The organism is Dactylosporangium sp. CA-139066 (assembly GCF_050936175.1).
GTDB lineage: Bacteria > Actinomycetota > Actinomycetes > Mycobacteriales > Micromonosporaceae > Dactylosporangium.
In genome coordinates this window covers 1,698,530-1,808,985 of sequence record NZ_JBNJNH010000001.1, presented here as the reverse complement: position 1 = coordinate 1,808,985, position 110,456 = coordinate 1,698,530, and the positions used below count along the sequence as shown (strand labels likewise).

At 72.2% G+C, this 110,456-nt stretch carries 105 protein-coding genes, 1 tRNA gene, 4 pseudogenes and 2 riboswitches (2 of these 112 running past the window's edge); of the genes and pseudogenes, 41 read left to right on the top strand and 69 right to left on the bottom strand.

The genetic code is table 11. The features are described 5' to 3' along the window. The 3 genes from ACQEVU_RS08345 to ACQEVU_RS08335 form a co-directional block, all read left to right on the top strand. Window positions 1-385 carry the final stretch of an ROK family protein gene (locus ACQEVU_RS08345; RefSeq protein ID WP_433321965.1) on the top strand. It extends 872 nt beyond the left edge of the window, so 385 of the gene's 1,257 nt are visible here — the last part of the coding sequence; its start codon lies off the left edge, out of view; it ends in the stop codon at window positions 383-385. A gap of 109 nt (window positions 386-494) precedes the next feature. Continuing rightward, window positions 495-1,811 (top strand): condensation domain-containing protein, encoded by a 1,317-nt coding sequence (locus ACQEVU_RS08340; RefSeq protein WP_433321964.1) that lies wholly within the window; start codon window positions 495-497, stop codon window positions 1,809-1,811. Between the two features lie 95 nt (window positions 1,812-1,906). Further along, window positions 1,907-2,659 (top strand): SDR family NAD(P)-dependent oxidoreductase, encoded by a 753-nt coding sequence (locus ACQEVU_RS08335; protein WP_433321963.1) that lies wholly within the window; start codon window positions 1,907-1,909, stop codon window positions 2,657-2,659. Window positions 2,660-2,663: 4 nt separating this feature from the next. On the opposite strand, the gene ACQEVU_RS08330 is transcribed toward ACQEVU_RS08335, so the two are convergent. From ACQEVU_RS08330 to ACQEVU_RS08315, 4 genes are all read right to left on the bottom strand, one after another. Further along, entirely contained in the window at window positions 2,664-3,551 is an 888-nt protein-coding gene (locus ACQEVU_RS08330) for a type 1 glutamine amidotransferase (protein ID WP_433321961.1), read from the bottom strand. A gap of 100 nt (window positions 3,552-3,651) precedes the next feature. Then, window positions 3,652-4,074: an FMN-binding protein gene (locus ACQEVU_RS08325; protein WP_433321960.1), complete on the bottom strand. Its 423-nt coding sequence runs from the start codon at window positions 4,072-4,074 to the stop codon at window positions 3,652-3,654. Between the two features lie 16 nt (window positions 4,075-4,090). Further along, a complete protein-coding gene (locus ACQEVU_RS08320; RefSeq protein ID WP_433321959.1) occupies window positions 4,091-5,458 on the bottom strand; it encodes a ferredoxin reductase family protein in 1,368 nt (455 codons plus the stop codon). 4 nt (window positions 5,459-5,462) lie between these two features. After that, window positions 5,463-6,110: a TetR/AcrR family transcriptional regulator gene (locus ACQEVU_RS08315; RefSeq protein WP_433321958.1), complete on the bottom strand. Its 648-nt coding sequence runs from the start codon at window positions 6,108-6,110 to the stop codon at window positions 5,463-5,465. A 122-nt stretch (window positions 6,111-6,232) separates the two neighbouring features. Between ACQEVU_RS08315 and ACQEVU_RS08310 the strand changes: the two genes are divergently transcribed. Together ACQEVU_RS08310 and ACQEVU_RS08305 are read left to right on the top strand one after the other, a co-directional pair. After that, on the top strand, window positions 6,233-6,799 hold the full coding sequence (locus tag ACQEVU_RS08310; protein WP_433321957.1) for a class I SAM-dependent methyltransferase: 567 nt from the start codon (window positions 6,233-6,235) through the stop codon (window positions 6,797-6,799). Between the two features lie 73 nt (window positions 6,800-6,872). Then, on the top strand, window positions 6,873-7,373 hold the full coding sequence (locus ACQEVU_RS08305; protein WP_433321956.1) for a DinB family protein: 501 nt from the start codon (window positions 6,873-6,875) through the stop codon (window positions 7,371-7,373). On the opposite strand, the gene ACQEVU_RS08300 is transcribed toward ACQEVU_RS08305, so the two are convergent. Both ACQEVU_RS08300 and ACQEVU_RS08295 read right to left on the bottom strand, forming a co-directional pair. Beyond that, the gene (locus ACQEVU_RS08300) at window positions 7,360-7,572 is read right to left on the bottom strand and encodes a hypothetical protein (protein WP_433321955.1); all 213 of its coding nucleotides are present in this window, start codon (window positions 7,570-7,572) and stop codon (window positions 7,360-7,362) included. The two genes, ACQEVU_RS08305 and ACQEVU_RS08300, sit on opposite strands and share 14 nt — an antisense overlap. Before the next feature lie 7 nt (window positions 7,573-7,579). After that, complete coding sequence (locus ACQEVU_RS08295) at window positions 7,580-8,290, bottom strand: MBL fold metallo-hydrolase (RefSeq protein WP_433321954.1); 711 nt, start codon at window positions 8,288-8,290, stop codon at window positions 7,580-7,582. Window positions 8,291-8,360: 70 nt separating this feature from the next. Here ACQEVU_RS08295 and ACQEVU_RS08290 point away from each other — a divergent pair, with 70 nt between their 5' ends. From ACQEVU_RS08290 to ACQEVU_RS08280, 3 genes are all read left to right on the top strand, one after another. Then, a complete protein-coding gene (locus tag ACQEVU_RS08290; protein WP_433321953.1) occupies window positions 8,361-9,308 on the top strand; it encodes a GlxA family transcriptional regulator in 948 nt (315 codons plus the stop codon). Window positions 9,309-9,338: 30 nt separating this feature from the next. Further along, the gene (locus ACQEVU_RS08285; protein ID WP_433321952.1) at window positions 9,339-10,637 is read left to right on the top strand and encodes a helix-turn-helix domain-containing protein; all 1,299 of its coding nucleotides are present in this window, start codon (window positions 9,339-9,341) and stop codon (window positions 10,635-10,637) included. Window positions 10,638-10,757: 120 nt separating this feature from the next. Beyond that, entirely contained in the window at window positions 10,758-12,044 is a 1,287-nt protein-coding gene (locus ACQEVU_RS08280) for a helix-turn-helix domain-containing protein (RefSeq protein WP_433321951.1), read from the top strand. A 101-nt stretch (window positions 12,045-12,145) separates the two neighbouring features. Here the strand turns inward: ACQEVU_RS08280 and ACQEVU_RS08275 are convergent, their stop codons facing one another. From ACQEVU_RS08275 to ACQEVU_RS08265, 3 genes are all read right to left on the bottom strand, one after another. Next, entirely contained in the window at window positions 12,146-14,488 is a 2,343-nt protein-coding gene (locus ACQEVU_RS08275) for a M4 family metallopeptidase (RefSeq protein WP_433321950.1), read from the bottom strand. A 189-nt stretch (window positions 14,489-14,677) separates the two neighbouring features. After that, window positions 14,678-14,977, bottom strand: a complete 300-nt coding sequence (locus tag ACQEVU_RS08270; protein WP_433321949.1) for a hypothetical protein — start codon at window positions 14,975-14,977, stop codon at window positions 14,678-14,680. 227 nt (window positions 14,978-15,204) lie between these two features. After that, on the bottom strand, window positions 15,205-15,759 hold the full coding sequence (locus ACQEVU_RS08265) for an SMI1/KNR4 family protein (RefSeq protein ID WP_433321948.1): 555 nt from the start codon (window positions 15,757-15,759) through the stop codon (window positions 15,205-15,207). 98 nt (window positions 15,760-15,857) lie between these two features. On the opposite strand from ACQEVU_RS08265, the gene ACQEVU_RS08260 reads away from it, so the two are divergent. Together ACQEVU_RS08260 and ACQEVU_RS08255 are read left to right on the top strand one after the other, a co-directional pair. Continuing rightward, the gene (locus tag ACQEVU_RS08260) at window positions 15,858-16,145 is read left to right on the top strand and encodes a hypothetical protein (protein WP_433321947.1); all 288 of its coding nucleotides are present in this window, start codon (window positions 15,858-15,860) and stop codon (window positions 16,143-16,145) included. Further along, window positions 16,126-16,557, top strand: coding sequence for a hypothetical protein (locus ACQEVU_RS08255; protein ID WP_433321946.1), 432 nt, complete (start codon window positions 16,126-16,128; stop codon window positions 16,555-16,557). The genes ACQEVU_RS08260 and ACQEVU_RS08255 overlap by 20 nt, the downstream gene beginning before the upstream one ends. A 390-nt stretch (window positions 16,558-16,947) precedes the next feature. Here the strand turns inward: ACQEVU_RS08255 and ACQEVU_RS08250 are convergent, their stop codons facing one another. Continuing rightward, window positions 16,948-17,700, bottom strand: a complete 753-nt coding sequence (locus ACQEVU_RS08250) for a hypothetical protein (RefSeq protein ID WP_433321945.1) — start codon at window positions 17,698-17,700, stop codon at window positions 16,948-16,950. 263 nt (window positions 17,701-17,963) lie between these two features. Here ACQEVU_RS08250 and ACQEVU_RS08245 point away from each other — a divergent pair, with 263 nt between their 5' ends. Further along, window positions 17,964-18,458: a GNAT family N-acetyltransferase gene (locus ACQEVU_RS08245; protein ID WP_433321944.1), complete on the top strand. Its 495-nt coding sequence runs from the start codon at window positions 17,964-17,966 to the stop codon at window positions 18,456-18,458. A gap of 91 nt (window positions 18,459-18,549) precedes the next feature. Here ACQEVU_RS08245 and ACQEVU_RS08240 read toward each other — a convergent pair whose 3' ends face one another. From ACQEVU_RS08240 to ACQEVU_RS08215, 6 genes are all read right to left on the bottom strand, one after another. Further along, on the bottom strand, window positions 18,550-18,738 hold the full coding sequence (locus ACQEVU_RS08240) for a low temperature requirement protein A (protein WP_433321943.1): 189 nt from the start codon (window positions 18,736-18,738) through the stop codon (window positions 18,550-18,552). A 10-nt stretch (window positions 18,739-18,748) separates the two neighbouring features. Further along, window positions 18,749-20,932 carry an MMPL family transporter gene (locus ACQEVU_RS08235; RefSeq protein WP_433321942.1) on the bottom strand — a complete coding sequence of 728 codons (2,184 nt, stop codon included), beginning with the start codon at window positions 20,930-20,932 and terminating at the stop codon, window positions 18,749-18,751. 179 nt (window positions 20,933-21,111) lie between these two features. Beyond that, window positions 21,112-22,470 carry an L-serine ammonia-lyase gene (locus tag ACQEVU_RS08230; RefSeq protein ID WP_433334848.1) on the bottom strand — a complete coding sequence of 453 codons (1,359 nt, stop codon included), beginning with the start codon at window positions 22,468-22,470 and terminating at the stop codon, window positions 21,112-21,114. After that, complete coding sequence (gcvH, locus tag ACQEVU_RS08225; RefSeq protein ID WP_433321941.1) at window positions 22,470-22,841, bottom strand: glycine cleavage system protein GcvH; 372 nt, start codon at window positions 22,839-22,841, stop codon at window positions 22,470-22,472. Before gcvH ends, ACQEVU_RS08230 begins: the two co-directional genes overlap by 1 nt. 32 nt (window positions 22,842-22,873) lie before the next feature. Beyond that, window positions 22,874-22,973, bottom strand: a riboswitch (glycine riboswitch). Further along, a riboswitch (glycine riboswitch) is annotated at window positions 22,974-23,063 on the bottom strand. Between the two features lie 87 nt (window positions 23,064-23,150). Then, window positions 23,151-24,413, bottom strand: coding sequence for an FtsK/SpoIIIE domain-containing protein (locus ACQEVU_RS08220; protein ID WP_433321940.1), 1,263 nt, complete (start codon window positions 24,411-24,413; stop codon window positions 23,151-23,153). A 74-nt stretch (window positions 24,414-24,487) separates the two neighbouring features. Then, window positions 24,488-25,672 (bottom strand): ROK family transcriptional regulator, encoded by a 1,185-nt coding sequence (locus tag ACQEVU_RS08215; protein WP_433321939.1) that lies wholly within the window; start codon window positions 25,670-25,672, stop codon window positions 24,488-24,490. Between the two features lie 345 nt (window positions 25,673-26,017). Here ACQEVU_RS08215 and mmsA point away from each other — a divergent pair, with 345 nt between their 5' ends. From mmsA to ACQEVU_RS08175, 8 genes are all read left to right on the top strand, one after another. Then, window positions 26,018-27,565: a multiple monosaccharide ABC transporter ATP-binding protein gene (gene mmsA / locus ACQEVU_RS08210; RefSeq protein ID WP_433321938.1), complete on the top strand. Its 1,548-nt coding sequence runs from the start codon at window positions 26,018-26,020 to the stop codon at window positions 27,563-27,565. Then, window positions 27,562-28,860 (top strand): multiple monosaccharide ABC transporter permease, encoded by a 1,299-nt coding sequence (mmsB, locus tag ACQEVU_RS08205; RefSeq protein ID WP_433321937.1) that lies wholly within the window; start codon window positions 27,562-27,564, stop codon window positions 28,858-28,860. Before mmsA ends, mmsB begins: the two co-directional genes overlap by 4 nt. Before the next feature lie 73 nt (window positions 28,861-28,933). Beyond that, complete coding sequence (locus ACQEVU_RS08200) at window positions 28,934-30,055, top strand: substrate-binding domain-containing protein (protein WP_433321936.1); 1,122 nt, start codon at window positions 28,934-28,936, stop codon at window positions 30,053-30,055. Between the two features lie 84 nt (window positions 30,056-30,139). Next, window positions 30,140-31,321 carry an ROK family protein gene (locus ACQEVU_RS08195; RefSeq protein ID WP_433321935.1) on the top strand — a complete coding sequence of 394 codons (1,182 nt, stop codon included), beginning with the start codon at window positions 30,140-30,142 and terminating at the stop codon, window positions 31,319-31,321. Between the two features lie 181 nt (window positions 31,322-31,502). After that, on the top strand, window positions 31,503-31,994 hold the full coding sequence (locus ACQEVU_RS08190) for a SigE family RNA polymerase sigma factor (RefSeq protein ID WP_433321934.1): 492 nt from the start codon (window positions 31,503-31,505) through the stop codon (window positions 31,992-31,994). Next, window positions 31,991-33,400, top strand: a complete 1,410-nt coding sequence (locus ACQEVU_RS08185) for a hypothetical protein (RefSeq protein WP_433321933.1) — start codon at window positions 31,991-31,993, stop codon at window positions 33,398-33,400. Before ACQEVU_RS08190 ends, ACQEVU_RS08185 begins: the two co-directional genes overlap by 4 nt. Window positions 33,401-33,435: 35 nt before the next feature. After that, complete coding sequence (locus ACQEVU_RS08180; RefSeq protein WP_433321932.1) at window positions 33,436-34,068, top strand: LuxR C-terminal-related transcriptional regulator; 633 nt, start codon at window positions 33,436-33,438, stop codon at window positions 34,066-34,068. Further along, on the top strand, window positions 34,065-35,042 hold the full coding sequence (locus ACQEVU_RS08175) for a sensor histidine kinase (protein WP_433321931.1): 978 nt from the start codon (window positions 34,065-34,067) through the stop codon (window positions 35,040-35,042). Before ACQEVU_RS08180 ends, ACQEVU_RS08175 begins: the two co-directional genes overlap by 4 nt. 11 nt (window positions 35,043-35,053) lie before the next feature. On the opposite strand, the gene ACQEVU_RS08170 is transcribed toward ACQEVU_RS08175, so the two are convergent. From ACQEVU_RS08170 to ACQEVU_RS08160, 3 genes are all read right to left on the bottom strand, one after another. After that, on the bottom strand, window positions 35,054-35,725 hold the full coding sequence (locus tag ACQEVU_RS08170) for a polysaccharide deacetylase family protein (protein WP_433321930.1): 672 nt from the start codon (window positions 35,723-35,725) through the stop codon (window positions 35,054-35,056). A 237-nt stretch (window positions 35,726-35,962) separates the two neighbouring features. Further along, window positions 35,963-36,520 (bottom strand): DUF7158 domain-containing protein, encoded by a 558-nt coding sequence (locus ACQEVU_RS08165; RefSeq protein ID WP_433321929.1) that lies wholly within the window; start codon window positions 36,518-36,520, stop codon window positions 35,963-35,965. Further along, window positions 36,517-40,371: an NEW3 domain-containing protein gene (locus ACQEVU_RS08160; RefSeq protein ID WP_433321928.1), complete on the bottom strand. Its 3,855-nt coding sequence runs from the start codon at window positions 40,369-40,371 to the stop codon at window positions 36,517-36,519. The genes ACQEVU_RS08165 and ACQEVU_RS08160 overlap by 4 nt, the downstream gene beginning before the upstream one ends. Between ACQEVU_RS08160 and ACQEVU_RS08155 the strand changes: the two genes are divergently transcribed. Next, window positions 40,351-41,136, top strand: coding sequence for a Rieske (2Fe-2S) protein (locus ACQEVU_RS08155; RefSeq protein ID WP_433321927.1), 786 nt, complete (start codon window positions 40,351-40,353; stop codon window positions 41,134-41,136). The genes ACQEVU_RS08160 and ACQEVU_RS08155 overlap by 21 nt on opposite strands. A 57-nt stretch (window positions 41,137-41,193) precedes the next feature. Here the strand turns inward: ACQEVU_RS08155 and ACQEVU_RS08150 are convergent, their stop codons facing one another. Continuing rightward, on the bottom strand, window positions 41,194-42,075 hold the full coding sequence (locus ACQEVU_RS08150; protein WP_433321926.1) for an AraC family transcriptional regulator: 882 nt from the start codon (window positions 42,073-42,075) through the stop codon (window positions 41,194-41,196). A gap of 138 nt (window positions 42,076-42,213) precedes the next feature. Between ACQEVU_RS08150 and ACQEVU_RS08145 the strand changes: the two genes are divergently transcribed. From ACQEVU_RS08145 to ACQEVU_RS08135, 3 genes are read left to right on the top strand one after another with little or no spacing between them, the layout of a single operon-like run. Then, entirely contained in the window at window positions 42,214-42,519 is a 306-nt protein-coding gene (locus ACQEVU_RS08145; RefSeq protein ID WP_433321925.1) for a putative quinol monooxygenase, read from the top strand. A gap of 25 nt (window positions 42,520-42,544) precedes the next feature. After that, window positions 42,545-43,573: an alpha/beta hydrolase gene (locus ACQEVU_RS08140; protein ID WP_433321924.1), complete on the top strand. Its 1,029-nt coding sequence runs from the start codon at window positions 42,545-42,547 to the stop codon at window positions 43,571-43,573. Between the two features lie 3 nt (window positions 43,574-43,576). After that, complete coding sequence (locus ACQEVU_RS08135; RefSeq protein ID WP_433321923.1) at window positions 43,577-44,659, top strand: aldo/keto reductase; 1,083 nt, start codon at window positions 43,577-43,579, stop codon at window positions 44,657-44,659. Window positions 44,660-44,862: 203 nt separating this feature from the next. On the opposite strand, the gene ACQEVU_RS08130 is transcribed toward ACQEVU_RS08135, so the two are convergent. Beyond that, complete coding sequence (locus tag ACQEVU_RS08130; RefSeq protein ID WP_433321922.1) at window positions 44,863-47,112, bottom strand: putative bifunctional diguanylate cyclase/phosphodiesterase; 2,250 nt, start codon at window positions 47,110-47,112, stop codon at window positions 44,863-44,865. A 96-nt stretch (window positions 47,113-47,208) separates the two neighbouring features. Here ACQEVU_RS08130 and ACQEVU_RS08125 point away from each other — a divergent pair, with 96 nt between their 5' ends. Genes ACQEVU_RS08125 through ACQEVU_RS08115 form a run of 3 tightly spaced genes read left to right on the top strand, consistent with a single transcriptional unit; the run spans window position 47,209 to window position 49,132 of the window. Beyond that, window positions 47,209-47,649, top strand: coding sequence for a hypothetical protein (locus ACQEVU_RS08125; RefSeq protein ID WP_433321921.1), 441 nt, complete (start codon window positions 47,209-47,211; stop codon window positions 47,647-47,649). A 37-nt stretch (window positions 47,650-47,686) separates the two neighbouring features. Further along, the gene (locus ACQEVU_RS08120) at window positions 47,687-48,463 is read left to right on the top strand and encodes a hypothetical protein (RefSeq protein ID WP_433321920.1); all 777 of its coding nucleotides are present in this window, start codon (window positions 47,687-47,689) and stop codon (window positions 48,461-48,463) included. A gap of 33 nt (window positions 48,464-48,496) precedes the next feature. After that, window positions 48,497-49,132 (top strand): acVLRF1 family peptidyl-tRNA hydrolase, encoded by a 636-nt coding sequence (locus tag ACQEVU_RS08115; protein ID WP_433321919.1) that lies wholly within the window; start codon window positions 48,497-48,499, stop codon window positions 49,130-49,132. A 54-nt stretch (window positions 49,133-49,186) separates the two neighbouring features. On the opposite strand, the gene ACQEVU_RS08110 is transcribed toward ACQEVU_RS08115, so the two are convergent. Together ACQEVU_RS08110 and ACQEVU_RS08105 are read right to left on the bottom strand one after the other, a co-directional pair. Continuing rightward, complete coding sequence (locus tag ACQEVU_RS08110) at window positions 49,187-51,841, bottom strand: discoidin domain-containing protein (RefSeq protein WP_433321918.1); 2,655 nt, start codon at window positions 51,839-51,841, stop codon at window positions 49,187-49,189. A 214-nt stretch (window positions 51,842-52,055) separates the two neighbouring features. Beyond that, window positions 52,056-53,999, bottom strand: coding sequence for a diguanylate cyclase domain-containing protein (locus tag ACQEVU_RS08105; RefSeq protein WP_433321917.1), 1,944 nt, complete (start codon window positions 53,997-53,999; stop codon window positions 52,056-52,058). 201 nt (window positions 54,000-54,200) lie between these two features. Here ACQEVU_RS08105 and ACQEVU_RS08100 point away from each other — a divergent pair, with 201 nt between their 5' ends. Further along, window positions 54,201-54,560: a hypothetical protein gene (locus ACQEVU_RS08100; RefSeq protein ID WP_433321916.1), complete on the top strand. Its 360-nt coding sequence runs from the start codon at window positions 54,201-54,203 to the stop codon at window positions 54,558-54,560. Between the two features lie 205 nt (window positions 54,561-54,765). Here ACQEVU_RS08100 and ACQEVU_RS08095 read toward each other — a convergent pair whose 3' ends face one another. The 5 genes from ACQEVU_RS08095 to ACQEVU_RS08075 all read right to left on the bottom strand — a co-directional run bounded on the left by ACQEVU_RS08095 (window position 54,766) and on the right by ACQEVU_RS08075 (window position 57,241). Further along, window positions 54,766-55,218, bottom strand: coding sequence for a response regulator transcription factor (locus ACQEVU_RS08095; protein ID WP_433321915.1), 453 nt, complete (start codon window positions 55,216-55,218; stop codon window positions 54,766-54,768). Then, on the bottom strand, window positions 55,215-55,670 hold the full coding sequence (locus ACQEVU_RS08090) for a hypothetical protein (RefSeq protein ID WP_433321914.1): 456 nt from the start codon (window positions 55,668-55,670) through the stop codon (window positions 55,215-55,217). Before ACQEVU_RS08090 ends, ACQEVU_RS08095 begins: the two co-directional genes overlap by 4 nt. Before the next feature lie 17 nt (window positions 55,671-55,687). Beyond that, window positions 55,688-56,494: a hypothetical protein gene (locus ACQEVU_RS08085; RefSeq protein ID WP_433321913.1), complete on the bottom strand. Its 807-nt coding sequence runs from the start codon at window positions 56,492-56,494 to the stop codon at window positions 55,688-55,690. Then, window positions 56,491-56,781: a hypothetical protein gene (locus tag ACQEVU_RS08080; RefSeq protein WP_433321912.1), complete on the bottom strand. Its 291-nt coding sequence runs from the start codon at window positions 56,779-56,781 to the stop codon at window positions 56,491-56,493. The genes ACQEVU_RS08085 and ACQEVU_RS08080 overlap by 4 nt, the downstream gene beginning before the upstream one ends. 64 nt (window positions 56,782-56,845) lie before the next feature. Further along, a complete protein-coding gene (locus ACQEVU_RS08075; protein ID WP_433321911.1) occupies window positions 56,846-57,241 on the bottom strand; it encodes a VOC family protein in 396 nt (131 codons plus the stop codon). 50 nt (window positions 57,242-57,291) lie between these two features. Between ACQEVU_RS08075 and tnpB the strand changes: the two genes are divergently transcribed. The 3 genes from tnpB to ACQEVU_RS08060 all read left to right on the top strand — a co-directional run bounded on the left by tnpB (window position 57,292) and on the right by ACQEVU_RS08060 (window position 58,931). Further along, window positions 57,292-58,416, top strand: a complete 1,125-nt coding sequence (gene tnpB / locus ACQEVU_RS08070; RefSeq protein ID WP_433321910.1) for an IS607 family element RNA-guided endonuclease TnpB — start codon at window positions 57,292-57,294, stop codon at window positions 58,414-58,416. 79 nt (window positions 58,417-58,495) lie between these two features. Next, window positions 58,496-58,569: transfer RNA gene (locus tag ACQEVU_RS08065), tRNA-Pro, on the top strand. Between the two features lie 113 nt (window positions 58,570-58,682). Further along, window positions 58,683-58,931: a hypothetical protein gene (locus ACQEVU_RS08060; protein WP_433321909.1), complete on the top strand. Its 249-nt coding sequence runs from the start codon at window positions 58,683-58,685 to the stop codon at window positions 58,929-58,931. Window positions 58,932-59,015: 84 nt separating this feature from the next. Here the strand turns inward: ACQEVU_RS08060 and ACQEVU_RS08055 are convergent, their stop codons facing one another. From ACQEVU_RS08055 to ACQEVU_RS08035, 5 genes are all read right to left on the bottom strand, one after another. Continuing rightward, the gene (locus ACQEVU_RS08055) at window positions 59,016-59,420 is read right to left on the bottom strand and encodes a hypothetical protein (RefSeq protein WP_433335362.1); all 405 of its coding nucleotides are present in this window, start codon (window positions 59,418-59,420) and stop codon (window positions 59,016-59,018) included. An 85-nt stretch (window positions 59,421-59,505) separates the two neighbouring features. Further along, window positions 59,506-59,961: an NUDIX hydrolase gene (locus tag ACQEVU_RS08050; protein WP_433321908.1), complete on the bottom strand. Its 456-nt coding sequence runs from the start codon at window positions 59,959-59,961 to the stop codon at window positions 59,506-59,508. Between the two features lie 120 nt (window positions 59,962-60,081). After that, entirely contained in the window at window positions 60,082-60,741 is a 660-nt protein-coding gene (locus ACQEVU_RS08045; protein ID WP_433321907.1) for a hemerythrin domain-containing protein, read from the bottom strand. 80 nt (window positions 60,742-60,821) lie between these two features. Continuing rightward, entirely contained in the window at window positions 60,822-61,766 is a 945-nt protein-coding gene (locus ACQEVU_RS08040; RefSeq protein WP_433321906.1) for a hypothetical protein, read from the bottom strand. Window positions 61,767-61,796: 30 nt separating this feature from the next. Further along, a complete protein-coding gene (locus tag ACQEVU_RS08035) occupies window positions 61,797-63,281 on the bottom strand; it encodes an MFS transporter (RefSeq protein ID WP_433321905.1) in 1,485 nt (494 codons plus the stop codon). A 355-nt stretch (window positions 63,282-63,636) separates the two neighbouring features. Between ACQEVU_RS08035 and ACQEVU_RS08030 the strand changes: the two genes are divergently transcribed. Then, window positions 63,637-64,443, top strand: coding sequence for an SAM-dependent methyltransferase (locus ACQEVU_RS08030; RefSeq protein ID WP_433321904.1), 807 nt, complete (start codon window positions 63,637-63,639; stop codon window positions 64,441-64,443). A 77-nt stretch (window positions 64,444-64,520) separates the two neighbouring features. On the opposite strand, the gene ACQEVU_RS08025 is transcribed toward ACQEVU_RS08030, so the two are convergent. From ACQEVU_RS08025 to ACQEVU_RS07960, 14 genes are read right to left on the bottom strand one after another with little or no spacing between them, the layout of a single operon-like run. After that, entirely contained in the window at window positions 64,521-65,858 is a 1,338-nt protein-coding gene (locus ACQEVU_RS08025) for a cation:proton antiporter (RefSeq protein ID WP_433321903.1), read from the bottom strand. After that, a complete protein-coding gene (locus tag ACQEVU_RS08020) occupies window positions 65,855-67,219 on the bottom strand; it encodes an acetyl-CoA carboxylase biotin carboxylase subunit (protein ID WP_433321902.1) in 1,365 nt (454 codons plus the stop codon). Before ACQEVU_RS08020 ends, ACQEVU_RS08025 begins: the two co-directional genes overlap by 4 nt. A gap of 11 nt (window positions 67,220-67,230) precedes the next feature. Then, entirely contained in the window at window positions 67,231-67,764 is a 534-nt protein-coding gene (locus ACQEVU_RS08015) for an acetyl-CoA carboxylase biotin carboxyl carrier protein (protein WP_433321901.1), read from the bottom strand. Then, complete coding sequence (accA, locus tag ACQEVU_RS08010; protein WP_433321900.1) at window positions 67,761-69,449, bottom strand: carboxyltransferase subunit alpha; 1,689 nt, start codon at window positions 69,447-69,449, stop codon at window positions 67,761-67,763. Before accA ends, ACQEVU_RS08015 begins: the two co-directional genes overlap by 4 nt. Then, window positions 69,442-69,843 (bottom strand): nitroreductase family deazaflavin-dependent oxidoreductase, encoded by a 402-nt coding sequence (locus ACQEVU_RS08005; RefSeq protein ID WP_433321899.1) that lies wholly within the window; start codon window positions 69,841-69,843, stop codon window positions 69,442-69,444. Before ACQEVU_RS08005 ends, accA begins: the two co-directional genes overlap by 8 nt. A 34-nt stretch (window positions 69,844-69,877) precedes the next feature. Next, the gene (locus ACQEVU_RS08000) at window positions 69,878-70,423 is read right to left on the bottom strand and encodes a flavin reductase family protein (RefSeq protein WP_433321898.1); all 546 of its coding nucleotides are present in this window, start codon (window positions 70,421-70,423) and stop codon (window positions 69,878-69,880) included. Further along, window positions 70,420-72,114 carry an NAD(P)/FAD-dependent oxidoreductase gene (locus ACQEVU_RS07995; protein WP_433321897.1) on the bottom strand — a complete coding sequence of 565 codons (1,695 nt, stop codon included), beginning with the start codon at window positions 72,112-72,114 and terminating at the stop codon, window positions 70,420-70,422. The genes ACQEVU_RS08000 and ACQEVU_RS07995 overlap by 4 nt, the downstream gene beginning before the upstream one ends. Window positions 72,115-72,147: 33 nt before the next feature. Continuing rightward, window positions 72,148-73,596 (bottom strand): FAD-dependent monooxygenase, encoded by a 1,449-nt coding sequence (locus ACQEVU_RS07990; RefSeq protein WP_433321896.1) that lies wholly within the window; start codon window positions 73,594-73,596, stop codon window positions 72,148-72,150. Then, window positions 73,593-74,543 (bottom strand): aromatase/cyclase, encoded by a 951-nt coding sequence (locus ACQEVU_RS07985; RefSeq protein ID WP_433321895.1) that lies wholly within the window; start codon window positions 74,541-74,543, stop codon window positions 73,593-73,595. The genes ACQEVU_RS07990 and ACQEVU_RS07985 overlap by 4 nt, the downstream gene beginning before the upstream one ends. A gap of 9 nt (window positions 74,544-74,552) precedes the next feature. Beyond that, on the bottom strand, window positions 74,553-75,338 hold the full coding sequence (fabG, locus tag ACQEVU_RS07980) for a 3-oxoacyl-ACP reductase FabG (protein WP_433321894.1): 786 nt from the start codon (window positions 75,336-75,338) through the stop codon (window positions 74,553-74,555). Between the two features lie 22 nt (window positions 75,339-75,360). Then, window positions 75,361-75,630, bottom strand: coding sequence for an acyl carrier protein (locus ACQEVU_RS07975; protein ID WP_433321893.1), 270 nt, complete (start codon window positions 75,628-75,630; stop codon window positions 75,361-75,363). A gap of 30 nt (window positions 75,631-75,660) precedes the next feature. Further along, the gene (locus tag ACQEVU_RS07970) at window positions 75,661-76,875 is read right to left on the bottom strand and encodes a ketosynthase chain-length factor (RefSeq protein WP_433321892.1); all 1,215 of its coding nucleotides are present in this window, start codon (window positions 76,873-76,875) and stop codon (window positions 75,661-75,663) included. Continuing rightward, window positions 76,872-78,128: a beta-ketoacyl-[acyl-carrier-protein] synthase family protein gene (locus ACQEVU_RS07965; protein ID WP_433321891.1), complete on the bottom strand. Its 1,257-nt coding sequence runs from the start codon at window positions 78,126-78,128 to the stop codon at window positions 76,872-76,874. The genes ACQEVU_RS07970 and ACQEVU_RS07965 overlap by 4 nt, the downstream gene beginning before the upstream one ends. Window positions 78,129-78,156: 28 nt before the next feature. Further along, window positions 78,157-78,480 (bottom strand): TcmI family type II polyketide cyclase, encoded by a 324-nt coding sequence (locus ACQEVU_RS07960; RefSeq protein WP_433321890.1) that lies wholly within the window; start codon window positions 78,478-78,480, stop codon window positions 78,157-78,159. 794 nt (window positions 78,481-79,274) lie between these two features. Here ACQEVU_RS07960 and ACQEVU_RS07955 point away from each other — a divergent pair. Beyond that, complete coding sequence (locus tag ACQEVU_RS07955; protein WP_433321889.1) at window positions 79,275-79,763, top strand: hypothetical protein; 489 nt, start codon at window positions 79,275-79,277, stop codon at window positions 79,761-79,763. Continuing rightward, complete coding sequence (locus tag ACQEVU_RS07950; protein ID WP_433321888.1) at window positions 79,760-79,951, top strand: hypothetical protein; 192 nt, start codon at window positions 79,760-79,762, stop codon at window positions 79,949-79,951. Before ACQEVU_RS07955 ends, ACQEVU_RS07950 begins: the two co-directional genes overlap by 4 nt. A 26-nt stretch (window positions 79,952-79,977) precedes the next feature. Here ACQEVU_RS07950 and ACQEVU_RS07945 read toward each other — a convergent pair whose 3' ends face one another. The 16 genes from ACQEVU_RS07945 to ACQEVU_RS07870 all read right to left on the bottom strand — a co-directional run bounded on the left by ACQEVU_RS07945 (window position 79,978) and on the right by ACQEVU_RS07870 (window position 96,332). Continuing rightward, entirely contained in the window at window positions 79,978-80,448 is a 471-nt protein-coding gene (locus ACQEVU_RS07945; RefSeq protein ID WP_433321887.1) for a MarR family winged helix-turn-helix transcriptional regulator, read from the bottom strand. Between the two features lie 521 nt (window positions 80,449-80,969). Continuing rightward, window positions 80,970-81,644, bottom strand: coding sequence for a response regulator transcription factor (locus ACQEVU_RS07940; RefSeq protein ID WP_433321886.1), 675 nt, complete (start codon window positions 81,642-81,644; stop codon window positions 80,970-80,972). 323 nt (window positions 81,645-81,967) lie between these two features. Then, window positions 81,968-82,537, bottom strand: a complete 570-nt coding sequence (locus tag ACQEVU_RS07935) for an NADPH-dependent FMN reductase (protein ID WP_433321885.1) — start codon at window positions 82,535-82,537, stop codon at window positions 81,968-81,970. Next, the gene (locus tag ACQEVU_RS07930; RefSeq protein ID WP_433321884.1) at window positions 82,519-83,724 is read right to left on the bottom strand and encodes an MFS transporter; all 1,206 of its coding nucleotides are present in this window, start codon (window positions 83,722-83,724) and stop codon (window positions 82,519-82,521) included. The genes ACQEVU_RS07935 and ACQEVU_RS07930 overlap by 19 nt, the downstream gene beginning before the upstream one ends. A gap of 73 nt (window positions 83,725-83,797) precedes the next feature. Continuing rightward, window positions 83,798-84,562 (bottom strand): SDR family oxidoreductase, encoded by a 765-nt coding sequence (locus tag ACQEVU_RS07925; RefSeq protein WP_433321883.1) that lies wholly within the window; start codon window positions 84,560-84,562, stop codon window positions 83,798-83,800. A 28-nt stretch (window positions 84,563-84,590) separates the two neighbouring features. Continuing rightward, window positions 84,591-85,085, bottom strand: a complete 495-nt coding sequence (locus ACQEVU_RS07920) for a nuclear transport factor 2 family protein (protein WP_433321882.1) — start codon at window positions 85,083-85,085, stop codon at window positions 84,591-84,593. Then, entirely contained in the window at window positions 85,082-86,566 is a 1,485-nt protein-coding gene (locus ACQEVU_RS07915) for an FAD-dependent monooxygenase (protein ID WP_433321881.1), read from the bottom strand. The genes ACQEVU_RS07920 and ACQEVU_RS07915 overlap by 4 nt, the downstream gene beginning before the upstream one ends. 32 nt (window positions 86,567-86,598) lie before the next feature. After that, complete coding sequence (locus ACQEVU_RS07910; RefSeq protein WP_433321880.1) at window positions 86,599-87,486, bottom strand: ester cyclase; 888 nt, start codon at window positions 87,484-87,486, stop codon at window positions 86,599-86,601. Window positions 87,487-87,668: 182 nt separating this feature from the next. After that, a complete protein-coding gene (locus ACQEVU_RS07905; protein ID WP_433321879.1) occupies window positions 87,669-88,613 on the bottom strand; it encodes an NAD-dependent epimerase/dehydratase family protein in 945 nt (314 codons plus the stop codon). Next, window positions 88,589-89,554: a dTDP-glucose 4,6-dehydratase gene (gene rfbB / locus ACQEVU_RS07900; RefSeq protein ID WP_433321878.1), complete on the bottom strand. Its 966-nt coding sequence runs from the start codon at window positions 89,552-89,554 to the stop codon at window positions 88,589-88,591. Before rfbB ends, ACQEVU_RS07905 begins: the two co-directional genes overlap by 25 nt. Beyond that, window positions 89,539-90,609, bottom strand: a complete 1,071-nt coding sequence (locus tag ACQEVU_RS07895) for a glucose-1-phosphate thymidylyltransferase (protein WP_433321877.1) — start codon at window positions 90,607-90,609, stop codon at window positions 89,539-89,541. The genes rfbB and ACQEVU_RS07895 overlap by 16 nt, the downstream gene beginning before the upstream one ends. 36 nt (window positions 90,610-90,645) lie before the next feature. Then, window positions 90,646-91,653, bottom strand: a complete 1,008-nt coding sequence (locus tag ACQEVU_RS07890; RefSeq protein ID WP_433321876.1) for a Gfo/Idh/MocA family protein — start codon at window positions 91,651-91,653, stop codon at window positions 90,646-90,648. Continuing rightward, entirely contained in the window at window positions 91,650-93,086 is a 1,437-nt protein-coding gene (locus tag ACQEVU_RS07885) for an NDP-hexose 2,3-dehydratase family protein (protein ID WP_433321875.1), read from the bottom strand. Before ACQEVU_RS07885 ends, ACQEVU_RS07890 begins: the two co-directional genes overlap by 4 nt. A 48-nt stretch (window positions 93,087-93,134) precedes the next feature. Next, window positions 93,135-94,439, bottom strand: coding sequence for a lipopolysaccharide biosynthesis protein RfbH (gene rfbH / locus ACQEVU_RS07880; RefSeq protein WP_433321874.1), 1,305 nt, complete (start codon window positions 94,437-94,439; stop codon window positions 93,135-93,137). A 28-nt stretch (window positions 94,440-94,467) separates the two neighbouring features. Beyond that, window positions 94,468-95,067, bottom strand: coding sequence for a dTDP-4-dehydrorhamnose 3,5-epimerase family protein (locus ACQEVU_RS07875; protein WP_433321873.1), 600 nt, complete (start codon window positions 95,065-95,067; stop codon window positions 94,468-94,470). Between the two features lie 5 nt (window positions 95,068-95,072). Beyond that, window positions 95,073-96,332: a nucleotide disphospho-sugar-binding domain-containing protein gene (locus ACQEVU_RS07870; protein ID WP_433321872.1), complete on the bottom strand. Its 1,260-nt coding sequence runs from the start codon at window positions 96,330-96,332 to the stop codon at window positions 95,073-95,075. 598 nt (window positions 96,333-96,930) lie between these two features. Between ACQEVU_RS07870 and ACQEVU_RS07865 the strand changes: the two genes are divergently transcribed. Then, entirely contained in the window at window positions 96,931-97,869 is a 939-nt protein-coding gene (locus tag ACQEVU_RS07865) for a MarR family transcriptional regulator (protein ID WP_433321871.1), read from the top strand. Between the two features lie 2 nt (window positions 97,870-97,871). Beyond that, window positions 97,872-98,199 (top strand): annotated as a pseudogene (locus tag ACQEVU_RS07860) (IS1634 family transposase); the annotation flags it as partial. A gap of 56 nt (window positions 98,200-98,255) precedes the next feature. On the opposite strand, the pseudogene ACQEVU_RS07855 reads toward ACQEVU_RS07860, so the two are convergent. Beyond that, window positions 98,256-98,459, bottom strand: a pseudogene (locus ACQEVU_RS07855) (hypothetical protein); the annotation flags it as partial. A 250-nt stretch (window positions 98,460-98,709) separates the two neighbouring features. On the opposite strand from ACQEVU_RS07855, the gene ACQEVU_RS07850 reads away from it, so the two are divergent. Continuing rightward, entirely contained in the window at window positions 98,710-99,090 is a 381-nt protein-coding gene (locus tag ACQEVU_RS07850) for a DUF2267 domain-containing protein (RefSeq protein ID WP_433321870.1), read from the top strand. A gap of 32 nt (window positions 99,091-99,122) precedes the next feature. On the opposite strand, the gene ACQEVU_RS07845 is transcribed toward ACQEVU_RS07850, so the two are convergent. From ACQEVU_RS07845 to ACQEVU_RS07835, 3 genes and pseudogenes are all read right to left on the bottom strand, one after another. Beyond that, entirely contained in the window at window positions 99,123-99,299 is a 177-nt protein-coding gene (locus ACQEVU_RS07845; protein ID WP_433335360.1) for a hypothetical protein, read from the bottom strand. Between the two features lie 12 nt (window positions 99,300-99,311). Beyond that, window positions 99,312-99,638 (bottom strand): annotated as a pseudogene (locus ACQEVU_RS07840) (hypothetical protein); the annotation flags it as partial. A gap of 651 nt (window positions 99,639-100,289) precedes the next feature. Beyond that, the gene (locus ACQEVU_RS07835; RefSeq protein ID WP_433321869.1) at window positions 100,290-101,747 is read right to left on the bottom strand and encodes an endo-1,4-beta-xylanase; all 1,458 of its coding nucleotides are present in this window, start codon (window positions 101,745-101,747) and stop codon (window positions 100,290-100,292) included. A gap of 145 nt (window positions 101,748-101,892) precedes the next feature. Here ACQEVU_RS07835 and ACQEVU_RS07830 point away from each other — a divergent pair. After that, window positions 101,893-102,003: pseudogene (locus ACQEVU_RS07830) on the top strand (EAL domain-containing protein); the annotation flags it as partial. Between the two features lie 35 nt (window positions 102,004-102,038). Here ACQEVU_RS07830 and ACQEVU_RS07825 read toward each other — a convergent pair. Continuing rightward, complete coding sequence (locus tag ACQEVU_RS07825; protein WP_433321868.1) at window positions 102,039-103,082, bottom strand: LacI family DNA-binding transcriptional regulator; 1,044 nt, start codon at window positions 103,080-103,082, stop codon at window positions 102,039-102,041. Between the two features lie 166 nt (window positions 103,083-103,248). Between ACQEVU_RS07825 and ACQEVU_RS07820 the strand changes: the two genes are divergently transcribed. The 4 genes from ACQEVU_RS07820 to ACQEVU_RS07805 are packed head-to-tail and all read left to right on the top strand — an operon-like array spanning window position 103,249 to window position 108,061. Continuing rightward, entirely contained in the window at window positions 103,249-104,556 is a 1,308-nt protein-coding gene (locus ACQEVU_RS07820) for an ABC transporter substrate-binding protein (RefSeq protein WP_433321867.1), read from the top strand. 39 nt (window positions 104,557-104,595) lie between these two features. Beyond that, window positions 104,596-105,474, top strand: a complete 879-nt coding sequence (locus ACQEVU_RS07815; protein ID WP_433321866.1) for a carbohydrate ABC transporter permease — start codon at window positions 104,596-104,598, stop codon at window positions 105,472-105,474. Next, a complete protein-coding gene (locus ACQEVU_RS07810; RefSeq protein WP_433321865.1) occupies window positions 105,458-106,390 on the top strand; it encodes a carbohydrate ABC transporter permease in 933 nt (310 codons plus the stop codon). The genes ACQEVU_RS07815 and ACQEVU_RS07810 overlap by 17 nt, the downstream gene beginning before the upstream one ends. A 33-nt stretch (window positions 106,391-106,423) precedes the next feature. Continuing rightward, complete coding sequence (locus ACQEVU_RS07805) at window positions 106,424-108,061, top strand: GH39 family glycosyl hydrolase (protein WP_433321864.1); 1,638 nt, start codon at window positions 106,424-106,426, stop codon at window positions 108,059-108,061. A 4-nt stretch (window positions 108,062-108,065) separates the two neighbouring features. On the opposite strand, the gene ACQEVU_RS07800 is transcribed toward ACQEVU_RS07805, so the two are convergent. After that, window positions 108,066-110,456, bottom strand: partial view of a hypothetical protein gene (locus ACQEVU_RS07800; RefSeq protein WP_433321863.1) — the 3' portion only. Its footprint extends 402 nt past the window's final position; only the last 2,391 of its 2,793 coding nucleotides appear in the window; its start codon lies beyond the right edge, outside the window; it ends in the stop codon at window positions 108,066-108,068.

Genomic DNA, 110,456 nt, shown 5'->3' with positions numbered 1-110,456 from the left:
CGCGCTCATCGAGGACCTCGCCGCCGTGGCCCGCGGCGACTCCGCCCACGCGGCCGCGGCCGACGCGCTGCTGGCCGAGCGGGCCCGCCGCATCGGCGCCGCGATCGGCGCCCTGCTGGACCTGTTCGACCCCGAGGTCGTGGTCGTCGGCGGCGGCGTGCGCCTCGCCCTCGAGCACTTCGACGGCCTCGTCGCCGCCGCCCGCGAACACTGCACCCTGCCCCACGAGGAGACCCCGGTGCGCCCGGCCGCGCTCGTCGGCCCGTCGTCGCTGATCCGCGGCGCGGCCGCACCGGCGCTCGACGCCTTCTATTCCGATCCGCTCGCGGCCGTTCGCGCCCGTGTCGATGCCGCCAACGACCGGATGGCGGACTCTGCCGGGTGACGGGCGAGGCGCCCCGCTACGACATTCCCTGGTCGATGGGTCGGCGCCCGCTATATAGGGCTCGATCGGGCGTCGACAACCATCGCTTCGATCCAGAAGACTCCACCGCATGCAGTCGCAGATCGCGTTCGCCGGGCTCCGCTCCGGCACCGGCCCGGCCACCTGGGGACAGAGCGCGATCTGGGACGTGGTGCGCCGGCTCGGCGACGACGCGGCGCGGTACAACGTCAGCGGCGGGCTGGCGCCGGACCCGGCCCTGCCGCTGGACCGCCTGGGCGACGTGATCCGGGCGCTGCTGGCGCGGCACGACTCGCTGCACACCACGCTGCGCGCCGACGGCGACCGGCTCGAGCAGGTCGCCCACCCGGCCGGCGCGGTCGAGCTGCACACGCGCGGGTGCGAGCCCGCGGACGTCACCGCGACCGCGTACGCGTTGCGGGACGAGCTGATGGCGGTCCCGTTCGACGCCGAGCGCGAGCTGCCGCTGCGGGTCGGCGCCGTCCTCGCCGGCGGCCGCGCCGCCTACGTGATCCTGTTCCTGTCGCACACCGCCTCCGACGGATGGGGCCTGCGCAACCTGCTCGCCGACGCCGCCGCCCTGTGCGCGGGTGAGGATCCGGGCGGCGAGGAGCGGCAGCAGCCGCTGGAGGAGGCGGCGTACCAGGTCTCGGAGAAGGGCCGCCGCCGCGACGCCGCCGCCCGCCGCTCCTGGCTGCAGAAGCTGGCCTCCGGGCCGGCCAGCCAGTTTCCGGGCCGGGCCGGGCGCGCGCCGGCCGCGGCGTTCCCCAACGCGGTGCTCAACTCCCCCGCGCTGGCCCTGGCGCTGGACCGGGTCGCCGCCGGCCTGGCCGTCAACCCGCACTCGGTGCTGCTGGCCGCGGCGGCGGCCGCCGCGGCCCGGCTGGGCGGCGCCCCCGACGCGGTGTTCCAGATCGTGGTGAACAACCGGTTCCTGCCCGGCATGGCCGGCGCGGTCAACACCATCGCCCAGGAGGGCCTGCTGCACCTGCCGGCCACCGCCGGCGACTTCGCCGACCTCGTGCGCCGCACGTTCGGCGCCGCGCTGTCGGCCCAGCGCCACGCGTACTACGACAAGCTCGCCCTGGACCGCGACATCGCCGCCCTGCGCGACGCCTGCGACCACTCGTGCTTCGTCAACGACACCCGCGGGCTGATGTCGATGCTCGGCTACGGCCGCCCGGAGGCCGAGCCGCTGGAGCGCGCCCGCTCGCGCACCACGCTGACGTGGCCGGTCGAGCACGCCCCGCGCCGCAACACCACGTTCGCCCTCGACGCGCAGGACGCGCCCGGCAGCCTGGAGCTCGCGATGACCGCCGACGCCGCCGTGCTGCCCCGCTCCGACATGGAGCGCTTCCTGCTCGGCATCGAGGACCTGGTCGTCGCCCAGGCGCAGTCGCTCGGATAATTTTTCCGCGCGGACCGATGAGTTCCGCCGGAGGGTGGCGTTACACCTCGCGTCCACGGCACACGGCCGGGGTCGACGACGAGGAGTTCCCAGCAATGAACGTCATCATCTACGGCGCGGCGGGCGGCATCGGCACGGCGGTGGCGGAGGAGTTCGCGCGCCGCGGGGCGACGGTGCACCTGGCCGGCCGCACGGCCGGCACGCTCGAGGCGCTCGCCGCCCGCATCCGCGAGGCCGGCGGCAAGGCCGAGCCCGCGGTCGTCGACGCCTACGACGAGGCCGCCGTCGAGGCCCACGCCGAGTCCGTCGGCCGCATCGACGTCTCGCTCAACCTGGTTCCGCGCGGCGACATGCAGGGCGTCCCGCTGGTCGACATGGCGGCGGCCGACTTCACCCGCGCCGTCACCAACGGCCTCACCACCAACTTCATCACGGCCCGCGCCGCCGCCCGGCGCATGACCGTACAGGGCGCGGGCCTGATCCTGGCCCTGGACAGCGGCTCGGCGCACGGCAGCCCGATGATGGGCAGCACCGGTCCGGCCGACGCGGCGCTGGACACGTTCGTGCGCAACCTGGCGATGGAGGTCGGCCCGAGCGGCGTGCGGGTCATGGGCATCTGGGTCGCCGGCCTGCTGGAGACCCTGACGCTGGAGAAGCTGCAGGCGGTGAACGCCGCGATCGACGCGAACGCCCTGTCGGGCATCCACGCGGGCCTCGACGCCGCCCGGATGCTGCGCCGCTCCCCCACCCTGGCCGAGATCGCCGGGACGATCGCGTTCCTGGCCTCGCCGGCCGCGGGCGGCATCACCGGCACCTGGCTCAACGCGACCGGGATGTTCGCCAGCTGAGCCGTCAGCGGTGGCCGGCGGCGGCCACCTCGGGGCTCATCGCCGGGGCCACGTAGTAGCGCAGCCAGTTGTCCAGCAGCATGCGCATGCGGGCGCGAATCTCGTGGTCGGCCCAGTCGAGCTCCTCGAGGAACGCGGCGTAGTCGGCCTCCGACGGGCCCAGCTGGCCCTCGGCGATGAGCTGGGGGCGGCGGACCCGGGCCAGGGCGGCGGCGATGCCCGAGGTCAGCTCCGGGTGGACCTGCAGCGTGCGGGCCGTCGGGCCGATCGCCAGGGACTCGTTGCGGTACACCTCGCCGTACGCGAGCTCGGTCGCCGCGCCCAGCGGGGAGGAGGGCGGCACGTCGTACACCGCGTCGACGTGCGAGGTGAAGACGTCGAAGCTGTCCGGCAGGCCGTGGAACAGCGGGTCCTGCCGGCCCGCGGGCGTCAGGGTGAGGCGCTCGATGCCGAAGCGGCGGCCGCGGTGCCCGACCTTGCACACCGCGCCGGCCGTCTCCGCCTTCGCCTGGTGCGACCAGCAGATGTGCAGCTCGGGCACGCCCTGGCGCTGCGCCTCGCTCAGAAACTGCTTCACCCGCCGGATCCACGGCAGCTCCTCGTAGGAGGAGTGGCCGGAGCCGCCGCCGATGATGCCGTGCGCCTCGATCGTGGCCGGCAGGGGCTCGCCGTCGGCGACGTGCACGACCTGGATCTGGTCCGGGTCGAGGCGGGTCACCTCGGCGATCCAGTCGCGGTACGGCGTCAGGCCCAGGTCCCGGATCGGGCCCTGCTCCTGCATGTTGAGGAAGAGCAGCCGGCAGCGCTGGCGCACGTGCAGCGGCCGGCGCAGCCCGCTCACGCGGGTGGCCCCGGGATCGAGGGTGACGGCCGACGGCGGGCGGGCGGTCATGCGGCGCTTCGCTCCCGGGAACGGGCGGACAAGGGACCGGCCGATTGTGCGCCTCACTACCGGTCCGGGTCGCCCGATCCCACAAATTCCCGATAACGGATCAATCAATGTTTGCCGCATCAAGGGCGGCCTGCAGGGACCGGCGGTACCCGTCGCTGGTCACGGTGGCGCCGGAGACGGTGTCGATGTCGGCGCTCTGGGCCTGCAGGACCTCGGTGCGCAGCCGCGGCAGCGCGTACTGGTTGATCTCCCGGTCGCGCCGGTTGTTCGTCGGGTAGGTGACCGCCGTCACGTCGGTGATCCTGCCGTTGTCGACGGTGATCCGCACCTGCACCGGGCCCCAGCGGGTCGGGGCGACGGAGCCGTCGTAGGTCTTGCCCGAGCCGGTGCCCGTCGCCGGGGGCGCCGCCGCGGCGGCCGGCGGCGGCGTCGCGCCGCCCGGTCCCATGGTGCTCGTGCGGTACCCGAACAGCAGCACCAGCGCGGCCACGGTCGAGGCCAGCCACAGCACGATCCGTCGCATCAGGGAGTCCTCCGGGTCACCAGGCGAATCGTTCGGTGTGCAGGCGGTCGGGCGCGACGCCGGCGGCGCGGGCCTCCCGCAGTACGACATCGGTCCAGGCCTCGGGGCCGCAGACGTAGACGTGATGGCCGGCCACGCCCGGCACGACCGCGGGCAGCGCCGCCCCGGCGAGGCCCCGCGGCAGCCACGAGCCCTCGGCGCGCGGGCCGAGCAGGGTCACGATCCGCACCCCGCGGTGCCGGGCCAGCCAGGCCAGCTCGTCGCGGAAGGCGAGGTCGGCCTCGGTGCGGGCGCGGTAGACGAGGGTCGCCTGGCCCGCGGTGTACGGCAGGTCCCACAGCAGGGCCAGCAGCGGCGTGACGCCCACGCCGCAGGCGAACATGGTCACCGGGCCGCCGCGGTACGTCTCGCCGGTGAGCCGCCCGTACGGGCCCTCGATGAGCACCCGGGTGCCCGGGCGCAGCGCCGCCACCCGCGCGCTGCCGTCGCCGAGATCCTTGACGGTGATGCGCAGCAGGTCGTCGCGGGGCGGGCCGGACAGCGAGTACGGGTGGGCGCGCGACCAGCCGGGGCCGTCGAGGAAGCGCCACAGGAAGAACTGCCCGGCCCGCACCGGCAGCCGGTCGAGGCGGCGCCCGCGCAGGTACACCGAGACCAGCCCGGGCCCCTCGGCGCGCACCTCGCCCACGCGCAGCGCGTGGCGGCGGCTGCGCCACAGCGGCAGCCCGACCCGGAAGACGAGCACGGCGCCGGCCGCGGCGGCGTAGAGCGTCCACCAGTAGGCGCGCGCGGCCACGGAGCCGATGAAGTCCGCGCCCGTCCACAGCTGGTGCGGCAGGGCCAGGCCGACGCCGAGGTACGCGTACAGATGCAGCAAATGCCACGACTCGTAGCGCAGCCGCCGCCGCGCGGCCCGCAGGGACGTGACGGTGACCATGATCAGCGCGGCGACGCCGGCCGCGGCGAGCAGCATGCCCGGATAGTCGGTGACGAGGTCCCACAGCTCGTCGAGCACGCCCGCGTGCGCCTGCCCGGCGTAGCCCAGGACGACGAGCAGCACGTGCGCGGCCATGAGATGGAACGAGGTGAACCCGGTCCAGCGGTGCCAGCGGGCGAGCCGGTCCTGCCCGAAGGCGCGCTCCACGGCCGGGATCCGGGCCAGCAGCAGGACCTGCAGGAGCATGAGGTCGGCGGCGAACAGCCCGGCCAGCCGCCCGGCCGCGGTGACCCCCGCCCACCCGCCGCCGGCGACCTCGCCCGCCCCGCCGCCGTGCACCCACAGCGCGGCGACGACGAGCAGCGACGCCCCGGCCGCGATCCCGGCGGCGTCGGCCCACCACCAGGGCGTGTCGTGGCGCCGCACCGGCACCGCCGCTGTAGTCATGCGCTCAACGATCGGCGAGCCGGTTCCCGGCGTGCTGTGCGGACCCTGGGAGTTCGCTGGGAAACGGCGGCCCCCCGACCGCCGCGGAGATCCCGGGCGCGGCCAGCCGCTGGTACATCAGCGCCATCCGCTGCGGCGGCTGCCGGAACCCGTCGTCGATCCACCACACCAGCAGCCCGATCGCGCCGCTGGTGGCGAACTCGACCACCCCGTCGACCGGCAGGTCCGACCCGGCCGCCGCCAGGTGCGGGGCGAGATGCGGCCGCAGGAGCCCGGCGAGCAGGTCGTGCAGGCGTCCCTCTACGAGGAATGGACGTCGGAACGCGGGCCCGCCGCGGCGGCCGAACAGCGCGGCGTAGAGGGTGCGGTTGCGGTACGCGTGCGCGAACAGCCCGACGACCGGCTGCCCCGGCTCGGGCGGCGCACCCGGCCCGAGCGCGTCGAGGTCGGCCCGCAGCCGCTCGACGAGGTCCTCGAACCCGGCCATGAGCAACGCGTCCTTGTCGCGGAAGTGCGCGTAGAAGGTGGAGCGCCCGACGTCGGCCCGGTCGAGCACGTCCTGGACGGTCGTGGCCTCGTACCCCTGCTCGATGATCAGCTCGACCAGCGCCTCGCCGAGAATCCGGCGCGTGCGGCGCACCCGGCGGTCCACCCCCGCCCTCCGTTTCCGGACGAAATGCGACTTCCGTTCGGTACCGCACGCCGCCCCCGCAGCGTAACCGAACATCGTGTTCGGAAACCTGTGCGCACGAACCGATGAGGGGTCTGTTCACGATGAAGCTGCATGAGCGCATGTTCGGTCTCGCCGGCCACGCCCGCATCTACCACGGCCTGGTCCGCCCCTTCTTCTCACCCATGTACCGCCGGATCGCCGCCGACGTCGCGGGCGCCGGCCTGCCCCCGGGCGCCCGGATCCTCGACGCCGGCACCGGCCCGGGCACCGTGCCGCTCGCGCTCGCCCGGGCGGTCCCGGGCGCCCGCATCGACGGCGTCGACCTGTCGGCGGAGATGATCGAGGAGGCCCGCCGCAGCGCCGATGCGGCCGGGGTGGCCGACCGGGTGACGTTCATGGTCGCCGACGTGGCCGCGCTGCCGTTCATGGACGGCGAGTTCGACCTGATCGTGTCGTCGATGAGCCTGCACCACTGGACCGAGCCGGCGGCGGGCGTGCGCGAGCTGCGCCGCGTCCTGCGGCCGGGCGGGCGCATGTGGATCTATGACGCGCGGGTGGCGCTGGGGCGCGGGGAGGTGCCGGGCATTGCGTCGCGCCGCGAGATGGTGCGCACGGGGCGCCTGCCGTTCCGGCTCGTCGGGCGCCTGGTCTTCCAGCCGGCGCCCTGACCGAGGGGGGCGCGGGCCAGGCTGCTCGTTTTGGCCGTGTCTCGACCGCGCCGCGCGGCGATACGGTGGCGCCGTGGATCACTGCGACGAATGTGGATACGGCTACGAGGACGTCGCGGCGGGCGAGGTTCCCGCGCGGCTCGAGGCGTTCGCCGGGCGCTACGCGGAGGCCCTCGCCGGCGTCGAGGACATCCGGCGGCGGCCGGCGGACGGTGTGTGGTCGGCGCTCGAGTACACCTGCCACGTCCGTGACGTGTTCGCCGTGCAACGCGAGCGGCTCGAGCTCGCGCTGCGCGTGGACGCGCCCGAGTTCGTGCCGATGGGGCGGGACGAGCTCGTGGTGAGCCGGGCCTACAACGAGCAGGAACCGGGCCGGGTCGTCGCCGATCTCGGGGCGAACGCGTCCATGCTGGCGGCGGCGTTCGGGGCGCTCGACGCCGCCCAGCTCGACCGGGTCGGGCTCTACCCGTGGCCGGAGCCGGTCCCGCGGACGCTGCTGTGGCTCGGGCGGCACACCGTCCACGAGGGCGAGCACCACCTCATGGACATCGGGCGCGGCGTCAGGCCTCGATGATCTCGTCGGAGGCGTGCTCGGCGAACTCGGCGACGCGGACCTCGGCCATGCGCTCGTACCGGGCCGTGCGGTCCGTCCACTCGTGCTCCACGCCGAACGCCGCGCCGATCGCGACCGTCATCGGCGGGACGAACAGCTCCGGCGCGACCCAGGCGCTCGGATCGATGCTCGGCTCGGCGCCCCGGTGACGAATCCGCATCTCCGTATTACACCAGCACGGACCCCAGGCCGGCCTCGTCGAACGCGACCCGGACGTCGTCGTGGCCCTCGGTGAAGTGGGCCCACGAGTCGACGTGCACGACGGCGACCTCGCGGGCGCCGAGGATGCGGGCGGCCTCGACCAGGCCGGCGGCGTCGAGGGTCAGGTTCGCCGCGCCGAGCAGCGCGGTGCGGGCCGCGCCGCCGAAGAGCACGGCGACCTCGATGTCGGGGAAGCGGTCCGCGACCTGCCGCACGACGGGGAGCGAGGCGTTGTCGCCGCTGACGTACACCGTCGGCGCCCCGGAGGCGGCCAGCACGAACCCGGTGACGGGCCCGGTGAGGTGCTCGGTGCCGTCCGGCCCGTGCTGCGCGGGCACGGCCGTGACGGTGACGCCGCCCTGGTGCGCCGACGCCCACGGCTCCAGCCCGCGCACGCCGCCACCGAGGCGTCCGGCGGCGGTGGGGGTGGACAGCACCAGGGGTACCGACGAAAGGAAATCGCGACCGGAGCGGTCCAGGTTGTCGGGGTGCTGGTCGTGGGACAGCAGCACGACGTCGGCCGCGTCCGGGGCCGGCGCGAGCGGCGGGGCCGTCTTGACCAGCGTGCGGTCGCCGATCGGGTACTCGCCCGGCTCGTCGAAGGTCGGGTCGGTCACGAAGCGCAGGCCGCCGTAGGTGAACGAGACGGTCGGCCCGCCGAAGCGCTGGAATCTCATGACCCCAGCCTGGCCGCGCGGTGGCGGGCGCGACAGTGGCGCAAAAGCCCATGTCCGATACATTCAAGCCATGAGCCGCAGCCGTACCGTGATCGGCGTCGTCATCGGCGACGGCGCCCCGATGCTGGAGGTCGCCGTCGCGCCCCGGGTGTTCGGCGTCGCCGGCTTCGAGGTGCGCACCGCCGGCGAGGTGCCCGGGCCGCTGACGACCACCGCCGGCATCGCGATCACCCCGCCCCACCCGCTGGCCGCGCTCGACGAGGCCGGCGTCGTGATCGTCCCCGGCTGGCGCATCCCCGGCGGCGCGCCGGTCGCGCCGGAGGTGCTGGCGACGGTGCGCCGCGCCCACGCCGAGGGCGCCACGGTCGTGGGCCTGTGCCTGGGCTCGTTCGTCCTGGCCGAGGCCGGCGTGCTCGACGGCCGCCGGGCCACCACCCACTGGCGCCACCTCGACACGTTCGCCGCGCGCTTCCCCGAGGTGAGCGTCGTCGGCGACGTCCTGTACGTCGACGAGGGCCCGATCGTCACCAGCGCCGGCAGCGCGGCCGGCCTCGACGCCTGCCTGCATCTGCTGCGCCGCGACCACGGGCCCGAGGTGGCCAACGCGGCCGCGCGCACGCTCGTCGTCGCACCGCAGCGCGCCGGCGGCCAGGCCCAGTTCGTCGAGCACCCGGTCCCCCGCCTGCCGGCCGGCGACGCCGTCGCCGACGCCATGCGCTTCGCCCTGGACCGCCTCGGCGAGCCCGGGCTGGACGTGAACGCGCTGGCCGCCGCCGTACACCTGAGCCGCCGCACGTTCGACCGCCGCTTCCGGCAGGCCACCGGCTGCTCCCCGTTGCAGTGGCTGCTCACCCAGCGCGTGCTGCGCGCCCAGCACCTGCTGAGCACCACGGACGCCGGCATCGACGCGGTGGCCCGGGCGAGCGGCTTCGCCGACGGCGTCGCGCTGCGGCCCCACTTCCGGCGCGCGGTGGGCGTGCCTCCGCAGACGTACCGCGCCGGCTTCCGCGCGGCCTGAGCGCACGCGGCCGCGGTTAGAGTGGTGTGCGTGAGTACCCAGGCCGCGCAGTCCGTCGGGGCGGGCATCCGCCGGCTGCGGACCGCCCGCGGGCTCACCCAGCGCGACCTCGCCCAGCCGGAGTACAGCCGCGCCCTGCTCGCCGCCGTCGAGGCCGGGATCCGTTCGCCCACCGACGATCTGCTGCGGCACGTGGCCCGCCGCCTCGACGTGGAGCTCGACGACCTGCGCCACGGCCGCCCGCCGGGCGCCGCCGACGAGCTGGCCGCGGCGCTGCGCGAGGCCCGCATCGCCCTGGCCCGCGGCGAGGCCGAGGCCGCCGAGGACGTGTTCGGGCGGGTGCGCCGCGACGCCACGCGATACGCGCTCACCGACCTCGCCACCTGGGCCGGGTACCTCGTCGGCGAGGCCCGCCTGCAGCGCGGCGACCTGAATGCGGCGATGGCCGCCTTCGACGACCTCGGCGACCTCATGGCCGCGGCCGGCCCGGCGCCGAGGGCGGCGGTGCTCGCCCGGCGCGCGTACTGCCAGTTCGCGGGCGGGGACGCGGCCGGCGCGGTCGCGAGCATCGAGGCGGCGCTCACCGCCGAGCGGCGCCGGCCCGACGGCGACGCGGACGCGCAGCTGCGGCTGTCGAGCGCCCTGATGTACGCCTACCTGGAGCTCGACTGGCGCGACCGCGCCCGGCAGGTCGAGGCGCAGGCCCAGCCGCTGCTGGCGGGGACCACCAACCGCGAGTGGCTGGGCCAGTTCCTCACCATCGCCGGCCAGCTGCGCCGCACCGAGGCGGAGCTGCCCGCGGCCGAGCGGATGTTCACCGAGGCCGGCCGGCTCTACGAGGAGCTCGGCCTGACCCGCGAGGTCGGGCTGTGCCACTGGGCCCACGGCTACGTGCTGCGCCGCGTCGGCCGGCTCGACGGCGCGGCCGAGGCGTTCGGCGCCGCCTGCCAGGTGCTCGAACGGGTCGGCGCCGCGCAGGATCTCGCCGGCGCCGCGCTCGAGCTGGCCGAGGTACGCCGCCGGCAGGGCGACCTCGCCGAGGCCGCGCGCCTGGCCCGCGAGGCGGCCGAGGTGTGCGCGCGCTCGCAGCACCTGGAGTGCATGGCCGAGGCCGACCGGCTGCTCGGGCTCGTCGCCGCGGCGCGTGGGGAGGCCGGCGCCGAGGACCTGCTCGGCCGGGCCGCCGACCGCTACGCCCGGATCGGGCTCATGGCCGAGGTCATGGCGACCTGCCGGGCGCTCGGCGAGCTGCAGCTGGCCCGGGGCGGCACGGCCGACGCCGCCGCCACGTTCCGCCGCGGCCTCGAGGCCGCCCGGGTCCTGCGATGAACGCCATCACCAGTCGCTGCGGGGGCCTGCGGTGAGCGACATCGGACTGCGCGCTTCCGCGCCGCGGACAGTCAGCGGCGGCACCGCCAGGTTTGGTCGCGGCCTTGCCGGGGGCCTGCGGTGAGCGACATCGGGGGGCGCGTGCACGCGCTGCGCACGGCGCGGGGGCTCACGCAGCGGCAGCTGGCCGAGCCGCGCTACACCGCCGCGTACGTCTCCTCCGTCGAGGCCGGCCGCCGCACCCCGAGCACCGACGCGCTCGCCCACTTCGCCCACCGCCTGGGCGTGAGCCGCCAGCAGCTGCTCACCGGCCGGGAGGACGCCGCGGGTGTACTCCTCGTGCGCGCCCTGACCGAAGCCGACCTCGCCGCTTTGTCCGATGTGGACGGTGCTCGGTCGGCGTACCAGAGCCTGACCGCGGATCCCGAGGTGGCCGCCGGCGCGCACGAGGGCCTCGGCCGGCTCGCCCTCGACGCCGGCGACACGGCGGCCGCCCTCGAGTGCTTCGCGGCGGCCGAGGAGGCCGGCGCCGGACGCCCGCCGCACCTGCGGGCCGGGGCGGTGGCCGGCCGGGCCGCGTGCGTGCGGGCCCAGGGCGACGTGCGCTACGCCGCCTACCTGCTGTCGCGGGCCGTCGAGGAGCTGCACGCGGCCGGCCTGCCCGACCCGGCGGCGCTGCTGATGCTCAATGCGGACCTTGCGGTGTACCACGCGCAGGCCGGCGAATGGGACGCGGCCGCGCGATCGGCGGAGGCCGCGTTGGCGCTCGCCGGCCCGGACGACCCGGTCGCGGCGGCCCGCGGGCACCTCGCCGTGGCCGGTACGCTCCTGGCCGCCGGCGACGAGCGGGGCGCGGAGCCGGCCCTCGCCCAGGCGCGGGCGGCGATCGGCGCGGCCCGGCTGCGCCCGGCGCTCGCGCGGTGCCGCTGGCTGCGCGGCCGCGCCCTGGCCGCGGCCGGCGCCGAACACGCGGTCGCCCAGGCGGACCTGGCCTCGGCCGAGGCCGACCTGGCGGAGGCTCACCGGCGGCTGCCCGGCGACGGCGCGGTCGCGGCCGATCTCGCACTGGTGCTCCGGGCCCTGGGCCGCGGCGCCGAGGCCGCTCGCCTCCTTGAGTCCACAGTGGACGGGCCGGCGGTCGCGCACGCGCGGGCGCGGCTGGCGCTCGACGGCGGCGACGCGGCGGGCGCCGAGGGGCACCTGCGCGCCGCCGCCGACGGCTACCGCGCCGCCGGCGACGGCCGCGAGCTCGCGACCGTCGTGCTGGCGCTGGGCGACCTCCTCGACGCGGGTGGGCGCGCCGAGGAGGCCGCCAACCTGCTCCACGCCGGGCTACGCGACGTGGAGCAGATCTCCGCGGCGCGGGCACCGGCCGCCACCGGTACTGCGCCCGCACCGCACCGCTGACTCCCCGGGGTCAGCGGTACCCGGCACCGTGCCCCCGGCGCCGGTGGAGCCTCGGGCGGCGCGGGCACCGGTCGGGGTGCCCGCGCCACGCTGCCTCAGGATCAGCAGCTACCGGCGTCGGTCCAGACCGCCCACGAGCCGGGCGCGCCGGGCTCGGCGCCGGTGGAGTACCAGGTCGAGTTCCACAGGTGGCCGTTGTACGACACCCTGTCCCCCGGCACGTAGGGCTTCGTCGCGCTCCACGCCGCCACGCCGCCGCAGCCGGGCGGGGTGCCGCCGGACACGGTGAGCGTGAACGTCGCCGCCTGCGTCGCCGTGGTGCCGGCGCCGGTGACGGTCAGCGTGTACGTCCCGGCGGTGGCGGTCGAGGCGACCGACACGCTCAGCGTGGCCGAGCCGCCGGAGGTGACCGACGCGGGGCTGACCGTCGCCGTCACGCCGGCCGGGGCGCCGCTCACCGACAGGTTCACCGGCTGCGGGCTGCCCTGCGTCGTCGCGGTCGACACCGTCGAGGTCGTCGAGGCGCCCGGGGCCACCGTGGCCGCGTTCGGCGACAGCGACAGCGAGAAGCCGTTGCCCGGGTTGGTGTTGGTGACCGTGAGCGTGTACGTCGCGGTGTGGCTGCCGGACGCGCCGGTGCCGGTCACCGTGACCGTGCGGGTGCCCGCGGTCGCGGACGAGGTCGCCGTGAACGTCAGCGTCGACGAGCCGCCCGCCGTGACCGAGGCCGGGCTGAACGTCGCGGTGACGCCGGTCCCGAGCCCGGACGCGCTCAGGCTCACCGTCTGGGCGGTGCCCGAGGTGACCTGCGTGGCGACCGTGGCGCTCACGGTGCCGCCCTGCTGCACGGAGCCGGACGACGGGCTGAGGCTCAGCGAGAAGTCGTTCTGCTGTGCGGTACCGCAGGCCGGCTCCCCCGACTGCGCGGGCACGCTGATGGCGGACCACGCCGCCTTGACCGTGTTGCACTCCTGGGAGTTGGCGCCGAAGAGGTTGACGGCGGCGCGCAGGGTCGCCCCGCGGTACTTGGCGTAGGACCAGCCGGACGTCTTCATGTTCATCGCGCCGAGGAAGATCTGCCCGGCCTTCTGGATGCCCACGCCCGAGACGGTCGTGCCGTTGCAGGTGGGGCTGGTCGGCTGCCCGTCGGTCGGGTTCGTGCCCTCGGCGACGAGGTAGAACCAGTGGTTGAGCGGGCCGGCGGCGCTGTGCACCTCGGTGCGCGGGATCGCCGAGGAGTAGCAGTCGGGGTCGCCGTTGGTCGAGGGCCGGTACATGTACCGGATCGGGCCGGAGCCGACGAGGTTGACCTCCTCGCCGACCGTGTAGTCCGGCGGGTCGTTCGGGTTGTTGGCGTACCACTCGGTGAGCGCCCCGAAGATGTCGCCGGTGCCCTCCCCGAGCCCGTTCTCCGCCGCCGTGCCCGCGCCCGTGTACTGGTCGATGGCGTGGCCCATCTCGTGCCCGACGACGTCGAGGTTCGTGGCCTGCTGGTTGCCGGCCTGGTTGTGCCCGAACGTGCCGGACGAGCCGTCCCAGTACGCGTTGACGTCGTTGAGCCCGACGTACAGCGGGAAGGCGCGCCCGTTGCCGTCGATCCCGCTGCGGCCGAGCCAGTTGCGCAGCATGTCCCACTCGCGCTCGACGGCGTAGTACGCGTCGACGCAAGCGGTCTGCAGGTCCGTCCCCGCCCCCGTGCCGCCGTTGGTGTACACCTGGTGGCTGCTGTTGTTGCCGCACGACAGCCCGGGCCGGCTCGGGTCGCGCAGCGTGCCGCTCGTCGTGTCAATCTGGATGTTGCCGTTGTAGTAGCCGCGCGCCGCCTCGTACACGACGTCGTCCTTTGTGGACAGCACGCCACCGGTCTGCGCGTCGACGTACACGTGCAGCCGGCTCGGCCGGTTCTCGCTCGTGCCGCTCAGCAGCACCTCCCACGCCAGCCGCGGCGTGGCGGTCAGCGCGTGAACCACGAGCTGGGCCTGCCCGACGGTCTGCACCTTGTCGAGCTCGGCGCGGGCGGTGGCGGTGGCCCGCTCGGCGCTCACCTTGGGCTTGAGGTCGCCGAGCCCGCTGATGCGCCCGTGGTCGGCGGCGAGGGTGTCGCGCACCCGCCCGGCCGAGTCGGTGACGACGACCGCGTCGCCGCCAACGACGGGCAGCCCGCGGTACGTGCGGTCGTACGTGACGTACTGGAATCCGCCGGACCCGCCGACGACAGCGCGCCGCACGAACGTCTCGTCGGCACCCTTCGCGAGCGCGTCGACACCGCTGGTGGCGACCTTGTCGGCGGCGACCGCGGCGAGCGCGGCGGGACTTGCGGTGACGGCCTGGGCGGGCGGCCGCCGGTCTTCCTGGGCACTGGCGTTCGGCACGACGGCCAGCGCCACGGTGGCGGCGCCGGCGGTCACCACCGTCAGCGCCGCGAGCAGGGTTCTGCCTCGCACTGCTTACTCCTTGGGGGTGTGTGTTTCAGGAGCAGTAACGGCAGTTAACTCTGATGTATCACGCCGAAACAGTCAAGACTCTTATCAATAAGCGCAGGCACTCGGCCCCGCCCACACCCACGTCCGCCCGCCCCGAGAAGCCGCCATCACCTGGGGCAACATCGCCGGCATCCTCTTCCTGCGCGGCGACTACGCTACGGCCGCCGAGCTCCAGCGACAGCGCCTCGAGACCAACGAACGGCTCGGCGACCTCGACGGCATCGCTGCCGCCAACTGGGACTTGCCGTCGTCGGGTTGGCCGGCAGCGCGCAGAAGTTGGCCGAGGCGGTTGCCGACGATGGCAATGCCGTCGGGTCGTTGGAGCTGCTTGACGAGGTTGAATGCGGTGACGAGTCGTGGTGCGGCGGCGGCGTAGTCCTTTCGGGCCAGGTCGATTTGCGCGAGGACCGTCCTACAGGCCAGCCTCGACGCCGCCACCAAAGTCGGCATGAACGACCTCGCCCAACACCTCACCTCGCTCCTCAACGCCCCACCCAATCCGCACGACGCCGGCTAACCCGCACTGCACCGAGCGTCGCCCCTCGGCAGCCGACCAGTCCGGAACCCAGCAACGCCGCATCAGCCGCTCAGCGTGCTGCACCGATCCGTTACGCCGAGACCAAGATCAGATGCCCTGTCATGGCCGCCGTTGGTGAGCAGCGGCCGGCCAGCGCTAGTCAGTTGGACGCTCGCTCCTTGAAGGAGGGCCAGGGCTGCAGATCGGGCTCATCGCCGTCGTCGAGCTTGTCCCACCAGCCGGTGCGGCTGACGTAGCCTTCGAACCACGCTTCGAGGCTCGGCGCGTCGACGTACCACGCCAGGTCGGGATCGCCAGGGTTCGGCTCGAAGAGCAGCACGGTGCCCTGATCGCTTCTGCAGTCGACGCACGCGTACATACCGCAACCCCAGGTCAAGATGGGGAGTACGCCTTCCGGCCATGCCCATTCGGTGCCGGCCGCGCGGCTTCGGTTCACGAGGTACAGGTCCACGGCCTGCTCTGATGTCGGCCCATCCATCAGGCTGAGCAGCTGATAGTCGGGGCCGAACCCACCGTTTGCGTAGTCCCGGTACACCGCGGCCAGAAGCGGATGCAGTGCGAATCCCAGCCGCCGCTCGGCACGGTCGATCTCGTCAGCAGGCAATGCAGCGGGCAGGTCGGCCAGCGGCAGCATCGGCTCGTCCTCGAGGGCCCTTGCCGCGATCCGAGCCAGCAGTGGTCCGTAGTCGGTCATGGCGAAATCATCTCCGACTCGCTTCACCACCGATCACGGGACACCGCATCCTCATCTCCGCGGGGCGCGCTTGATCTGCGGTCGACTACCGTGCGCTCGTGGGCTTCTGGGGAACGTTCGTACTGGCCCGGTCGGCGGCGCTGCTGGCGAATGTCGAGGCGGTACGCGGCTTCGGGTATCAGCACGAGCACCTGTACGAACTCGGCGATGGATGGCAGCTCCTCGAGACCCGTGCGCCACTGTCGTTGGGGCTGCCTCAGGCGAGCGAGCGGTTCGTCGCGGCGACCGCGACCTCCGTGCTCGCCATGCTCGAGGCCGAACTCTGGGCAGCACGGTTCCGGGTAGAGGCCGACACGGCCGCGCATCGTGGTCGCGTTGCTGCATGAGCGGGTCAACGCCAACGACGGCCTGCGGCCGTGCGCGGTGGCCGAGGTGAGCGATACGCGCGGCAGCATCGTCGGCCGTGTCGTGGGGATGCGAGGCACGATGACCGGCGATCGGCGCTTGGCGATCACCTGCATCGGTCGGGTGGACGACGGCGGGAATGCGGACTTCCGCCCGTGTACGGCACCGCACACCGGCGAGTTCGTCGGTGTCGCGACCGATGCAGAACAATCGGAGGCGAGTTGCGGCGAAGCTGCCGGGCGCTACATCGGCGACGGGTTCGCGTCCCGCACCGACCTCGGGCTGCGCTGGCTGAAACGCGGCCGGACGTTGTGCTTCGCCGTAGACACCACGGGCGTGGACCTGCTGCAGGCGAGTATCAAGGGTCTCGGCAACGCCCCGCTGCCGCGTTAGTCACGTCCGCCTGGCCCGTTCGGATTGTCGAGCAACGGTCCTCGGCATCCCACGATCGTCACGCTGTACACCCGCACGCTATTGCCGCCGTTGGTGCGTGTGGGAATCAGTCGTCGAATTCGAACCCGCGATCCGTTGCGAGGGCGGCGAGCTGTCGGAGCCGCTCGGCGTCGGTCGCGGCGGCGGTCACCCGGCAAGATGCGGCGCCTCGGCGTCGACCAGGAGCTGGGCGATGCCCTCCGATGAACGACCACTACGGTCGCCCGAACAGCGGCACGCGCGACTGCGCGAAGGGCGTCGCCTACACCGACATCGGCCGGGCGTTGGCGCCGTACCCCGGTCTGCAGGTCAAGCTGGGCTGACCGGCCCCGCGGCACGTGTGGCGCCGGCTCAGCGGGTCGGCGCCACACCACTCGGAGCGGTGGTCGCACCCTCCGAGAACACGCCGGGGCCGCCCGGCGCGACGACGATCGGGGCGTCCGGACCGTAGCGCGCCGCGATCTCCCGCCGGCCGGCCTCGATATCCTGCGTGTGCAGCTCGAGATGGCCGTCCTCGGTGATCGCGATCGAGGCGAACCGCACGCCGGCGGCCCGCAGTGCGTCAGCGTCGCCGAAGACGCGGTCGCGCAGCGCCTCAAGCTCGCGCCTCGAGTGCGCGGCGCCGACGATCTCGACGCACTGCGGGCCGGCCTGCCCGGTGACCCAGGCGTCGAAGGCCGGGGACGGTCGGCGGTACACCCGCACCAGGTCCGCGGGCAGGTCCAGCTCCACCCCGGTGTAGACGTCGGCGAACCGCTGCTGGCCGCCGTCGCCGATCCGGTTCAGCAGCTCGTTGAGGCTCTCCTGGTTGGCCGGGAACGGTGTCGGCCCGGGGGTGTCGGGCGTGACTCGGTTGTTCGCGCCGCAGCCAAGCGTGCGCACCACCGGCGAGGCCACGGATCCGCCGTCCGGCCCGCGGGCCACCGCCCAGGTCACGGTGACCGCGGCGCCGATGGCGACCGCGGCGCCCAGCCCGGCCGCGAGCACGCGGCGGGCCCGGATCCGGCGGGCGCGGCGCAACTCGGCCGGATACGCCTCCGCGGTGCCGGTCGCCGTCCCGGCCAGGTCGCGCAGGTCCGCGCGGATGTCTTCGACGTCGCTCACCGGTTCGCCTCCTATCCGCCCAGGGCCCGCCGCACGGCGCGCACCTCCCCGTAGTCCGCCCACTGCCGAACATACGCAGCGGCGGCGCGAAAGGTTGCCCTGCTTGCTTGCGGACGCTGCGTCGGGGCGGGCGGCCGAGTGGCGGCCTCGGACGGGGCGCAGCTCACGCTGCCGTCGTCTATTGCCACAAACAACGTAGGGACGCACCGGCCGCTGGCGGAAATCGGATGGGCCTCGGCGTTCTGGCTGAGTAGGGTCGGGCAATGCCCGAGCTCGAGCGGCTGCAAGCCGGTCACGCCCCGGCGGTCCTGGCCTTCGAGCTGGCGAACCGCGCCTACTTCGCCGCCTCGATCTCCGACCGCGGCGACGACTTCTTCGACCAGTTCACCGACCGGTACAACGCCTTGCTGGCCGAGCAGGAGGCCGGCGCTTGCGCCTACTACGTGCTCGTCGACGAGGACGGCTCGGTACTCGGCAGGTTCAACCTGTACGACATCGAAGACCACGCTGCGACGCTCGGCTACCGGGTCGCGCAGCATGTCTCCGGCCGCGGCGTGGCGACCGCGACCGTCCGGGAGCTGTGCCGGCTGGCAGCGGCCCAGTACGGGCTGCGTACGCTGCGGGCGGCCACCACCCGCCGGAATGCCGCGTCCCAGAAGGTGCTGACCAAGGCGGGGTTCGTCCCTGTCGGCCCGGCCGATCCGGCCCACCTCGGCGGCAAGCCAGGCACCCGGTATGAGCGCGACCTGGCGCTCTAGCGGCCGACCTACTGAACGGGGTGTGCACGCCGACGCCGGCGCATGGCGAGCCGAGGGCACCTCATGGTTTGTCAGTGCACGCTGACAAACCTCAAAACGGCGAGCGCCGGCGAGACGGCGCGGTCAGGCGGTGGCCGGCTCCTCCTCGGCCGACCTTGTCGACCGAGATCCCGTCGTGCAGCAGATGGGCCAGCTGCGCCACGGCGGCGACGATGACGAGGTCGAAGAACAGCTCAAGCCAGGTGGCGTGACGCTCCTCGGCGGCTTCGGGGGTGGCCATGATCGCCACCTTAATCGACGGCGATCGGCTCCGCGGCGCGTACCGGCTCCGGCTCCGGCAGGGCGTGCTCGCGCAGCCCAATGCGCTCGTGCAGGCGGCGCAGCGGCCCGGGCGCCCACCAGTTCCAGCGGCCGAGCAGCGTCATCGTCGCCGGGACGAGCAGGCAGCGCACCACGGTGGCGTCGATGACCACGGCGGTGAGCAGCCCGACCCCGACCTGCTCGATCGTGCCGAGGTCGGCGGCGGCGAAGCAGCCGAAGACGACGACCATGAGCAGCGCGGCCGACGTGATGATCCGGCCCGTGTGCTGCAGCCCGCGGCGAACGGCGGCGTCGGTGTCGTCGCCCCGCTCGACGTACTCCTTGATCCGGCCCAGCAGGAACACCTCGTAGTCCATCGACAGCCCGAACGCGAAGGCGAACACGATGACGACGACGAACGGGTCCAGCCCGCCGACGGTGAGCGTGTGCAGGACCCCGGCACCCCAGCCGTGCTCGAACACGGCGACCATCACGCCGAACGTGGCGCCGAGGGAGACGACGTTGGCCAGGACGGCCTTCACCGGTACGACCAGCGAGCCCGTCATCGCGAACAGCAGCAGCACCATCGCCACCAGCGTCACGGTGACGGCCGCGGGCAGGTCGTCGGTGATCAGCCCGACGAGGTCGATGAGCGTGGCGGCGTCGCCGACGACCCACGACTGCACCCCGGCGGGCCGGTCGGCGCGCAGCCGGTGCACCAGCTCCTGCGCGGCGTCGTCCTGCGACCCGCCGCGCAGCACGAGGTCGACGGTGGCCACGCCGTTGCCGGCCGCCTTGGCCGGCTGCAGCCCGGCGACCGCCGGATCCGAGGCCCATTTCGCCGCGTACGCGTCCAGGCTCGCCGCATCCGTCCGCGCCACGACGGTGACGACAGGCCGGTACGAGCGGCCGAACCGCGCGGCGAGTTCGTCGGCGACCCGGGCCGACTCGATCGTGCGCGGCACGCCCTCGAGGTGCGGCAGCTTGATCGTGGCCCCCAGCAGCGGCGACCCGGCGGCCAGCAGCACCGCGGCGGTCGCGGCGGCGATGAGCACCGGCCGCCGCTGCACGGCCCGCGACAGCCCGGCGAAGAACCCGCGCTCGTCGCCGCCGGTCGCCTTCCGCGACGGGCGGATCCGCTTGTGCAGCAGCCCGATCAGCGCGCTGGTGAACGTCAGCGCGGCGAGCATGGCGACGACCGCGATGGACACGCCGCCGGCCCCGAGCGCCCCGAGCTGGTGGATCGAGAACATCATGAGCCCCGACAGCGCGGCGGCGACGGTGAGCGCGCTGAAGAAGATCGTCCGCCCCGCCGTCGCCCAGGCCCGCCCGACCGCCTCCTCGGGCTCGAATCCGGCGGCGACCTCCTCGCGGTACCGCGCGACGAGCAGCAGCCCGTAGTCGATCGACAGGCCGAGGCCGAGCAGCGTGCAGACGGTGACGACGTTCTGGTCGAGGTCCGTGACCCGCGAGAACACCCACAGCAGCGGCATGGCCGCGGCGACGGACACGAACGCGGCCAGCACCGGCAGCCCCGCCGCGATCAGGCCGCCGAACACGAACACGAGCACGACGAGGGTGAGCGGCAACGAGATCAGCTCGGCCCGCCCGAGGTCTTCCTTCTGCGCCCCGCGGATCTGCGCGTTGAGCACCGGGTTGCCGCCGACCTCGACCGTGGCCTGCGGTACACCGGCGGAGGAAAGCGCGTCGTCGAGGTGGTGCAGCCGGTCGCGCACGTCGTTGACCACGGGGTCGCGTTCGTTGCGCTCCAGCTTGGCCAGCGTGACGACCACGAGCAGCCCGTGCCCGTCGGTGGCGAGGTAGGCCGGCGCCTGGGCCTGGGGCACCGAGTACGGCGTGGCGACGGCCCGCACGCCGCCGGCCCGGCTCGCGTCCTCGGCCGCCGCCGTCACCGCGGCCCGCACCGCGGCGGCGTTGGGGTCCACGTTGTTGATCAGTCCGATGACGGTACCGCTGGAGTCGTTCCCGGTCGCCACCGCATCGACGCCGTCGATGGCCTCGATGTGCTTGGGGTTGCTGGCGTCGGCGATCGCGGAGAAGACGGGCCCGAAGGTGAGCCCGCCGAGCACGACCACGACCAGCCAGAGGCCCAACACCGACCAGCGGTGCCGGAAGCAGAACCGCCCGATCTTCGCCACCACGCCCAGCGCCATGCCGCACAGCTTCTCAGGCCCGCACACGCCCGCGCCGCCCGGCCTTACCCACCAACAGATAGCCGCATAACCGAAAAATCCGACATGTCCGTCACAAAGTGGCGGACATGTCGGATCCCGACCAGCACTCGATGTCCGTCACGGAGTGGCGGACATGTCGGATTCCGGGAAGATCCCGGTCAGCACTCGATGACCGTCACCGCCAGGCCGCCGCGAGCCGTTTCCTTGTACTTGACCGACATGTCGCGGCCGGTCTCGCGCATCGTCCGGACCGCCTTGTCGAGCGTGACGTGGTGTGCGCCGTCGCCGTTCAGCGCGAGCCGCGCCGCGTTGATGGCCTTCACGCTCGCGATCGCGTTGCGCTCGATGCACGGGATCTGCACCAGGCCGCCGACCGGGTCGCAGGTCAGCCCCAGGTTGTGCTCCAGACCGATCTCGGCGGCGTTCTCGACCTGCCGCGGGTCGCCGCCCAGCACCTCGCACAGGCCGGCCGCGGCCATCGCGCAGGCCGAACCGACCTCGCCCTGGCAGCCGACCTCGGCGCCCGAGATGGAGGCGTTGCCCTTGATGATGATGCCGACCGCCGCGGCGGCGAGCAGGAAGCGCACCACCCCGTCGTCGTCCGCGCCGGGCACGAAGCGGGTGTAGTAGTGCAGGACCGCGGGGATGATGCCGGCCGCGCCGTTGGTGGGTGCGGTGACGACCCGGCCGCCGGAGGCGTTCTCCTCGTTGACCGCCAGCGCGTACAGGTTGACCCAGTCGAGGACGTGCAGCGGGTCCGCGTCGGCGCCGGCGGACAGGTCGCGCAGCAGCGCGGGGGCGCGGCGGCGGACCTTCAGGCCGCCGGGCAGCACGCCCTCGGGGCGGGTGCAGCCGCGGGTCACGCACTCCTGCATGACCGACCAGATGTGCAGCAGGCCGGCGCGGACCTCAGGCTCCGAGCGCCACGACAGCTCGTTGGCCAGCATGACGTCGGCGATCGAGCGGCCCTCGCAGTGGGCGAGCAGTTCGGCGCCCGTGCCGAACGGGAACTTCAGCACGGCCTCGTCCGCCGCGACCGTGCCGCCGGGGCCGACCACGAAGCCGCCGCCGACCGAGAAGTACGTGCGCTCGGACAGGATCGAGCCGGCGGCGTCCCAGGCGTGGAAGCGCATGCCGTTCGGGTGCTCGGGCAGGGAGCGGCGGCGGTGCAGTACCAGATCGGCGTCCAGAGAAAACGGGATCGTCCTCGCGCCGTCGAGCAGCGCGATCCGGCCCGACTCGCGCACCTGCGCGAAGCGGGTCCCGGTCCGGTCGGTGTCCACGGTGGACGGTTCGGCGCCCTCCAGGCCCAGCACGACCGCGGGGGCCGAGCCGTGGCCGTGGCCGGTGGCGCCCAGGGAGCCGAACAGCTCGGCCCGGATGCGCTCGACCCGCGGGAGCAGGCCGTCCGAGTCGAGGGCGGCGACGAAGCGGCGGGCGGCGCGCATCGGGCCGACGGTGTGCGAGGAGGAGGGGCCGATGCCGACCGAGTACAGGTCGAACGCGCTCAGCGCCATCACGCGCCGCCGGTCAGGTCTTGATACGCGGCGGCGTCGAGCAGGTCCGGGGTACCGGTGAGGCGGAGACTGAACAGCCAGTTGGCGTAGGGGTCGGCGTTGACCAGGGCGGGATCCTCGGTGACGGCCGGGTTGACCGCCTCGATCACGCCGTCGGCCGGGGCGAGCAGGTCGCTGACCGACTTCGTGGACTCGACCTCGCCGCAGGGCTCGCCGGCGCGGACCTCGCGGCCGGGCTCGGGCAGGTCGAGGTACACGATGTCGCCGAGCGCGTCGGCGGCGAAGCGGGTGATCCCGACCCGCGGCACCGCGTCGCCGATCGCGATCCATTCGTGGTCCGAGGTGTACCGCAGGTGCGACGGAACGGTCACAAGAGGCTCCCTAAGAACGACCTGAGGGTGGGCCTCCCCGCTCTGTCATCGAATGCCTGAGAGCTTCACCGCCGGCGTGCGGCGGTTTGCACCGTGGGCGCGGGACGCGGCGTCCCGGCTTTTCAGAGTTGCCTGACCGCGGCGGTACATGGGCCTGAGAGATTCCCGGGGAGGAGTTGCTCCTTCGGCGTCCCAGAACGGGAGCTCTCCCGTCGCGGTTCGTGCGGCGATATGCGGTTGTCGCGGCGACGGTACCACGCTCAGGGCGCCCAGGGGCCGCGCCGGGCGCGGCCGCGCGGACGTGGTCGATTATGTGCGATCCTGGGGCGGCGGTGCGAGGTAGACGTGCAGCGCCGAGCCCGGCTCGGCGCCGGGGACGATGCCGTGGCCGGGCTCGTACGGCACGAGGGCGGCGGCGGCCGGCGAGACGAGCGAGTCGCGCGGGTCGATGCGCAGCTCGATGCGCGGGCCGGGCTCGTTCCAGCGGTGCGCGGTGACGACCAGCGGCATCCCCCGGCGGGCCATGACGCGCACGACGTCGTAGGCGTCGTCGTGCTCGCGCAGCCGGTCGGTGCCGTCGACGACGAGGAGCACGCCGCCGGGGTCGTCGGCGGCGAGGCGGGCGGCCTGGCGTACCGCATCCCGGTCACGCCCGCCGGCCACGGCCGCGACGTGCGGTCGCGACGCCAGGTCGGCGAGGTGGCCGGCCAGGTCGAGCACGGCGACCCGCACGCCGGCCGGGGCGAGTGCGGTGACCAGGTTGCGCACCGCGGTCGTCTTGCCCGACCGGGGCCCGCCGACGATGGCGAGGCCCTCCCCCAGGTCGACGACGAGGGGGTCGCGGCGGTGCTCGAAGGGCCGGTCCACGATGCCGAGCCGCACCCGCCGCCCGCCGTCGGGCCCGGCGTCCGGGATCGGCGGCTCGCCGGGCGGCGGCGTCCACAGCGGCGGCGCCCCGGCGGCCTCGAGCTGGATCTCCTCATAACAGGGGGTGGGCCGCAGCCACACGGGCGGCGCGTCGCCGGCGCGCAGCAGCGCCTCGCCGACGACGCCGAGCCGGTAGGCGTCGGGCACGCCGAGGAGGTCGCGCGACTGGCGTTCGCTGAAGGAGCGCATCGACGCGCGCAGGGTCAGATACGGGTCGACCGGGATCGGCACGTACCGGTTGTCGCCCACCAGCAGGTGCACGCCGAGCGGGGCGCCGTCGCGGGCGATCCGCGCGACGGCGGGGGCGAGCTCGGTGGCGCCGGCCAGCGTCCACAGCGCGACGAGCAGCCGGGGCCGCCGGGCTCCGGGGTCGCGGGTGCGGCGGGCGAGCTCGCCGAGCAGGACCTGGTTGAGGCGGCCGAGGAGGTACGGCGTGTCCGCCACGACGGTCGGCCCCAGGCGCCCGAACTGGTGCCCGTGCGGATCGGCGAGCAGGATCCGCAGCTCCTCCGGCGGGTGCTCGTCGCGCAGCGCGGCGATGAAGCCCCGCACGGACGCTTCGAGCCCGGCCCCGTCCGTGCCGCCGATCAGGACATGTGGTGTCGCGTCCAGATCGACGCGCACGGTTCCCCAGGTCGCCTGCATCTCACCGTTGTACGCGAGCGCCCGCCCCGGCCACCAGCGAGCTGCTTCTCCGGCCGAGCTCCTGCGGCCCGGGCTCAGCCGGCCAGCAGGGCCGAGACCTGGGGCGAGAACGTCGAGTGCAGCACGAGCGCCGCGCCGCCCACCACCGCGGCGTCGTCCCCGAGCGGCGACAGGGCCACGTCCACGTGGCGGATCCGGCGCGCGATCGCCCGCTCCTCCAGCGCCTCGACCACCGCCCGCCGGAAGTGCTCCTCCACCCGCCGGATGCCGTGGCCGCCGAGAATGATCAGCTCCACATCGACGATGTTGACCACGTTCACGGCGACCGTCGCGAGGCGGCCGGCGGCGCGGTCGATCACTCCGGCGGCGAGCTCGTCGCCCGCCGCGGCGGCCCGGCAGAGGGCCGCGTGGTCCACAGTGGACGGACGCCTCCGGAAGGCCGTCGTGAGAGCGCTCTCACCGCCGGCGGACAGCAGACGGTGAGCGTCGGCGACGAGCGCGGCGGGGTTGATGAGGCTCTCGAGGCAGCCGTGGTTGCCGCAGTAGCAGATTGGGCCACTCTCCGTAACCGAGGTGTGCCCGAACTCCGCGGCGTTCATCGAACCGCCTCGGTACACCTGATGACCGAGCACCAGGCCGCCGCCCACGCCGGTGCCGAGGAAGAAGTACGCGAAGTTGGCCACCCCCCGGCCCGCACCCGCCCAGCGCTCGCCGATCGCCGCCGCCGTGGCGTCGTTGTCCAGCGTGACCGGCAGGCCGGTGGCGTCGGCGACCATCTGCTTGAGCGGCACCCGGGTCCAGTCCGACAGCTGCGGCGGCGAGATGACCTCGCCGAGCGCCTGGTCGATCGGGCCGGGCGCGGCCAGCCCGACACCCAGCACCTGGTCACGTGGCACGCCGGCCTCGGCCAGGACCTCGTCGACCAGGCCGGCCATCGCCGCGGTGACCTTCGCCGGGTCCATGTCCGCCGGGGTCGGGCGGCGCGCGGTGACCAGCGGCCGGCCCTGCAGGTCGACGACCACACAGGTCAGCTCGACCGGGTCGAAGTGCAGGCCGACGGCCCGCCCGGCGTCGGGGTTGATGCGCAGGACGGTGCGGGGCTTGCCGCCGCTGGACGAGCGGGCGCCGTCCTCGCGCACGATCCCCTCGTCGATGAGCCGGCGCACGATGCCGGAGACCGTCTGCGGCGTGAGGCCGGTGTGCTCAGCGATCTCCACGCGGCTGGTGCCGTCGGTCAGCTGGATCTGATCCAGCACCACGGCCCGGTTGTATTGCCCGACCTTGGGGAGATTTGTCCCGACCTGCCGCACCCAGCCTCCCGCCTACGTACCGTTACCTACATGATGCCCTGCGCCGTTGACTTAGTAAAGCAATTGGATTTAGAGTCCGACACGCGCAGCTAACACCCTGGACACGTGAGAGCGCTTCCCCGGGAGCTGCAGTGACCTTCCAGGTGCTAGATCATTGCCGGATTGTTACCAAGAAACGGCGGCCGGCTCTGGGCAGGATCGTCACACTGGAATAAGTTGGTCGTCACAACAAAACTGGCTGGCGGCAATGCCCCTCGGAGGCAACATGATGTCGGTGACAAGGCGGCTCGCCTCATGAGCAGCGCACCGATCCTGCTCGAGATGCGGTCGATCACCAAGGAGTTCCCGGGCGTCAAGGCGCTCAGCGACGTCAACCTGGTGGTGCGGCAGGGCGAGATCCACGCGATCTGCGGCGAGAACGGCGCGGGCAAGTCGACGCTGATGAAGGTCCTCAGCGGCGTCTACCCGTATGGCTCGTATGAGGGCCAGATCTTCTACCAGGGCACGGAGAGCCGCTTCAGCGACATCCGGTCCAGCGAGAAGGCCGGCATCGTGATCATCCACCAGGAGCTCGCCCTGGTGCCGCACATGTCGATCACGGAGAACCTGTTCCTGGGCAACGAGCCCAGGCGCAACGGCGCCTACGACTGGAAGGGCGCCAACCGCAAGGCGATCGAGCTGCTGGCCCAGGTCGGCCTGCGCGACGACCCCGACACCCTCATCAAGGACATCGGCGTCGGCAAGCAGCAGCTGGTCGAGATCGCCAAGGCGTTCGCCAAGGACGTCAAGCTGCTGATCCTCGACGAGCCGACCGCCGCGCTCAACGAGAACGACTCGCGCCACCTGCTCGACCTGCTGCGCGAGTTCAAGTCGCGCGGCATCACCTCGATCATGATCTCGCACAAGCTCAACGAGATCGAGGCCATCGCCGACTCGATCACGATCCTGCGCGACGGCAAGACGGTGGAGACCCTCGAGGTCGGCACCGAGGGCGTCAACGAGGACCGGATCGTGCGCGGGATGGTCGGCCGCGACCTGGAGAGCCGCTTCCCGGAGCACACGCCGAAGATCGGCGAGGTGTTCTTCGAGGTGCGCAACTGGACGGTCCGCCACCCGATCTCGGCCGAGCGGCTGGTCTGCAAGAACTCGAGCTTCAACGTCCGCCGCGGCGAGATCGTCGGCTTCGCCGGTCTCATGGGCGCCGGGCGCACCGAGCTGGCGATGAGCCTGTTCGGCCGCTCCTACGGGGTGTACCTCTCGGGCCAGGTCTTCAAGGACGGCCGCGAGATCCAGCTGCGGTCCGTGTCGGAGGCCATCAAGCACGGCCTGGCCTACGTCAGCGAGGACCGCAAGGCGATCGGCCTCAACCTGCTCGACGACATCAAGACGTCGACGGTCTCGGCGAAGCTCTCGAAGATCACGCACCACGGCGTCGTCAGCCCGGTCGAGGAGCACAAGGTCGCCGAGGAGTACCGGCAGCTGCTGCGGGTCAAGGCGCCGACCGTCGACGAGGGCGTCAACAAGCTCTCCGGCGGCAACCAGCAGAAGGTCGTCCTGGCCAAGTGGATGTTCACGGACCCCGACCTGCTGATCCTCGACGAGCCGACGCGCGGCATCGACGTCGGCGCGAAGTACGAGATCTACGGCATCATCCAGAAGCTCGCCGACGAGGGTAAGGGCGTCATCGTCATCTCCTCGGAGCTGCCCGAGCTGCTGGGTCTGTGCGATCGCATTTACACGGTGTTCGAAGGCAACATCACCGGCGAGGTCCCGCGCGCGCAGGCCAACCCGGAACTCCTCATGAAGCAGATGACCTCTACGAAGAAGATGCTGACGCGATGAGCCGATTCAAAGACTTGCAGAAGAACCTCTTCGGGGGCACCACCTCCAACGCCCGCCAGTTCAGCATGATCTTCACGCTCGTGGCGATCATCATCTTCTTCCAGGTGTGGACTGACGGGCTGACGCTGAACTCGACCAACCTGATCGCCCTGACCCAGCAGTACGCCTACATCTCGGTGCTGTCGGTGGGCATGCTCATGGTCATCGTGGCCGGCCACATCGACCTGTCCGTCGGATCGGTCGCCGCGTTCACGGGCATCATCGTCGCCAAGACGATGCGGGACTGGGACCTGCCCTGGGAGGTCGGCATCCTGGTCGGGCTGGTCGTCGGCGCGATCATCGGTGCCTGGCAGGGCTTCTGGGTCGCCTACATCGGGGTGCCGGCGTTCATCGTCACCCTGGCCGGCATGCTGCTCTTCCGCGGCGGCAACCAGTTCATCGGCGACGCCGAGACCATCCCGGTGCCGCACGGCTTCACCAACATCGGCGCCGGTTACCTCCCGGAGTGGGGCCCGAACACCGGCTACAACAACTCCACGCTGCTGCTCGGTGTGGTCGCCTGTCTCGCCGTGATCTGGCGTGAGCTGCGCGCTCGCAAGACCCGCCGCGACATGGGCGCGGAGCCGGTCCCGGTCTGGATCGCCGGGCTGCGCCTGGCCATCATGCTCGCCGTCATCGTCTTCGCCACGCTGCGCTTCGCCGGCGGCCGCGTCGGCACCAGCTTCCCGATCTCGGGCTGCATCCTGGCCGCGCTGGTGATCCTGTACTCCTTCTACACCCGCAACACCGCGGGCGGCCGCCACATCTACGCGGTCGGCGGCAACGCCCGCGCCGCGGAGCTGTCCGGCGTCAAGCTGCGCCGCGTCAACTTCCTGGTCATGATGAACATGTCGATCCTGGCCGCGCTGGCCGGCATGATCTTCGTGGCCCGCTCCGGCGCCTCCGGCCCCCAGGACGGCATCGGCTGGGAGCTCGACGCGATCGCCGCCGTGTTCGTCGGTGGCGCCGCGGTCTCCGGCGGCATCGGCACCGTGTCCGGCGCCATCGTCGGTGGTCTGGTCATGGCCGTGCTCAACAACGGCCTGCAGCTCAAGGGCATCGGCACCGACACCCAGCAGATCGTCAAGGGCTTCTTCCTCCTCGCCGCGGTCGCGCTGGACGTCTACAACAAGAGCCAGGGCCGCTTCTCGATCATCGGATCGATCACGAGGCCCTTCCGCCGGCAGGAAGCCAACCCGCCGGACGCGCCCAACCAAGCCGGACAAGAATCGATCAAGACCCCGGTCGCCGGCTGATCCACCCTCCGCCGCTACCGCGGCAGACGCCCCTATCCCCAGTAACATCCCGAAAGAAAGGGCTTTCCCAGCCATGCGCAAGTTCCTCACCCGGAGCCTCGCGGTCAGCGCCGTAGCGCTGGTGGCGCTGAGCACCGCCGCGTGCGGCAGCAGCGACCGCGACACCTCCTCCAACCCGACGGGCGGCGCCGCCGCCAAGGGCTTCGCCAAGGACGCGCTCATCGGCGTCGCCCTGCCGTCGAAGACCTCGGAGAACTGGGTCCTGGCCGGTGACCTCTTCACCAACGGCCTCAAGGACGCCGGTTTCAAGTCGGACGTGCAGTACGCCGGCGCGTCGACCACGGTCGCCGACCAGCAGTCGCAGATCTCCTCCATGATCACCAAGGGCGCGAAGGTCATCGTCATCGGCGCGACCGACGCCGCGCAGCTGGGCACCCAGGTCAAGCAGGCCAAGGACGCCGGCGCCGTGGTCATCGCCTACGACCGCCTCATCACCGGCACCAAGGACCTCGACTACTACGTCGCGTTCGACAACTTCAAGGTCGGCCAGCTGCAGGGCCAGGCCCTGCTGGACGGCATGAAGGCCAAGAAGCCGACCGGCCCGTACACCATCGAGCTGTTCTCCGGCTCGCCGGACGACAACAACGCCGGTGTCTTCTTCAAGGGCGCGATGGACGTGCTCCAGCCCGAGATCGACAAGGGCAACGTCATCGTCGGCTCCGGCCAGAAGGACGTCAAGCAGACCGCCATCCAGGGCTGGAAGGCCGAGGGTGCGCAGGCCCGCATGGACTCGATCATGACCTCGACCTACGCCACGGGCGGCAAGACGCTGGACGGCGTGCTGTCCCCGAACGACACCCTGGCCCGCGCGATCATCACCTCGGTGAAGGCCGCCGGCAAGCCGGTCCCGGTCGTCACCGGCCAGGACTCCGAGGTTGAGTCGGTCAAGAGCATCATGGCCGGCGAGCAGTACTCGACGATCAACAAGGACACCCGCAAGCTGGTTGCCCAGACCATCAAGATGGTTCAGGCCCTGCAGGCCGGTGGCGAGCCGGAGATCAACGACACCAAGTCGTACGACAACGGCGTCAAGGTCGTCCCGTCGTACCTCCTCGCCCCGGTCATCGTGACCAAGGCGAACGCGGCCGAGGCCTACGCGAACGACCCGAAGCTCGCCCCGCTGACCAAGGGCTGAGTTTCCCGGTAACACCAACATCGTGGGTCCCCGGAGCGGTCTTTCCGGGGACCCACGCTCGTTCTCCAGGCGGAAGGGACGCGCGTGTCCACGAGCCCGCAGGAGTCGGTGCGCAGGCAGAACCTCGGGGCCCTGCTCCGCTACGTCCACGTTCGCGGCGCGACGTCGCGCGCCGAGCTGACCAGCCGGCTCGGCCTCAACCGCAGCACCATCGGCGCCCTCACCGCCGACCTGGCCACCGCCGGGCTCATCGACGAGGGTGTACCGCAGGAGACCGGCCGCGCCGGCCGCCCCTCGATCGTCGTCAGTCCCCGGTCGTCGCGCGTGTACGGGTACGCGATGAGCCTGGAGCTCAACCGGCTCCGGGCCGCCCGGATCGGCCTGGGCGGCAAGGTCCTGGCCGACCGCTCCGCCGAGCGCCCGCCCGGCGCCGAGGCCGCCCCCGCCGTCGCCGCCCTCGCCGCGCTCGTCGCCGACATGCAGCGCACCGCCCCCGCCGGCGGCGTCTTCATCGGCTCGGCCCTGGCCGTCTCGGCCTCGGTCCGCCACCACCTCGGCTGGACCGACGAGGCCATCGGCCCCGCGCTCGCCGCCGCCCTCGACGCGCTGGACCTGCAGCCGCGCCCCGGCCCCGCCAACCGCCCCATCATCGGCGGCTCCGCCGACCTGGCCGCCCTCGCCGAGCACACCCGCGGCGCCGCGGCCGGCCTCGACAACGTCATCTACCTGCACGGCGACGCCGGCATCAGCGCGGGCATCATCGCCGGCGGCCGGCGCATCACCGGCTACGGCGGCCACGGCGGCGAGGTCGGCCACATGGTCGTCAACCCCTCCGGCCGCCTGTGCGGCTGCGGCTCCCGCGGCTGCTGGGAGACCGAGATCGGCGAGCGCGCCCTGCTGTACCTGGCCGGCCGCGCGGTCCCGACCCCCGGCGCCGCGGTGACGGCCGCGGTGCGCGCCGCCCGCGAGGGCGACCCGGACGCCCGCTCCGCCGTCGCGCACGCCGCCGCCTGGCTCGGCTTCGGCGTGGCCAACCTGGTGAACATCTTCAACCCCACCGCGGTCGTCTTCGGCGGCACGCTGCGGGAGCTGTACCTCGCCGGCGCCGACACGGTGCGCGACCGCCTCGCCACGATGGCTTTGCCGGCCTGCCGCGACCACGTCGCGCTGCACACCCCCGCCCTGGGCGACGACGCCCCCCTGGTCGGCGCGGCCGAACTCGCCTTCGAGCGCCTCCTGGCCGACCCCCTCGACACCATTCCATAGCTCGCTGCGCACGCAGCGGGGTGCCGCTGGGCACACCACCGCGGCTGGAGCTCGGCCGGCCGAGTTCCGCTCGTGGCCGCGCACGCCGCCGGCAGCGGGGAGTTCGCCGGATAACCGGCGCTCAACCTTTTCCGCGCCCGGGGCGTGCATGCTGTGACGGCCCCGAGCGGAAGGCGACAGCGTGGCGGGTGAGGGCTTCGAGCAGTTCGTACGGGTGCGGTACACCGAGCTGCTGCACACCGCATACCTGCTGACGGGCTCGGTCGTCTCGGCCGAGGACCTCGTGCAGACGTGCCTGCTCAAGGTTATGCCGAGGTTCGAGCGGATCGCCGAGCCGATGCCGTACCTGCGGCGGGCGATGGTGAACCAGCGCACGAGCTGGTGGCGTTCGGTGCGGCGGGAGCTGCTCAGCGCCGAGCCGCCGGAGCCGGACGGGCCCGGGCCGGCGTACGAGTTCGCCGAGCGCTCGGCGCTCATGGCCGAGCTCGCGCGGCTGCCGCAGCGGATGCGGGCGGTGCTCGTGCTGCGGTACTGGGAGGACCTCTCCGAGGCCGACACGGCCGAGATCCTGGGCTGCTCGGTCGGCACGGTCAAGAGCCAGGCCTCGCGCGGCCTGACCCGCCTGCGCGCGGTCCTGGAGCCGTCGGGTGAATCGCAGAGGAGCGCACAATGAGCACGCTGGAGGAGCGCCTCCGCGACGAGATGGCGCAGGCGGTGGCGGCGGTGCGGCCCGTGCCCGACCCGTACGCCCGCCTGCTGCGCCGGCGCCGCCGGCGGTCCTGGCGGTGGGGCGGCACGTCGCTGGGCGCGGCGCTCGTCGCCGGCGTGGTCGGCCTGCAGCTCCTGCTCGCGCCGGCCGGGCCGTCGCCGAGCCCCGACCCCCGCCCGACGGTCCTGTTCGACCAGCCGCAGGACGGTCCGCTGGACCGCTGGGGGCGCGACCTCATCGCCGCGGCGACCCGCGGCGACGCGGCGAAGGCCGACCCGGCGCTGGCCGAGGCGCTGGCGCGCGCCCTGGACAACGCCCGCGGGCAGTGGTCGATCCGGCCCGCCCTCGACCGGATCAAGGTGCTGTACATCGTCGATGTCGGCGGCTCCCGCGCGTTCGCCGCGGCGTACTACAACGACGACCGGGCGCAGTTCGTCGCCGCGAACGGCCCGGCCGGCAGCAGCGCCGAGGACCTCGTGTCGGGCCGCTACGGCCTGCAGAGCGGCCCCCTGGAGCCGTTCACGCTCGGCGGGGATGCCGAGAAGTACACGGTCGCCATGGCCCCGCCCGGCTGCCTCGCCGCGCCGTCGCTGGCGACCAGGGTGGGCCCCGACTCGGCGCTGCAGCAGACGTGGGCCACCGGCGCCGAGTTCACGGTCGACCCGAAGCCGGCCCTCAACCGCTGGTGGAAGGTCAGCTGCGACGGCGTCGTGCGCGAGCTGCTGGCCGCGGGCGGCAGCGGTGCCCCGCCGGCCGGCCCTCCCCCGCCGGCCGCCGAACGCGGCCAGGCCGACCCCGCCCTCGTCGAGCAGCTGCTGCAGTCCTGGCCGGAGCTGCCCGGGCTCGAGGTGACCAACAAGCGGATCGTGTACGGCGGCACGCCCGAGTACGAGCACCGCCCGACGGTCGTCGGCATCGGCGATCTCGGCGACGGCTCGGTGATGGTGGTCGCCGACACCGGCGAGGGCGCGAGCTACCTCGTCACCGCGGTCAAGCCGGACCCGTCGCTGGAGGCGGCGAAGGCGCAGCTGCCGCCGGCGCGCATCACCACCGCCGTCTCGCCCCGCGCCGACATCGTGGCGGTGCGCCTGCCCGCCGACGACCACGTCTCGCTGTCCGACCGGTTCCTCGTCATCGCGCCGCGCAACGCCACCGAACTGCTGTCGCCGGTCGGCACGGACGGGCAGGCCGAGATCCGCGTCACGCTGCACGACGGCGTCGGCGTCCTGCACACGAAGCCGGCGCCGGGCAAGGTGAGCATCCGCGCCTACGACGCGCAGCACCACGAGGTGGCCGCGCTGACGGTCGCCGAGCCGCGCGACGCCCCGCAGCTGCTCGCCGGCCAGGCCCTCGTCCGCAACTGGGGCTAGGCAATCGCTCAGCTTTGCGGAGTACAACCGTTGGCATGGACGAGTTCCGGGCCTGGCGCATCCTGCTCGCCGACGATCACCTCGTGGTGCGGGCCGGGCTGCGGGCGCTGCTGGCGGCCGACCCGCGGTGCCGGGTCGAGGGCGAGGCGGCCGGCCTCGACGAGCTGTGCACGGTCGCGCACCGGCTGCGGCCCGACCTCATCGTGCTCGACCTCAGCTTCGGGCCGGACAGCGCGCTGCCGGTCCTGCCGCGGCTGCTGGCGAACGAGCCGCCGCCGCGGATCGTGGTGCTCACGATGCACGACGACGTGTCGTTCGCCCGGGAGGCGTTCGCCGCGGGGGTGCACGCCTACGTGCTCAAGGAGGCGGCCGCCGACGAGCTGCTGCGGGCCGTGGAGACGGTGATGGGCGGCTCCGTGTACGTCGACACCGAGCTCGGCGCCCGCCTGGCCCGCAGCCGCCCGGCCCCGGCCGATGCGCTCAGCCCGCGGGAGCGCGACGTGCTGACGCTGCTGGCCGGCGGGCACACCAACGCCGAGATCGCGCAGCGCCTCTCGATCAGCCTGCGCACCGTCGAGACGCACCGGGCCAACCTGCGGGCCCGCCTCGGCACCACCAGCCGGGCCGAGCTGGTCGCCGCCGCTCGCCGGATCGGCCTGCTGCCGTGAGGCGCGGCGAGCGGGCCGCCGGCCTCGCCGCGCTGGCGCTCACCGGGGCCGGCGCGGTCCTGCTGGCGGCGGCGATCCTGCTCGAGCTCGGCGGGATCAGCCTGCAGGCCGAGCTGTGGACCGCGGCCGGCGCGGGCGCGGCGTTCCTGCTGGCGCTGGCGGGCCCGGCGGCGACGGGCGCTCGCCGCTTCGCCGGGCGCGGGCGCCTGCTGGCGGCCGCGGGCATCTCCGCGCTCATCGCCGTGGCCGCGCTCTGGCAGGGCAGCGTCCGGCCGGATCCCGAGGTACTGCTGCTGCTCATCCCGGTCGCCCTGCTGTTCGCGACGGCGGGGCTGGCCCTGCGCGAGGCGGCCGTGGAGCGGCGCCGGGCCTGGATCGACCAGGCCCGGTGGCGCCTCGACGGGGCCGAGGCCGAGCGCCGCCGGTGGGCCCGCGACCTGCACGACGACACCCTGCAGGCGCTCGCCGCCGTCCAGGTGCTGCTCGCCACGCCCGGGGGCGCGGAGGCGGCGCGGGAGATCGTCGGCGGGCAGATCCAGTCGCTGCGGCGGATCATCGCGCAGATGCGCCCGCTCGCCCTCGACGCGCTCGGGCTCGCCGCGGCCCTGGAGGACCTGGCCCGGCACGCGCGGGACCGCGACGGGCTGGACGTCGAGGCGGCGGTCGACGGGCTGCCGCGGCTGCCGGCGGCGGCGGAGTCGGCGGTGTACCGCATCGTCCAGGAGGCCCTGACCAACGCCGTGCGGCACGCGGGCGCCGCGCGGGTGCGCATCGAGGCCGGGCCGCGCGGCCCGGACCTGCGGGTCGTGGTGCGCGACGACGGCTGCGGCCCGCCCGCTGGCGGCTTCACCGCCGGGCACGGCCTGCACGGCATGCGGGAGCGCGCCGAGCTGCTGGGCGCGCAGCTGCACGTGGCGGCGGCCGGGTCCCGCGGTACCGAGGTGCGGCTGGATCTTCCGGTTCCGGGGATCTGATCCCGGCGGGTTCAGGCGATGTAGTCCTCGAGGCGCGCGGGGGTGAGCCCGGCCTGGGAGATCGCCTGCAGCACGGCCAGGAAGTCGTCGACGAACGCGGGCCGGAAGTGCATCAGGATGATGTCGCCGGCCTTGACCGCGTGCCCGGCCTGGTACCGCACGATGCCCTTGTCCGTGGTCTCCTTCCAGAAGAACGCGGCCTTCATCCCGCAGTCGTGCACGACCTTGAGCGTGGTGGCGTCCTTGTCGCCGAACGGCGGCCGGAAGAGCACGGGCCGGCGGCCGTAGAGCTTCCCGAGCTGGTCGGCGGAGCCGCAGATCTCGTTGTGCTGGAACGCGTACGACTTGCCCTTGAGCTCGGGGTGGCTGATCGTGTGCGCCTCGATGGTGGCGCCCGCCTGCTCAAGCGCGGTGAAGTACCCGGGGTCGGACTTGATCGCGTTGATCTCGAGGAACAGCGTCACCGGCACGTTCGCCGCCTTCAGCAGCGCGGCCGCCTCCGGCACCTTCGTCCAGCCGTCGTCGATGGTGATGAACGCGATCGGCTGGGTGGTCGGGATCGCGCTGTACCACCCGGCCGACGGCCCGTCCGGCACGGTGACCGGCTGCGGCGCGGGCGCGGCCGGGAAGTGTGGGATCCGGGCCAGCTGCGGTGTGCTGGGCCCGGATCCGCTCGTCGCCACCGGCCCGGATGCCATCGCCGATGCACCCGGCGCCCCTGCCCCGCCCGCCGCTGGGGCGCCGCACCCGGTGAGCGGCGCGCAGACCAGCGGCGCCACCAAGAGGGCGCGGAGGCGTTTCCACATGTGCGTCCCGGCTCCGGTCGATAGGGGTTCGGTACTGCGACGGGCCCAGCCTGCCGCCCCCGCGCCCCGCCCGGTTCGGTACGGCCCCGTAGCCCGGTTGCGGGTTTCCCGCAACTAATGGTGATGGGCGTAGTCGGGCTGGGCCGGGTCGCCCGGGTGCTCGAAGCCGGGCTCGAGGCGGACCAGCGCCGCGCACCGCTCGTCCAGCCACCGCCCGAACGCCCGCTCCCGCGCCGCCTCCAGCAGCACCGGCGCCACCTCGGCGGGGGTGAACGGGCCCGGATACCGGTCCCGGTTGCGCTCGTAGTAGGACCGGAGCTCGTCCTGCGGTACTGCCACATCCGCCGTGACCGCGGACCGCACCGCCGCCGCGAGGGGGTGCACGGCCAGCACGGCGGCGGTGACCCCGCCCATCCGCAGGGCCGCGCCGAGGCTCGCCGGCGGCGGGTCGGCCGCGGCGGCGCTCAGCCCGCGCCGCCGGGCCTCGTCCTCGAGCACCGCCTCGGTGACGAGCACCTGCACCAGCCACCGCCGCAGGTTGCGTCCCTCGGCGGTCGCCGGGTGCGGCAGCCGCGCCGCGTACGGTCCGGCCCGCAGCGCCGCCAGCCGCGCCTCGACGTCGGCGACGAGCACGGCCCGCTCCCCGACGTGCGCGGCGACCGGCCCGGTCACGGCAGCACCGTCACCGGCACGGGCGCGGTGTAGTGCAGCTGCCCGGCGTGGGCGATCCGGGCGAGGACCCACCAGCGCCCCGGCGGGTGCCAGGCCGGCGCGCGCACCGGGAACTCCACTGTGGACGATCCGTGCAGCGCCACCGTGCGCGCGGGCGCGGGCAGCAGCTCCCACGTGTGCCAGGGCCCGATGAGGTGTACGTCCACGAGCACCTCCCCGGGCGCATCGCCGGACAGCTCGAGGCGCAGCGCCGCCGTGTCCCCGCGGCGCAGCGCGAGCTCGCCCGGGCTCAGCGCGGCCGTGACGGTCTCCGGCCTGTCGACGCCGACGAGCAGCCGGGCGACGTCGTAGGCGCCGTGCGGGATCGTGGCCCGCAGCCAGTGTGCGCCGGGCGCCGCGTCGGCCGGCGGGGTGACGGTGACGGTCGCGGCGAGGTGGTCGCCGGGCCCGAGGTCGTACGGGATCGAACGAGGCTCGGCGGTCCAGCCGTCCGGGGCGTCGAGGCGCACCGCGCCCGCCGCCCGGGCGCCGGTGAGGTCGGAGGCGACGGTGGCGGTGAGCGTCACCGGGCCGGTCGCGGCGGCGTGCGGCGGGTCCAGGTGTACCGACACCGGCATGTTGCCCAGCGGCGCGGGCCCGGTGTTGTGCAGCCAGTAGCGCGCGTAGGCGGCCTCGGCGGCCCGGAACGCGGCCGGCAGCGGCCGGGCGACCCGCAGCAGCGCCTGCCCGGTCGCGGCCGCCGGCAGGGCCGCGTCGCCGGGCGCGGGCCGTTCGAGGAGGTCGGCGGCGCGCCGCTCGAGCACCGGCACCGGCAGCCCGATGTGGACGTCGGCGGGGCGGCCGGCCGTCTCGTAGTACCGGGCGGTCACCTCCGTCACCGGTTCGGGCGCGCCGCCGGAGGCGATCGGGTCGCCGGCCGGCTTCAGCGCGGTGAGGACCACAGTGGACGGTTCGATGTGGACGAGCCGCGCCGAGGCCGGCGGCCCGGGCGGCAGCGGCCGCGCGTGCAGCGGGTGGTTGACGGCGAACCCGGCGGCGACGAGCCCGGCGTCGCGCCAGTCGCCGTCGCCGCCCACGAGCGCGTAGTCGAACGCGTGGGTCCAGTGCTGCTGCTGGAAGTTGGACCCGTCCGGGGCGGTGCGCCGCGGTGGGTCGATCCAGACGCCGGACGGCCAGCCGGTGCAGGAGCGCACGAGCGACAGGTGCAGCGCGCCCGAGGTGTCCACGGCGAAGCCGGGCAGTCCGCGGTTCAGGATCCCGAAGGTGTACTCGTCGAGGCCCGCGTCCGGGTCGTCGAGCCCGGGCGCGGCGCGCACGTCGCCGGCCTCGAGGTCGGCGCAGAGCCGCCCGACGGCCTCGACGGCGACGACGAGGACCGGCAGCGCCCGCGCCCCGGTGAGGTCGGCGTTGGGCACCCACACGTCCGCGAGCGGCCGCTCGGCCGGGACCCAGGCCCGCCCGTCCGCGGCGAGCCGGGCCCGCACGGCGTCGGCGTCCGTCCCGAGCGCGTCGAGCAGGGCGGCGGTGAACGCGTTGTCGTCGGGCCCGCCGATGGCGATCCGCACGTCGGGCAGGTTGGAGTCGACGGCGAGCGAGCCGTACCGCGGCCCGGACGGGTCGGCGCAGGTGCTGGTGACGCCCTGGCGCACGAGGGCCAGGGCGAGGTCGCGCGCCTCGGGCCCGCCGCCGACGATCTCGGCGACGCCGATCGCGCGGGTGTGCCCGCCGATGCGGATGCGGGCGGTGGAGGACAGCGCGAACCAGTGCTGGGCCGGGTTGTCCAGCGTCCAGGGCGCGCCTTCGGCGTCGGCGTCGATCAGGCCGAAGCCGCGCCCGACGACGGCGCTGCCGACCTCGCTGACCGGCAGCGCGCCCGGGATGGCGGCGGGCCAGCGGACCCGGACGAGGTGGTCGGCGCCGTCGAACTCGGTGAGCACGGTGCGGGCCTCGACGCGGGGGACGCCGTGCCAGAGGGTGAGCGTCTGGACGTACCGGGCCGGGCCGACCGAGCCGGTGACGGTCACCCGCTCGCCGAGCGCGCACGACTCGACCACGACGGACTCCGCCGGCCCGTCCGCCGAGCCGGCCGCCGCCGGGCCCTTCGGCAGCAGGTGCCACGGGCCCTCGTGGACCTGCGGGTGGGCGGGGTACTCGTCGTACACGAGCAGCTCGTTGCCGGCCCGGCCGGCGGCGAGCAGCTCGCGCCCCGTGCGCCGGTCGACCAGGGACGCCACCGCGCCGCCGCGGCCCGGGTCGACGACGAGCCGGAACGTCTCGTTCTCCACGGCCGTCTCGCCGGGCCTCGGCCGCCAGCCGTCGCCGGCGGCCGGGGCGACCTCGACGGTGCGGTACCCCACGCCGGGCACGTCGCGGGCGAGGAACACCAGCTGCCCGTCCTCGACGAGCGCGGGCTCGCCGTCGACGACGGCCCCGCCGCCCCGCGGGTACGGCATCCGGACCACGTCGGTGCGGGTCCACGACGACGGGTTGAACACGACCGCCCGCGCCGGCCCCTCGCCGGACGGCAGCCGGGCGGCCAGCGCCGCGAGGGCGCCGTCGAGCACCCCGGCCGCCAGGTCGTGGGCCTGGCGCCAGCCGGTGAGCAGGTCGAGGTACACCTGATCGGACTCCGACCCGGTGATGCCGTCGTGGTGCGCCCCGAAGACGAGCTGCCGCCAGGCGAGGTCGACCTCCTCGTGCGGGTAGGGCGCGCCGCCGAGCGCGGCCAGGGTCGCGAACGTCTCGGCGTCGGCGAGCAGCGCCTCCGTGTGCCGCTGGGCCTGCTTGGTGTCGATGAACGACACGTCCTTGCCGGTGTAGATCGGGTTCATGTCGCGCGTCTGCACGCTGACGGTCCGGCTCTGCGCGCGCACGGCGGCGAAGAACTCGCGCGGCAGCCCGCACACGAACCGCGGCCAGGTGTAGCGGGCGTTCCAGTCGCGGTGGATGTCGACGACCCACTTCGCCGGCGGGCTGTAGTCGGTGCCGACGGGCAGCAGCACGTTGCGGGTGCTCGCCACCTTCTTGAGCAGCAGGAAGAGGCGGTACACGCTCTCCTCGGCCCCGTGCAGGGTCGGCTGGGCGTCGATGTGCCACCCGGCTCCGTAGTGCGCCGGCATGTAGTGCGTGAGCACGCCCAGCCCGTTGGGCGAGAGCCACTCGAACTCGGCCGGGAACTGCATCGTCGAGGGGTCGCCCCAGCCGCGCTCCCCCGGCTGGTACGTGGTGAGCATCGGCCCCCACTGGTGATGCGGCCCGCGCGCCCACGACGACGAGTCAAGCCCCGCCGCCGCGGCCAGCCCCGGGAAGTTGGGGTCGTGCCCGAACGCGTCGAGCTGCCAGGCGGTGCGCGGGTCGCCGCCGACGACGTCGCGCTGGAAGCCGATGCCGTAGCGGAAGTTGCGGATGGTGGTCTCGGCGAGGGTGAGGTTGGTGTTCGGCTCGTTGTAGGTGCCGCCGACGAGCTCGAGCCGCCCCTCGGCGAGCAGGCTGCGGATGTAGGCGCGGTCCTGCGGGCGGGCGTCCCAGTAGGGCTTGAGGTAGTCGAGCTCGGCCAGGACGAACTTGTACTCGGGGTACAGCCGCGCGGTCTCCAGATGCAGCCGGACCAGCTCGAACCCGGTCTTCTGGAAGTCGCCGCGGAACTCGCCGCCGGTCTGGCCGGGCGCGCCCCAGGTGGCGGTGTAGGCGGCCTGGGTGTTCCACCACACGGGGTCGTAGTGGAAGTGCGAGACCATCCACACGGTCCATCCCGGCTCGGCGGTGTGCATTTCGGCCTGCTGCGTCACCCCGCCGGCCGTGACCTCGATCGGCACGAACGTCCCGGGCGGATGGTCGACGGCGACGGGCACCTCGACGGTTCCCTGGCCCTCCGCCGTACCGGATATGCCCGGCCCGCGGACCTGAACCTCCCCGGCCACGTCGGAAACCCGGATGACCTGCCGCTCGCCGATGAACAGCTCGGTGCTCTCGATGCGCATGGCACCATTTTCCCACGCCACGTTTCTAGACGATCTTCTATATTGACCGGTACGATTGCCAAGCGCTCAATCACGGCCGCCTCGGCGGGCGGTCACACCCCACCGGCCCTTGCCGGCATCACCCCGCGCTCGGCGCGCCACATCGCGGTGGCCGCGTCGCGCCCCGTGCACGGGCCGCCGTCCGAAGGGAACATCGTGGCAACCAACGAAGACCCGGCGCAACCATCGGCGTGGTGCGCGAACCGACGGGTTCTCCTGGCCGCATTCGGCGGTGCCGGCGCCGCCGCCGTGCTGTCGGCCTGCGGCTCAGACGCCACCGCGCAAGCCCCCGCCTCCGCCCCCTCGTCCGCACCGGCCTCGCTGGCGGACACCGCCCAGGTCCCCGTGGGCGGCGGCATCGTCACGAACGGGCTGCTCATCGTGCAGCCGGTGAGTGGAAGTTACAAGGCGTACGACGCGGCCTGCCCGCACAAGGGCATCCTGGTCGCCGCACCGCAGAACGGCATCGCGACGTGTCCCGCCCACGCGTCGACGTTCAGCATCACCGACGGCTCCCGGATCAGCGGCCCGACGCCCACGGGCCTGAAGGAAGTCAAGATCCGCGTCGACGGCACGAAGATCCTGCGCGACGAGTAGGACCCTTCAGGGTGGCCGTTCCCCGGCGGCCACCTCCCGCCGTTGACGAAAGCTTGATCACGTACCGAAGCCGCGCAACCGGGCGGCGTCCTGACTCGGCGGCGCGCCGAACAGGCGCCGGTACTCCCGGCTGAACTGCGACGGGCTCTCGTAGCCCACGCGCAGGCCGACCCCGGTGACGTCATTGGGGTGCGAGGCGAGCATCAGCCGCGCCTGCTGCAGGCGGATCTGCTTCTGGAACTGGATCGGGCTCATCGCGGTGACGGCCTGGAAGTTGCGGTAGAACGCGGACACGCTCATGCCGGCCCGCTGCGCCACCTCCTCGACCCGGAACGCCTGCGCGTAGTGCTCGCGGATCCAGCGCACGGCCCGGGCGACGTGGGTCAGGCCGCTATCGGGCAGGCAGAGCTGGCGCACGACGGCGCCCTGCTCGCCGGCGATGACCCGCCAGAGGATCTCCCGCTTGACCAGCGGTGCGAGCACCGCCATGTCGCGCGGCTGCTCAAGCAGGCGCACCAGCCGGACCACCGCGTCGAGCAGCTCGCCGGGCGCGTCGCTGACGGCCATGCCGGACGGCGCGGCGCCGACGGGCGGAAGGACTCCGGGAGCCGCCTGGAGCAGCACCTCGGCGACCATGGCCGGGTTGAGGACCAGGCCGAACCCGAGCGCGGGCCGCGCCGGGGAGGCTTCGATGAAGTGGCCGGTGATCGGCAGGTCGACCGAGGCGACGAGATACTGCCCGGCGCCGTACTCGTACACGCGGTCGCCGAGCGCGATCCGCTTCGCGCCCTGGGCGATCACCGCCAGCACGGTGCCCGACATCTCCGGCGCCGGCGGGCCCGCCTGCTCGACCTTCGAGAGCAGGACGCCGTCGATGGCGGTGGTCATGTCCGGCCGCGCATGGCGAGCGACCAGGGCACGCAGAGCGTCGAGAGACATGACCAGATACTCGCTCGAACGAGAGCATTGTGCAAGTCAAGGCGGCGATCATTCTAACATTTCAGCAGTTCAAGATGGTTCTCTTAGGTGGTCGACGTTCCAAGGCTCGCGACCGAGCCGCGATAAGTGGAGGACTCGATGACCCCCGGACACGGATTTCACGCCACGATGACCGCCCACCCCGGCAAGGGGGACGACGTCGTCGCGTTGTTGCTGGACGCGCCGTCGCTGCCGCACCCGGACTGCGTCGTGTTCCTGGTCGGCCGCTCGGCCGCCGACCCGGACGTCGTGCACGTCACCGAGGGCTGGACCAGCCCGGAGGCCCACGCCGCGTTCTTCGCCACCGAACCGGCCCAGGCGCTGGTCGCCAGGCTCCAGCCGCTGCTGACCGGCGACTCGCAGTACACCGACGAAATCCCGGTCGGCGGCAAGGCCGACTTCTGACGATCCCTTCGAAGGAGCTTTCACCATGAACCGCGCCCGACCCGGCCTCGACCCCGAGCTGCGCACCCTCCTCGCCGACATGCCGCTCAACTCCGAGCTCAACCCCGAGCTGCTCGCCCAGCTCCGCCAGTTCCCCGCCACACCGGTCGCGACCCTGCTCGACGGCCGCGCCGCCAGCCACCGCGACGTCACCGTCACCGGCCCCGACGGCGCCCCGATCCCCTTGTCGATCTTCACGCCCGCGCGCACCGACCCCGCCGCCCCGGCCCCCTGCATCTACTGGATCCACGGCGGCGGCATGGTGATGGGCGACCGGTACTCCCAGATCGACATTCCGCTCGAGTGGCTCGACCGCTTCGGCGCCGTCGTCGTCACCGTCGACTACCGCCTGGCCCCCGAGGCCACCGGCACCACTCTCGTCGAGGACTGCTACCACGGCCTGCTCTGGACCGCCGACCACGCCGCCGACCTGGGCATCGACCCGGCCCGCATCATCGTTGCCGGCGCCAGCGCCGGGGGCGGCCTCGCCGCCGGCGTGACGCTCATGGCCCGCGACCGCGCCACCCCGGCCATCGCCGCCCAGGTGCTGATCTACCCCATGCTCGACCATCGCAACACCACCACGTCCAGCCACCAGTACGCCGGCGAGCCCGGCGTCTGGACGCGCGAGATGAACGCCTTCGGCTGGCAGTCGGTCCTCGGCGACCTGGCCCCCGACGCCGTGCCCGACTACCTCTCTCCCGCCCTCGCCACCGACCTCGCCGGCCTGCCGACGACGTACATCGACGCCGGCACCGCAGAGGTCTTCCGCGACGAGGACGTCGCCTACGCCACCGGCATCTGGGCCGCCGGCGGCCAGGCCGAGCTGCACGTCTGGGCCGGCGGCTTTCACGGCTTCGACGCGCTCTACCCACACGCCCGGGTCTCGGCCGCCGCGCGGCGCACCCGCGCCGACTGGCTGGCGCGACTGCTGTCGCAGCCCGGTTCGGCAGGTTCGGGCAAGAGGTCGCCCGGATCGGTCTACCCGCAGCACCCGGACCAGCGGTCTGCTTGAGTCATGACACTGGACCATTACGTGACCCTCGGCCGCTCCGGCCTCCGCGTCAGCCCATTCGCCCTCGGCGCGATGACGTTCGGCGAGGACGCGGGCGGCGCCGGCTGCAGCGTCGAGGAGTCCGAGAAGATCCTGACCGCGTACCTCGACCGCGGCGGCAACTTCGTCGACACCGCGAACTTCTACACCAACGGCCACTCGGAGCGCATCCTCGGCGACTACTTCGCGGCCCGCCCCGGCGCCCGCGACCGCGTGGTGCTCGCGTCGAAGTTCTTCACGAACATGCACCCGGGCAACCCGAACGCGGGCGGCGCCGGGCGCTCCGCGATCCGGTTCCAGCTTCAGGAGTCCCTGCGCCGGCTGCAGACGGATCACATCGACCTCTACTGGCTGCACAACTGGGACCGCAACACCCCGATCGAGGAGACCATGCGCGCGCTGGACGACCTGGTGCGCGAGGGGCGCATCCGGTACGTCGGCTTCTCCAACACCCCCGCCTGGGTCACGGCGCAGGCCCACACGATGGCGCTGCTGCGGGGCTGGACGCCCCTGGTCGCGCTGCAGGTGGAGTACTCGCTGCTGGCCCGCACGGTCGAGGGCGAGCTGGCCCCGTTCGCGCTGGACCAGGGGCTCGCGCTGGTGCCGTGGAGCCCGCTGCGCAACGGATTTCTGTCGGGCAAGTACCGCCGCGACGCCGCCGTCACCGACTCGGCCCGCACCGCCTTCGTCGGCCGGCCGACGGACGCGGACTACGTGGTGATCGACGCGGTCGACCGGGTCGCGGACGAGCTGGGCACCACGACGGCCGCGGTCGCCCTCGCCTGGCTGCGCCAGCGCCCCGGCACCGTCGTCCCGATCGTCGGCGCCCGCCGCCTCGAGCACCTCGAGGGCAACCTGGCCGCCCTGGACGTGACCCTGACGCCGGAGCAGCTCGCGGCGCTCGACGCGGCCTCGGCCCCCACGCTGAACTACCCGGCCCCGTTGCACGGCCCGCTGCGCGCGATGCTCCAGTTCGGCGGATCCACTGTGGACGGCGAGCCGTCGCAGGTGTATCCGCCGCTGCTGCAGAGTGCCGTGCGCTACTGACCCCGATGCCCCAGCGCGACCTCCGCAACGAGAGCAACGAGAACCACGGCGAGCACGGCGCACACATGCGCGCGTGTGTCAGGGGCGTTCAAGGCGATGTGACTGCGCCGGAGGGGGCACAAACGCTCAGGAGGAGCTTGCGCTGCAACGAGCCGGCGTGGCGCTCGGAGTTACCACCAGCCTACACCACTCATCCAAGTTGATCAGGCCCCGCGTTGCTCGGCGTAATCGGACCAGTACGCCAGGCGCGGGGCCAGGTCGGAGGCCGGGGCGGGGCGGCCGTAGTGGTAGCCCTGCGCGTAACGATAACCGAGGCGGCGCAGCGCCTCCGCCTGTTCGGCGGTCTCCACACCTTCCGCCACCGCGCGCAGGCGCAGGCCGTTGCTGATGCCGATCAGCGCCTCCGCGATCACCGAGTGCTCGCCGGCGGCCGTCACGTTGTCGACGAAGGACTTGTCCACCTTCAGCACGTCGACCGGGCAGGTCCGGAGCAGGCCCAAGGATGAGTGGCCGGTGCCGAAGTCGTCCAGGGCGACCTGCACGCCGTACCGCTGGATCTCCCGCAGCTCGTCGAGCGCCGAGCCGCCGTCGAACACCGCGGTCTCCGTGACCTCGACGAGCAGCTGCGCCGGGGCCAGGCCGGCCGTGCGCAGCTCGTCGCGCAGCGAGGCCGCGAAGCCCGTCTCGCGCAGCTGGCGCGGCGACACGTTGACCGAGACGTACTGCAGCGCCGACGGGCCGAACTCGCGGCGCCACTCGGCGGCCTGGCGGCAGGCCTGCGCCAGGACCCATTGGCCGACCGGGACGATGAGGCCGGTGCGCTCGGCGGCCGGGATGAACAGGTCCGGGCGGATCATCCCGCGCTCCGGGTGCATCCACCGCACCAGCGCCTCGACCCCGACCGTGCGGCCGTCGTCGAGGCGGACGATCGGCTGGTAGTAGACGCGCAGCTGGCCGGCGTCGAGCGCGATGCGCAGCTCGGCGGCGATGCGGGACTGCTCGGCGCTGCGCTGGTCCATCGCCGGGTCGTAGAGCACCTGCCGGCCCTTGCCCTGCTCCTTCGCCACGTACATCGCGACGTCCGCGCGGCGCAGCAGCTCGTCGGGGTCGAGGTCGCCGACCGCCACGCCGATGCTGGCCTCGACGACCAGCGTGTGCTCCGCGGCGCGCAGAGGCCGGCGCAGGCCGGCGGCGATCGCGGCCACGAGCCGCAGGGCCTCGACGTCGTCCGAGGCCGGCAGGACGAGCGCGTACTCGTCGCCGCCGAGGCGCGCGACGAGGCCGCCGTCGTGCAGCTCGCAGAGGCGGGCGGCGACGGCCGTCAGCAGCGCGTCACCCGCGGTGTGGCCGAGGTCGTCGTTGATGGCCTTGAAGTCGTCGATGTCGACCAGGGCGACCGCCGAGCGGATGTACTGCGTGAGCAGCCGCCGGTTGCCCAGGTGCGTGAGCGCGTCGTGGGTGGCCTGCCAGGCGAGCGTCTCCTGGTACTCGACGACCTCGCGCAGCGCGATCGCCTGCCGGGCGGCGACGAGGAGCACGAGCACGACGGTGCCGATGGCGACGCCGACGATGTCGTCGCCGTCGGAGCGGGCGTCGGCGAGCAGCAGCGCGCACGTGGCGGACACGGCCACGTACGGCATCAGGCCCGGCCGCGTGCGGCGCACCGGCGGCGGGGCGACGACGCCGGCGGCGCGGCGCTGGCGGTCGGCGGCGAAGCACAGCACGAGGCAGGTGACGGGCAGGACGACCGGCGTGCCGTTGAGGTACGGCCGGTCGACCAGCAGCGGGGCGAGGGCGCCGCCCGTGGCCCCGGCGCCGCCGGCCAGCGCGAGCAGGTACATGGCCCACCGGTCCAGCGGTCCGGTGCCGGTGAACGCGACCTTCACGAACGCGAAGACGCACACCCCGCCGCAGGCGACCAGGGCCATGACCGCCCTCGTGCCGGCCGCGTTGCCGCCGGACCACACCGCCCAGTGGCGGAACAGGAAGTGCCAGGCGAAGGTGAGGACGGTGACGAGTACCGTCGCGGAGTCCAGGCCGAAGCGCAGCCATTCGGCGCGGGAGCGCCGCGACGCGGGGACGCGCAGCAGGCCCCACAGCATGACGGCCAGCCCGGCCAGGTAGATGCCCGCGGTCAGGGGGCCGACGTGCTGGGGCAGGACGATCCCGCGGTACATGTCGACGGCGTTGCTGAGCCCGCCCAGGCCGATGAACACCATGCCGAGCGCGACGTGCCGCCAGAAACGGGCCGCGCCGGGCGCGATGCCGGGCGCGGTGGTCGTGGCGAGGCAGGCGGCGACGGCGAAGCCGACGGCGAAGGGCACGGCGATCCAGCTGGGCATCGCCGGGGTCGGCCGGGCCAGCCCGACGGCGAACCAGATCTCGGCCGCCACGGCCAGCAGCATCGACGCGGCCAGCAGCCGTGTCAGCCGCCAGGGCGCCACCGTCTCCACACCGCCGGAATCGGCACGCCGGCGTCATTCATGAACGAAACCTCGGGGTCACCGGTTCGGCCGGGGCCGAACGGTCCGCCGCCTACGGTCGCCGGCATGGAAACTCCCGTTACCGACGTCATCGACGCCGCCGTCGCCGAGGTGCTCGAGCTCGCCGCCGGCTGGCTGGGCTGGGACGGCCGGCCGGTCGCCCGCGACGGCAACGCGTGGACGCCGCACAAGGCGCTGCGCCGGGTCGCCGACCACCTCCTCGACCACCTCGCCGAGCTCGAGTGCCGCCTCGCCGGGCTGGCCCCGCTGCCCGACGCCTGGCACGGGCGGACCGTGACCACGCACGCCGACTTCGCCCGGTTCACCGAGACCGACCTCGACGAGGCCCGCAGCCGGCTGACCCGGCTCGCCGCCTGCTACCGGGCCCGGCTCGCGGGCGTGGGCGCCGACGTCCTGGACGCGCGGCCCGACCCGGGCACGTGGACGCTGCGCGAAGTCGTCAACCACGTCGCGGGAGTGACGTATTACGCCCGGGCGATGACATGATGTAACCACCGGGGGGCGAGCGCTTGGAGGAGGCGCCATGGGCTACCTGGACCCGCAGACCGAGGGCCCGAGCCGGCCGGACCCGGACCGGCTGGCCGACCCCGACGCCGGCGTGCTGTATCTGCGCTCCTACCTGCTCATGCGGGCCGTCATCGGCTTCATCGGGCTGGCGCTGCCGTTCCTGCTCGTCCTCGGGGACCTGGCCCTGGAGAACGGCAAGATCCGGGGCTCCCTCAGCGAGTACTTCTACACCGGCATGCGCGACGTCTTCGTCGGCTCCCTGTTCGTGACCGGGCTGTTCCTGGTGACGTACAAGGTGTTCGAGCACAACCTGGACAACCTGCTCAGCATCGTGGCCGGCGTCGGCGCGCTCGGGGTCGCGCTGTTCAGCACCGACCGGCCCAAGGGCGCCACGTTGGCGCTCACCCCACTGCAGGAGCGGCTGGGCGAGGGGCCGGTGGCGACCGTGCACTACGTCAGCGCCGCCGTCTTCATCATCTGCCTCGGGATCATCAGCCTGTACTTCGGGATCCGCGAGGGCAGGCGCACCCAGCTGCGCGGCCGGCTGTCGCCGCAGTTCTGGCGCCGCTTCCACTTCACGTGCGCGGCCGGCGTCGGCGTGGCCGTCGTGTTCATCGCCGTCGCGGAGCTCACCGGCTGGCTCGACGCCTACGCGCTCATCATCGGCGAGACCCTGGCGACGATCAGTTTCGGCGCGTCGTGGCTGATGAAGGGCCTGGAGCTGCGCGTGCTGCTCGGCCCGAAGCCGGCCGCGGATCCGCTGCAGGCGCAGGAGGCCGCCACCGCCGGCTGAGCCGCCCGGCGGGGACGAACCTAGAATTGGGTCATGGTGACGGCCAAACCGGCCGCCGGCGGCGGGCGATGGGTGGAGATCTCGCCGGAGCGGCTGCGCGGCTGGCTCGACGGGTTCTACGGGCGCCACCAGGGCGCCGACGAAAGCGGCCTGGTGCTCACGGGGGCCAACAACGGCGACACGGCGACGCTGCACCCGCCGCCCGGCCTCGACGGCGCCGCGGACATCGACGCGCTGCTCGCGGGGGTCGCCGCCCCGCCCCGCATCGCGCTGCTGCTGGCCCGCAAGGGCGCCGTGGCGGCCGGGATCGTCGCCGGGACCGCGCTGGAGGCGTCGAAGGTGGAGCGCTTCCACGTCCACGGGCGCACGGCCGCCGGCGGCTGGTCCCAGCAGCGCTACGCCCGCCGCCGCGACAACCAGGCCGACGCCGTGGCCGAGAAGGCCGCCGACATCGCCGCCCGCGTGCTGCTGCCGGGTCTGGACGGGATCGCCGCGCTCGTCTGCGGCGGCGACCGCGGGCTCGTCGACGCGATCCTCGCCGACCGGCGCCTCGCCGACCTCGCCGCGCTGCGCCATCCCCGGCTGCTCGAGGTCGCCGAGCCGCGGCTCACCGTGCTCGAGGAGGCCGCCGTCGCCGCGCGCAAGGTGCGCATCCACCTGGTGCCGTAACGGCGCGGGCCGACCGGCGATCGCCGGTCGGCCCGCTGTACTACAGATGCTGGATCAGGGGTAGCTGATCACGTTGGACGGCGTGACGTTCGAGGCCTGGGCCGCGGCACCCGTGTCGTTGATGACGTGGGTGATGGAGCCCTTGCCCAGCGACACCGTGAGGATGTCGTGGAACTTCACGTTGGCGTTGTTCGGCGCCTCGTAGGAGTGGTAGGCGGCGATGGACGGGTCGGTGGTGAAGACGCAGTAGCTGCCCATGCCCCACGCTTCGTGGGAGGTGACGTTGTTGGACACCTTGTAGGCGGCGTAGCCGGTGATGCCGTCGTGGGACCAGGCGGCGGCGGACGGCGGGTCGTACGGCAGCTCGTTCTGGAAGAAGATGGTCTTGCCGCCGTTGCCGTTCCAGATCACGTTGTACTTCTCGAAGTGCTCGACGAACAGGCCGTAGGCGGTGACGTTCTGGCCGTTGACGATGAGGCCGGTGTCGGCCGGGTTCGACGTCCAGCCCGCCCCGTCGCCGTGGTCGGCCCGCCACGACCAGATGTGGTCGATGATGGTGTTGTTGTTGTTGACCACGAGGGCGTTGGTGACCTTCGCCGCGCCCGCACCACCGACGCGCAGGAACACGTCGGAGATCAGGTTCGGGGCACCCGCGTGGTTCGCGGAGGCGCCGGCCGGGCCGACCTGCAGCAGGGCCGGGGAGTTCGTCGCGCCGGCGTCGAAGAGCAGACCGGCGATCTTGACACCGTCGACGTCACCGACGGCCATCGGCAGCGCGCCGTTGTCCGCGACGATGGTGGCGTAGCCGAGGCCGAGGACCACGGTGCCGGCCCGGTTGATGTTCACCGTCTGGTTGAGGTGGTACACGCCCGGGGTGAACAGCAGGTTCAGGCCCTGCGCCACGGCCTGGTTCAGCGTCGCCGCGCTCACGCCCGGCTTCGCCACGTAGAACTGGTTGATCGACAGCGCCTGACCGGGGGTCTGGCCGTTGATCCAGGTCGCACCCGAGGAGTTCGTCCGCAGCGACGGCACGAACACCTTGTAGCCCGACGCGTCGGCGTACAGGTACGGCTTCTCCTGCGTCACCGGCGAGGTGGCGAGGGTGGTGTACGGCGGGTTCGGGAAGCTGTTCGCCGGGGCGCCCTGCACGCCGGAGAACACCATGTTCCAGACCGAGCCGTTCCAGGACCCGATGGTCGAGTCACGGGTGAACCACTGCTGCTGCGAGCAGGGGTTGATGTTGCCCGAGACGCGCGAGTCGGCGATGTAACCGCCCGACGCCCAGCCGCAGTTCGGCGAGGCGAGGGTCATGCCGCCGTGCACGTCGATGCGGCGGAACGGGGCGGCCTGGGCGACGGCCCAGCGGTCCACGCCCGACACCGGGTAGATCGACAGGTTCTCCGCCGAGCGCCAGAAGTTCTGGGTGGCGTTGCCCTGCATCCAGCCCGCGTCGACGGTGATGTCGCCGTGGATCTGGACGTCCTGCGGGTTCTGGCCGAGGCCGTTGATCGACGTGTAGAAGCCGATCTGCGCGTTCAGGCCGCTGTAGGAGCCCGGCTTGAACAGGAACTGGTAGCGCTCGGTGCCGAACTGGTTCGTCTCCTGCTGGGTGAAGATCTGGTCCAGCTTGGCCTGGATCGTGGCCGAGGACTGCGACGGGTCGAACACGATGACGTTCGAGCCGAGGTCGCCGCCGCCGGGCAACTGCGGGCCGGAGGGGGTGGTGCTCGGGGTCGGGCTGGTGCTCGGCGTCGACGACGTCGTGGAGCCGCCGCCGGTGTTGACGATGAGCTCCCAGATCGAGTAGCCGTAGCCGGTGCCGCGGGCGGTGCCGTAGACGCGGATGTACCGCCCGGAGCCGGTCAGCCCGCTCAGCGTCTGGTTGCCGCCGGTGCCGCCGGTGACCGTCTTGATGGTCGTCCAGTTGGCGTTGTCGGTCGAGGTCTGGATCTGGAAGTCCTTGCCGTACGCGGTCTCCCAGTTGATCGTGACCTGGCAGATCGACTGGACCGAGCCGAGGTCGACGCGCAGCCACTGCGGGTCGCTCGCCGCGCTCGACCAGCGGGTGCCGCCGTTGCCGTCCACCGCGGCCGAGGCCGGCGTGCCGGCGTTCTCGGTGCTGGACGCGTCGGCCGGCTTGCCCTGGGCGACGTTGGCGGCGGTGTTGCACGGGCCCGAGGACGGGTTCGTGCCGCCGAAGGAGCCGTAGACCTGGAACTCCCACAGCGAGTAGCCGTAGCCGGTGGCGCGGACCGTGCCGTACATGCGCACGTAGCGGCCGCTGCCGGAGACGGTCAGCGTCTGCGTGCCGCCGGTCCCGGTCGTGGTCGAGTAGACGTTGGTCCAGGTGTTGGCGTCCGGCGACGTCTGGATCTGGAAGGACTTCGCGTACGCGGCCTCCCAGTACAGCTTCACCTGCGAGATGGTCGCCGTCTGGCCCAGGTCGATCTGGATCCACTGCGGGTCGCTGAAGGCGCTGGACCAGCGGGTGCCGGTGGTGTTGCCGTCAACGGCGGCCGACGCGGGCGAGCCGGCGTTCTCGGTCGACGACGCGGTCGCCGTCTTGCCCTGCGAGATGAGGGTGTCGGCGGCGGAGGCCGTCAGGGTCGTGGTGATCGCGTACGTCGCCAGAACCACGAGCGCGGCAATGGCGGCGAGGATCAGATTTCGGCGGCGGCGGTTCGCCGTTGGCGGTGCGGCGGTGTGCATTCTCTGCTCCTGATCCAGGGCATGGTCGACAGCCGGAAAGTGCCACCGCTGGCGGTGGGTGCACTTGTGTTCCGGCCGACGGGGTGTCAGGCTCACGAGACCGGGTACGGGCGGCCCGGGAACCGGGGGTGGGGTTGGGAGAGCGCTCTCCCACCGACGAGAGTTATCCGCCAAGCCGTCGCTGTCAAGAGGTTCACGGTTCCGGAACTGAAATTTAGAGAGCGCTCTCCAGCAGAGCTCCCTCGTATCGAACCCTGTACTCGATCCCGGCGTCCCGCGCGAACCGGGACACTGCCTCCGCAAACGCCCTCGACCGACCGTCCGCGACGCCGTCCGGCGGGGCCAGTTCGGGGTCGGCGATCAGCGCCGTGAACGGCAGGGCGGCGAGCAGGTCCAGGCGCACCGTCCCGGTGCCGCTGTGGTCCAGCGCCAGCCCGACCCCGGCCGCCCGCAGCTCCCGCATCGCGCGCGCCACGGCGCCGTCGCCGGACAGCTGCGCGGCCGGCAGGGCGAGGGTGAGCCCGCCGGGGGCCAGGCCGGCCTCGGCGAGCAGCCCGGTCAGCTCCGCGGCGAAGCCGGGCGAGACGAGCGCGGCCCGGCCGACCTCGAGCACGAACGGCGGCCGCGCCCGCTCCACGGCCCGGCGCAGGTCGGCCAGGCGCGACTCGGGGGTCATGAGCAGGCCGCTGAGGTCCGGGGTGTACCGCGCATGGGTGCCCTTGCCCCGCTTCTTCGCCGCATACATCGCGATGTCGGCGTGCCGCAGCAGGTCCTGCGCGCCGTCGCCGGGCTCCCGATCGGCGACCCCGACGCTCGCGGTCACCGCGAGGACATGCCCGTGCGTGCGCACCGGCTCGCCGAGCCGCTCAAGGATCCGCTCCGCGAGCGCGTCCAGCCGCCGGCCGGCCGGGGCCACCTCGTCGCCGTCGACGTCGGTGACCAGGACGGCGAACTCGTCACCGCCCAGCCGCGCAACCAGGTCGGACGGGCGCACAGCCGCCCGCAGCCGGCGGCCGACCTCGACCAGCAGCCCGTCGCCGACGGGATGACCGAGCGTGTCGTTGACCGCCTTGAAGTCGTCCAGGTCGATCAGGATCGCCGCCGCCGCACGCTCCAGCCGCTCGTTGAACAGCGCCCGGTTGGGCAGGCCGGTCAGCGCATCATGGGTGGCCTGCTCGTGCAGCAGCCGCTGATGCTCGCGCAGGGACCTGAGCAGCCCGTCGTTGTCGCGGAAGGCCAGCAGCTGGCGGGCCACCACGGCGCCGGTCGCGACGACGGCGCCGACCAGCACCGGCACGGTACCGACATCGCTCAGGGTGACGGCGACGAGCAGCAGGTTGACCGCGGCGACGGCGAAGTACGGCAGGATCGAGTACGACCGGCGCGGCCGCCGCGCCGGCGCGACCGGGCCGACCCGGCGCCGCTGCAGCACACCGGCCACGGCGACCATGACCGCCTCGGACATCGTGATCAGGTCGGAGACGCCGGCCAGCCGGGGGCTCTGCAGCACCGGCACCAGCGCCGAGCCCGCCGCGCCGATGAACACCACCAGCGCCAGGGCCTGCAGCGCGCGCACGTCGACGACCTCGGTGCCGACCAGGATCAGCTTCACCACCGCGAGGACCGCGAGCAGGCACAGCACCGACAGGACGAGCAGGCCGAGGACCTTCGGCAGCTCGGCGTGGACCTCGACGAGCGGGCGCAGCACGAAGTGCCACAGGAACGACGCCGAACACACCAGCACCGTGGCCGCGTCCAGACCCAGGCGCAGCCAGTCGCCGCCGCTGCGGGGCCGGGTCGGCAGGCTCAGCAGGGCCCAGAGCACGAGGAGCAGGGCGATGCTCAGCAGTACCACGGCGCCGGTGAGCACCGGTCCCGCCTTCTCCCCGCCGAGGCTCGCCTCCGTGAGCGGCTTCGTCGCCGGCGCGATCAGCAGGGCGGCGACGGCCAGGTAGCGCCAGAACCGGCGCCCGGCCGGGTCGAGGCCCGGCGTTCGGGCCGCCTGCAGCAGATACAGCCCGCCGACGGCGATCCCGACCGCCCCGGGCAGCCAGCCGAGCACGGTGAGGTGGTCGAACCCGGCGAACCGGGCCAGCCCCCAGCCGGCGGCCACAGCGAACAGCGGTGCGTACACGGCGAACAGTCGGCTCGATTTCACCGCCTGTCATCACCGCCTTCGACCGTTCCCGGCCTACTCCCGGCCGCCTTACCTTCGGCTGATCCAGTGCAGAGATGAGCGGTACCGCCCCGCTTTCGCGGGCGGTGGGCACAGGGTAGCGCCCTGTACGCGGCACGATCCAGTATGCCGGAATAGTGGATCATTACTCAGTTTGCCGCCTGTACAGCCGATACCGCAGACATGACCCGTCCGTTCGGGCCCTTACGTCCACCGAAGGCCCTCGGCGGGCGGATCCGCTGGCTGTTCCTGGGCTTCGGGCTGTTCAACCTGGCCGCCGTCGTGCCACGGTCCCTGGCCGGGCACGCCGCACCGCCCCTCGCCCGCGCCGGGGCCGTCGCCGCCGCGATCGTCCTCGGCCTTTACTGGCTGCAGCGGTACCGCCGGCAGACCTTCCCCCCGTGGGCCATCCCGCTCGAAGGCGCCGCGGTCGGCATCGTCGCCGTCGGGCTGCACGACTGGCTCGGCACGATCGGACGTTCGCGTGCGTGTCGTTCCGCGGCCTGTACGGCGCCTGGCGGCACGTACTCGCCTTCACGCTGATCGTGTTCGCCGCGGCGCTCGGCGGGGTCGCCCTGACCCAGCCCGACCAGATCCGGGCGATGCTGACGCAGGCGCCCGGGTACCGATGCTGGCACCGCCGAGGCGGCCACCGAACTGCTCGCCGGGGTACCCGGCGCCTGGGCGGAGGTCGGGCCGCGTCGCGATCGTCACCGACGGCGCGGCCCGCGTCCTCGACCCGCCACCGTCACCACTGGAAGCTGCGGTCTAGATCCGTGCCCGTATTCGGGTCCACCGGCGTCGGATGCACCCGCAGCAGCGCCTGCACACTGCCGAGCAGCGCATCGAGGCTGAACGGCTTCACCATGTGGTGCACCGCACCGGCGATGACCCCGCTGCGCACGACGTCGGGCTGCGCCAGCGCCGACAGCAGCATCACCGGGATCCGCGCCGTCTCGGGATCGGCCTGCAGTTGCTCGCACGCGGTGAGCCCATCCTGCCCCGGCATCATGATGTCGAGAATGATGAGGTTCGGCAGGCACGCCACGGCCGCGTCCACCGCCGACACCCCGTTGTCGGTCTCGATGACCTCGAAGCCGGCCTTCACCAGCCTGTACGCCACCATGCCCCGCAGATCCGCATCGTCGTCGACGATCAGGATGCGAGCGGTCTGCTTGTCGGATGCGAGCGCCGTGCTCATTGGCTGCCTCCAGGCCGGGGAACGTCCACCCCAGATTCGGCCGCCGGGCAAGCATTCCCAGTGCCGCCCGGTTGCCAGATCGTTCGTTTCAGCGCCCTGATCTGCCGCGCCTGATCCCTGAGCAGCTCCTCCCCCGCCTCTTCCACGGCGGCCCCTCCGGCCCCCGGCTGGATGTGAACCCGCCACTGCCGCATGCCAACGGTTTCCACGGCGACGCTGCCGTCCCTCGACCGCCCGCGGGCCACGATGCCTGCCCGCCCGGCGACGTAGGCCTCGGCCCGCCACCCCAGCGCCGCCGGCTCGCTCGCGGCGCCGGCGGCATCGAGCACCGCTCGCGTTCGCCCCGCCCACAGCGCCCGGGCGAGACGTTCGAGGCATGTTGGATTTATCGGCATTCCCCGGCATATAGCCACCTGGATCCGCCGGCCGTCGGCGCTGAGCGTGGCGGTCACCGCGCCGACGGTCCTGGTTATCGTTTCCACCCGAACAGCTCCGGCCGGTCCGCCACCAACTGCCCGGTCTTCCGCAGCGCCTCCGCGACCGCCGCGCGCCGCTCGTGCACATGCCCCAGCAGCTGGCGGATCGCCTCCCGCACCCGCTCCACGACCTCGCCCGGATCGTCGGCGCTGAACGAGGTCCGCGGCGGATCATCCGGCCCGGCCACGGCCATCACCTGCCCGACCGCCGCGACCCCGCCGAGCACGACGCCCGGCACACCGCCGAGCGGAACGGCCACCACCGCGGCCACGGACGCCATGACGGTGAAGGTGACCGTCCACTCGGTGCGCGTACAGTCGGTGCAGGCCGCCACCGCCGCCAGCCCCTGCTCGGCGATCCGGTCGGCGTCCTGCCGCGCCCGCGCCCAGATCTCCCGCTCCGCCACGAGCGCGGAGTGCAGCACCGCCGCGACCGTGTACTGGTTGCGCACGAACGCCGGCCAGGGCGCGAGAAACCCGTCCCGGAACCGCTCCGCCGCCTCCCCGCTCCACCCACCGAGCATCGCGACCGCCGCCCCGATCCGCGCCAGCCCCGGTTCGGCCGGCCGGTCCTCCCCTGTGGACAGTCCATCGAGGACGCTGCCCATCCCGTCGATCGGCCCGCCGAGACTCTGCGGATCGGGGAAGTGCGCCACCGCCCGGAACTCGTCGGGCACATCGGCGAACGCCCGCTCCACCCCGCGCCGCCGCAGCGGGTCGTGCTCGACGATCGCCATGGCGACGTCGACCGCCAGCCGCCGCAGATCCTCGGCATGCTCCATCAGCCGTTCGTACGTCACCCCGGCACCCGCCCCGACTCGCCCCGCCGCCGATCGAGCTCGACCCGCGCGGCGTCGTCGGCCCGCGCGTACCCTTCGACGGCCACGCACACCGCCTCGGCGGTCTCCTCGACGACCCGCCCCGCGTCGTCGAGGACACCCCCGAACTGATCCCGCAGCGCGCACCAGTCGGCGTTGTCGGCGCGGATGGCGTACAACTGCGAACCGGCTCTTCGATAAACCCCCGCGAGCGCGGGCAGCTCCACACGCCCGGCCCGCCACAACAGGTACAGATCAACCCCCAGCACGCCGGGCACGCTAGGCAAGCCACGCCACCGTCGGCGAGTCCGTTATGACTGTTATATGCGGATTCTAGGCGGGTCCGAGCAGGTCCCACCGATTCCCGGCAATGTCGCGAAAGACGACGATCTTGCCGTACTCCTCCACGCGCGGTAACCCTTCGAACACCACCCCGTGCCGGACCATCCGCTCGTAGCGCTCGTCGAAGTCCTCGACCCGCAGGAAGAACCCGACCCGCCCCGCGGCCTGCTCCCCCACCCCCGCCGCCTGCCGCTCCCCGTCGGCCTTGGCCAGCAGCAGCCCCGTCCCCCCACCGGGCGGCCGCACGACCACCCACCGCTTCGCTTTACGCTCGACGGAGGTGAGCGAGGGCGAGTCCTCGACCAGCTCGAACCCGAGCACCCCGACGAAGAACGCAATGGCCGGGTCGTACTCGTCAACCACGATCGTGACGTACTCAAGCCGCATCGCCGGAGCGTAACGGCCCGCCCCGCTTGAGGAGGTAACTAACTGATGGGATGCCAAGCGTCTTCGCACTATGGAACGCTATAAATGCTCAGGTGAACGTAGGAATGGGCGGCGTCGCAAAGCATCGCTCGGGTGAACGGGCCGGGCGCCCGGTCGGGTTCCCCCGGTTGAAGTCCCGCCACCGAAGCACGCCGAGCGTGCGGTTCACCACCGGCGCGATCCGGGTCGAGCCCGACCGCAAACATGTGGTGCTGCCCCGTCTGGGCCGGTTGAAGCTGCACGAGTCCGCGCGGAAACTCGCCCACCGCCTGGAGGCCGGCACGGCCCGGATCATGTCGGCGACGGTGCGCCGCGACGGCGGACGCTGGCACGTGGCGTTCTGCGTCGAGGTCGACCGCGTCCAGCGGCTGCCGGCCCGGACGGACGCCACCGTCGGTATCGACGTCGGGATCAAGCACCTGGCGGTGCTGTCGACCGGCACATACGAGCCCAACCCGCGCCACCTCGACGCCGCACAGCAGCGCCTGCGCCGTCTCGGACGTCGCCTGTCCCGGCGGCAAGGCCCGGACCGGCGCACCGGGCAGCGCCCGTCGAACCGGTGGCGGCGCGCGCAGACCCAGCTCGGGCGGGCGCACGCGCGGGTGGCGAACCTGCGCCGCGACGGTCTGCACCAACTCACCACCCGCCTGGCCGGAACCTACGGCACGCTGGTGGTGGAAGACCTCAACGTGGCCGGGATGCTGCGCAACCGCAGGCTGGCCCGGCACATCGCTGACGCCGGGTTCGGCGAACTGCGCCGGCAACTGGCATACAAGACCTTGTGGTCCGGCGGGCGGCTGATCGTGGCCGACCGCTGGTATCCGTCCTCCAAGACCTGCTCCGGCTGCGGCGCGGTGAAAACCAAACTGCCCCTGGCCGAGCGCACCTACACCTGCACCAGCTGCGGCCTCGTCCTCGACCGCGACGTCAACGCCGCCTGCAACCTTGCCGCACTCGTGCGTGAGGTGACCACCGCCGGGAGTGGCCCGGTGGCAGGACGTGGAGCCGACCAGAAGACCCGCCCCGACGGGCCGGTGGCTGTGAAACGTCAACCCGGCACCGCCACAGCGGATCAGACCGGGACCGTCCCACCGCAAGGCGGGACTACCCATCAGACGCTCGCCAGAGCTCACTGAGAGGTAACGGGATACCTCGTGGCCGGGGCGGGAGGGGATGCGCTAGGCTGTAGCGGCTGTCGACGGAAGCCGGCGGCACCGGGACATAGCGCAGCTTGGTAGCGCACTTGACTGGGGGTCAAGGGGTCGTGGGTTCAAATCCCGCTGTCCCGACCGGCTAGGGGTTTCCGCAGGTCAGCGACTTGCGGAAGCCCCTATTGCATTGCTCGGCATCACTGCCAGGTCCAGCACGCCGCTGCTAGACCCCTTGACTAGGCAGGTTTCAGATGCCGCTCCTGAAGATCGACAACCTCGCCGAAGGCCTCGCCCGTGACTGGTCCGGATTTCTCCGCGACTGGGACCGAACGCTGCGCGCCGGCAACTACCCGGAGACCACCCGGTACAACTACCTCCTCGCCGCCGCGCAGCTCGCCCGGTACCTCGCCGAGCACTCCCCGACCCGGACGCCGACGACGCCGCCGAAGACCCAACCGAGGTCACGAAGAAGCACATCGAGTCCTTCCAGGCGTGGATGATCGAGACCCGGTCCGCGTCCACCGCGCTGAACAAGCACAAGGGGCTGCAGCAGTTTTTCCGGTGGCTGCTCGACGAGGACGAGATCACCCGCTCCCCGATCGCCGGCCGGCCGGTCTGCGGCAGTTGCCGTGGCTCGTTGCGGTCATCACCACCAGGCCGAGGCACATCTCGTGCCGTCGCCCCAGACCACGCACCGCGGCGGCGTGCCCTTGAGCTGCGGCAGGAGCCCGCGCAGAGCGGGCGTTGTGCGTGCAGGTCACCCGCAGCGTGTCGCCCGGGTGCAGGGCGCCCCCGAACCGAGTCTGTGCGGCGGCGGCCACGGACGGCCCGGACCACCCCGGCGCGGCCGTGCCCGCGACGGCCCGGAACCAGCTGAAGACGCCCACCGCCCCGGCCACCAGCGCGAGCACGCTGGCCACGCGGTTGCCGAAGACGCCGAGGAGGACCGCGATCCCGAGCCCGGTCCAGGCAGCAACCTTCCAGCGCATGCCGGCGAAGCTGAGCGCGACGACTTGCAGCCCGATGGCGGCCCGTGGCGGTGACCGACCGGCGGAAAGCGTCGCCGTGGCACGCTCAGCCGGCCACGGTCTCCGTGGCGAAGAGCTGCTCCAGGAACGCTCCGTGCTCGAGCAGCGTGCCCGGCGGGACCGCGCGGAAGCTGCCGATCTGGTCGGACTGATCATCGCCGACGAGGATGCCGGAGGTGGGCGTTGCCTCGAACGCCATGCCCACGGGCCAGCCGTTGTAGCCGTCGCGGAGCATGTGCGGATACTCGATGTATCCGAGGAACCGCCCGACGTTCACGGTCACGCCGAGCTCGGCGCGCGCCACCCGCACGACGGCGTCCCGCAGGTGCTCGCCGAAGTACACGGTTCCGCCGGGCAGGTGCCACTGCCCCTTGCACGGCTCGATCGCCCGCCGGGTGAGCACGAAACCGTCGTCCGTCGAGCACACCACCTCGACGGTCAGCCGCGGCACCTTGCCGTAGATGTCGGCGAACTCAGCGGCCGAGAACGGCTGCGCGCCCATGTCTTCGATCCTATCGCCAGTTGGACCACCCGGTGACGCATGCTACCGGCCGGCGGCGAACAGGCCGCCCGAAATCCACCGGTTGATTGGTCACCCGGGCAGCACACGAGAGGTTCTTCGTCAGTGGGTGGCGGTGTTGGTCTTGGCGCCCCAGATGTCGAGTGCTTCGTAGGCGGCGCGCCATTCGTTCTCGTAGGCGCTGCGCAGGGGCTCGGGCATGTTGCCGATGAACGCGGCGAGCTTGGCGGCGGGCATGTCGTCGAGGAGCCAGGGCAGGTAGGTCGAGGTGTCGTCGACGTGGCGGCCGCTCTGCTCCTTGCCGAACGCGCCCCACTGCTCCTTGGTCAAGGTGCTGTCCATGAGGTTCAGGGCCTCGCTCTCCTCGTGTGCGAGGTGGTGGCGCAGCTTGGTGTAGAGGGCGTCGGTCAGGCCGGTGAGGCGTTCGAGGCCGGAGTCCCGGTCGGCGAGGGCCGCGTCGATGTCGGCGAGGAGGGGATCGATGACGGCGTGCTCGGCCTCCATCGCGTCCAGCAGGGCGAGGTCGTCGGGCCGGCCGGCCAGCGCCTGCTGCATCACGGGCCAGAGCGTGAGGTCCTCGGAGGTGTGGTGGATCGTGAGGTTCTTCTTGAACATCTCCCAGCCGACGGCCGTGCTCAGCACGTGACGGGGGTCCTCGTCGACCCGGGCCGTGATGCGCGCGATCCGCTCGAGCTCACGCCGCAGGGCGTCATGGATCGTGAACATCATCGTCATGTCGAGGTTCTTGAATTCCTGGCTCATCCTTGTTCCCCTCGGCGCCTCATCGCTACGTATTCGTACGCAACGCTATCATCAACATGCTTATCCATCAAACGACTGATCTAATTTCGTGGTCCGGTGTGGTTCCGGGCGATCAGGCCGTTGGCCACGTGGGCAGCGGCCGCGAAACGGGGGTCGGGGGAAATCGCGTCGTGGCGCACCGCGACCTCGGCGAGCTTGATTGCGTGCTCGTCGCCGAGGTCGACCGAACGGGCCGCGATCTCGGTCAGCGGCGGCAGGTCGTCGATCCCCGCGAGGGGGTCGTCCTGCGGCTGACCGCTGAAGTAGCCGCGGATCGAGGCGGTGGCGGCGACGGCCACCCGGTAGGACGGCGCGTGGTACTCCGGCGGCAGGTACTCGCACGCCAGCCGGACCGCGGCGGGAGCGGTGACAGCATGGATGAGCGGGATGGCGAAGCGCGGCCGGGCCCGGGCGTAGAAGTCCGCGCTGTCGAGAACCAGCCGGTGCAGCGCGGTGAGCACGTCGCCCTCGGGGTCGGGCGTGGACGGGAGCGGCTCGGGCTGGTACCGCGAGGCCCAGTACCCGAGCCCCTGCGCCAGCTCCCGCCGCTGACGCCGGTCGTCGCCGTGGGTCTCGGCCTCGGCCAGCGCCCGCATGGCATGCGATGTCCTGATCACGCCGTGGGTGAGGGCCACGCTGAGGCCCGGCAACAGCCGGGGCCACCACCGGGCCACCACCTCGCGCCACGGATCCGCCGCGAGCTCCCGCTCGAACAGGGCCGCCCAGTCGGCGACCCGGCTGAAGTCGCCGAGGGCGGACGACCAGTCACCCCCGGCCGACGTCAGTTCGATCTTGCGCTCCGGCGCGTCATGGTACGGGCGACGCAGGATGCGGGTGGTCCACTCCGGCAGATGCTCGCCGTGACCCAGCCGGGCCATGGCCTCGGCGGCCATGGGGGCGTGGTTGATGAAGGAGGCGCTGCCCCACTCGTAACCGAGCCCCTCCAGACGGTCGAGCGCGTCGGAGACGGCCTCGTAGTAGTCCAACTGATCCCTCCGTCTGACGAGCCGAATCGGTCAGACGACCGGCGCGGCGTCCTGCGGCTGAGCTTCCGGCTGGGGCGAGCGTCCGCTGAGCGTGGTGAAAGCGACCAGGCTCGAGAGCAGGAAGATGCCCGCGACGACGAGGAAGCCGACGCTGAAGCCGTGAGTCGTCGCCACGGCGACGCTGTGCCCCGGCTGATAGGACTTCGTCGCCGCCAGCACCACCGCCACCAGCGCCGAAAGGCCGATCGCGGAGCCGAGCTGGGTGCTGATGTTGATGAGGCCGGATGCGATGCCGGTGTCCTGCGGGTCCACACCGCGGACCCCGACGACGGTGAGGACCACGAAGGTCAGGCCGAGACCCAGACCCACCACCAACTGCGCCGGCAACAGCGCGAAGAACGGGTTGAGGGACGGGGTCAGCAGCGCCAGCCAGAGCGTGCCGACGATGCCGATCGCCACGCCCGTGGCCACGACGGCCCGCTCGGAGATACGGGTCAGCAGCTTCGGGCCTATGACAGCGGCCCCGAGAGCGATGCCGAACGTGATCGGCAGATAGCCCGTGCCGGTGACCATCGGGCTGTAGGACTTCACCGTCTGCATGTACAGCGTGAGGAAGTAGAACGTGGCCCCCATGCCGCCGCCGTTCAAGGCCATCACCAGGACGGCGCCCCGCCGGGCGCGGTCACGCAGCAGCGCCGGGGGCAGCATTGGCGACGAGCTGGAGCGCTGGATCACCACGAACGCGGCAATGAACAGCACCGCGGCACCCAGGCTGGCCTGCGTCCAGATGTTGCCCCAGCCCGCACTGTTGCCGTGGTTGATGCCGTAGACCACGGCCACCGCGCCGAGCATCGCGGTCAGCGCGCCGGGGACGTCGATCCGGCCGCGCTCACGGTTGCCTTCGACCAGCACGCCGGTGCCGAGCAGCACCAGCACGGCGATGGGGACGTTGATGAAGAGGACCCAGCGCCAGTTCAGGTACTCCGTGAGCAGACCGCCGAGCAGCAGGCCCACGACGGAGCCGAGGCCGCCCACCGCGCCGTAGACGCCCAGCGCCTTGTTGCGCGCCGGGCCCGGCGGGAAGGTGTTGGTCAGCAGGGACAGCGCCGTCGGCGTGGCGATGGCGGCGCCCACGCCCTGCAGCGCGCGGGCGGCGATCAGCGTGCCGGTCGAACCGGCGAACCCGCCGAGCAGCGAGGCGGCCGTGAAGAGCACCAGGCCGGCGCGGAAGACCACCTTGCCACCGAAGATGTCGCCGGCGCGCCCACCGACGAGCAGCAGACCGCCGAAGGTCAGCGAATATGCGGTGACCACCCAGTTCAGGTCGCCGCTGGCCGTGTTCAGGGCGCGCTGGATGCTGGGCAGCGCCACCGAGACGATGGTCGCGTCGAGCACCAGCATCAGCTGCACGGCCGCGATGACGAGCAGCGCCAGACCGGACCGGTTCGGCGCACCTGCCTGCTCACCCACGCCGCCGGAATCGGCTCTGGCTTCGGCTTCGTGGTTCACGGCCATGGACGTCCCCTTTCGATGTTTGTTCGTTCTGACGAGGGCGCGACTCCGCCGCCACGTCGACCACGCCGGAGAATCTCACACCAGGCCAACTATCCACCTGGCCAACTATCAGAGTAGTGAACCTACTTGGCCCTGTCCACCACTTGGCGGAGCCCGCTCGTCATGTCGCGTCGAGGGCTCGTTGACACAGCGCCCGTCGACCTGTCACGCTTTTTGGCGGAGCCCCATACGCGAAGCAACACGATCGAGGCGACATCCACCGGATGTCGCCTTTTCTGTTGCCCTTCGCCACCGAGCGCGGTCGTGCGCGGGCTCGCCGTTGGAAGTCCCAACCCCTCACGAAGGATGGACGGTCATGCCCGAGACCAGGAACCCCGAACAGTTTCCGAACGCCTCACGGATCATGGACCATTTCCTGGGCGGCTCCGAAAACTTCGCCGTGGACCGCGCCGCGGCGGAGGGCATCGTGAAGGTGCTGCCCGGCGCCCCGATCGGAGCGCGCTCAAACCGGCGCTTCCTCGCCCGGGCGGTGCGCACCGCCACCCGGCGCGGTATCAAGCAGTTCCTGGACCTCGGCAGCGGCATCCCGGCCGCCGACGCCCCGCACGAGGTCGCGCCCGAGGCCAAGGTCGTCTACGTCGATAACGACCCGGTCGTCAGGGACATCGCGCTGCGCATCCTGGGCGGGTCCGCGAGCGGCCGCACGGCGTACGTCGACGCGGACTTCCGCGACGTCGAGGCCGTGCTGTCGGCCCCGGCCACCAAGGAGCTGCTGGACTTCTCCCAGCCGATGGCGGTGCTGTTGAGCGCGGTACTGCACTTCGTCGGCGACGCCGGCGATCCGTACGGCATCATCGAGCGCTACAAGGCGCCGCTGGCGCCCGGCAGCCTCGTCATCCTCACCCACACCAGCTACGACTACGTCTCCGCGCCGGTGCAGGTCGCGACCGACGAGTTGTACGGCAGGTTCCGGGTCGAGCTCGCCCCGCGTTCCCGCGCGGAGATCACCCGGTTCGTCGACACCGAGGGCTGGACGGTGCTGGAGCCCGGTGTGGTGTCCACCAACGAGTGGGGATCGCCGGAGGAGCCGCCGTCCGACGCGGACCACCAGACCAACCGGCAGGACGCCGCCGGGTTCGCCGCCGTCGCCGTCAAGCACTGATCCACCCGGTCGTGGCCGGCCCGCACCGCGGGCCGGCCGCGCATCAGGCGTCGACAAGCATCAGGCCTCGACAAGCATCAGGCGTCGACGGGCATCGGCGCGACCGCGGAGATCCGGTCTTGGTGGGCCCGGCGTGCGCGCTCCTGCTCGCTCTGCTCAATCCGCGCCGTCGTCAGGCGCAGCAGCGGTGGTGCCATCAACGAGGTCATGACGGCCACCAGGATGACGATGGTGTACGTCGCCGTGTTGAGGATGCCCAGCCGCAGACCGGTCGTCGCCACGATCACCTCGATGACCCCCCGCGCGTTCATGCCCGCCCCGATGGCCAGCGCCTCCCAGTTGCCGAGCCGGCTGAGCCGGGCACCGGCGTAGGCCCCGGCGAACTTGCCGAGAACGGCGACGGCGAGGATGACCACGGCGGCGATGGCGACCGCGGGGTCACGCAGCGCCGTGAGGTCCATGCGCAGCCCGGCGGTCGCCAGGAACAGCGGCGCGAAGACCGACAGCACGACGGTCCGAAGGGGCGCCAGGCGCGCCAGATCGCGCGCGCGGGCGGTGCCGATGAGGATGCCGACGATGAAGGCGCCGAAGACCGGTTCCAGCTTGAGGCCATGCGCCGCCACGGCGCCGAGCAACACGAGCAGGACCGACACCGCGATCGTCGTGCCCGGCTCCGGCGACCTTGAACTGATCCGCAGCACGCCCCGCACCACCGGGCCGCCGGCCACCATGACGACGATCGAGAAACCGAGCAGGGAAAGCACCGAGACCAGCGTGCCGCCGAGCGTCACCCCGACCGTCGCGGCCGCGGACACCAGCGAGAGCAGGAACCAGCCGACCGCGTCGTCGACCATGCCGGCGGCCAGCGTGAGCTGGCCGACGTCGCGGTGCAGCAGGCGCATGTCGGTCAGCGTCTTCGCGATCACGGGTATCGCCGAGACACACATGGCGACGCCGAGGAACAGCACGAAGACGCCCCGGTCGGACGCGGTGCCGACCACCGCGCGCGGCAGGAGGAACCCGGCCGCGATGCCCAGGCCGAGCGGGACCACCAGGCCGAAGACGCTGATGTACGCCGCGGTCGAGCGGCGCCGGCGCACCGCCCGCAGGTCCACGTGGCTGCCGGTGACCGCGACCAGCAGCAGTACGCCGAGCTGGCCGATCGCGTCGAGCAGACCGATCTGCCCGGGCCCGCCGGGCATCAGCCAGGCGGCGTAGCGCGGCATGAGGTGGCCCAGCAGTGACGGCCCGAGCAACACGCCGGTCAGCAGCTCACCCGCCACCGCCGGCATGCCGCACCGCTCGGCCAGCCACCCGAACAGCCGGGCGACGCCGAGCAGCAGGGCGAGCTGCAGCAGGAAGATCAGGACAGTGTGACTGGGCAGCGGCGCGGGCGGCGCGGTAAGGATGTTCATCCGTGGTTTCCTTCCGGCGAATCCGGGAGCAGTTCGCCCAGCAACGACGTGCTGTGCGCGGCCGAGCGGAAGCTGGGGTGCCGCAGTACACGGGCGAGGAAGTCAACGGTGGTCCGCACGTTCCCGCCGGTCACGGCAACCTCGTCCAGGGCGCGCCGCATCCGGGCGAGCGCCGCGGGGCGGTCCGGCGCCCAGGCGACGACCTTGGCGATGAGCGAGTCGTACTCGGGCGCGATGACGTCGCCCGGGCGCAGGTGCGTGTCCACCCGGACGAACGGCCCGGCCGGCACGGCAAACGTGTCCACCCGCCCGGGCGTCGGCGCGAACTCCCGGTCGGGGTCCTCGGCATTGATCCGGCACTCGATCGCCACCCCGTGGTGGCGTACGTCCGCCTGCCCGAAACCGAGCGGCTCGCCGGCCGCCACCCGCAGCTGCGCGGCGACCAGGTCGATGCCGGTGACCATCTCGGTGACCGGATGCTCGACCTGGATCCGGCAGTTCACCTCCATGAAGTAGTAGCCGTCGGGTGCGAGCAGGAACTCGAACGTACCCGCGCCGGTGTAGCCGGCGGCCCTGGCGGCACGGCAGGACGCGGCGCCCATCTCCTCGATCAGCTCCGCCGGCAGGCCCGGCGCGGGTGCCTCCTCGATCAGCTTCTGATGGCGACGCTGGACGCTGCAGTCGCGGGTGCCCAGGTGTACGGTATTGCCGTAGCCGTCGGCCAGAATCTGCACCTCGACGTGGCGCGCGCCGGTCAGGTAACGCTCCACGTAGACCGCGCCGTCACCGAACAGCATGCGGGCGGTCGCCTGGGTGTCACGGTAGGCGGCCGGGAACTCGTCCGGTTCATGGATCACACGCATGCCGCGACCGCCGCCGCCGGCCGAGGCCTTGACGATCACCGGAAAGCCGATCCGCCGCGCGTACTCGTACGCCGCGTCCGGGGTGAGCGCCTCCAGCGTTCCCGGCAGCAGCGGCAGCCCGAGGTCGGCCATCAAGTTCCGCGCGGACTGCTTGCTGCCCAGCAACTTCATCGTCTCCGGCGGCGGGCCGACGAACGTGATGCCCTCGGCCTGGCACGCCTCGGCGAAGTCGGGATCCTCGGAGAGGAAGCCGTACCCGGGATGGATGGCGTCGGCGCCCGTGCGCAGCGCCGCCTCGAGCACGGCCGCCGCGTTCAGGTAGCTCTTCTTCGGCGGCGGCGGTCCGATGTGGACCGGTACGTCGCAGAGCCGGACGGCGGCCGAATCCCGGTCGCGGGTGGAGTGGACCACCACGGACTCGATGCCGAGCTCGCGACAGGCCCGTACCACTCGCAGTGCGATCTCGCCCCGGTTGGCGACCAGAACTCTGGTGAACATGCGTCGCCCGCCTACTCGGGCCCGGCCGGGGCGAGCGCCAACAGCCGCTCGCCGTAGTCGACCGCCTGCCCGTCCTTGGCCAGCACCGCGACCACCTGGCCGGGCCGGTCGGCCTCGACCGGCATCATCAGCTTCATCGCCTCCACGATGCCGACCTGCTGCCCCGGGCGGACCTCGTCGCCCTCGGTGACGAACGGTGCCGCGCCGGGCTCCGGGGCCCGATAGAAGGTGCCGATGCTCGGCGCGCACACATAGTGCTCGTCCGCCGGCGGCGCCGGTACGGCCACGAGCGGCTCGACCACCGGCAGCACGGTCTGCTCGGCGTGCACGGCGGCCACCGCCATCGACGGGCCGGACGCCGCGGCCCGGTCGGGCGGTGTACGCCAGTCGAGATCGACGACCACGTCGGCGACCCGCAGCCGCAGCCGCTGCGGCCGCTCGGGCAGTGCGCCCAGCAGGTCCAGCGCCGCCCGCCGCACCGCGTCCACGGGCGGCTCCGTCACCACCTCGGCGCCGTGCGACACGCCAATTCCCAGCTCGGTCATGACGCCACCTGTTCCAGGTCGGCCACGGCCGGCGGGGCGGGCTCCCGGGTCACCCGGCCGAACCGGGCGAACCGCTCCCGCCGGTCCTCGATCAGCTGCTCCCCGCTCATCGCGGCCAGCTCGGCGAGCGTGGCCACCAGCACCCGGCGCAGCAGGCCGGCCGCGTCGGCCGGGGCCGCGCCCGCGCCCTCCTCAGGTTCCGGCAGCACGCCGTCGACGACGCCGAGCCTCAGCAGCTCGCGCGAACTGAGCCCGAGAGCGGCGGCGGCGCGGGGCCCGAGCGCCGCGTCGTTGAACAGGATCGAGGCGCAGCCCTCGGGGCTGATCACCGAGTACACGGCGTGCTCCCAGATGAGCACGCGGTTCGCCACCGCGATGCCGAGCGCCCCGCCGCTGCCGCCCTCACCGGTCACCACACTGACGATGGGCACCGGCAGCGACGTCATCAGCCGCAGGTTCTCCGCGATCGCCCAGGCCTGGCCCTGGTCCTCGGCCTGCTCGCCGGGGAACGCGCCGGGCGTGTCGACCAGCGTGATGATCGGGATCGAGAGCTTGGCGGCGAGCCGCATCACCCGGGCCGCCTTGCGGTAACCGGCCGGATTCGGCATGCCGAAGTTGTGCCGCGCCAGCTGCTCCGGCGTGTGCCCCTTCTGCTGGCCGATCACCGCGACGGCGGCGCCGTCGAGCCGAGCCAGGCCGGCCACCATCGCCGGGCATTCCCCGGACACCCGGTCGCCGTGCAGTTCGACGAAGTCGTCGAAGGTGAGGCCGGCGTAGTCCAGCGTGGTGGGCCGGTTGATGTCGCGCGCCCGGCGTACCTGCTGCCACGGCTCGGCGTCGGCCAGCAGCCTGGGGTCGCGGACCACCGGCGGGGCGGCCGGAACGGGCCGCGGCCGGTGATCGGTCGGCCGGCCGGCGCGCAGCAGCTTCGCCAGCTCGCCGCGCAGTGAGCCGCGCGGGCTCACCAGGTCGACGAACCCGCGCTTTTTGAGGAACTCGACGGTCTGGAACTCCCGCGGCAGCTTCTGCCGGATCGTCTGCTCGATCACCCGCCGGCCGGCGAACCCGAGCCGGGCGCCGGTCTCCGCGATGATCACGTCGGACAGCGTGGCGAACGACGCCGCCACACCGCCGTAGGTCGGGTCGGTGACGATCGAGACGGTCAGCAGCCCGGCCTCGTCCATCTCGGCCCACGCGCTGCTGGTCTTGGCCATCTGCATGAGCGAGATGGCGCCCTCCTGCATGCGCGCCCCGCCCGACGCGGTCACCGCGATCAGCGGCACCCGGCGTTCCAGCGCGGCACGGACGGCGCCGACCATGATCTCGCCGGCCAGCGCGCCCATGCTGCCGCCCAGGAAGGCGAAGTCCATGGCAGCCACCACGACCGGTAGGCCTTCGATGGTCATGGCGCCGCAGAGCACCGCCGAGTCCAGGCCGGTGCGGGCCCGGGCCTCGGCGATGCGCTGCGTGTAGGGCTTGGTGTCGACGAAGCGGAGCACGTCGACGACGACGCCGCCGGGCGGCTCGATCAGCTCGAGGCTCCCCGGGTCGGCGAGGCTCTCCAGGCGCGACCGCGCGGCGAGCGGCGAGTGGTGCCCGCACTCCGGGCAGACCTTCAGATTCCGCAGCCATCGCTTGCCGTAGATCATCGCGCGGCAGCGCTTGCAAAGGACCCAGTCAGACATCGGATCTCCCTTCGGGTACCCCTGGGCGCAGCGCCAGATAGGTGGTCGAGTGCAGCCTGGTCATCGCCAGCCGGACCAGCCGAGGGATCGGCGTGCTCCCGTCGTCGGCGAAGAGAACGGGCGCGGTCAGCTGGAGCCGGCGGCCCCGGGTGCTCAGCGCGCAGCCGCCGGCGGCCAGCACGTTGCGCACCCAGTCCGCGTCCGGCCCGTACGGCAGGGTGATGATGTAGTCGTCGCCGCGCCGGAAATACTTGACCGGCGTGCGGTAGGCCCGGCGTGAGCGGCGTCCACGATGGTGAATGGCGCCGAAGCCGGGCATCCGGGTGAACAGCGGGCCGACGACGTGGTTGGCGAAGAGCCGGTTGAAGCGGGCGACTCGCCGGCTGAGCGGCATCGGATGGGTCTCCTTCCTTCCCCGCCGGGGTGGCTCAGCCGTCCCACACGGGATGTACGGGCGGGAACTCGTCCTCCAGCACGCCGAACGTGCCCTGGAAGAAGATCAGGGGGTCTCGGCGGCGGGGCCAGCCCACCTCCAGCACCTCACCGAGGACGATCACGTGGTCGCCGCCCGGGAAGCGGTTGACGATACGGCACGCGAGGTACGCCATGGCGTCGGCCAGCACGGGCACGCCCTCGGCGCAGCGCCGGTAGCTCGGCGTGAAGCCGGCCGGCGTGCGGCCGGCGAACGCCCAGGCGACCGGCTCCTGTTGGCCGGTCAGCAGATTTACCCCGAACGTCCCGGTGGACTCCAGCGTCGCGTTCAGCCGGGAGTTCAGGTGCAGGCAGAACAGCACCAGCGGGGGTTCCAGCGAGACCGAGGTGAAGGAGTTCACCGTGGTGCCCGTCGCCTGGTCCCCGTCACCGCTGGTGATTACGGCCACCCCGGTCACGAAGAGGCCGCATACCCGCCGCAGCACGTTCGCCTCGATGGGCTCCGTCTGATGGACCAGCGGACGCCCGAGCACCCGCGTCACAGCAGCTTCCTCGCACGGGTACCGGCCTTCAGGATGCCCTTGAGGAACTCGCGGCCGAGATGGTTCATCTCCGGCGGCCCCTGCACGGAGGCCCAGTACATGAACCGGGCCATGGTGAACGTGCTGGGCGCGATGAACCGCTTCCGCTCGTCCTTCCAGCCGAACGTCGGGTTCACGATGTCGGAGTCGCGCAGCAGGCCGAACACGATGTCCGCCGCCTCGTCCCCGGTCAGGTCGCCGACCTCGTACTTCTCGCAGGTCTCGGCGGTGGCCTCCAGGATGCGCTTGAACTTGTCGCTCTCTGGCCACCACAGACCCGGGAACGGCGTGTCCTCCAACTCCTTGAAGTGCCGGTCGTCGCGGTCGCGCACGTACAGCAGGCGGGCCCGGGTCAGCCGCATGACGCCCGGGCTGATGAAGCAGCCCCAGACCCGGAACACCGCGTTCCACAGGCGGAAATGCGAGAAGGCGATGTATGAGCTGTTGACGATGTCGTCGTTGTACTGCAGCAGTCCCCGCTCGAGTTGTTCGACGTACGCGAACCGCTCGGCCGAGAAGTCGCCGTCGCGCAATGCGCCGAGCAGCCGCGAGGTCAGCGCGTCGACCACCTCGAAGGTGTTGGACAGCCCGCGGGAGAACAGCGGGTCGAGGAATCCGGCCGCGTGCGACATGAGGCACCAGCGGTCGCCGACGGACTGCGAGGACGAGTACTGCATGCGATCGGTGGAAACCCATTCCCGGACCCGCCGTGCGCCTTCGAACTGGCGCTTCACCGCCGGGTAGCGGTCGAGGTAGAAGTTGAACTCCTCGTCCGGCGTCATGTCCTTCGGCTTCGGGTACAGCCGCTCGTCGAAGGTGAGGCCGACGCTGCACAGCGGGTTCTTCGACTTGGGGTGGCTGTCGAACGGAATGATCCAGAACCAGCCCCGGTCGATCAGGTGATGCATGGTCCCGTTGTGCCATGGCACCGGCGGGCGCAGGTTCTTCGGGTGCCCGCTGACGTCGTCGAACGGCTTGACGCCGATGTAGTGCGTGAACAGGCCCCGGGCGTGGTGCTTGAAGCGGGCCGGCGTCTCCCGCAGGTTGAACTTCTCGGCGAGCGGCGAGCGGAAGCCGCTGGCGTCGATCAGGTACTTGCCGCGGAACGCCTCGCCGTTCTGGCCCGTGACCGTGACCCCGTCGTCGTCGATGTCCACGTCGGTGGCGCGCCAGTTCTGCCGGGGCTCGCTGCCGTACCGGATCGCGACATGGAACATGAAGGCGTCACTGTCCTGGCGAAACAGGTGACCGTTCTTCGTGAAGATCTTCGGCAGGCCCAGCTGCGTGGCTTCCCGCGGGTCCGGCTCCCCGCCCGCCGGGTGGCGCATGAAGCCGAAGTGCGCCTTGGTGCCGAACGACGGCCCGATGTCCCGCGTGCTGGCATCGACGCTGGCCAGGCTCTTGATCTCGGGTACGTCGTAGCGCTCGGAGAGGATGTGGAGCCACTCCACCAGCTGCGGCGTCATCGACTCCCCGACCGCGAAGCGGGGATGCGACGCCGCGTCGATGAGCACGACGTCCGCACCGTGTCGGGCCAGGATCGCCGCGGTGACCGAGCCGGCGAGGCCCGAGCCGAGGATGATGACGTCGCATTGCCGGGTCGCGCCGGGCTTCGGTACGGCTCCGGAGTGGTTCCTGATTGTCGTGGACATGCTGTTGTTCTCCCGTCGGTCTCGTGGTTCGCCTCAGCGCGCGGGGGCGCCGAACCAGCGGCGCAGCGCCGGCCGCGGATCACCGTGGTGATCGCCGGTCCAGGCGATGTGCCCGTCCGGTCGCAGCAGGACGGCCGGCGGCCGAGCCGGGTCCGGGGGCACGGGTGCTAGCCGCACCCGGTCGATCCACCCGGACAGCGCCGCCGCCGGGCCGGAACGGCGGCTGCGGTCGTCGGCAGAGCAGAGCAGTGCGCCGCGGCCGGCGCGAAGCGGCGCGGTCCAGTCGGCGTCCGGGGCGGCGGGCATCCGCCGCCCGACGAGCGGGTCCGGGTCGTCGCCGTAGCGCACGTCGAGGCCGCTGATCATGCCGCCGAGCCGGTCCCGCACCTGCGGATACGCGATCAGCTCGGTCAGCAGCATCCGGGCCGCCTCCACCTGCGGACCTCCGAGCAACAGGTGGCTCTGTGCCCGGATGTTGCCCAGCACGCGCGCGCCGGTCGCGTACCGCTCGGCGTGATAGGTGTCGAGCAGGTCGGCGGCAGCCCGGCCGGCCACCGTGGCGGCCAGCTTCCAGCCAAGGTTGACCGCGTCCTGCAGGCCCAGGTTCATGGCCTGGCCGCCCACCGGCATCTGCTGGTGCGCGGCGTCGCCGGCCAGCAGGACGCGGCCGGAGCGGTACCGCCGCGCCTGGCGGCTGGCGTCGTCGAACCCGTTGACCCACAGCGGCCGGCCGGACGCGAGATCCTCCCCGGTGAGCCGGCGCCACACCGCGACGACGTCGACGAACGACGGCGGAGGGCCGTCGTTCGCCCCGTCGTGCTCGGCCATCATGACCCGGGTGACACCGTCCGGGGTCCGCGCGGCGATGGCCAGGCCACCGGGCAGTCGCTGGAACCGGCGGTTCGGGATGTCCACCCCGGCGACGTCTGCACGGATGAGCCGCCGGGTGGGCCCGACGCCGTCGAGCGGGATGCCGGCCAGATCCCGTACGGTGCTCCGCTCGCCGTCGCAGCCGACGACGTAGTCGGCCACAACCTTGACGACCCCGGCCGGGCCGGCGACGGTCAGCCGTACCTCTCCGGCCGAGGCGTCCAGGCCGGTCACCCGGTGCGCGCGGCGAAGGTCCGCCCCGAGGCCACCGGCCCATTTGGCGAGCAGCCGTTCGAGGCGGGCCTGGGGCACCTTCCACAAGCCGGCGTACCGGCTCGGCAGCTCGCCGAGGTCCAGAGGGATGCCGCCGAAGTGCCCCCGCCGCTCGTGCGGCGGCCGGCCGAGCGGATCCAGCAGGCCGCGCTCGTCGAAGATCTCCATGGTGCGGGCGTGGACGGTGCTGGCCCGGGACTCGGTGACCGGCTCGTCGAGGGCCTCCAGCACCAGGACGTCGGCGCCACCGAGCCGTAGCTCCCCGGCGAGCATCAGGCCGACCGGCCCGGCCCCGACCACCGCGACCTGGGTGCGCCGGCGGGGGCCGCCGGCGGTCATCGGCGCAGCGATTCGGCGTAGTCCTTGGCGAGCCCGAGGGTCGCCGTGCTGTTCGTGCTGAGCGCGGTGCGCACGAACGCCCGCGCCTCGCCGATCCCCGCCTCGGGGCCGAGCACGGCGGTGATCGTCGCCGGGTTCAGCACCACCGTGTGCTCGGACGAGGCGGTCACTCCCGACTCGTGTTCGGTGATGTCCCAGCATCCGGTGTGCAGGCTCATCAGGGCCGGCAATGTCGTCTGCTTGTAGACGATCCGGTGGTGCGGGAAGCAGACCCGGATCGACTTGGTGGTGTGTGCCGCGCCGTCCTTGGTGACCGTCACCATCTCGAGGGTCTGCACGCCGGGGGTGTCCTCGGTGAGCACGACGCGGGACACGTGCGGCAGCCGGTGCTGCCAGTGCTGGGCCTGGTCGAGGAACTCGTACACGTCCTTGGCGGCGCCGTCGATGTCGACCGAGTCGGTGAACGAGAAGACCAGCTCTTCGCCCGCACCGACGGCCCGCTCTACGTTGGCCTTGAGCGCGGCCAGCTCGGCCTTGCTGTTGCGGTCCACCGCCTCGTCGATCCACGCGAGGTCCGCCGGGTCGTCGTCGATCGCGCGATAGTCGTGCAGGAGCCGGATCCGGGCGGTCGCCGCGCCGGCCGGCTCGATCACCCAGGCACCGCCCATCGCCGCCACCGGCGCGGCGGAGACCTCCTGACGGAAGTCGACGCGCAGGCCGTCGGGGTCCAGTTCCCGGCGCGAGGTCCAGTGCTTCACCGCGCCGTTGGCGGTCGCCCAGATCCGGATCCGTTCGCTGCGATCGGCCCGCTCGACCTGCTCGGCGTACACCGTGGGCGGGAAGATCCGCGGCCAGTGCCGGACATCGGCGATCAACCGGTAGACCTCCGCGGCCGGGGCGCCGACGTCGATCGTGTGCTCCACCTGGCGGTGGCCGTTGTCGTGCACAGCGTCCTCCTAGAAGTTCCCGAGTCCGCCGCAGACGTTGAGAGCCTGGGCGGTGATCGATGCGGCCGTGTCCGAGGCGAGGTAGCCGACGAGGCCGGCGACCTCCTCCGGCGTCGAGTAGCGCCCGAGCGGGATCTTCGCCGTGAACCGGTCCAGGATCACGTCCTCGCTGGTGCCGTACGCCTGCGCATATCCCTGGCGCACGCGCTGGGCCATCGGCGTCTCGACGTATCCCGGGCAGACCGCGTTGACCGTGATCCCGGCGGGTGCCAGCTCGTTGCCCAGGGCCTTGGTGAAGCCCACGACGCCGTGCTTCGACGCCGAGTAGGGCGCGCCCAGGACGACGCCCTGCTTGCCCGCCGTCGAGGCGATGTTGATGATCCGGCCGCTGCCCCGCGCACGCATGCCGCCGGCGTTGAGCACCTCCCGGGTCATCCGGAAGACGCTGTTGAGGTTGGTGTCCATCACGGCGAGCCACAGCTCGTCGTCAAGGTCGGCGGTGACTCCCCCGCCGCTGCGACCGGCGTTGTTGACCAGCACGTCGATCGGGCCCATGCGGTCCACCGCGGCGCGGACGCAGGCGCGGATGTCGTCGGGCGACGTGACGTCACACGTGGTCCCGTCCACGTCGAGTCCCTCGTCGCGCAGTTGCTTGACGGTCATCGTCACCGACTCGGCGGTACGGGCACACAGGAACACCCGGTCGCCGCTTCCGGCCATGAGCCGGACGACGGCGAGCCCGATCCCACTGGTGCCGCCGGTGACCAGGACGGTGCGCTTCGGTGTCGACGGCATCGTCGTCTCCTTCCGCGCCGGGTCAGCCGGCGAGCAGAGCGGCGAGCCGCTCATTGATGGCCTCGACCAGCACCCGGGGCGTGCGGGCGTCAGCGACGAAGGAGTCGGGCAGCTGGATCCCGAGCTCGCGCTCGATCCGGCCGGTGGTCTCGAGCAGGGCCACCGAGTCGTACCCGAGGTCCTCGAACGCGGCGTCCAGGATGTCGCCGTCCAGCGTGGTGGCGTCCTCCTCCCCGGCGGCTACGCGCAGGACGGCCTTAAGGTCCTCGACGGTGAAAGGCTGCGTTGCCATGGTGATGGGTCCCTTCGTGGTGGGTGGTGGTCAGGACTCGGGCCGGCGCACGACGAGCGCCGAGTTGAAGCCGCCGTGGCCGCGGGCCAGCACCAGGGCGGCGCGGCCGGGCATCGGCCGGGGCGCGTCGAGGACCAGATCGAGGCGGTACGCCTCGTCCGGCGTGATGTTGGTGGTCGCCGGGATGACGGCGTCGCGCAGGGCGAGCAGTGCCGTCGCCACGTCCAGCGGCGCGCCACCGGAGTACAGCCGGCCGGTGTTCGTCTTGGGCGCGGTGACCGGCACGCCGTACGGCCCGAAGAGGGCGGTGATCGCCTCCGCTTCGATGCGGTCGAGCACGGGCACGGCGGCCGCGTCGGCGAAGACGACGTCGACGTCGGCGGGCCGGATGCCGGCGTCGGCCAGCGCGATCTCGGCCGCCCGGCGCAGGCCCGGCTCGCGCCCGTCGCCGGGTCGCGGGTCGAAGGTCGCGCCATAGCCGGAGATCTCGCCGTAGACCCTCGCCCCGCGCTCCCGGGCGCCGGCCGCGTCCTCGAGCACCAGCAGCGCGCCGCCCTCGCCGGGCACGTGACCGTTGGCCCGGGTGTCGAAGGGCAGGAAAGCCCGCGCGGGGTCGTCGCTGCCGCTGAGCCGGTCGCTGGCCAGCTGGGCCACCCAGCCCCAGGGACAGAGTGAGCCGTCGACCCCGCCCGAGACGACCAGCCGGGTGCCCTTGCGGATCTGCCGGCGCGCCTGGGCGATCGCGTCGAGCCCGCCGGCCTGGTCGGACACGACCACGCCGCTAGGACCCCGCATGCCGTTGCGGATCGAGATCTGACCCGTGTTGACGGCGTAGAACCAGGCGAACGACTGGTACGCGCTGACGTGCTGCCCGCCGTGCCGCCAGAGTTTGCGCAGCTCGTTCTGGCCGAACTCGAAGCCGCCGGACGAGCTGGCGGTGATCACCCCCATCCCGTACTCGGGCCACTCCCGCGGGTCCACCCCGGCGTCGTCCAGCGCCCAGTCGGCGGCGGCCAGCGCGAGCTGGGTCATCCTGTCGGTCTGCGCGAGAAGGCGCCCGGGCAGGTGGTCGGCAGCGACGAAACCGGGCACCTCCCCGGCGAGACGGGCCGGGTAACCGGACGGGTCGAAGCGGGTGATGCGCTCGATCCCGCTCGTGCCGGCGCGGGTGGCGGCCCAGTAGTCGGCCGTGCCGAGGCCGTTCGGCGCGACGACCCCGAGCCCGGTCACGGCCGCCGCGGTCACGTGACGCTCCGCAGCACCATGGCGCTCTGGAAGCCGCCGAATCCGCTGCCGACCGTCAGGACGGTGTCGGTACGCACCTCGCGGGCCTGCCGCGGCACGTAGTCGAGGTCGCATTCGGGATCGGGCTCGGTGAGGTTGGCCGTCGGGGGCACCAGGTCGTGCTCGATGGCCAGCACCGAGGCGGCGATCTCGATCGAGCCGATGGCGCCGAGCGAGTGTCCGACCATCGACTTGATCGAGCTGACCGGCGTCCGGTACGCGTGCTCGCCCAGGCTCCGCTTGAAGGCCGCGGTCTCGTGCCGGTCGTTCTGCTTGGTGCCGGAGCCGTGGGCGTTGATGTAGTCGATCTCCGTAGGCGCCGTGCGTGCCTCGCGCAGCGCGGCGCCGATGGCCTCGGCCATCTCGCGGCCGTCGGGGCGCAGCCCGGTCATGTGGAAGGCGTTGCACCGGGTGGCGAACCCGGCGATCTCGGCGTAGACGTGCGCCCCACGGCGACGCGCGTGCTCGTACTCCTCCAGGACGAACACCGCCGCGCCCTCGCCGAGGACGAACCCGTTGCGGGACCGGTCGAACGGCCGCGACGCATGCTCGGCGTCGTCGTTGCGCGGTGTGGTCGCCTTGATGGCGTCGAAGCAGGCAACCGTGATCGGGCTGATCGGCGCGTCCGTGGCGCCGGCCACCATCAGGTCGGCGCTGCCCTCCCGGATCAGGTCGGTGGCATAGCCGACGGTGTCCAATCCCGAGGTGCATCCCGTGGACACGACCGTGGCCGGTCCTTCGGTACTTAGCGAGTGCGCCACCTCGCGGGCGAACGAGCTCGGCACGAAGTAGTCGTAGAGGTGCCGGACGGCGTAAGCGTGATCGACAAGGTCCAGCCGGCCACCGTCGCTGACCACGCGGTACTCCCGGTCGAGGCCCATGGTGGCGCCGACCGCGCTGCCGATGGCGACGCCGGTGCGCTGGGCCGGCAAGCCGGTGAGCGTCAGTCCGCTGTCCGCGACCGCCTCCGCGGCGGCCACGACGGCGAACTGCGCGGCCCGGTCCATCCGGCGAACCTCCTGGGGGCTCAGCCCGTGCTGTTCGGGGTCGAAGTCGATCTCGGCCGCCACCTGGGACCGGAACGGAGCCGGGTCGAAGAACGAGATGCGCCTGGTGGCCGTGCGCCCGTCGCTGAGCAGGTTCCAGAACGCCTTGGCGCCCACACCGCCGGGCGCGAGCACGCCCATTCCAGTGATCACCACTCTGCGGGTCATCGGCACCTCCCTTCGTCTCGGACGGCGGTCAGGCCGCCGACCACTCGTAGAAGCGGCTGGCAATGGCGTCGGCCGGCGAGCGCCAGGTCGCCGGGTCGTACGCGCCGATGTACGGCTTGAGGTCCTCGCTCACCCGCACGAACAAGGGATGCGTCCTGACCTGCTCGATGGCGGCGCCGCCGTCGTCGGTGTCGAAGTCCTGCAGGTGGAAGTACAGGTCGCGGTAGCGGAACAGTTGCCGGCGGCGGGTACCCATGAGACCGGGCATCTCGGTCTTGTCGAACGCGGCGAAGAGGTCCGCCACGGGCGCGGTATCGGCGAGCAGGCGCGCGACAATAAGGGTCGAGTGCATGGGGATCTCCTCGGCACAGTGGAGGGATAAAACATTTCGGCAATGCGTCCGCACGCCCTTGCGCGTGCAGGAGAAAGCCGGCCTCGGAAGTCGTCTTGAAGACGATTGAGGCGATGGCCCAGAAAAGGCAGCTCTTTGCGGAGGCTCACCCGGAAATAGTCACGGTGCGGCCGCCGAACCAAGCGTGACAGGACGAATTCACAGTGTCAAGGCCCCCGTCGATTCGGCGGGGAAGGGCCGGCCCCGGTACCGCCGGCCGCCGCCGAGCCTTGCCGACGCCCGGCCGGCGACCGCCACCGCCGCGCGGCGCCGACCGAGTTCAAGGCTATTTAATGACGTGGTTAACACCGGCGAAACCAAATGCGGAGTCCGTAACATACGGCAGCTCATCCGGACTACAACTTTCGATATTCGATCGTCTACCTTCGATCACTATCGGTCGCTTACCGAGCAATGTTCCACTATCTGCGGATCGGCCGGGGTGCCAATGTGGGCACCTATCGGCCGTTTTCACCGAATGGCTCGTCCCCGACGGCCGCCCACCTGATCCGCCGGCACCGACGAAGCGCCCGGGCATGTTAGGTGGCCCGCCTGCCGCATGCCCGGGCGGACCAGGAAGGAACCCTCAGATGACGCAGGACGAATGTGTGGTGGAACGCTGCCGTGTCGCAGCGGGCCGGTCGGCCACCTGGACGGGCGCCGCACGCGGAAGCCGGATCTGTCCGGACTGCCGCCGGCGGCTCAGCGCGGCGGTGGCGCGCCTGCCCGGCCTATACCAGGACTGCGAGGACCTGTTGACCGGTCCGCGCCGGTCCGGACCCGAACGGGCACGCGGGGCGCTGCCGACCGGAGTGTCGCTGAACCCGGCCCTGGTGTCCGCGCGCGCCGCGATGCTGAGCGTGACGTCGTCCTGGGCGGCGTACGTCGCCGACCGGCGGACGATCGCGCAACGCCCCCGGCGAGCCGTGCCCGACCTGGCGCGGTTTCTGCTCGCCCACATGGAGTGGCTGGCCGGCCAGGATGCCGCCCGGGACGCGTTCGCCGAGCTGACGGCCGTAGCCCGCGCCGCCGAAGAGGCCATCGACCCGCCCGCGGCCGGCCGCATCGAGGTCGGCGCGTGCGATCGCTCGGGATGCGACGGAACCGTCTACGCCATGCCGCGCCGCAACGCGGTGCCGGGCGACGTGGCCTGCGACCGTGGACACCGCTGGTCACCCAGCGAGTGGCTGCTGCTGATCCGGCGGCTCGGCCACACCAAGGCCGGCGCGGCGGCGACCCGATGACCGCGCGGCGCCGGCTGGTGCCCACCGACCTGGCCGCACTGGCGGCCGGGGTGACGGAGGCGACCATCCGCAAGTGGGCGAGCCGCGGCAAGCTCACCCGCTACGGCGCTCCGGGCCGGGCCGAGTACGACCTCGACGAGGTCCTGGTGCTCCTGGAGGACTCGGCCCGCCGGGCGCGGGTCGCCTGAGATCCAGTCGGGGCACGGGGACGCCGTCAGGCGTCCCGCTTCGATTTCGCCTCGTGGTGACTGAGCAGCCGGCCGAGCAGCCGCCGCAGCTCTGCGCGCTCGTCCTCGGACAGCGGCGCCAGCAGGGCGTCCTGGACGCCGCGCACATGCCCGTCGAGCCGGGCCAGCCGCTCGCCGCCCAGCGGCGTGATGGTGATGACGTTGCGCCGCCGGTCGACCGGGTCGGGCGCCCGCCCCACCAGCTCCGTCGTCGCCAGCTCGTTCACCGTCGCCACGATGTCGCTGACGTGAATGCCGCTGCGCCGGCCCAGGGTGGCCTGGCTGGCCGGCCCGAACTCGTCGAGGGCGGCGAGGACCCGGTAGTGGTAGCCCCGCGCCCCGGCACGCGCGAATCCGTCCGCGACGAGCCGTCCAGCGTGCTCGGCCGCCTGCGTCAGCAACCAACTGGTGAGCCCGCCGAGCCGGGCCGGCGTCGAGTCCGCGTGGGGAACTTCCATAAATCGATCCCACGGATCTGTTAGTACGACGAATGGTTTGTTATTGTTGGTCGTCCCAACGGTTGCCGAACACATCAATATGAGCACCACATGACGACGGCCCCACCCGGGCCGGAGGCCGGAGCCACCGGAGCGGCGTACGCCACCGAACGGGGCACCGCGCAGCTCGATCTTCACCTCTGCAACGCCGGCAACCGCCAGGCCACGAGTCCGGTGAACGGGAGCAGCCATGTCCGTCCGCGCAGCACGGAAGATCGCGGCAGCGATGAGCTCACCGGATGCCTTCGGGAGGCGGCCGCGTGCTCGCGGCCTTTCCCTCCCTCACGCATTACCCGCAGGCGGTCGACGGTTGCTCGCCGGCGCGGCCCGGGCCGTGGCCCTCGGCGTGGCTGACGCGGCGGCCCGGGCCCCGGAGGCGCTGAGCCGCGAGGTACGTCGCCGGACTCCCGCACGGCAGAGCGGACGTTCCGATGGCGGCGGCAGTCGCCGCTGCGGGCTGCCCGGTCCGAGCGCTGCGCGGATCATTCGGATGCGACCGTGGTGCCGTGTGGCGGCGGGGGCAGCAGGGCCGCCGCAACCGCCTTGTTGACCGCGTCTATGCGGGACACCGCGCCCAGCTTGGTGAAGATGTTGCGCAGGTGGCGCTTCACCGTGGCCTCGGACAGGAACGTCTGCCGCGCGATCTGCGTGTTGCTCAGCGCCTGACTGGTCAGCGAGAGGATCTCCAGCTCGCGCGGCGTCAGCGTTGGCCGCGCCGACGGGACCGCGGGCATTTGGTTGAGCGCCTCCCGGGAAACCGACAACAATACGGAGTTGTCGCTTTCTACGACGCATCGAATGGCGGCGACAAGACCGTGTCTGGTAATATTGGTCAAGTATCCGCTGATGTCGAGACTCGACAGGCAATAAATCACCCCAGGGCAATCGTCCATGCCCAGTATGATGATCCGCGAATCGGAAAATGACGCGCGCAGCTGCCGCACGGCGGCCGTCGGCACGCCATCCGATGATCGCACCTGCAGGAGGATGACGTCGGGCTTTTCGTCGCGCATGATGTCCGCCGCATGATCGACGTCGTCCGCCTGCCCGATGACCGCGAAGTCGTCGATTGCGACGAGAATCTCCTTGAGTCCCTCGCGGTACAGCGGCCGGTCGTCGATCAAACCAATCCGCAACATCTCGGTCGATGTGCTCATCACCGCAGGTCCACATTTGTCGTGGACGGCCTGACGGGCGCCCGCAGCGTGACCGAATTTCGGCGTGTTCTCAAGACCAGCATGCGTACCCCCCGCGACCGGACCAAGATAATTATCCCCGACGATCCATCGGCAAGCAAGAGATTGCCGGAAGATCGCCGATTCTTGGCAAAGGTGAAACCCGGCAGCCCGGAGCTTCGGAACCGTTCCGAGTACGTGTAGCCGATCGGCACCGGTAGCACGCCGACTCAAGGGTACTCGGCGCGGCCGGATCACCACGGCCCGCCGCGGATCAACCGGCCCCGATGCCGCCAATGCCCAGATCAAGTGCCATAGGGATGCCTGACCTTGGCATCACGCAGCGCGTTCGCCCACCACGCGAGCTGGTCAAGCATGATCTTGGCCGCCGCCCCGGCCGCCGGATCGGGGCTGAAACGATGCTCGACGAAGTGCTCGGAAATCCTTGGAAATATCACAACGTCCTTCATGCCGACCGAGTTGAATTCCGCGAAAATCTGTCGCAGGTGTTCCACGGCCCGCACTCCGCCGGCCATGCTCAGACCGTAACTGACGAAGCCGACCGGCTTGGCCTCCCACTCCTTGTTGCCAAAGTCGATCACCGTTTTGAATGGCCCGGGGATGCTTCTATTGTACTCGGGAACGACGAGCACGAACGCGTCCGCGGCGAGCAGCCGGGGACGCAGTTGGACCGACATCGGATGATTTTCGTCGAGGCTGTTCGGCAGCGGATAGTCCACGATGTCGATGACGTCCAGGACCATGTCCGCACGCTGGCCTGCCTGTTCGACGAACCAGCCGGCGACCTGCGGAGCCAGCCGTCCTTCGCGCATGCTGCCGACCAGAATCGCGACCTTCAGAGGTTCGAGGACCATTGCTTCGTTCCTTTCTCTTTACTGACTAGGACGCCCGCAAGAGCTACCGAGAAGCCCGCCACGGCAACCGCGAGAATCAGCGTCAGCGTCGAGGCGAAACGCGCTCCGGTCACCAGCGCGGCGAGGACGAGCATCGTCGCGCCGCCGACTTGCACGGCGGTCTGGAAGACGCCGCCGAATCGCTGCTGCGCTCCCGGCGGGCATTGCGCCATCGCCTGGGCGTTGAGCGCGGCGAACGACGCGGCGAACGCGACACCGACCAGCACGGCGGCCGGCAGCAGAGCCGTACCGAACCCGGCCCGGCCGCCGGCCACGAAATACCAGGCGTAACCGGCACACGCCGCGGCGCTGCCGGCCGCGATCAGCGGACCCGGTCCGAACCGGCCGAGCAGGCGGGTCGCGTAGGGCGTGCAGAACACGACCGGAAGGCTGGAAGGCAGCAACGCGAGGCCGGTTCTGGCCGGGGACCACCCCTGCACCGTCTGGGCCTGGAACGTGACGACGAGCAGGAACGTCCAGAACGTGCCGTTGAGGATCGCCCCGCCGGCCGCGGAGCGCCAGAGCGAGGGGGGAAAGGCGGCCGGCACGGCGCGGGACGCGGCGGCCAGGGACGGTCCGTCCGGCGGGATCAACCGCGCCGCGAAGGCGAGCAGGATCAGCGCCACCGGGCCGCTGCACGCCAGCGCCCACCGCCAGCTCACCTCCGTGAGCAGGCCGGCCAGCACCAGGCCGGCGGAGAAGCCGCTGGCTGCGAAGAGCGAGTAGACCGCCACCGCGCGGGCGCGACCCGGCCCCTCGCGGAAGACGGCGGCGATGATGGCCAGGCCGGTCGGTGCGGTCAGCGCCACGCAGATGCCCTTGACCACCCGCGTCGCGAGCAGCGTCGGCAGGTCGGGGGCCAGTCCCCCGGCGAACGAGGCGAGGACGAAGGCCACCATCGCCCACAGGTATGCGGGGCGGCGCCCGAAGCGAGCGATCAGGTGTCCACCCGCGACAATGGAACCGCCGAAGCCCAAAGCGAAGGCGATCATCACGGCGCCGGAGGCGCCCGGCGACAGCCGGAATTCGCCGGCGACCGACGGCAGCGCGACGACGCTCGTCGACACCTCCAGCGCGTCGATCAACATGTTGCCGGAGAGCACGAGCACCAGCGCCCAAAGACGCGGGGTCCACCCGGTCGTCTGCATGTCCGCTCCCTCAAACCGTCAAGGCGGGTCGGCCGGGCGGAGGGCTTCCGCCCGGCCGGTCCTGTCGTACCGGTCAGCCCAGCAGCGTGCCGCCGGTGGCGTCGACGAAGGCGCCGGTGATCCAGCGGGCCTCGTCGGACGCCAGGAACGCGACAACGTCGGCCACGTCGCCCGGCTCACCGACCCGTCCGAACGTCGACAGCTGCGCCATCTGCTCGACCGCGGCCGGGATACCGAACACCGGGTTGTCGTTACGCGTGATCCCCGGCGCAACGCTGTTCACGGTGATGCCCCGGGGGCCGAGGTGCCGGGCCAGGTGCAGGGCGAGCATCTCCACGCCGCCCTTGCTCACCGCGTACGCGAGCTCGCCGGGGTTAGCGAACTTGGTCAGGCCCGTGGAGATGTTGATGATGCGGCCACCGTCCGGCATGAGCGTCAGCGCCCGCTGAATGATGAAGAACGGCGCCTTGGTGTTCACCGCGATCAGCCGGTCGAACTGCTCCGGGGTGGTCTCCTCGGGCGGCACGCCACCCATCACGCCGGCGTTGTTGATCAGGATGTCGAGGTGGACGTCGCCACCGTTGTGCGTCTTCAGCCCGGCCTCCAGGCCGGCGAAGAGCGTGTCCACGTCCCCCGGCACGCCGAGCTCCGCCTGCACGGCGAAGGCGCGGCCGCCGTTGCCGAGGATGGTGTCCACCACCTCCTGCGCGGCGTCGCCGTTGGTGGCGTAGTGGACGGCCACGAGCGCGCCGCCCGCGCCGAGCCGCTCCGCCGTGGCCCGGCCGATGCCCCGGCTGGACCCGGTCACCAACGCCGTACGGTTGTCGAATCTGCTCATCGTCTCGCCTTTCTCTGCGGGATACGGATCAACCGGCGCGCTGGGCGGCGGTCATGGTGGCGACGATGGCCGGCGCGCCGGAACCGACGGTCCAGGTGACGCGCAACGCCAGCCGATTCAGGCGCCAGCCGGACGGGGTGCGCACGGCCGTGCCGGAGAACCAGCCGCCGAGGCGGAACAGGTTGGCCGGCGCCGGTGGCGGCGGCGAGCCCGGATGGACGTGCGTGGCGATGACCGGGCAGGTGAACGCCGCTTGGTCGCCGTCCAGATCAATGAGGTAGTTGCCGGTGTGATGGTGCGTCCGGGCCCACGGCCCCATGAACGTCGCCGTGAACGCGTCGAGGCCGGCCAGCCCGTGGTGGGTGCCCGGCGGAAAGGCAAGCTCGACGTCGTCGGTGAAGACACCGGCGGCCCACGACTCGTCGAACCGGCCCTCGTCGAGGACGAGCAGGTACCTGTCGCACAGTTCGCCGACCGCCAACCGGTCGGCGAGCGCGCGGATCTCGTCGCCGCCCACGCTCATCCGCCGGCGACGGGCGTCAGTGGCTCGCCGAACCAGCGCCGCAGGGCCGTCGTCAGGTCGCCACCGTCCGGCGCCGCCCAGACCACGTACCCGTCCGGGCGGATCAGGACGGCGGCGGCGCCGTCGAGCACGCCGTCCTCGCCGTCGCCGTTCAGCCGGGCCGGGACCACCTCCACCCGATCGGCCCACGCCGCGGCCGGTGCCGAGGTCGCCGGGTCGCCGCTGACGTCGAGCAGCAGCCCGCGGCCCCGGTGCAGAAGCCGGTACACCTGCTCCACGCCCGAATCGGTGATGACCTTCTCGTTCGGCATCCGCAGACCGAGCAGCGGATGCGTCCCCGCACCGACGTCGTAGCGGATTTCCAGGCCGCTGACCATGCCGATCAGGTGCCGGCGGACGACGTCGTACTGCATCAGCTCGCTCATCAGATCGCGCAGCGGCTGCAGCTCGCTGCCGGTGAGGAAGAGCAGCCCCTGTGCCTGTGTGTTCATCAGCAGTCGCGCGCCGACCGCGTGCCGCTCGCTGTGGTAGGTGTCGAGCAGTTCGGATGGCGCCCACCCGTTGATCACGGCGGCCAGCTTCCAGCCCAGGTTCACCGCGTCCTGGATGCTGACGTTCATCCCCTGGCCCCCGGCCGGCAGGTGGATGTGGGCGGCGTCGCCGGCCAGCAGAACCCGGCCGCGGCGGTACTGCGAAACCTGCCGGGTGGCGTCGCCGAACGAGCTCAGCCACACCGGCTCGGCGTGGCTGATGTCCTCCCCGGTCAACCGCTGCCAGGCGGCGGCGACCTCGGGGAACTGCACCGGCTCGGTCCGCTTCCGCGGCGGCGTGCCGCGCTCGCAGACGATGATGCGCTCCACCCCGTCGCCGAGGTGGCCGGCCATCACCATGCCGCCGGGCACGGTCTCGCCGATCATCCGCGGCCGCAGCTCTACACCGCGGATGTCGGCCAGGAACATCTCCATCGTGGCCGGCGAGCCGGGAAAATCGAATCCGGCGACCTTGCGTACGGTGCTGCGGCCGCCGTCGCAGCCGACGACGTACGCGGCACGGTAGGTGCCTGGGCCGTCCGGGCCGTCCGCCGTCACCACGACGACGTCGCCGTCCTCGCGCACGGCCGTCACCTCGTGGCCGCGGCGGATCTCGACGCCGAGGTCGGTGACCCACTCCTGCAGCATCTGTTCGGTGCGCGCCTGGGGCACGTTCTTGGCCCCGAAGTTGGCCCCCCTGACCAGCCCGAAGTCGAGCGGCAGGCCGCCGAAGTGGCCCTGGTTGGACACCTCCACCTCGCCGAAGCGGTCGAGCAGCCCGCGCTGGTCGAACACCTCCATCGTGCGAGCGGTGAAGCCCAGGCCGCGGGACTGCCCGGTCGGCTCGGCCAGTTTCTCCAGGATGGTCACGCGGATGCCGGCGAGCCGCAGTTCACCGGCGAGCGTCAGCCCGGCCGGGCCGGCGCCGACGACGATCACGTCCCAATCCATAGCGTTCTCCAGTCGTCGTATGGTCGGGTGACTCAGCTGGTGGGCACCTGCTGGGCAACGGTCTGGACCGTGGCGGAGTGGATGAGCCGGCCGTCCTTGGTGCGGATCGAGGCGGTGCCGGATCCGGTGAACGTGCCGCCGTCGCGCCGGGCGGTGATGTCGATCTGCACGTATGCGGCGCCCGGGATCACCTTCTCCGGCGGGGCACCGGAGGCGTCCATGGTGAACATCTCCCGCACGCTGTACCGGAACTCGTCATCGCCGGTCACCCACCAGCTCCCGACGCCGGTGCTCTCGCTGCTGCGCAGCTCGACCGCGCCGTTCTCGTTGAAGCCGATGGTGTACTCGTCCCGCTTGCCCTCGTAGGTCGCCGTGCCCGACCACAGGCCCACCGGCGCGCTGCCGAACGGGCCGGCCGGTCCGGCCCCGGCCGACCGGGGCGGCGCGGCGGCCACGCCCGGGCCACCGGGACCACCCGGGCCACCGGGTCGCGTGCCGCGCAGGAAGTTCAGCAGGGCGAAGTTGTCGACGATTCCCCAGCGCTCGGCGACCTTCTCGCCCTCGAACCGCAGGATCAGGATCGCGTGGTGCTCGACGATCTTGCCGGTCGGCGGCACGCCGAGGAACATCCCGGTGTGCCGGCCGTGCATCACCCACCGCACACAGGCCCGGTCTCCCTCGGAGAGGAAGTCGAGGATCTCGTAGCGGATGTCGCTGAACCCGCTGCGCTGCTTACGGATCGTCAGCTTGAACGCCTCGGGTCCGGTGAGCGAGTCGTCGTGGCTGCCGTGGTTGCGGAAGTCGGGCGTCAGGTGCTTGTCCGCGATGGACAGGTCGCCCTGGTTCAGCCCGACCAGCCAGATCTGGTCGACGACCTCCCGTTGCTTCTCGGCCGAGGCGACCGTGGTGGTGTCGGTCATGCCGGTTCCTTCTTCCTGTCAGGCCGACTGCGCCCCCGCGTGCGGGCGCCGCCGAACACATGGATGTATGCGGTGTTGCCGTCGGCGATCTGCGCCGAGGCCCGGAAAGAGCACGAAAGAGCCCCGCGGCCGTCCGGCGCCGGGGCTTGCTGGATGGGTCGGCGCACGAGAGGGCCGGGCCGTCAGCGTTCGGCGGCGGCCTCCCACATGTCCCGCAACGACTGCCGGACAGAGGTCGTCGGCGCCCAGCCCAGGAGGCGGTTGGCGAGCCGGACGTCGGCCCGTGTCCAATCCCCGCCCTTCGAATCGACCGGTCCGCTGAACAGCTCGAGTGCGCCAGGGTCGCGCCCGGCCTCGACGACGAGCAGCTCGAGCATCCGGCGCATGTCGAGGGCTTCGCCCCGCCCAATGTTGACGGCCCGGCCGGTGACCGCGGATTCCGTCGCCCGCACGACCGCATCGGCCAGATCCCGCACATCGACGAAGTCCCGCTCCGACCGGCTCACCTTGAGCCGCAGCCGGTCACCGGCCGGAAGCTCGCGAAGCCGGCGCACCACCGAGCCGAGAAAGCTGCCGCCCGCCGCGCCCGGGCCGAACACGTTCACCGCGCGCAACACGACGCCGTGCACATGCCCGGCCCGGGTCGCCCGCAGCACGGCATTGGAACCGGCCAGCTTCGTCAGTCCGTACGGGGTCTGTGGTTTCGGCTCGAACGACTCGTCGATCACCGCCCCGTGCGGCACCGGCCCGTATTCGTGGATGGACCCGATCTGGACGAACCGCGGTGGAGCCGGCATCAGCGCGGCGGCGCCCAGCAGGCGCTCGACAACCTCGACGTGAGCGAGCCGGTTCTCCTCCAGCGACGCCAGCCAGCCGCCCGCGGCATTCACCATGAGCGGGGCATCGGCCGCGGTCAGGATCCGCGCGATCTCCGCGCTCGGGGTCGCCGAAAGATCCAGCTCGATGAATTCGCACCCGGCGACCAGCGGCGAACGCTTCCGGGCTACCGCGAGGACGCGGTAGCCCCTCGCCTCGAAGGCCGAAACCAGATGCATGCCGATGGAGCCGGTGGCGCCCAGGACCGCGACGACCGGCCGCCGGGTCAGCACCGTCCCGTCTCCTGCCACCAGGCGGCATGCTCGGCATACCAGCGAACGGTGTCGGCCAGCCCCTCCTCGAACGAGATCCGGGGCGCGTAGCCGAGCGCCCGCAGCCTCGCGTCGGTCAGGGAGTAGCGCCGATCGTGGCCGAGGCGATCCGGCACCCGCTCAACCTTGTCCCAGCCCACGCCGCACGCGGCCAGGAGCCGGTCCGTCAGCTCCAGATTGGTCAGCTCGCAGGTACCCGCGATGTGGTAGACCTCGCCGACGGCACCACGCTCGGCCGCGACCTGGATTCCGCGGCAGTGGTCGGTGACGTGGATCCAGTCCCGCACGTTGCCGCCGTCGCCGTACAGCGGCACCGTGCCTCCGGTGAGCAGCCGGGTCACGAAGAGCGGGATGACCTTCTCCGGGTACTGGTAAGGCCCGTAGTTGTTGCCGCACCGGGTGATGACGACCGGCAGCCCGTGGGTGACGTGATAGGCGCGCGCGAGCAGATCGCCGCCGGCCTTCGAGGCGGCGTACGGCGAGTTCGGCGCCAGCGGCGCGGTCTCGTCCCACGAGCCGGAGCCGATGGAGCCGTACACCTCGTCGGTCGAGACGTGCACGACGCGCCCGACCCCGGCCCTCAGGCAGGCGTCGAAGAGCCGCTGCACCCCGAGGACGTTGGTGCGCACGAAGTCGGCGGCCCCCGCGATCGAACGGTCCACATGGGACTCCGCCGCGAAGTTGATCACCACGTCGTGCCCCGGGACCACCCGGTTCAGCAGCGCGGGATCGCCGATGTCGCCGTGCACGAAGGTGAACTGCCCGTCCACCGCGGCCAGGTTCGCGCGGTTACCCGCGTAGGTGAGCAGGTCGAGCACGGTCACCTCGGCGCCCTTCCAGGCCGGGTAGGCACCGGTGAGCAGCTCCCGCACGTAGGCCGATCCGATGAAACCCGCGGCACCGGTTACGAGTACGCGCATATCTGCACCTTGCTGTGATCGCCGAGCACCAGCCGGTGGGCGCGGGGCATCCGCGGCGCCGGGGTCACCTCGACCTCGTGGCCGATGAGGGACGCCTCGATGCGCCGCACGCCGTGGATCGCGGCTCCCCGAAGGACGACGGAGTACTCCAGCTCGCTGTCGATGATCCGGCAGTCCTCGGCAACCGAGGTGAACGGCCCGAGGTACGAGCCCTCCACGACGCAGCCCGCCCCGATGATGACCGGGCCCACGATGCGCGAACCCCGCACCACCGCGCCCGGCGCGACGGTCACCCGGCCGATCAGCTCCGAGTCATGCACCACGCCGGCGAGCTCGGGCTCCATCCCCTCCAGGACGAGCCGGTTGACCTCCAGCATGTCGGCGACGTTGCCGGTGTCCTTCCAGTAGCCCTCGGTGATCGTCGCGGCTACCGGGTGGCCTGCGTCGATCAGCCCGGAGATGGCGTGGGTGATCTCCAGCTCGCCCCGGTCGGAGGGGCTGAGGTCCGCCACGATCGGGTGCACCGCCGCGGTGAACAGAAAGACGCCGACCAGCGCCAAATCGCTCTTGGGTTGCTCGGGCTTCTCCTCGAGGCCGATCAGCCGCCCCTCGATGTCCAGCTCCGCCACGCCGAAGGCGCGCGGGTCGGCCACCTTCGTCAGCACGACCTGGGCGGCGGGGCGCTCCCGGCGGAACCGCTCCACCAGCTCAGCGATGCCGCCGATCAGGAAGTTGTCCCCGAGGTACATGACGAAGTCGTCGTCGCCCAGGAAATCGCGTGCGATCAGCACCGTGTGCGCCAGGCCGAGCGGGGCCGTCTGCGGCAGGTAGGTGACGTTCAGCCCGAAGGCCGATCCGTCGCCCACGGCCCGCTGGATCTCCTGCGCCGTGTCGCCCACCACGATGCCGACCTCGGTGATCCCGGCCTCGGCGATCGCCTCCAGTCCGTAGAAGAGCACGGGTTTGTTCGCCACCGGTACGAGTTGCTTTGCCGAGGTGTGCGTGATCGGCCGTAGCCGGGTTCCCGCACCTCCTGAAGGAACTAGGGCCTTCACGTCATCTCCTGTGCGTCCAGTTGGGTCGGCCGATCGTCAGATTGCGGTCGGGGCCCGGTCGTCGTGCCGTACCCCGTCGGCCGCGGCCCGTACTGCGTCCAGCAACCGCGCCTGCCGCAGGCAGTCGGGATCGTGGTAATTGCCGGCCCGCACCGCCTGCGCGAACGCGTCCACGGTGTTACCGACCTGGTCGTCGGGGGCGAGCCGGACCTCCTCCGTCACGGACCCGCGCGTCACCAGCAGCACCGCAACGTCGTCCGCGGGAGGAGTGAAGGCCCGGTCCACGGTGATGTGGCCCGCGCTGCCGCGCACCTGGTACGCCGACACGTATGCGTGCTCGAGACCGAAGCTGAGCTGCGCGGTCACCCCCGACGGGGTCGCCAGCAGGGCGGCACCCGAGATGTCCACCCGACGGGCGGAACCCGCCGACAGCACGGCGCCGGCCACCCGCAGGTCCGGACCGAAGATGTGCAGGGCCGCGCGGACGGGATAGACGCCCACATCCCACAGGGCGCCGCCGCCGAGCTCGGGCCGGTAGCGGATGTTGTCATCGGGCAGCTTGGGGATGGCGAACGTGGCATGCAGGGACCTCGGCTCGCCGATGGCGCCCGCGGCCATCAGCCGCCGCACCGCGCCGTGCTGCGCGTGGTGCACGAACATGACGTTCTCCATCAGCACCAGGCCGCGCGCGGCGGCCTCGGCGAGCAGCCGCTCGGTCCGCGCCGCGTCCGTGGTGAGCGGTTTCTCCGCCAGCACGTGCTTGCCGGCCCGCAGCGCCGCCGCCACCCACTCGGCGTGCAGCCCGGTCGGCAGCGGCACGTACACCGCGTCCACGTCGTCGCGGTCCAGCAGCTCTGCGTAGCCGCTCACCGCGCGGCAGCCGTACCTGCGGGCGTGCTCCGCGGCCTTGGCCGGGTCGCGGCTGGCGATCGCCGCGACCGCGACGCCGGGCCGCGCGGCGATCGCGGGCAGCATCCGGCGAAGCGCGATGTCGGCGCAGCCGAGCACGCCGATGCGCACGGTCGCCGCGTGACCCGGGCTCACTGCGCCCTCGCCAGCATCCCGTTCAGGCACGCGAGCAGGCTGCGGGCCTGCACATTGACGTAGTTGCTGTGGCATACCAGAGAGGTCAGCTGGCCCACGGTGACCCAGAAGTACCCGGGCGGCGGGTCGAGGGGAACCTGGTCCTCCCCGGGCTCCAGCACCATGTATCGGCTCTCGGCGTTCAGGAAGCGGCCCCCCTCCTCGGAGTGCACCGCCTCGTACCGCACGACCGACGGGTCGGCGGACAGCACCAGGTCGAGGAAGGCCGGGCGCTCTTCGGCCGGCAGCTCGTCATGGTTGCCCGGCACGCATTGCACGGTGGGTCCCAGCTCCAGCTTGTCCTGGAAGCCGGCCTCCGCCCTGGCCCGCATGAGCACGTGCAGCACCCCGTCGAACCGCCGGGTGACGAATGCCACGATGCCCAGCCCGCGTGGCTCGATCAAGGGCTGGGTCCACCGGCTCACCTCCCGACTGCCGGCCTGCACCGACAGCGCCACCACCCGGAAGAACCGACCGTCGGGCCGGTCGATCGAGTGCGTGCCCTTGACCCAGCCGGGCAGTCCGGCCAGCGGCACCCGTTCGGCTCGCACGTTCTGCCGCGCCCGCTCGGCCGTGAACCACGACAACAGCTCGACGTCGGAGTGCAACGCCCCGCCGTGACGGGACCGGCGCAGCGCCGCCGCGAACGGGTCGCGCGCCCGCTCGGGGTCCAATGCCCCGATCGGGGCGCACGCCAGCACCGTACGGGCGTCCATGTTGACCACGTTGTCCCGGTGCAGCAGTTCGCCGATCTGTCCAAGGGTGAGCCAGCAGAAGTCGTCGTGCGGCTCGATGTCGTCGTCGACCTCGACGATCATGTTCCGGTTGTTCTTGCGGTCGAACCAGGCGCCGTGCTCCGACTGCAGCACGTCGGCAAGGACCCGGCCCCGGCCCGGCTGCAGGAAATAGTCCAGGTACCGCACCGGGGAGCCTTCGTGCACCCTGGTGTAGTTGCTCCGGGTCGCCTGCACCGTCGGGGACAGCTGCAGCAGGTTGGGGTTGCCCGGCTCCATCTTGGCCTGCATGAGGCAGTGCAGGACCCCGCCGATCTCCTTGACCAGGATCCCGAGGATGCCGACCTCGGCCTGCTTGATGATCGGCTGGTACCACTCCGTGCGCGGCCCGACCTCGGTGGCGACGTGCAGCCCCTCGACGGTGAAGAAGCGACCGCTGTCGTGGACCAGGTTGCCGGTGCCGGGCTGGAAGGACCACTTGTCCAGCTCCGTGAAGGGGATGCGGTCGACGCGGAACGCGTGCGCCCGCCGGTTCTCGGCCAGCCAGCCGAGGAAGTCCTCGGTGCGCAGCATCGCGCCCTGCGAGGTAATGAGCGAATTCGCCAGCCGGCCAGGCAGCTCGACGTCGGCGCGGGGACGCAGCACGGTGTTCTGGGACATGGAAGGACTCCCTAACGTGGGCAGCGCAACATCGCGGGACCGGCGCACTCAGCCACGGGCGCCGACGAACTGCTGGATCGAGGCGATGACGTAGTCGAGCATCTCCTCGGTGAGCGCGGGGTAGACGCCGACCCAGAATGTTTGATGCGTGATGATGTCGCTGTTGGTGAGCTCTCCGACCACCCGGTGCGGCTGGTCGAGATAGGCCGGGTGCCTGGTCAGGTTCCCGGCGAAGAGCAGCCGGGTGCCGATCCTGCGCTCCTCGAGAAACGCGACGAGCTCGCCCCGGGTGAAGCGCGCCTGCGGGTCCACCGTGATGACGAACCCGAACCAGCTCGGGTCACTGCCCGCGGTCGGCTCGGGCAGGATCAGGCCGGGGATGCCGTCCAGGCCGTTGCGCAGCCGCCGCCAGTTGCGGCGGCGCGCGTCACCGAACTGCTCCAGCTTGGTAAGTTGCGTCAGGCCCAGCGCGGCCTGCAGGTCGGTCGCCTTCAGGTTGTATCCGACGTGGGAGAAGATGTACTTGTGGTCGTAGCCCTTCGGCAGCGAGCCCATCTGGTAGGTGAACCGCTTGAGGCACTTGTCGCTCTCCCCCGGCTCGCACCAGCAGTCCCGCCCCCAGTCGCGCATCGACTCCACAATGCGGGCCAGGGCCAGGCTCGAGGTGAGCACGCAGCCGCCCTCGCCCATCGTGAGGTGGTGCGCGGGATAGAAGCTCACCGTGCTCAGATCGCCGAAGGTGCCGGTGAGCCGCCCGTCGTACAGCGAACCGACGGCGTCGCAGTTGTCCTCCACGAAGAACAGCTCGTGCTCCGCGGCGAGTTCGGCGATCTGCGCGGCGGGAAACGGGTTGCCCAGCGCGTGAGCGATCATCACGGCCCGGGTCCGCGGCCCGATCGCCGCGGCGACCCGATCAACCGTGGTGTTGTACGTGCCCAGCTCCACATCGACGAAGACCGGCACCAGCCTGTTCTGCAGGATCGGGTTGACGGTGGTCGGAAAGCCGGCGGCCACCGTGATCACCTCGTCGCCGGGCCGCAGCCGCCGGTCCTCCAGCGCGGGGGATGTGAGGGCCGACAGCGCCAGCAGGTTGGCCGAGGACCCCGAGTTGGTGAGGTGCGCCTTGCGCCGCTGCAGCCGGCGGGCGAACTGCGACTCGAACTTGCGGGCGCTGGGCCCGGCGGCGATGCGCATGTCGAGCGCGGCCTCGACCAGCGCCGCGCGGTCGTCCTCGTCCAGCACCGCGCCGGACGGCCAGATCTCCGTGACGCCGGGGACGAAGCCGGCGCCGGCCGTGGCTTCCCGGTGGTACTTGCGGACCATCTCCAGCAGTTGCTGCTTTTCCTGCTCCATCTGCATGTCTGCCTGCCCCACTTCCATCTCAGTGCCTGCCGTAGGTGCTCTGCAGCTCGGCGTCCCGCCAGTTCGCAAGCAGTCCTGCGGCGAGCGCCTCGCGCATCCCCGGCGCCCGCGCGTCCTTCTCCGAGATCAGTGGTGGCTCGGTGAAGCCCCACGGGAGCGCCAGGTCGGGGTCGACGGGGTTGATGTCGATCTGGGTGCCCGGCACGTACCGCGTGGAGACCACATAGCAGATGCAGGCGTCGTCGGTGAGCGTCAGGAATCCGTGCCCCACCCCCTCGGGCACGTACACGGACCGGCCGGACTCGGCGTCGAGGTGGGTCACGTGGTACGCACCGAAGGCGGGCGAGCCCACGCGCAGGTCCACGACGATGTCGCGGAGCGCCCCGCGCACGCACGTGACGTACTTGGCCTGCCCCGGCGGTACGGCCACGCCATGGATGCCGCGGAGCGTGTTGCGCCGCGACACCGAATAGTTGATCTGCTCGGGCCGGAATTGACGCCCGATGACGGCCTCGACCCGGTCGCAGCGGAGCGCTTCGAAGAACGCGCCCCGCTCATCGCGGATCAGCTGTGGAGTGAAGACGAACGCGCCGGGCACCCGGGTCTCGACCACGTCCATTCCGGTCAGTCCCGGGTTCGGTACTGCGCCGTCAGCCGCTCCAGAATCGGGACGATCTCGGTCGGGCTGGGTGCGCCGGCCAGGTCCGCCTGCACCCTGGCGGCCCCCTGCTGAAACTCAGGCTCGGTCAGCAGCCGTGACAGCTCGTGGTGCACCTTCTCCGCGGTCAGGCCGTCAGCGTGGATGGTCACGCCCGCACCCCGGGCCTCCAGGTAAGGCGTGACGCACAGGGCACTGCCCCACTCCTCCATGACGGTCAGCTGGGGCACCCGGTGCGCACCGGCGGTGAAGGCCGTGCCGTAGCCGCCGTGGTGGATGACCGCCGAGCAGCTCGGGATGACCTGCGTCAGCGGGACGTAGTCGAGGATCCGCACGTTGTCCGGGACCTTCGAGTCGTCCCCCAGCTGGTCGGCGTTGACCGTGGCCACCACCTCGACGTCCATGTCGGCCACCGCGTCGAACACGGCCGCGACCCGCTCGTCCCGGCCGGCGAAGAACGTCCGCGCGGTGACGCCCAGCGACAGGCAGACCCGGGGTCGCGACGGCGGCTGCAACAGCCACTCCTGCACCGGAGCGGAGCTGGTGTACGGCACCCACTGCATCGGCACCGCGTGGTGCCCCGCCGGCCTGGGCAGCTGCATGGGGTTCGGGTCCACGGTGAAGTCGCCGAGCAACAGGTCCTCCGAGTAGTCGTAGTCGAACCGCTCGAAGACCGGCGCCAGGATCTCGGCGAGCGGGTTCGTCTGCAACTCGCCCCGCGCGATCCGCTCGGTGAGCCGCCAGTGGACCCAGCCGAAGTAGTCGGGGCCCCACATGAGCCGGGCGGACGCGGCCCCGGCCTCCCGCGTCGCGATCGCCCCGATGGGACTGGCCTGATCCCAGACCACCAGGTCCGGGCGCCACTGCCGGGCGAACGCGACCAGGTTGTCGGCGAGCAGCGCCCGTCCGTCGGCGTCCGGGTGCACCCGCGTGCAACTGCCCATGGTGTAGAAGCCGGTCGCCTGCCAGATTCGGTCGAACCAGGAACCGGGCTCGAATCCGAGCGCCTCGGTGAACCGGTCGAGATCCTCCTTGGAGACGTTCGGCGGCGCCGGCGTGTCGTCACCGATGCCGACCGCGGTGAGGCCGGCCCCACTGATCCGGTCGCCCATGGACGTGTTGCTGGCCACGCGCACCTCGTGCCCCGCGCTCTGCAGCGCCTGCGCCAACGGAACGCTGGGGAACAGATGGGCGGTTACCGGGGCAACCACGATGAGCACCCGCATGGTGATCTCCTCCTGATCGTCTGTCGTCGCTGTGATCGACAGTCGGATTTCGGCCTACGCCGTCGCGGGCGGGCGTCGGCGCCGGAACGCACCGCGACGAAGAACAGGGCACAAAAAAACCCCGCGGCCCTCAGGCCCGGGGTTTGCTGCGTTGGTTTCAGCGCACAGACTGCGCTACGCAGCCCTAGCGTGACACACCGTCTTCGCGACCGTCAACCCGCTTACCGAAAATGACCTCAACCACCTCCTCGGGCTCACTGACCACCGCGGCCGATCCTCCATCACCTGTCGGGGCGAACATGGCGGGAAGCCCGGGGGCCCACGGTCGAGAACCGAAATGCTGACCGGCGTGCTCAAGGCAACAGTGCGTGACCCGTCAGGGTCGGGCCCCGACGTCAAACTTGTCCACGGGCCCATTTCACGCCTGCGAGGCGTTGCCGGAAGGGATGGGAAAACGTATTCGTGACATCCGTTGATGGCTTGCCGCCTGTTCCGGCAGAAACCCGGCGGCCGGCGCCCGCCGCCGGACCTCCCGCGCGAAATTCGTCGGCGTGGGCGGCGGCCGCAGGGGATTTATACTTTGGCGGGAGGTGCTGTCTTGCCGCGTAGACGCTACGAGGTCCGCGAACCGGCGAACCGAGCCGAGCCGACGGTTGCCGTGACGCCGACCGAGCGGACCACCGAGCTTTCGCAAGCGCTCCCCGAGCCGCTCGCGGGCAATGTCTTCTTCGTCCTGCGCGGCGTCCGCGCGAAGTTCTCCTCCGACGCCGCCGACTGCGCCGCCGCCGACTCCCGGGACTTCCTCATCCTCGACGCCCTCGGCGGCCAGGACTGGGCGTCGCAGGTCGACCTCGCCGAACGTCTCGGCATCAACCGGACCATCATGGTCCAGGTCATCGACCGTCTGGAGGAGCGCGGCGAGGTCCGGCGCACCCGCGACCCGGGCAACCGCCGCCAGTACGTGCTGTCCCTCACCGACCGGGGCCGGGCCGTCCTGGAGGACCGACGCCTCACCGTCGAGGAGCGCGGCGCGCGCCTGACATCCGCGCTCACCCGCGAGGAGACCGCCCGGCTCGACGCGCTGCTCGCCCGGCTGCTGCCCGAGTCGGCCCGCCCGCTGGTGCAGGGAACCGAGAACCTCGTGGCACAGGCCGACCTCCGGCTGCGCCGCCAGGGCGACGACAAGCTCGCCGGCACCGGACTTCGCCTGCGCTTCTACCGGCCCCTGTCGGCGCTCGTCGCCGCCGGCCCCTGCGCGCAGCAGGAACTGGCGGAGGTCCTCGCCATCACCGGCCCGGCCGCCTCGCAGCTCGTGGACGAACTGGTCAAGGCGGGCCTGGTACGCCGCGGCCGCGACCCGCACGACCGCCGCCGCTACGCCCTGGAGGTCACCGACCCCGGCCGCAAAGCGCTCACGGTCATAGCCGTGGCCGTCCAGGAACTCGCCAACGAGGTCGCCACCTTACTAGGCCCCGGCGGCGAGGACGCCCTGAGGACGCTGCTGCTGAAGATCGAGCCCACGGCCGCCGCCTACTGACACGCCACTTCCCAGAACCCTGCGACGCCGATCCAGGCGCCGAGACCGGCGCGGTCACGGGCGCGGCACCGTTGGAGGTAATCGACGCCGGCACGATCGGGTCGGTGTGGCTCCTCGAGCAGCTATGGCAGCGCCTCGACGTCGCCACCGCCGTGCGCACCGCCACCGACGCGCGACGGTTCACCACGAACATGGAACGGGTCCTGTTCGCCCTCGTGGCGAACCGGGCGGTCGCCCCGATGAGCAAGCTGTCCGCCGCCGAATGGGTCCGGAAGGACGCCGCGATCCCCGGGACTGTCCACGATGGACGACGACCAGGCCTCAAGGAGCCGCTGGCCTGCGGAGCGCCGGGTGCGTCGGGCGACGACCATGCGCCGCACGAGTTCCGCGGCGGCGAACGCGGCGCGTGGATCGGCCAGTACCGCGGCGACGTGGTGGGCCCAGCGCGCCTCGTCATCGCTGTCGCGCAGGCTGACCGGCAGGACGGCGCGGTCCGCGAGCGCGGGCGGCAGCAGTTCGCAAAGCAGCGCGCCGAGACCGCTGCGCGTACTGACCAGCGTTGGCGTTCCTGCCGTACACGATCGGCACACCGGCACGTTCGGCTTCGCCGGCGTCGACGGGCGGGCGCTCGCCGACAACGCGCCCGAGACGATGTTCTCCCTTGTCCTCGGCACGGCACCACCGGCCTGAAGCCGTCGACCAACGCGTCGCTTCGGACCGACAAGTTCCCGTACGTCGTCGCGGCAACGCCGGACCGGCACTGACCCATTTCACCCCGGGTGAGGGACGCACCATGGCCTCCCCGCCATCAGCATTGCAGCGAGAGCGAGGGGGACGACGATGGACGAGCGGGCACTCGCCACGGTGGTGGCGGACCAGGCCGGTCTGGCCAAGGAAGAGGCCACGGACCTCATCCGCGCCACGCTGGCGGAAGTGGGCAAACAGCTCAGCGGCGGCGAACTCCGCGAGCTTGCGATCGACCTTCCGGAGGATCTGGCCGGCAACCTCCCCCCGCGGCACGACGGCGGGGCGCATCCGGTGCCGCTGGGCGACTTCGTCCGCGAGCTGAGCCGGCGCACGGGCCTCAAGAAAGAGGAGGTCACACGCGGTGTCCGGGCGGTGCTGACCACGCTCAGCCAGGCGACCGACGGCGCGCACCTGCGGCACGCGCTGTCCCAGCTGCCCGCCGAGTACCGTGAGCTGACCACGACGGCGGCCTGAACGGCGTCACGTCCAGGTCATCCCGCCGCCGCTCAGGTCCCCACGAGCCGCTGCACGGCGCCGTCGATAAAGGACCCGACGATCCGTCTGTCGTCCTCGGCCCTGGTCGCGAGCACGACGCGGCGGGGCTCGATCCCTTTGTGCCGTGGTGACGAGTGGTCCGCTTCGGTGCGGTTGGTGGCGCCGATCTTGGCGAGGATGTTCGACACGTGGACGCTTGCCGTTTTCGGGCTGATGTACAGCGTGGCCGCGATCTGTCCGTTCGAGCGGCCCTCGGCCGACAGGGCCAGTACCTCGTCTCGACCTTCATGTCCAGCTGGCTGCTGGCGAACTTGTAACGCGGGCAGTCGGTCGTCGCCGCGTGGGCCGCGGTTGCGCCGGCGCCGAGGAGCGTCGCGGCGATGGCGGTGACGGCGAGAATGGCGCCGGTCAGCGGTCGCTTGAGGATGGTACGCATGTCGTTGTCCCTTCGTCGATTGGTCCGCGTGGCGAACCCCGTTGACACACCACGGTGCCGCTAAGCGTCGTGACCGGGCATCGGGCGACATCCTTATTCCTGTCGTTCGATGCGAGCTGGCGACGACCGCGCGGCACCTGAGGTGTCGGGTTCCCGTCGACGTGGGTAGGGCAATCTGCTTAGCCTCGATCCACCGACCGGCGGTGACGTCGTGAGATGCGAGGGTACGGGAAATGCCCCCTGACCTGGAAAGATAGGAGTGATGGGCCTGGCCGAGCAGGTCGATCTGGCCCGGCTGGTCGCAGCGCGGGTGCGTCCGGACCTGTCCACGGGGTCGAACCCGGGCGGCAAGGCTGCCGGCGCGGACAGCATCGACGACGTGGACGTGTTGCGGCACGGCGGGATGGCCACGCTGTTCGACCGGGTGTACGCGCCCTCGACACTGGGGTCGTTCCTGCGGTTCTTCACCTGGGGCCACGCCCTGCAGCTGGAGGCCGCCGCCCGGGACCTGCTGACCGCCCTCGCTGCGGCCACGCCGCTGCTACCCGGCGCGGCGAGGCAAGGTCGGCGGTTACAGCGTGCGGCTACGCGGCTTGTCCCCGCTGGTGGCCACGATCAGCACCGGCAGCAGCGCTGTTCCCGGGTGGTCGGGAAGACCTCGCGTAGCGCATTCCGGAACCCTCTTGCTTTCGCCCAGGGCCCGGGGACGGCGCCCCCGGGCCCTGGGCGACGGGGTGTCGGACTAGCTGCCCGCGCACGAGAGGTCGGTCGGCGCGGTGTTGGTGCTGCCGTTGACCAGGAACCCGAAGGTGGTCGTGGCGTTCGCGCCGACCGAGCCGTTGTACGAGGCGTTGCGGACGGCGATCGTGCCGCTGGTGCCGGAGTTGACGCCGTTCCAGATGTTCGCGAGGGACTGGCCGCCGGCCAGCGTCAGCCGGACGGTCCAGCCGCTGATGGGCGCCGAGCCGTTGGCCACGGTGACCTCGCCCTGGAAGCCGCCGCCCCAGCCGTTGACCAGGCGGTACGTCGCGGTGCAGCCGGCTGGCGGGCCGCTCGACGGCGGCGGGCTGCTCGCCGTGCTCGGCGACGGGCTGCTCGGCGCGGGGCTGCTCGGCGCGGGGCTGCTCGGCGGTGTGCTCGTGCCCGGCACCGTGGTGGGTGCGGAGTTGAGGGCGTTGAGCACGGAGGTGTACGCGGCCTTCGGGCTGCTGTTGCTGTTGAACAGCAGCGGGCTCTCGCTGCCGCGCCACGAGTCGCTGTCGCGGATGCCCCACGTCGTGATGCCGACGCAGCGAGGTACGGCCATGCAGGCCTGGGTGAGCCCGGCGTACTGCGACGTCGACGCGTTGGTTACGTCGACCTCGGTCAGCGCCACGTCCACGCCCAGGGCCGCGAAGCTCGCCAGGGTCTGCTGGAAGTTGCTCGGCAGCGAGCTACCGCCGGTGAAGTGGGTCTGGAAGCCGACGCAGTCGACCGGGACGCCGCGGGACTTGAAGTCCTGGATCATTCGGTACACGCCCTGGGTCTTGCCGTAGGACCAGTTCTCGATGTTGTAGTCGTTGTAGCAGAGCTTGACGGAGGGGTCGGCGTTGCGGGCGGTCTTGAACGCGACCTCGATCCAGTCGTTGCCGGTGGCCTGCAGGTTGGACTGGCGGCGGCTGCCGTCCTCGTTGAAGGCCTCGTTGACGACGTCCCAGTAGGCGAGCTTGCCCTTGTAGTGGGTCATCACGCCGTTGATGTGCTCGATCATCGCGGCGCGCAGGCCGCTGCCGCTGAGGCTGGCCCAGAACCGGGGCTGCTGGCCGTGCCAGGCCAGGGTGTGGCCGCGGACCCGCATGCCGTGCTGGGTGGCCCAGTTGTAGATCGCGTCGCCGGAGGTGAAGGTGAACTGGCCGCTGTAGGGCTCGGTCGCGTCGGGCTTCATCTCGTTGACGGCGGTCATCATGTCGAACTCGCGGTTGGCGATCGTGAGGAAGCCCGAGTCGCTGAGGCGGTCCGCGCCCATGGCGGCGCCGAAGTACCGGCCGCTGCGCTCGGCGGCCGACTTCAGCGTGGTGCCCGTGGGGCCGCTGAGGTCGGCGTGGGCGAATGTGGCGAGGGCGACCGACGTCACGGCGCGCGCCGCGGCGAGGGCGCCGCCGAGCAGGAGCCTGGCGCGGCCGCCGGTTCGGCGTCTCGGGCGAGCGGGCACGGCATTCATCGGCTTTGTCCTCTCCTGACGAAGTCGTCGGAAAGTATTTCGTATGATGTTTGCCGGTCAACGCCAAGAGATTGAAAGACGTGGATTCCGCTTGAATGGCGTGTAAGTTCCACGCGCGCCGCGGGCCTGGCCGGACGCGCACATCGTGCGCACGATGGTGGACCTGGCGAAGGGGCTGCACCTGCGGGTCGTCGCCGAGGGCATCGAGTCCGAGCGCGCGATGGCGGCGCTGCGGGCGCTCGGCTGCGACGAGGCGCCGGGCTACCACAGCGGCATAGGGTCAGGCGGGCGTCACGGCGTCGGGGCCGGGGCGGTCGAGTCGCGCACGCTCAGGGTCGTCGCCAGCTCGAGGTGGCGGGACACGGGCTGGACGCCGTCAGCCATGTCGAGGACCGTCTCGACGGCCATCCGGCCCATGCCGGCCAGCGGCTGCCGCACCGACGTCAGCCGGGGCGTCGTCCACTCCGCCTGCGCTGTGTCGTCGAACCCGGTCACCGACAGCCCGGCCGGGACCGCGATGCCGAGCTCCTTGGCCGCGGCGAACACCCCGATGGCGATCTCGTCGTTCCCGGCCACGATCGCGGTCGGGGGCTGCTCCAGCGTCAGCACGTGCCGGCCGTGCTTGAGGCCCGCGTCCACGGAGAACGCGTCGTGCCAGACCAGCGCGCGGTCGGCGGTGAGGCCCGCCGAGTGCATTGCGGCCTGGTACCCGTGGAAGCGCTCCGCCGACGGAGCCGAGCCCGGCGGCCCGCCGATCCAGGCGATGCGGCGGTGGCCGAGCCGGATGACGTGCTCGGTGGCGGAGCGCCCGCCGGCCCAGTTCGTGGCGCCGATGCTGACGACGCGCGAGTCCGTCGTGTCGATCGGGTCGATGGCCACCATCGGCAGCTGCGCGTCCTCCCCGGCGCGCAGCACCGCGTCGGGCACGGCGGTGGCGAGCGCGATGAGGCCGACGACGCCGGACTCCCGCAGCTGCGCGACCCAGGCGTGGGCCGCGGTGCGCCCGGTGGCCGTCCACTCGGCGGGCGGCAGGTGCAGCACGAGGTCGGCCTGCACGGCGGTGGCGGCCACGAGGATCGACTGCAGCACGGTGCCGGCGTAGCGCGACTCGACGTGGTCCACCACCGTGACCAGGCTCCGGCCGCGCCGGGCGTCCCGCCGCGCCGCGGTCGGCCGGTAGCCGAGCTCGGCGATGACGCCGAGGACCACCTCGCGCGTGCTCGGCGACACGTCGCTGCGCCCGTTGAGCACCTTCGATGCGGTCGCCGGCGAGACGCCGGCCAGCCGGGCGACGTCGGCCAAGGTGGCGCGCCGCAAGGGGGACTCCCCGTCCATCGGGCCTCCGCTCGCGATCGAAAGTATTTCGAAGGTACCACCCCACTCCGTGCGGGCGATCTTCGGGTGCTTGACGGGGTTTGACGGCCGCGCGTAGCGTACGCGGCACCGAATAAGTTGCGAAAATGTTTCGATCCATTGCGCTGGAGGCGGAAGGGGACGGCACATGCGGCTTTCCAAGCAGGCTCGGTTGCTCTCCACGGCGGTCGTGGCGGTCCTGGCCCTGGCGGCCTGCAGCGGCGGTGACGGCGGGAGCGGCGACAGCGACAAGGGACCGGTGAGCCTCACCGTCTGGAGCTGGGACGGCACCGTGGCGAAGTCGGTGGCCGGCTTCCAGGCGGCCAACCCGAACATCACGGTCAAGGTCGTCAACGCCGGCTCGTCCTTCGACGAGTACACGGCGCTGGACAACGCGATCCAGGCCGGCTCCGGGGTGCCCGACCTGGCCATGTTCGAGTACTTCGCGGTGCCCTACTTCGCCATCCCCGGCAAGCTCGAGGACCTCGGGAGGTTCGGCGCGGGGGACCTCAAGAAGGACTACGTCGAGGCCGCGTGGAACGACGTGACCGTCAACGGCAAGGCGTACGCCCTGCCGTCCGACTACGGCCCGTCGGCGATGTTCTACAACCAGGCCACGCTCAAGAAGGCCGGCATCGACCAGCCGCCCGCAACCTGGGACGAGTACCACGCGGACGCCCAGAAGATCCACGCGCTCGGCCCCAACTACTACATCGCCCAGGACACCGGCGACCTGTTCTTCCTGCTCTCGCTCATGTGGCAGGCCGGTGGCCGGCCGTTCAAGGTCGACGGGACCAAGGTGCACATCGACTTCACCGACCCGGGCTCGGCCAAGGCCGTGGCGTTCTGGCAGAAGATGCTCGACGAGGGCCTGCTCAACACGAAGGTCAACGCCTGGTCCGACGACTGGAACCGCACGCTCAACGACGGCAGCCTCGCCTCGCAGATCATGGGCGGGTGGCTGCAGTCCACACTGCCGGAGCGCGCGCCGCAGGCCGCCGGCCAGTTCCGGGTCGCGCTGATGCCGCAGTGGAACGCGGGCGAGAAGGTCGGCGCCGAGAACGGCGGCAGCTCCTTCGGCATCCCGGCGGCGTCCAAGCACAAGGACGCGGCGTTCAAGTTCCTCGAGTACTTCACCCACGGCGCCGGGCTCGCCCCGCGGGTCGAGGCCGGTGCGTTCGTGCCCAACAAGGCCGTGCTGGAGGGCAAGGACGCCCAGACCAAGCCCAACCAGTACTTCGGCGGCCAGCCGGTCGGCGCCGTGCTGGCCGAGGCGTCCACGAGCGTCGCGACCGGCTGGCAGTACCCGCCGTTCTTCGAGTGGGCCCGCTCCATCTACAGCGACATCGCCGCCAAGGTGTACACCACCGGCAAGGGCTCGCTGGCGGGGATCCTCGACGAGTGGAAGCAACGCATGGTCAAGTACGGCAACGAGCAGGGCTTCAAGGTCGACTGACGGAAGAGGTGGACTGACGGAGAAGGGGGACTGACGGACATGGCCAAACGCCGCCGAAGCCAGGCCGGCCTGGCGTTCATCGCACCCTTCGGCCTGCTGTTCCTGCTCGTGTACGTGGTGCCGATCGGGTACGCCGCCTACCTCAGCTTCTTCCGGCAGCGGCTCATCGGCGGCAACACGTTCGCCGGGCTCGACAACTACCGCAACCTGGTCCAGGACCCGCAGTTCTGGGAGGGCGTGGGCCGGGTCTTCCGGTTCACGCTCGTCCAGGTGCCGGTCATGCTGGTCCTGGCCATGGCGCTCGCGCTGGCGCTGGACTCCCGGCGCCTGCACGGCCTGCGGTTCATGCGGGTGTCGATCTTCCTGCCCTACGCGGTGCCGGCGGTCGTGTCGACGCTCATGTGGGGCTTCATGCTGGGCGTCAAGTACGGCCTGTTCGGCAGCCTCAACTCCGCCGCCGGCACCGACCTGAACCCGTTCACCCCCGACACCACCCTGATCTCCATCGGCGTGATGGTCACGTGGGCGTTCACCGGCTTCAACATGCTCATCTTCTACGCGGTGCTCAAGGCCGTCCCGCACGAGCTGTACGAGGCGGCCGCGCTGGACGGGGCGAGCGAGCTGCAGGTGGTCCGCCGGATCAAGCTGCCGGCGCTGCGCGGCTCGCTCGTCATCGTGATCATCTTCTCGATCATCGGCACCTTCCAGATGTTCAACGAGCCCCAGATCCTGCCCTCGATGGTCGCCAACAGCGGCATCACCACCTACTACACGCCGAACCTGTACGCGTACCACCTCGCGTTCACCGGATCCCAGCAGGGCTACGCGGCCGCCCTCGCGCTCGTCATGGCGGCCATCACCATCGTCGTGGCCTACGCCGTGCAGCTCAGAGGACTGCGCCATGCCTTCGATCGCTAGCACCCGACCCGCGTCGGCGCCGACCGCCGCCGCGCCGACCGCCCGCCGCGACCGGCTGCACACCGTGGACAACCCGCGCAAGAGCGTGCCGCTGACCGTGGTGACGGGCCTGTTCACGCTGTACTGCCTGCTGCCGCTCGGCTGGCTGCTCGTCAACGCCACCAAGTCGCAGCCCGACTTCGCCTCCACGTTCGGGCTCGCGCCCGGCCGCAGCTTCGCGCTCTGGGACAACATCGGGGCGGTGTTCCGCTACCAGGACGGCATCTTCTCCCGGTGGCTGCTCAACACCCTGCTCTACGTCGTGGTGGGCGCGACCGTCTCGACGTTCCTGGCCGCGCTCGGCGGCTACGCCCTCGCCAAGCTGCGGTTCAGCGGCAAGCGCCTGTTCCTCTTCGTCGTCCTCGGCTCGATCGCCGTGCCGGGCATCGCCCTGGCCATCCCGCAGTTCCTGCTGTTCGCCCGGCTCGGCATCACCAACACCCCGCTCGCCGTGCTCCTGCCGTGCTTCGTCAACCCCTTCGGCCTGTACCTCATGTGGGTGTTCGCCGCCGAGGCCGTGCCGACGGACCTGCTCGAGGCGGCGAAGGTCGACGGCGCCGGGGAGCTGCGGACGTTCCTGCGCATCGCGCTGCCGATGCTCGCACCGGCCAGCGTCACGGTCCTGTTGTTCTCCTTCGTGTCGATCTGGAACAACTACTTCCTGCCGCTGATCATGCTGAAGGACCCCGACTGGTATCCGCTGACCATCGGGCTCAACGAGTGGAACAAGCTGGGCTCGACCGCCGGCAACGGCGCGCTCATCCAGAACCTGGTCGTCACCGCGGCGCTGCTGACCATCGTTCCGCTGATCGTCGCGTTCCTCAGCCTGCAGCGGTACTGGCAGTCGGGCCTGTCGCTCGGCGCGGTCAAGGGCTGACCCCGATCCGGACCCGGCAAGGAAAACGAGGCCATGACGAACGACGCTGTGTTTGAGTCCCCGTTCCGGGTCGACGGCGAGGCGCGCGAGGAGAGCCCGTTCCCGCACGTCTGGGCCGCCTGCGTCGGCGCGGGGCGGGCGAACGAGGCGCTGCGCGCGGACTGGCAGGCGCAGTTCGCCGAGGCCGTCGACACCTGCGGGTTTCGCTACGTCCGCTTCCACGGCGTCTTCCACGACGATATGTTCGTGTACCGGGAGAGCTACGGCCACGGATTCGGCCCGAACACGCCGCTGCCGGCGCCGCTGTACACCTTCAGCTACGTCGACAAGGTGTTCGACTTCATCCTCGAACGCGGCGCGCGGCCCTTCGTCGAGCTGGGCTTCATGCCGCGCGAGCTGGCCACGGTGCCGGAGACGGTGTTCTGGTGGGGCGCGCACGGCAGCCCGCCCAAGGACATGGGCCGCTGGGTGGAGCTGGTCACCGCCGCCGTCGAGCACTGGATCGACCGGTACGGGCCGGCCGAGGTCCGCCAGTGGCGGTTCGAGGTGTGGAACGAGCCGAACCTGGTGCCGCACTTCTGGACGGGCACGAAGACGCAGTACTTCGAGCTGTACGAGCAGACCGTGCGGGCGGTCAAGAAGATCGACCCCGAGCTGAAGGTCGGCGGCCCGGCGACGAGCGTCTTCGTGCCCGACGACCGGTACAAGGGCGAGGTCGAGGACCGCTCGGCGATGCGCCTGACGGCGACCACGCGCGACGTGGACGCGCTGAACTGGCGCCCGGTCTGGATCGACGACTTCCTCGCCTACTGCGTCGCGCGCGACCTGCCCGTCGACTTCGTCTCCACGCACCTGTACCCGACCGACTTCGCCTACGGCGCCGACGGCCGCGGCGTGCACATCGCCCGGTACGCCGACGCGACGATCGACGACCTGACCCTCCTGCGCGGCCTCGTCGCCGGCAGCGCCTACCCGGACGCGGAGATCCACATCACCGAGTGGTCGACCTCGCCGTCGGCCCGGGACTTCATGCACGACACGCTGTTCGCGGCCACCTTCATCACCCGCTCGTACCTCATGTCGGCCACGCTCGCCGACTCCATCTCCTACTGGACGTTCACCGACGTGTTCGAGGAGGGCGGGGCGGGCATCGGCCCGTTCCACGGCGGGTTCGGGCTGATGAACGAGGCCGGCATCCACAAGCCCACGTTCCACGCGTTCGCCATGCTCGGGCGGCTCGGCGACCGGCTCCTGCTCGCGGCGCCCGACGGCGTCGTGACCCGCGACAGCCGCACGTCGGCCGTGTCCGCGCTGTTCTTCAACTACCCCGACGAGATGGCGCTGCGGTCGATCGGCACCGCCGGCACCTACGCGGCGACGCGCGAGCTCGCCGGCCTGGGTCCGGCACGCCGGGTCCGGCACTCGGTCGGCGGGCTCGAGCCGGGCACCGCCTTCCTCGTCGAGGTGCTGGACTGGGAGCACGGCAACGTCGCCGAGGCGTGGCACCGGCTCGGCGCCGCCCTCAACCCGTCCCGCGAGCAGACCGCGTACCTGCGCGTGGTCGCCGACTCGCTGCGCCGCTTCACCCTCACCGTGCCCGCGGACGGCGTGCTCGCGATCGACGTCGACCTGCCGCCGTGGGCGGTGATGTCGGTGCGCCAGGCGGCGTGAGGCTTTATTGCGGTGCCGCGGTGCCGAGCAGCAGCCACGCGGCAACGGCGCACGCGGCGCTGAGCGGCAGGGCGGCGAGGACGAGCGCCGCCGGTGACCACCACGCGACGCGGCGGCTCACCCGGGCCGGCAGGCCCTGCACGCGCAGCGGGGCCAGCTCGCCGCGCGGCGCGGCGATCGTCGTGACCGCCAGCCCGGCGACGCCGAGCAGCACCGACAGCACGCCGGCGAGCACGAAGAAGCGCAGCGCCAGCGCCGAGCCGGCGCGCGCCAGGACGGCGCGCTGGTCGGCGACGGCGCGCCGGCCCACGATGCTCAGCCCGGCGGCGGTGAGCGCCGCGGCGATCGCCGGCGGCGCGTCGCGGGCCAGCCACACCTCGCCGAAGTCGGTGCGGTCCGAGCCGGTCGCCGCCCGGTCGGCGGCCTCCAGGTCGACGAGCGAGCCGCGGCGGCCGAGGCGAGGGAGCCGCTCGGCGTGGCCGACGACGGCGGCGCCGACCGGGCCGTCGAAGGAGGCGTACGCGCCGTCGGGCGGCAGCGGGCCGGTCGACACGAGGGGAAGGGCGGCCGGGACGTCGGGCGGCAGGAGGCTGCCGGCCTCGCGGCGCGGCGACGGCGGCAGCGTGACCCCGAGCCCGTCGCCGGTGGCGGCGGCGGTCGCGCCCGCCGGCATCCGCCAGTCGGCGCCGAACGGCTGACCCTGGATCGCGTGCAGCGTGAGCCGGACCGGCGGCCCGACGTAGTTCGGCAGCCCGAACTGCAGCGAGACGAGCCGGCAGCCGGCGGCGCAGCCCGGCGCCGGCGCGGTGTACCAGTGCCGGCCGATCGACAGGGGCCCGAAGTCGACCTCGACCCGCCGGACGCCGCCGACCGGCGCGACGAGCGCCGTCACGGTCGCCGGCTTGCCCGCGAGGTCCACGGCGGTCAGGTCGAGGCCCACGGTGGCGCCGGTCAGCGTCACGCCGGCGCCGGCGGCCGGCCGCAGGCGCGCGGCGAGCGCCGACACGGGCTCGGGCGAGTAGTCGGCGCGCCAGTACGCCACGGCCGCGAGCCTCGTCGAGTCGACGGCGAGCGACGAGGGCAGGTTCGCGCTCACGGCCGGGATCGGGACGGCCGCCATGGCGTAGCGGCCCTGCGGGTCGGCCGCCCGGGTCGCCTGCAGCAGCTCGGCGCGGGTGGTCGGGCCGATCGAGAGCACGGTCGGCGCGCCGACGGCCAGCTCGGCCTGGTCCTGCTGGTCGCGGTCGGCGACCACGGTCTCCAGGCCGGCGAACCCGAGCGTGCCGAACGCCACGACCAGCAGCGCCAGCAGCCGCTGCGAGGCGGGCCGCCGGGCCAGCCGCAGCGCGGTGAGCGAGCGGACGAGGGCGCCGCGGCGCAGGCCGCGGGCGGCGATCCGGGCCGCCAGCGGCCGCAGCAGCCGGGCCGCGAGCAGCGCGAGCCCGGCGATGACCAGCGCCGGCGCGACCAGCGTCACCCCGGTCAGCACGCCGCTGCGGCGCTGGAGCACCGCGGCCGCGGCGAGCAGCACGGCGAGCGTCTCCAGGACCAGCGCCGGCCGCCGGGCGGCGCCGCGGTCGACCTCGCGCAGCAGCGCGACGACGGGCGCGCCGACCGTGCGCAGCTGCACGACGAGGCCGGCGAGCAGCGCCCCGAGCACGGCGATCCCGGCGTAGGGCAGCGCGGTCGCGTCCAGGTTGGCGGGGGCGGGCGCGGCCGCGCCGACCAGGAGCCGGCCCACGAGCAGGCCGGCCGGGGCGCCGGCGAGCACGGCCAGAACCGGCTCACCGGCCGCGAGCCACCACAGGACCGGCCTCGGTACCCCGCGCAGCGCGACGACGCCGTACTCGTACCGCCGGGCCCGGGCGGCGTTGGCGACCGCGAACAGGATCACGGCCCAGGCGAGGGCAACGACGGGGATCGCGGCCAGCGGCATGACGCGGTGGGCCTGCTCGCGGCTGCGGTCGATGCGGTCGAGCAGGTTCGGCAGGGCGGTGCTGACGCTGACCCGGCCCTGCTCGTCGTCCTCGGCCGCGGCGGCGAGCCATCCGCGCAGCGCGGCCAGCCGGTCCAGGGTGATCGCGCCGTCGGTCGCGTACGCCTCGAACGACTGCAGCTCGCGCGGGTGGTCGGCGCCTTCGAGGGTGTTGCGGGCGACGTACAGCGGGTCGTTCTGGTAGTCCTGCTCGCTGCCGACGCTCCGGCCCCAGTACAGCTCGCCGGGGTCGCGGGCCGCGACCAGCCCGACGATCGTCAGCGTCCACGGCCGGCCGGCGGGGACGAACCTGTTGCGCGCGCTGTCGAAGGTGGTGGCCTGGCTGCTCACCCGATCGCCGACGGCGAGCCCGAGCCGCTTGGCGAGCGCCGCCGTGAGGACCGTCTCGCCGCCGCCCAT

Excerpts from the sequence above, each read along its gene's own strand:
- ACQEVU_RS07940 (WP_433321886.1), bottom strand. The coding sequence starts at position 81,644 with ATGAGCACATCGACCGAGATGTTGCGGATTGGTTTGATCGACGACCGG.
- ACQEVU_RS08025 (WP_433321903.1), bottom strand. The coding sequence starts at position 65,858 with ATGAACATCCTTACCGCGCCGCCCGCGCCGCTGCCCAGTCACACTGTC.
- ACQEVU_RS08145 (WP_433321925.1), top strand. The coding sequence starts at position 42,214 with ATGACCCCCGGACACGGATTTCACGCCACGATGACCGCCCACCCCGGC.
- ACQEVU_RS07945 (WP_433321887.1), bottom strand. The coding sequence starts at position 80,448 with ATGGAAGTTCCCCACGCGGACTCGACGCCGGCCCGGCTCGGCGGGCTC.
- ACQEVU_RS08060 (WP_433321909.1), top strand. The coding sequence starts at position 58,683 with ATGCCGCTCCTGAAGATCGACAACCTCGCCGAAGGCCTCGCCCGTGAC.
- ACQEVU_RS07910 (WP_433321880.1), bottom strand. The coding sequence starts at position 87,486 with ATGACCGACACCACCACGGTCGCCTCGGCCGAGAAGCAACGGGAGGTC.
- ACQEVU_RS08140 (WP_433321924.1), top strand. The coding sequence starts at position 42,545 with ATGAACCGCGCCCGACCCGGCCTCGACCCCGAGCTGCGCACCCTCCTC.
- ACQEVU_RS08120 (WP_433321920.1), top strand. The coding sequence starts at position 47,687 with ATGGGCTACCTGGACCCGCAGACCGAGGGCCCGAGCCGGCCGGACCCG.
- ACQEVU_RS08045 (WP_433321907.1), bottom strand. The coding sequence starts at position 60,741 with ATGAGCCAGGAATTCAAGAACCTCGACATGACGATGATGTTCACGATC.
- ACQEVU_RS07935 (WP_433321885.1), bottom strand. The coding sequence starts at position 82,537 with ATGGTCCTCGAACCTCTGAAGGTCGCGATTCTGGTCGGCAGCATGCGC.
- ACQEVU_RS08230 (WP_433334848.1), bottom strand. The coding sequence starts at position 22,470 with ATGGCGCTGAGCGCGTTCGACCTGTACTCGGTCGGCATCGGCCCCTCC.
- ACQEVU_RS07965 (WP_433321891.1), bottom strand. The coding sequence starts at position 78,128 with ATGACCCGCAGAGTGGTGATCACTGGAATGGGCGTGCTCGCGCCCGGC.
- ACQEVU_RS07825 (WP_433321868.1), bottom strand. The coding sequence starts at position 103,082 with ATGGACGGGGAGTCCCCCTTGCGGCGCGCCACCTTGGCCGACGTCGCC.
- ACQEVU_RS07875 (WP_433321873.1), bottom strand. The coding sequence starts at position 95,067 with ATGGACGTGGTCGAGACCCGGGTGCCCGGCGCGTTCGTCTTCACTCCA.
- ACQEVU_RS07835 (WP_433321869.1), bottom strand. The coding sequence starts at position 101,747 with ATGAATGCCGTGCCCGCTCGCCCGAGACGCCGAACCGGCGGCCGCGCC.
- ACQEVU_RS08265 (WP_433321948.1), bottom strand. The coding sequence starts at position 15,759 with ATGACCGACTACGGACCACTGCTGGCTCGGATCGCGGCAAGGGCCCTC.
- ACQEVU_RS08155 (WP_433321927.1), top strand. The coding sequence starts at position 40,351 with ATGGTCGACGGCGACGGGCACCTCGACGGTTCCCTGGCCCTCCGCCGT.
- ACQEVU_RS07995 (WP_433321897.1), bottom strand. The coding sequence starts at position 72,114 with ATGTCCACGACAATCAGGAACCACTCCGGAGCCGTACCGAAGCCCGGC.
- ACQEVU_RS08110 (WP_433321918.1), bottom strand. The coding sequence starts at position 51,841 with ATGCACACCGCCGCACCGCCAACGGCGAACCGCCGCCGCCGAAATCTG.
- ACQEVU_RS08075 (WP_433321911.1), bottom strand. The coding sequence starts at position 57,241 with ATGCGGCTTGAGTACGTCACGATCGTGGTTGACGAGTACGACCCGGCC.
- ACQEVU_RS08030 (WP_433321904.1), top strand. The coding sequence starts at position 63,637 with ATGCCCGAGACCAGGAACCCCGAACAGTTTCCGAACGCCTCACGGATC.
- ACQEVU_RS08220 (WP_433321940.1), bottom strand. The coding sequence starts at position 24,413 with ATGCAGGCGACCTGGGGAACCGTGCGCGTCGATCTGGACGCGACACCA.
- ACQEVU_RS08180 (WP_433321932.1), top strand. The coding sequence starts at position 33,436 with ATGGACGAGTTCCGGGCCTGGCGCATCCTGCTCGCCGACGATCACCTC.
- ACQEVU_RS08115 (WP_433321919.1), top strand. The coding sequence starts at position 48,497 with ATGGTGACGGCCAAACCGGCCGCCGGCGGCGGGCGATGGGTGGAGATC.
- ACQEVU_RS08290 (WP_433321953.1), top strand. The coding sequence starts at position 8,361 with ATGAGCCGCAGCCGTACCGTGATCGGCGTCGTCATCGGCGACGGCGCC.
- ACQEVU_RS08150 (WP_433321926.1), bottom strand. The coding sequence starts at position 42,075 with ATGTCTCTCGACGCTCTGCGTGCCCTGGTCGCTCGCCATGCGCGGCCG.
- ACQEVU_RS08050 (WP_433321908.1), bottom strand. The coding sequence starts at position 59,961 with ATGGGCGCGCAGCCGTTCTCGGCCGCTGAGTTCGCCGACATCTACGGC.
- ACQEVU_RS08125 (WP_433321921.1), top strand. The coding sequence starts at position 47,209 with ATGGAAACTCCCGTTACCGACGTCATCGACGCCGCCGTCGCCGAGGTG.
- ACQEVU_RS07930 (WP_433321884.1), bottom strand. The coding sequence starts at position 83,724 with ATGCAGACGACCGGGTGGACCCCGCGTCTTTGGGCGCTGGTGCTCGTG.
- ACQEVU_RS07920 (WP_433321882.1), bottom strand. The coding sequence starts at position 85,085 with ATGAGCGTGGGCGGCGACGAGATCCGCGCGCTCGCCGACCGGTTGGCG.
- ACQEVU_RS08300 (WP_433321955.1), bottom strand. The coding sequence starts at position 7,572 with ATGCGGATTCGTCACCGGGGCGCCGAGCCGAGCATCGATCCGAGCGCC.
- ACQEVU_RS08035 (WP_433321905.1), bottom strand. The coding sequence starts at position 63,281 with ATGGCCGTGAACCACGAAGCCGAAGCCAGAGCCGATTCCGGCGGCGTG.
- ACQEVU_RS08055 (WP_433335362.1), bottom strand. The coding sequence starts at position 59,420 with ATGCGCTGGAAGGTTGCTGCCTGGACCGGGCTCGGGATCGCGGTCCTC.
- rfbH (WP_433321874.1), bottom strand. The coding sequence starts at position 94,439 with ATGGAGCAGGAAAAGCAGCAACTGCTGGAGATGGTCCGCAAGTACCAC.
- rfbB (WP_433321878.1), bottom strand. The coding sequence starts at position 89,554 with ATGCGCGTACTCGTAACCGGTGCCGCGGGTTTCATCGGATCGGCCTAC.
- ACQEVU_RS07960 (WP_433321890.1), bottom strand. The coding sequence starts at position 78,480 with ATGCACTCGACCCTTATTGTCGCGCGCCTGCTCGCCGATACCGCGCCC.
- ACQEVU_RS08095 (WP_433321915.1), bottom strand. The coding sequence starts at position 55,218 with ATGAGCACGGCGCTCGCATCCGACAAGCAGACCGCTCGCATCCTGATC.
- ACQEVU_RS07810 (WP_433321865.1), top strand. The coding sequence starts at position 105,458 with ATGCCTTCGATCGCTAGCACCCGACCCGCGTCGGCGCCGACCGCCGCC.
- ACQEVU_RS07850 (WP_433321870.1), top strand. The coding sequence starts at position 98,710 with ATGGACGAGCGGGCACTCGCCACGGTGGTGGCGGACCAGGCCGGTCTG.
- ACQEVU_RS08330 (WP_433321961.1), bottom strand. The coding sequence starts at position 3,551 with ATGACCGCCCGCCCGCCGTCGGCCGTCACCCTCGATCCCGGGGCCACC.
- ACQEVU_RS08200 (WP_433321936.1), top strand. The coding sequence starts at position 28,934 with ATGCGCAAGTTCCTCACCCGGAGCCTCGCGGTCAGCGCCGTAGCGCTG.
- ACQEVU_RS08245 (WP_433321944.1), top strand. The coding sequence starts at position 17,964 with ATGCCCGAGCTCGAGCGGCTGCAAGCCGGTCACGCCCCGGCGGTCCTG.
- ACQEVU_RS07885 (WP_433321875.1), bottom strand. The coding sequence starts at position 93,086 with ATGTCCCAGAACACCGTGCTGCGTCCCCGCGCCGACGTCGAGCTGCCT.
- fabG (WP_433321894.1), bottom strand. The coding sequence starts at position 75,338 with ATGCCGTCGACACCGAAGCGCACCGTCCTGGTCACCGGCGGCACCAGT.
- accA (WP_433321900.1), bottom strand. The coding sequence starts at position 69,449 with ATGTCTGACTGGGTCCTTTGCAAGCGCTGCCGCGCGATGATCTACGGC.
- ACQEVU_RS08005 (WP_433321899.1), bottom strand. The coding sequence starts at position 69,843 with ATGCCGCTCAGCCGGCGAGTCGCCCGCTTCAACCGGCTCTTCGCCAAC.
- tnpB (WP_433321910.1), top strand. The coding sequence starts at position 57,292 with ATGCCAAGCGTCTTCGCACTATGGAACGCTATAAATGCTCAGGTGAAC.
- ACQEVU_RS07975 (WP_433321893.1), bottom strand. The coding sequence starts at position 75,630 with ATGGCAACGCAGCCTTTCACCGTCGAGGACCTTAAGGCCGTCCTGCGC.
- ACQEVU_RS08340 (WP_433321964.1), top strand. The coding sequence starts at position 495 with ATGCAGTCGCAGATCGCGTTCGCCGGGCTCCGCTCCGGCACCGGCCCG.
- ACQEVU_RS07950 (WP_433321888.1), top strand. The coding sequence starts at position 79,760 with ATGACCGCGCGGCGCCGGCTGGTGCCCACCGACCTGGCCGCACTGGCG.
- ACQEVU_RS07915 (WP_433321881.1), bottom strand. The coding sequence starts at position 86,566 with ATGGATTGGGACGTGATCGTCGTCGGCGCCGGCCCGGCCGGGCTGACG.
- ACQEVU_RS08020 (WP_433321902.1), bottom strand. The coding sequence starts at position 67,219 with ATGTTCACCAGAGTTCTGGTCGCCAACCGGGGCGAGATCGCACTGCGA.
- ACQEVU_RS08310 (WP_433321957.1), top strand. The coding sequence starts at position 6,233 with ATGAAGCTGCATGAGCGCATGTTCGGTCTCGCCGGCCACGCCCGCATC.
- ACQEVU_RS08235 (WP_433321942.1), bottom strand. The coding sequence starts at position 20,932 with ATGGCGCTGGGCGTGGTGGCGAAGATCGGGCGGTTCTGCTTCCGGCAC.
- ACQEVU_RS08240 (WP_433321943.1), bottom strand. The coding sequence starts at position 18,738 with ATGGCCACCCCCGAAGCCGCCGAGGAGCGTCACGCCACCTGGCTTGAG.
- ACQEVU_RS08325 (WP_433321960.1), bottom strand. The coding sequence starts at position 4,074 with ATGCGACGGATCGTGCTGTGGCTGGCCTCGACCGTGGCCGCGCTGGTG.
- ACQEVU_RS07805 (WP_433321864.1), top strand. The coding sequence starts at position 106,424 with ATGACGAACGACGCTGTGTTTGAGTCCCCGTTCCGGGTCGACGGCGAG.
- ACQEVU_RS07820 (WP_433321867.1), top strand. The coding sequence starts at position 103,249 with ATGCGGCTTTCCAAGCAGGCTCGGTTGCTCTCCACGGCGGTCGTGGCG.
- ACQEVU_RS08100 (WP_433321916.1), top strand. The coding sequence starts at position 54,201 with ATGACCCGTCCGTTCGGGCCCTTACGTCCACCGAAGGCCCTCGGCGGG.
- ACQEVU_RS08015 (WP_433321901.1), bottom strand. The coding sequence starts at position 67,764 with ATGACCGAGCTGGGAATTGGCGTGTCGCACGGCGCCGAGGTGGTGACG.
- ACQEVU_RS07990 (WP_433321896.1), bottom strand. The coding sequence starts at position 73,596 with ATGACCGCCGGCGGCCCCCGCCGGCGCACCCAGGTCGCGGTGGTCGGG.
- mmsB (WP_433321937.1), top strand. The coding sequence starts at position 27,562 with ATGAGCCGATTCAAAGACTTGCAGAAGAACCTCTTCGGGGGCACCACC.
- ACQEVU_RS07815 (WP_433321866.1), top strand. The coding sequence starts at position 104,596 with ATGGCCAAACGCCGCCGAAGCCAGGCCGGCCTGGCGTTCATCGCACCC.
- ACQEVU_RS08185 (WP_433321933.1), top strand. The coding sequence starts at position 31,991 with ATGAGCACGCTGGAGGAGCGCCTCCGCGACGAGATGGCGCAGGCGGTG.
- ACQEVU_RS07870 (WP_433321872.1), bottom strand. The coding sequence starts at position 96,332 with ATGCGGGTGCTCATCGTGGTTGCCCCGGTAACCGCCCATCTGTTCCCC.
- ACQEVU_RS08335 (WP_433321963.1), top strand. The coding sequence starts at position 1,907 with ATGAACGTCATCATCTACGGCGCGGCGGGCGGCATCGGCACGGCGGTG.
- ACQEVU_RS08135 (WP_433321923.1), top strand. The coding sequence starts at position 43,577 with ATGACACTGGACCATTACGTGACCCTCGGCCGCTCCGGCCTCCGCGTC.
- ACQEVU_RS08295 (WP_433321954.1), bottom strand. The coding sequence starts at position 8,290 with ATGAGATTCCAGCGCTTCGGCGGGCCGACCGTCTCGTTCACCTACGGC.
- ACQEVU_RS08270 (WP_433321949.1), bottom strand. The coding sequence starts at position 14,977 with ATGCCGACTTTGGTGGCGGCGTCGAGGCTGGCCTGTAGGACGGTCCTC.
- ACQEVU_RS08320 (WP_433321959.1), bottom strand. The coding sequence starts at position 5,458 with ATGACTACAGCGGCGGTGCCGGTGCGGCGCCACGACACGCCCTGGTGG.
- ACQEVU_RS07925 (WP_433321883.1), bottom strand. The coding sequence starts at position 84,562 with ATGAGCAGATTCGACAACCGTACGGCGTTGGTGACCGGGTCCAGCCGG.
- mmsA (WP_433321938.1), top strand. The coding sequence starts at position 26,018 with ATGAGCAGCGCACCGATCCTGCTCGAGATGCGGTCGATCACCAAGGAG.